The sequence below is a fragment of the Silvimonas sp. JCM 19000 genome (assembly GCF_054652575.1).
Genome location: NZ_BAAIHC010000002.1, coordinates 56828 through 171044, shown reverse-complemented (window position 1 = coordinate 171044; position 114217 = coordinate 56828). Strand labels below are relative to the sequence as shown.

Genomic DNA, 114217 nt, shown 5'->3' with positions numbered 1-114217 from the left:
TGGCCGTCTCTTGCGCCGAATTCAGCAGCGAACTGGTGGCAGTGGCGTTCAGCAAAGACGCAGCGGTATCGGCTGGCACATTCACAATCACCGATTCGGGTGTGCCCAAGGCGTTGTAGGTCAGCGTGGATACATTCACCGTTCCGGCCAGATTGGCCGCCGCCGGGCTGTTGGCCAGCGTCGCGGCCAGACCGTTGGCCGCGTTGTTATCAAGAATGGCGTTGGCATTGCCGAGGGTAAATTGCGTGGTGGTCGCCACGCTTTGCTGCACGGTGGTGGCGGTCAGATTGCTGCTGTTCAAGGCTTCGGTGGACTGCACATTGGTCGCGATATTGGCTTCCGTCGCCGCCACTTGCGCCGCATTGGCCGCTTCGACGGTGGCCGTCGGCAGCGGCGTGATAATCGGCACCAGCGTGGACGAGTCTACTGCGGTGATCGGATCGATAGCCATGATGCGTCTCCTGTGTCGCCGTGCGACAGCATGATTCATAGCCTCATCCTCCGCCTTTGTATCAAGCCGCCCTATCGGCAGCCCGCGCGCCGCAGCGTCAGCCCATTCCGGCCTGGCCACCCCACATAAGCCAGCGCCCAGGCGCTTTCCTACGCGGCGATCAGCACTGGCCTACAGCTACCCCGCGGGCAGCACGGCACCATCAGCAGCTGGACCGGGGAGAACGCAATGCGGCGCGGATGGTGGGGATGGACCTTGCTGGGATCAAGCTGGGTGGGCCTGGCATGCAGCGCGTACGCGGCCGACGTCAACGGCATACCGGTGGCGGCCTCGGCGGTGCAAGCCACCGCCTCCGGTGCCAATCACGACAAAATCCGCCGCGCCTCGCTCATCATCGGCACCAAGGTGCAAAGCCCGGCGGGCGAAGAGCTGGGCCGCATTTCGGATATCGTGCTCGACCCGGCGCATGGCTCCGTGGCCTATGTGGTGCTGCAAGGCGCGCGCATCGGCGGCACCGCGGGCAAGCTCTATGCCGTGCCATGGCCCGCGCTGTCTGTGGCAGGGGAAGACGGTGATATTTATCAGCTGAATATGGATCGCTCGGTGCTGGGCAACGCGCCGTCGTTTGACGACCGGCACTGGCCAGACTTTACCGATCGGCAATGGAATGACTCGACGTGGAAATACTACGGCGTGAAACCGCCGTGGCTACCCTGAGCCCCTATCGCCGCGGGGCCCCTGCAGCACTCGCACTCGCTCACAGTTTGCACGCCAGCCGGGCCCGAACAGTGCGGCCCGGCGCATAGGTGTGCTGCGGCGGTCTTGCCTCAGCGACCGGCCACGGCCTGCAAATGCGCGGCAAAGTCACTGGCGCTGGTCAGGCCGATGACGCGTTTGGCCTGCAACTTGCCCGCCTTGTCGTAGAAGATCAGTGCCGGCGGCCCATACAGGCCAAATTGCTTGAGCAAGGCGGCGTCGTCATCCGAGTTGGCGGAGACATCGGCGCGCAGCAGCACAAAATTCTGCAACTCGGCTCTGACCTGAGCATCCGGCAGCACATTCTTTTCAAATTCAACGCAAGACACGCACCAGTCGGCGTAGAAATCCAGCATCACCGGTTTGCCATTGGCCTGCGCTACCGCTTGCTGCAATTGCTGCACCGATTTGACGGTCTGGAATTCCGCCGCCGCGCTGGCGCCCTTAGGCCACAACGGCTGGCTGATCCAGATGGCGCTGCCCAGCATGATGACGCCAAACACGCGCTTGACGTTGCCCATGGTCTTGCCGCTCAGACGCGGCAATACGCTGCTGCCAAAGGCGCCGATCAGCAGCAGTGGCAAACCGGTGCCAACGCCGAGGGCGTACAAGGCGCTGCCGCCCAGCAGGCGGTCGCCCGTCCTGGCCATGAATGCCAGCGCGCCAAACAAAGGCGGGGCCATGCACGCGCCCACCAGCAGCGCCGACAACATGCCCATCACAAACACCGGCGCCAGTTGGCCGCCCGGCAAGCGGTTGGCCAGATCATTGATGCGGCTTTGAAAACCGCCCGGCATCTGCAACTCAAACAGGCCAAACATCGACAAGGCCATGATCACAAAAAACAGCACCAATACTGCGGTCGTAATCGGGCTTTGCAATTGCACGGTCAGCAATGTGCCGGTGCTGGCCGCAGCCACGCCCACCACCGTATAAGTCAGCGCCAGGCCCTGGGTATATACCAGCGTCAGTCCAAACGCGCGCCAACGGCTGCGCGCCTGGCCGATCACGATGCCCGACACAATCGGCAACAACGGGTACATACACGCGGTGAGCGCCAGGCCCACGCCCGCCGCAAAAAACAGACCCAGGGTCAACCACAGATTGCCACTGGAGAGCGCACGCGCCGTGGCGTCGCCCGCATCAACGGCCCACGCTGCGGTCGAACCGGCCCCGAGCACCACGCTGATTAATAGTGTTTGCAACAAACCACGCCTCACTGCTTTCTCCTGCGATAGCACCGGCCACGTGCGGCCGGGTTAGCGATTCTAACGGATGAGACGCGCAACCGGTTCACCAGCGCACGCGTCGTCTGCTCTGTGGCTGCGCCACGCCGACGCGATGGCCTGGGCGGCGGCTGTCGCGCCCATCCAACACAGCGGGTGGCACGCGAGCGCAGCTTCTGCCGCGCTTGCGCCGGCATCTGCGCCCCGCCCTCCAGGCTGCGCGCAGCCGCAATATCCCCTACCCCAGCGGACTAGCCATCTGGTCAGCGGCGGCCATGATAACGCCACGTATCGATATTACAAATAGAAATATCAATAAATTTTCTTATACGTTTGAGAGATAAAACGTTTTTGCTATTTTGGCCGCCATCCGCAGCAAAACCCACGCTGCCATCGCCGGGCGCGCACAACGCGCCATACAAAAACCAGCAAATCGATACAGAGAGAAAAGCAATGCGATTCCAACTGACGCCACTTGCGCTGGCCGTGCTGATCGCCGGTCTGGCGCACGCTGACGACCCCGATGCCAGCAGCGCTGCCAATAGCAACACCACCAGCGTGCCCGCGGTGACCGTTACCGGCAGCCGTATCCCGCGTGCGCAAAAAGAAGGGCCCACCCCGGTAACGGTGATTACCGGCGCAGAATTAGAAAAACAAGGCTATCGCAACGTTTATGACGCGCTAAACCAGCAAACGCAAAACAGCGGTTTTACCCAGGGCGCGGATTTCGGCAATACCTTTACCCCGGCCGCCAATGCCATCAGCCTGCGCGGCCTGGGCCCTAATCACACCCTGGTGCTGATTAATGGCCGTCGCGTGGCGGACTACCCCACCGCTTATGACGGCTCGGTCAATTTCGTCAACCTGGCCAATATTCTTTCGGCCTTGGTCGACCGCATTGAAATCGTTAATGGCGGCGCATCGGCCATTTATGGCTCAGATGCCATTGCCGGGGTGGTCAATATCATCCTTAAAAAGCACGCGGACGGCGTCAATCTGAACGTTAAAGCGGGCAGCACCACACGCGGTGGCGGTGATAACGGCCGCGTGCAAATCAGCGGTGGCAAAGACTTTGGCGATGTCAGCACCGTATTTGCGCTGGAAGTCAGCAAGACCCGCATGCTGTGGAGTAAAGACCGCGACTTTATGGCGGACAGCACCGCAGGCGGCGCCGACCCGGTACGAATCTGGGGCCGCCGCAATCTGGATGACGGCGTTTATACCGGCGGCGCCCAATGCGCCGGCTTCAGCGGTTTGTTTAATGGCAGCACCGTGGCAGTGGGCCAGGGCGACAATGCCTATTGCGGCAGCGGCCAGGCGCAACCGGCCTTCTGGACTACGCAAACGCAAAACCAGAGTGAAAACCTGTATGGCGGATTGCAATGGGCCTTGAACGACAACACCACGTTTTTTACCGATTTGATGCTCGGTTTTAACGATACGCAAAACAATACGCGCGGCCCGACATGGACCTCGCTGGCCGCCACCGATGGCTATTTCTACAACCAGGACAGCGGTCACTACGAGCAATTAACGCGGCGCTTTGCGCCGGAGGAAATTGGCGGTGCCGATGCCTGGAACCGCAAATGGCGCGATAGCGCAGTCAATCTGAGCACCGGCGTGCGCGGCAGCTTTGGCAATAGCGGTTGGGATTACGAAGCCGTCTACAATATTTCGGGATATCTCAGCCGCAACACCGTGCCGCGCTTGCTGGCTTCGGTCGATAACTATTTTCTGGGTCCGCAATTGGGCACCGATAGCGACGGCATCGGCATTTATTCGCCCAATCTGGCGCGCTTTAATCAGCCGTTAACGCCGGATCAATTCAATAGTCTGGTCGGCCACACCGAAAGCCGCGATGCCGCGTGGACGCAAACCGGCAGCCTGAGCATCACTGGCAAATTGTACGATCTGCCCGCAGGCCCGCTAAAGGCGGCGGCGTTGCTGGAACTGGGCAGCCAGGGCTATAGCAATCATCCCGACAGCCAGATCAATCAGGGGGCTTTCTATAACTACAGCGGCGCACAAGATGTGAGCGGTTCGCGCACGCGCAAAGCAGCGGCGCTGGAACTGGATATCCCTATCGTCAAACAACTGGATGCCACACTGGCCGGCCGCTACGACCAATACACCTTTGCCGATCACAGCGACAGCAAGTTCACCTGGAATGTCGGCCTGCAATACCGGCCCATCGACACGCTATTGCTGCGCGGCAATTACGCCACCAGCTTTCGCGCGCCGGACATGAATTACATCTACGAGGCTTCTACCAAAGGCTATTACGCCTCGACCACCGACTACTACCGCTGCTACAAAGCCAATCAAAGCTTGTCCAATTGCGATTACGCCAACTATTCGCCGGGCGCCAATTACGTGGAGACCGGCAACCGCAATCTGCAATCAGAAAACGGCAAGTCATTTGGTTATGGCTTTGTCTGGTCGCCCAACCGCAACTTTGATATCTCGGTCGATTACTGGAACATCAAGATCGACAATCTGGTGACCGATCTGGACCCGGATAAATTACTGCGCACCGAGGCCGCTTGCCGCACGGGTGTGGATGACCCCAATTCGGCGCTGTGCAAAGACGCGTTGGCACGCGTTATCCGCAACCCGGATAACGCCGTGCTCGACCCCGGCGCCATCAATACCATCCTGGTCAATCCGATCAATGCAGCCAGCGAATCCACCAGTGGCTTCGATATCGGCGGCAAATACAAATGGACCTGGGGGCCGGTTGGCGACTTTTTATTCAGCGCCAATTACAGCAAAACGCTGACCCACCACTACCAGCAATTTGCCGATGATCCGGTGGATGATCTGTTGCACGATATGAGCAATTACGACTGGCCGGACAAGTTGAATGCGCAAGTCACGTGGTCGCGCAATGCATGGACTTCCACCGTACAAGTCACGCGTTATGGCAAAGTGCCGAACGCAGAAGGCTCGGCTTATCTGACCCCCACCGCGCTGGCTAATCTGAGCGTGGGCTATGACTTTAACAAACAGGCGTCGTTGTCATTGATCGTGAATAACGTTCTCAATACCATCAAGCATGACGATTCGGCGGGTTGGCCCTTCTATGCGGTAGGCAGTTATCTGCCGTATGGGCGGCAATGGTGGCTCGAATTCAATTACAAACTGTAAATGCGGCCCGCCTGCGTTATCGCGCAGGCGTCTGGATGCGGCGTATCAGCGCCGCATTCGGCTTTGTGTTAATCGGCATTAAAGGCAAACCATGAAACCTCTGCTTCTAAGCGTGCTGACCAGCGCGCTGTTTTTCACCGCACCGCTGACCTATGCCGCGCAAGATCATGCGCTGCCGCCAGGCATTGCGTGGCAACAAGGCGATGTCGACGCCGCCTTTGCACAAGCGCGCGCCACGCATAAACCGCTGTTTTTGTATTGGGGCGCGGTGTGGTGCCCGCCCTGCAATCAGGTCAAGGCCACCATTTTTAATCAGCAGGCGTTTATCGAGCGCTCGGCGGCATTTATTCCGGTGTATCTGGATGGTGATAGCGATAGCGCGCAAAAGTGGGGCGAGCGTTTCAAGGTGGTCGGCTACCCCACCATGATCCTGTTCAAGCCAGACGGCACGGAAATCACCCGCCTGCCGGGCGAAGTCGATGCCGAGCGCTATATGCAGGTGCTGTCGCTGGGCCTCAACGCCACGCACCCGGTGGCGGAAAGCCTGGCCAATGGCCTTAAGCCCAAGGCGCATCTGAGCGCAAACGAATGGCAAATGCTGGCCGATTACTCCTGGGACACCGGCGACACCCAGTTGCTGGACGCCCGCGCTTTGCCCGTGGCGCTGCAAACGCTGGCCCGGCATGCCGCGCTGGACCACGCGCCCGCGCCGGCACTGCGCCTGAATCTGAAGGCCGCGGCCGCCGCCGCCGGCAGCAAAGATGCGACGGCGGGCTTTAACAAAGCGCAGGCGCTGAACGCACTGGGCAATGTGCTGGCCGATTACAAACGCGTGCGCGCCAATTTCGACATTCTGGTGATCACGCCGGATGATCTGGTGCCCTTGCTGACCGAAGCCAACACGCCAGCGCGCGCACATCTGGTGGCCGCATGGAACAAGGCGCTGGTGGCATTGGCGGCCGACAACTCGATCTCGACCACCGACCGCCTGACCGCGCTGGATGGCCAGGTGGTGCTGGCCAAGCTGGATCTGGCCAAAGATCAGACCTTGCCCGACCCCTTGCTGCAACGCGTTCGCGGCGCTGTGGCGGCGGCCGACCAGGCCACCACCAATGGCTACGAGCGTCAGTCGGTGATCAGCCAGGCGTCGGATGATCTGGTGCGCGCCGGTTTGCTGGACGAATCGGATGCCTTGCTCAAGGCCGAACTCACCCGTTCGCACGCGCCGTACTACTTTATGCTCGGCCTGGCCGCCAACGCCAAAACCCGTGGCGACAATACAGCCGCGCTGAACTGGTACGAGCAAGCCTGGACCGCCGCCGAAGGCCCGGCCACACGCTTGCAATGGGGCGTGAGCTATCTGAACAACCTGATCAATCTGGACCCCGCCCAGGACGCCAAGGTGCAACAAGTTGCCAGCAGCGTGATCAAGGAAGCGGGCGCCACCCCCAACGCGTTTTACGAACGCAGCCAACGTTCTTTGCAGCGCCTGGCCACCGGTCTGGCCAAATGGAACGCCGACAAACAGCATCAGGCCACGGTCGATACACTGACCACGCAATTATCGAATGTGTGCCAGCAACTGCCGACGGCTGATCCGCAACGCAGCAACTGCGAAGAAGTGGTCAAAACCGCGCGCGGCTGATCGCTTTTTGTCGCGCCCCTGCCAGCCCACGACATGCCATTCTGATTGCCGGAATGTGCGTGTCGTGGGCTTGTTTTATGCGGCGTCCGCCACCACCCTGCCCGCGTGACGTCCTCCGGCGACGCCACCTACCAAGGATAAAACCGATGACGATTTCGCTCTATCAAGCCAGCGTGCCCGTATTCCTGCGCGGATTAGAAAACCTGGAAGCGGTGCTGCGCAAAGCGCAAGCGCATGCTGCCGAAAAACAGCTCGACCCGGCGGCCTTGCTCAGCGCGCGGTTAGCGCCGGATATGTTTGATCTGACCCGGCAGATCCAGAGCACCTGTGATGCCGCCAAAGCCGGCACCGCCCGCCTGGCCGGACAAACGCCGCCGTCCTTTGCCGACACCGAAACCACCTTTGCCGAGTTATTTGAGCGTATCGCCAAGACCGTCGCCTTTATCAAAAGCGTGGACGCCAGCGCCATCAATGGCCCGGCCGAGCGCGTGATTACGTTCAAGATGCGCGGCAATGACGTCAACTTTGCCCCGGCGCCCTATCTGTTCAGCTTTGTGCTGCCCAACTTTTTCTTCCACCTGACCACCAGCTATGACGTGCTGCGTCACTATGGCGTGACGCTGGGCAAGCTGGATTACCTGGGCACCCTGCCGCCTCCGGCCGACTGGCTCTGAGCGGCATTCTCCCGATACAGACGGACCGCACAGGCAGGCGCAGGCCCACTGTTCCGGTCCGTTTTTTTTGCCTGTATATCTGAATGTGTCGCGGCGCGTTGGTTAGAATGCCCCTCTGCATTTGACTGTCTGGTCGCTCATGTCCCGCACGATGTTGTTGCCGTTGATTGTTGCCTGCGCTTTGTTCATGGAAAACATGGACGCCACCGTGATCGCCACCTCCCTACCGGTGCTGGCACGCGATCTGGGACAAAACCCCATTACGCTCAAACTGGCGCTCACCTCGTATGTGGTGGGGTTGGGTGTGTTCATTCCGGTCTGCGGCTGGGTGGCAGACCGGTTTGGCTCGCGCTCGGTGTTCCAGACGGCGATAGGCGTATTCATGCTGGGCTCGTTGCTGTGCGCGGTGTCCAGCACCTTGTTTGAATTTGTTGCTGCACGCTTCTTGCAAGGCGTGGGTGGCGCGATGATGGTGCCGGTGGGCCGCATCATCATTTTCCGCGCGGTGCCGCGGGCCGAACTGGTCAAGGCCATCAGCTACCTGACCCTGCCGGCTTTGTTCGGCCCCATTATCGGGCCGCCGCTGGGTGGATTTATCACCACGTATTTTCATTGGCGCTGGATTTTCGTCATCAATATTCCAGTGAGCTTGCTTGGCATCTGGCTGGCCGCACGCTTTATCGAAAACCAACGCGAAACGGTTACGCAAAAACTGGACGTGCCCGGCTTTGCGCTCTCGGCCAGTGGCAGCGCGCTCAGCATGTGCGGCCTGGCCCTGTTGGGCAGCCACCTGGTGGCCTTGTGGATCGCGCTGGGGCTAACGCTGGCTGGCGCTTTATTGCTGCTCGGCTATTTCAGTTATGCCCGTCGCGCCAGCGCGCCCTTGCTGGATTTGCGCTTTTTGCGCATCCCGACCTTCCGCGCCAGCGTGCTGGGCGGCTCGCTGTTTCGTATCGGCCTGGGCGCCGTCCCCTTCTTGTTGCCGCTGGCGTTGCAAGAAGGCCTGGGCATGAACGCCTTTGTGTCGGGCACCATTACCTGCGCCTCGGCTTTTGGCGCCATGTTTATGAAAAGCATCGGCCCACGCGTGTTGCGGCGTTATGGCTTTCGTAATGTGTTGATGGTGAATGCGCTACTGGCCGGCCTGGCGATTGCGTCATACGGCATGTTTACCCCAGCCATGCCGCACCTGCTGTTGTTGGCCATTGTGGCCTTGGGCGGCTTCTTTCCGTCGCTGCAATTTACTTGTCTTAACTCGGTGGTGTACGCCGACATCGCCAGCGAAGACGCCGGCCGTGCCACCAGCTTTGCCAGCGTGGTGCAGCAATTGTCCTTGGGCCTGGGCGTGATTGTGGCGGGCATGGCCTTGCAGCTTTCCAACCATGTGCAGGGCCACGCGCACATTGAATACAGCGACTTCTGGCCCGCGTTTTTGTTGCTGGGTTTGTTCTCGGTGGCTTCCATTATTGAAACCCGACGCCTGCCAGCCGACGCCGCCCAAGCCATGGCGCAAGGCCAGACCCAGGCAGCCTGATCCACCGGCCAGCCAGCGCAGCATCCCGGCTTAAATGCGCGGCGGATCCAGCCTGGCCGAGGTTTGCGCTGCCGGGATTTGCGCTTGCGCGGCCACCTCCGGGCTGGCTTCTTGCGGCGGCACTACCGGCACCGGCTGCGCTGGCGTGATATCGCTTTGCAAGCCTTCCGCAATCCAGGCATTGGTCAGCGTATAGGTCACCGCCAGCACCACTGGCCCGACAAACAAGCCGACAATGCCGAAGGCAAACATGCCGCCCAGCACGCCGACCAGAATCAATAACAAAGGCAGATTGGCGCCGCGCTTGATCAGCATCGGGCGCAAGAAATTATCCAGCAGCCCCACCACGCCAGAAATCACCAGCAGGATAACGGCCTTGGTGATTTCGTTTTCGTAATACAGCCAGCCCACGCTGCAAATCAGTACCGGCAAGGGCCCAATCTGCGCAATACACAGCATCAGCATTGCCGCGGTCAACAAACCCGCCAAAGGAATGCCGACTATGGCAAGGCCGATGCCGCCGATGATGGATTGCGTCAGCGCCGTCACCACGATGCCCATGGCCACGGCGCGTATGGCTTGCCCGCCCAGATGCACCACGTTCTCGCCGCGCTCACCGGCAATGCGGTGGGCAAAGCGCAGCACGGCAGCCAACGCGACTTCGCCGCGGACATACAGCACGGCGCAAATGACCAGCGTTAACAGCAAATGCACCACCAGCATCCCGGCGCTACCTGCCGTGCTGAAGGTGCGTTGCGCAATCGCCGCCATATACGGCTGCACACGCGCCGCCGCCGCGCTAGAGCCACCGTCGGCCAGCTTTTGCCACTCGGCCGCCACCTTGCCACCCACCAGCGGAATGTTGGAAACCCACGCAGGCGGCGGCGCAAAAATATAGCCGGGGATGGCTTTGACCAGCGCCACGATCTGATCGGAATGGTCCACCAGCGTAATCACCGCGCCCACCAACGGCAGCACGATAATCAACAGAATGGCGCCGATCATGCCGATGGCCGCCAGCGTACGTTTGTGCCAGAGCCGTTTTTGCAGGGCCAGCATCAAAGGCCAGGTGGCGACCACCACCGTGGTGGCCCAGATCAAGGCGGGCAGAAATGGCCGTAGCACCCACAGCGAGCCACCTATCATCAAGGCGATCAGCAATATGGACAGCAGTTGGCGTGGCAGGTCTTGCACAGGTCTTGCGGGGCTGACAGACACAAAATGCTCCGGTGAGAGTACGGCCAGGATGTAGTTATCGCGCAGTATGGCGTGCCGATGCGGGTTTACAGCTTGAAAATGCGCTGCGCGGTCAAAGGCGCAGCGCCGACCGGCTTAATGCGTGGCTTGCAGCACGTGCGCGCTCATGCCGATGCCCAACTGGCGCTCGCCCATGATGGTGAAATCAGCGCCGCGTTCGCTCAGATATTCTTCTTCGGCATCGGTATGCGCCCGCGCCACAATCTTCAGCCCCGGATTGAGCTGGTGCGCCAGTTCGATCACCCGCGCGGCCTCAAAGGCATTGGGGATGGTCAGCAGCATCCATTGCGCATTTTCGATATGCGCTTGCTTCAGCGCCTCCAGTGACACCGCATTGGCATACCAGGCGACGATGCCTTGCTCGCGCAACTGCATCACGCGTTCAGCGCCGGCTTCGATGACCGCAAATTGCTGGCCTGCGGCGGCTAACTGTTTGCCCGCCGCTTCGCCCACGCGGCCATAACCGACGATGACGGTGTGATGCGGCGTGGCCGCCGGGGTCAATGCCTCGAGGCTGGTTTGATGCTTGAAATAACGCGACAGCAACTGCACCACCCGTGGCATCAGGGTAAAGCAGACCGGGTTAAGCAAGATCGACAGAATCGCCCCGGCCAGAATCAGATCCTTGCCTGCCGTCGGCAGCAAACCCATGCTGATGCCCAGTGACGCCAGGATAAACGAGAACTCGCCGATCTGCGCCAGGCTGGCGGCAATGGTCAGCGCAGTGCTGAGCGGGCGGCGGAAGGCAATCACGATCAAAAAGGCCGCCACCGACTTGCCGATAATGATGATGGCCAGCGTCGCCAGCAGCAGCAATGGCTCGCGCACCACGATAGAAGGATCAAACAACATGCCGACGGAAACAAAAAACAGCACAGCAAAGGCATCACGCAGGGGCAAGGATTCTTCGGCAGCGCGATGCGACAGTTCGGATTCGGCCATCATCATGCCGGCGAAAAATGCGCCCAATGCAAACGACACGCCAAAGATCAGGGTCGCCCCATAAGCGCAGCCCAAGGCAATCGCCAGCACGGCCAGGCGGAACAATTCTTGCGAACCCGTCCCGGCAATACGTTCGAGCAACCACGGAATTGCGCGCCGTCCCGCCAACATCATCACGGCGACAAAGCCGATCACCTTGCCGATGGTGATGGCCAGGGTCAGCCAGACATTGCCGCCCGCCGCAGCGGCATGACCATCGGCGCTTTCGGTTGCGCCGAGCAAATTGCCCAGCGCCGGGATCAGCACCAACACCAGCACCATCACGATGTCTTCAACAATAAGCCAGCCGACGGCGATGCGGCCTTCGCTGCTATCCAGAATGTGCCGGTCTTCCAGCGCGCGCAGCAGCACGGCAGTGCTGGCCACCGACAACGCCAGCCCAAAGATCAAGCCGGCGCCCAGGCTCCAGCCGGTAAACCACGACAGCGCCATACCGAGCAAGGTCGCCACCGCAATCTGTGCAATCGCGCCGGGGATGGCGATGTTTTTGACCGAGAGCAAATCCTTGACCGAAAAATGCAGGCCCACGCCAAACATCAACAGAATGACACCCAGCTCGGCCAGTTCGGGCGCCAGGCTCTGATCCGCCACAAAGCCCGGCGTAAACGGCCCGGCACAAATGCCTGCCACCAGATAACCCACCAGCGGAGGAATCCGGAAACGGTTGGCCAGCGCGCCAAAAATAAAAGCGAGCACAAGGCCACCGACTATGGTGGCGATCAGGGGGGTGTCATGCGGCATCGTGCGGCGGGCTCCGGTCGGGGTAGGTCGAATTCTTATATGCAGTAGACATGATAGCGGCCAGAGGTTGCGTGTCAGCCATAAAAAAGCCGAAGTGACAGCATCGAGCGCAATTATCTACATTTTGTCCAAAACGTAATAACAATTGCAGGAATGATCCGACCTATCACTCAATTCAATTGACACCGCACCCGCTTATTTGCCACATTAGAGTCCAATTCGCCGCAGCATTCTTATATATCGGACAATTTGTAAAAGGAGCTTGTGTCATGCGTCAGCCCGCCGGCAAATATCAACCCTTCAAGGCCATTTCTCTGCCCGATCGCACCTGGCCAGAGCGCACGCTGACCGCCCCGCCGATCTGGATGAGCACGGACTTGCGCGACGGCAACCAGGCGCTGATCGAGCCGATGAACGCAGAACGCAAGCTGCAGATGTTCCAGACGCTGGTGGCAATCGGGCTCAAGGAAATCGAGGTGGCCTTCCCTTCGGCTTCACAAACCGATTTTGATTTTGTGAGGCAACTGATCGAGCAAAACCTGATTCCCGATGACGTCACCATCGAAGTGCTGACGCAATCGCGCGAAGATCTGATCCGCCGCACCATCGAATCATTGCGCGGTGCCCGCCGCGCCATCGTGCACTTGTACAACCCGGTGGCCCCGGCATGGCGCCGCATTGTGTTCAACACCGACCAGGCTGGCGTGCGCAAGGTGGCGGAAGACGGCACGCGCTTGATCAAACAGCTGACCGAGCAATATCCGGAAACCGAATGGGTTTATCAGTATTCGCCTGAGACTTTTTCCGCCACCGAACCCGAATTCGCCCTCGAAGTCTGCAATGCCGTGAGCGCCATCTGGCAACCAACGCCGGAACGCAAAATGATTCTGAACCTGCCGGCCACGGTGGAGATGTCGACCCCAAATACCTATGCCGATCAGATTGAATGGATGAGCCGCAACCTGGCGCGCCGCGACAGCATCATTCTGTCGGTACACCCGCATAACGATCGCGGCACGGCGGTGGCGGCGACCGAGTTGGCGGTGATGGCGGGCGCAGACCGGGTGGAAGGATGTCTGTTTGGCAATGGCGAGCGCACCGGTAACGTGGATCTGGTCACGCTGGCGCTCAATCTGTACAGCCAGGGCATAGACCCGGGCCTGGATTTTTCTGATATCGACCGGGTTCGTGCGGTGGCGGAGCAATGCACGCAATTGCCGGTGCATCCGCGCCACCCCTATGCAGGCGATCTGGTTTACACGGCCTTTAGCGGCTCGCATCAGGACGCCATCAAGAAAGGCTTCGCCCAGCAACAACCCGACACCTTGTGGACCGTACCCTATCTGCCGCTCGATCCGGCCGATGTTGGCCGTACCTATGACGCGGTGATACGCGTCAATAGCCAGTCCGGCAAAGGCGGCATCAGTTTTGTGCTGCAACAGGAATACGGCTTTGAATTGCCACGCCGCATGCAGATCGAGTTCAGCCGCGTTATTCAGCGCGAAACCGACCACACCGGTCGCGAAGTACGCGCCGAAGATTTATACAGCCTGTTTGCGCGTGAATACCTCGAGCATCAACAACCGTGGCAGTACCACGGCCACCGCATCGATAACGATGGTGCGCAAGGCGTAACGCTGGCGGCCCATCTGACCCGCGACGGCGCGGCGCTCAGCTTGCAAGGCCACGCCCAGGGCCCGTTGGCGGCCTTTATCCAGGCCCTCGACGGCGCCGCCGAAATCGTGGAATACCACGAACATTCGCTGGGTAGTGGGGCCGAAGCGCGCGCGGCTTGCTATGTGGAACTGCGGGTGGCCAATGGCGGCATCTGGTATGGCGTGGGCGTCGATAGCGATATCGTCACGGCCGCGATCAAAGGCGTGCTCAGCGGCTTGAATCGCGCGGCGGCGGCTTAACTGCCGTGCGGTGCTTGTGCTTGCCCGCCCAGCACGGCGCGGGCAGCCTGCAGGATTTGCCGGGTAATTGATTCCAGTCGCGGCGACTGTACTTTCCAGGCATGCCAATACAGCTGCAGATCAACCGGCCAGGCGGGCGCCAGATCGAGCAGTTGGCCGCGCGCCATGGAGTCACCCATCTGCAGGTCTGGCAACAAGCCATAGCCGAGGCCATGGCACACGGCGGCGTAATACGATTCATGCGATGGCAGGTAGTGGCAGGGATAAGCCGAGCGCGGCAGACCCAGCCGCGCTTGCAAAAAATCCGCCTGTAACGCGTCTTTGCGATTGAACACCATGACCGGCGCCAGGCGCGCACTGTCGCGTGTCAGCCCGTCCGGAAAATAACGCGCGGCAAAGGCCGGTGTGGCCGCCATGCGGTAGCGCATACAACCCAGCCATTCTGCCTGGCAACCACGCATGGGCTGCGCTTCGGTCGTGACGCAAGCCAGCGCCAGGCCGGCCTCCATCAGCGCATAGGTGTGATCCTGGTCTTCCACCGTGACGTCCAGCAAAACCTGTTCGCGTATCAGCACCTCTGCCAGCGTAGGCACAAACCACGTGCCAAGCGTGTCGGCGTTGAGAGCCAGCGACATCACCAAAGGCGCTTGCGCCTCTGCGGCCATTTCTGCCGCCATATCTTCCTCCAGCCAGGCGGTGCGGCGCAGATATTGAAGCAGGCGCTGCCCGTGCAACGTGCTGCGGCACGGGCGACTGCGTACCACCAAGGGCTGGCCAAGGCGGGTTTCCAGCGCGCGTATACGTTGTGAGATGGCCGAGGCCGTCACATTCAGGCGGCTGGCCGCTTCTTCAAATGAGCCGGTTTCGATCACCGCAAGCAAGGCGTCGGTCTGGCGATAATCAAGCTTCATGATCGCTGCACTTAAGTTTTTTTCAGCTTATATGAAAAACCTTAATCCAGCTTCATCGAGCAGCAGGACCACGGCAAAATACGTCTCGATGCTGGCATACGAGCCAGCCCCGGTCAGCAAAGGCTAAACAATGATGAGTGCGTGGCTACAAGGTTTTGGTTTGGGCGGCGGTTTGATCGTCGCCATAGGCGGGCAAAATGCCCACGTCTTGCGCATGGGCCTGCAAAAGCAGCATGTTGGCCTGACGGTGCTGGTGTGCATCATCGGTGATGTATTACTGATCGCAGCCGGTGCGGCGGGCATGGGCGCATTGATTGCCAACTATCCGCTGCTCACCGTGGCCGCGCGCTGGCTGGGCGCCGCCTTCCTGGCCTGGTATGGCCTACGCGCATGGCGAGCGGCTCTGGGCAACGACGCGCTCAACGCCGCAGCCGCGCGACCCGCGCTCGGCTGGCAACAAGCGCTGTTGACCGTGGCCGCGTTAACCTGGCTGAACCCGCATGTATATCTGGATACCGTGGTGCTGCTCGGTTCGGTAGCGGCCCAGCAAAGCGGCGTGGCGCGGCCATGGTTTGCGCTGGGTGCCATGACTGCTTCGGTGTTGTGGTTTAGCGGAATCGGCTTTGGTGCGCGGCTGTTGGCGCCGTGGTTTGCCTCGGCCCAGGCGTGGCGCGTGCTGGATGGCGTGATCGGACTGGTGATGTTCGCGCTGGCGGCGTCCTTGATCGTCTGAATACGCAGTGCCGCATTAGACCGATCGGTCTGGAAATTCCGCCACCCCATCCCCACCTGCAAGCAACCTTTACGTTGTCCGCAGGATGCGCCATGAAGCCGCTAGAACAAACGCCATTTTCTGTCCTCGATCTCTCGCCAATTCTTGCTGGCGGCACGCCCGGCCAGGCGCTGGCCAATACGCTATCGTTGGCGCAACACGCCGACCAGCTTGGCTTTACCCGCTACTGGCTGGCCGAACATCACGGCATGCGCGGCATCGCCAGCGCCGCCACGGCGGTGGTGATCGGCCATGTCGCCGGCGGCACCAGACACATCCGCGTCGGCTCCGGCGGCATCATGCTGCCCAACCACGCGCCGCTGGTGATCGCGGAACAATTCGGCACGCTGGAATCGCTCTACCCCGGCCGCATCGACCTCGGCCTCGGTCGCGCGCCCGGCACGGATCAGGCCACCATGCGTGCGCTGCGCCGCGATTCTGGCGCCGATGGCGATCAATTTCCGCAAATGCTGCAAGAACTGCGCGCCTATTTCCGGCCCGATTTATATAGCGGCAGCAATGGCATTCATGCCATCCCGGGCGAAGGGCTGGATATACCCATCTGGTTGCTCGGCTCGAGCGGGTTTAGCGCTCAACTGGCCGGTTATCTGGGACTGCCGTTTGCTTTTGCCGGGCAATTTGCGCCCCGCAGCATGCAAGCTGCGCTGGACTTGTACCGCCATACTTTCCGCCCCGGCGTGTTGAACGAACCGTATGCCATGGTGGGGTTGAATGTGATCGTGGCGGATAGTGACGAGCGCGCACAGTTTTTGGCGACGTCACAGCAACGCAAATTTGTTGATCTGATTCGGGGCAACCCCGGTCCGCTGGATCCGCCCGTAGAAAATATGGATGACTATTGGCAGCCGCATGAACGTGCCTCGGTGCACGCGCAACTGGGTGGTTCGATTGTGGGCAGCCCGGTAACGGTCAGGGCGCAATTGCACGACTTTGTGGCGCGTACCGGCGCCAACGAAATCATGGCGAATGCCGCCATTTTTGATCACGCCGAGCGTCTGCGTTCGTATGAATTGCTGGCGCAAGTGGTCGGGCTGAAACCCTCGTTCTAAAAACGACGCGCATAAAAAATGCCGGTCAGAAAGGGACCGGCATTTCAATTCCAGAACAGGCCACCACGATGGGCTGGTCCGGTAGCGGGTCATGTTGCCATGGCCACTATTGTTGTTACTCGATGCACTACACCGTACAAACGGCTGCCAATTCTGGTCTTGTTGCGGTGGAGTGGTAACACGTAACGCTGCCAGCCTTGCGGGCTGCTGCATTAACGGGTGCTAATTTAACCTGGCCTTTGCTGACAGGCACTGCCGGTGGTCGGACTGGCGATATACGGTGTTAGTGGCAGCGTCCGTACGCTCGCTGGTTGGCCCCACGTTTCAGGCGCGATGCGGCTTGCAGCCACGGCTGGCGCGCTTTATTCGTCGCGGTTTACTGCCATCGCGTAGCCATTAAACCGTGGCATGGATACAACACACTGATTACACCGCTGGTAACCTGCGGCCCTGCGCCGCCATGGCACTGGTCCTGTGTCAGCAGATGCGGTTAATTCTCAGAATCGGCATCATGGTGTGCCTGCCCCGCCGGAGTTACCGTGATGCGTCTCACACTGTGTTTATTGCTCACATTCATGCTCAGTCCGCCGCTGAGTGCCGCGCCCGCACCGTGGTTTCACTGGTACAGCAAACTGGATGGCAAGACTGCTTGCGCGCAGGCGTCACCGGGTTCCGGCTGGAAACAAGGCGACGGCCCCTACCGGGATGCGCATTGTCTTAAACGATCGTTTGTCGCAAGCGCGCCACAGCGCGCCGCAAAAGTCAGCCTGTAGAAAGCAAACCACCCCGCTTGCAGTGAGCCTCGACGCCGTCCAGCAGCCAACGGCGGGCATGCGGCGCATGACGGATGCATAGCTCTGCTTACAAGGTGCAGAATCCGTAGTCGAGAACTTGGCGCAACCTGACAATGACCGCCGCGCCCGTCCCCGCTACTCCGGAGAACCACCATGAAGCTTTCCACCCGCCTGTTGCTGATCGTTGCCACCGCGTTGCTCGGGCTTATCGTCATTGCCGGTTTCGGCCTGCAGACCTTGCACGCCACCATGCTGCAAGACCGCCACGATGCCATCCGCAGTCTGGTCACGCTGGCCGCCAAACAAGTCGAGCATTACCGCGATCTGGCCGCAGCCGGAAAAATGACTGACGCCGAAGCGCAAGAGCGCGCGGTGGAGGCCTTGCAGGGGCTGAACAACGGCTCGGGCGATTATGTGTATGCACGCCGCGCCGACGGCTATGTGCTGGCCCACCCCGATCCGCGTAAGCGCGGCAAGATTGATTTTGGTAGCACGCTGCCCGATGGCCGGACCACGGTGCAGGCCTATTCCGATGCCTTGGGTGATAAGGAGTTTGCATTTGCCGATATCGTCAGCAAGCGCATCGGTTCGGACGTGGACGTCGCCAAAACCAATGGCGTGGCGCGGATCAAAGGCTGGAACTGGGTGATCGGCTATGGCCAATGGGCCGACGATATCGATAAAGCGTTCTGGCACTTTGCCTGGCAGTTGATCGGCCTTGGGGTGCTGGTGCTGATCGTTGTGAGTGGTATCGCCATCGTGATGGCGCGTTCGATCTACCAACGCCTGGGTGGGGAGCCGGATGCCGCCGCCGAAGCCGCCTTGCGCATCGCCAGTGGCGATCTCAGCCACGCGGTGCAGGCCCGCAGCCGTGACAGCCTGATGGGCGCAATCCAGGCCATGCAAGACAGCCTGCATCAGATGATCGAGAACATTCAACGCAGCGCGCAAAGTCTGGGCCAGGCCACGTCGGGCCTGACCGGCCAGATGCAGCAAATCAATCGCGCAGCGCGCCAGTCCTCGGACGCAACAGCCTCCACGGCTGCGGCTATTGAAGAAATGTCGGTCAGCGTCGACCACATTTCGGCCAGCGCTCGCGAAACCGAAAACAACTCGGCACGCTCCAGCGAACTCGCCGTGCATGGCGAAAAACTGGTGACCAACGCCGCGGGCGAAATCCAGCTGATTGCCGGCCAGATCAATGATGCATCCGGTTTGATTGGCGGCCTGGTCGAACGCTCGCGCGAAATTGGCGGCATTGCCAGCGTGATTAAAGAGATTGCCGATCAAACCAACTTGCTGGCCCTGAATGCCGCAATCGAAGCTGCGCGCGCTGGCGAACAAGGCCGAGGTTTTGCGGTGGTTGCCGATGAAGTGCGCAAACTGGCCGAGCGCACATCGCAAGCCACCAACCAGATTACCGAGATGATCGTGGCAATCCAGACCGACACCGGCTCGGTGGTTGCCAGCATGGATGAAGTCACGCCACGTGTTGCGCGCGGCGTTGAAATGGCCAATCAGGCCGCTGAATCGTTACGCGCCATCAACGAAGGCACCGCCGCCACGCTGGACAAGATCCGTGATGTGGCCAATGCCACCTCTGAGCAAAGTGCCGCCAGCAGCAGCGTCGCTGTAAACGTCGAGCGCATTGCGCATATGGTGGAAGACGCCGCCACCTCGGTGCATGCCGCCAATGGCAATGTCAGCGCGATGGAGCAACTGGCCAACGAATTACGCGCCTCGGTATCTCGCTTCCGCGTCTGAGCGCCTCTTCCCTACGCCCATCCACCGCCTGGCTTAACACGCTGTTACAGCTAGCGCGGTGGATTGTGGCAACAATGCGCTGCGCCGCCTGCCGGGCGGGCCAAATGATTGTATTAACCGTTTTTATCTGTCTGGACTATGGCTGAAGAAAAGAAAGACCCGTGGCTCAATTATCTGGCGCTCACCACCGTGGTTCTGGCGGTTTGCGCCACCCTCTCTACCTTTAAAGGCGGCGGTTACAGCACCCGTGGTGTAATCAGCCAGGCGCAAGCCAGCGACCAATGGGCCTATTACCAGTCCAAGGGCGTCAAACAATATCTGTATCAAATCCAGCGCGATAACCTGGCGCTGCAACGCGAAGCGCTGGCGGATGACAACAAAGCCGCTGCCGCATTTGATGCGCGCATTGCCGATTACAGCAAGAAAGTGACGCAATACGACGCCGAGAAACACGAAATCGAAAACAAGGCGCGCGCCCTCGAAGCGCAACGCGATGAGGCCCAGCAACACGGCAAGCCATTTGGCATTGCGGTGATTTTTTTGCAGGTTGCCATTCTGATTTCGTCGATTGCCGGTTTGTTTAAACGCAAAGTCTTGTGGTGGGGCGCCCTGCCGGTGGGCCTGATCGGCCTGGCGTATTTTGCCGACGGCTTCTTTTTGTTTATGTAATTCGAGCCAGCACAATCCAGCAAAAAGCCGTCCTCGCAAGGACGGCTTTTTTACGTGCATTGCGCTCAGTGCGGCTGCGCGCCGGTGCGCATTTCGTTGGCCAGATCGGTGGCGTGATAGATGCGGTCCAACGCTTGCAGAATGGCGCCGCTATGCACAGCAACCGAACGATTCAGGGTCGGATCGTAATAGAAAGCGCCGCCGAGGCTGTGGATATTGCCGTCAAAAATCAGGCCGACAATCTGACCTTGCTGATTGATCACCGGGCTGCCCGAGTTACCCCCGATGATGTCGTTGGTGGTCACAAAGTCGAATTTCTGCTGCAGATCAAGCTGCGGTTTTGCCGCCAGCCAACTGGCGGGCAAGGCAAACGGCTCGGCGCCAGTGTGGCGTTCAAAGGCACCAGCAAAGTAGGTGTAGGGTGCCACCGCCTGGCCGCGCTCATCCCAGCCTTTCACTTCGCCATACGACAATCGCAGCGTGAAAGTGGCGTCCGGGTAGACCCGGTCGCCCAGTTGCGCAAAGCGCGCTTGCGCGATCAGTTCCGCATTCTTTTGCTCAACCGCTTCGACGTCCTGCTCGTAGCGCTGACGCACCGAGCGCGCGGCCGGATCGATCAGGCGTGCCAGCAGAAGCATGGGGTCATCCGATGCCGCGACCGCAGCCGCCCCGCCCTGCCACAGCGCACGGCGTACCGCGACATCACCCAGCCTGGTGCCGTCGATGACGCGGCTCGCAACCTGACGCGGCGATAGCTTGCCCAGCACCATTTTGACAAACGCATCGTCCGGCCCCAGCAGTTCGCGCATACGGGTCAGCGATGCGGTCAGCTTGGTTTTTTCAAAATCAGGATAGATCGGCGCGCTGGAGAACAAGCGTTGCTCGCGCTGGGGCAGATCACTTTCGTGAAACTCGCGCAGACGCTGGGCATTCGGCTTGGCACGCTCAGCCGCGCCCCGCACCAATGTGCGCGCGATATCAAAATATTCGCTATCAAAACCATCGCCCATTTCTTTGACCACATAATCTGGCTCGATCCGGGTGTACACGGCCTGCGCTTGGGCAATGGCATCCCACGCACCGCCCACCTTGTCCTGGAGCGCTGGATGAGCCGCAACAAAAGCCCGCAGGCTGGCCTCGTCGCGCTGCTTTTGCGCCATCACCGTGGGGTCTTGCAGCGCCTGCAGCTGGCCGAACATGGCTTTGTAGCTGTTCTCGATATAAAACAGGTCGGTATGCGCCACCCGCGCTTGTTCGGCGCCTTCGGTGCTGTACTGGCGCAACATGCCGCGCTCACCCGCCAGTTCCAGCAGGCGATGCTGCAAGCGGATATCACGCAGATTGGCCAGTTGTGCCATGGTCAGCAGACGGCGGGTGGTACCGGGATGACCGGTCACAAAGGTCAATTCGCCAGACTTGGCGCCATCGGCACTCAAGGGGAAAAAATCTTTGGTCTGCGCGGGCTTGCCGTTCTCATAAACGCGCATGACCGACATATCCAGCGCATAACGCGGAAAATTGAAGTTGTCCGGGTCGCCGCCAAAAAAGCCGATGGCCGCCTCAGGCACAAACACCAGGCGCACATCCTGGAAGCGGTGATATTGGTACAGATGGTATTTGCCGCCGTGGTACAGATCGACCACATCGCAGCGCTGGGTGTCACGAGCGCCGCCCACACAGGCCTGGGTTAATTGCGCCTTGATCGCGTCTTGCGCCTTTTTGAAGGCATCGCCGTCCAGGCCCTGTGTGGCCGCTTTGACTTGCTGCGTCACATCAGTGATTTTTTCCAGCCGGTTGATTTCGATTTCGGGGCAACGCACTTCATGGGCGAGATCACGCGCCAGAAAACCTTGCTCCACAAAGTCTTGTCTGGCCGTGGACAGTTGCTCAACGCAAGACACTGCGCAGTGGTGATTGCTCAGTACCAGGCCATTCGGCGATACAAACGAGGCCGAACAGCCGTTGGCGATACGCGCCGATGCGTGCATCAGCTTGTCCACCCATGCGGCATCCGGGCTGAAGCCGTATTGCTGTTTGATCTGCGCACTGGGCAGATTGTCCAGCGTCCACATCCCTTCGGCGGCACAGGCCAGCGTGGGCCACAACGCGACTGCTAATAACCACTGACGCACGTCTCGATCTCCGGTTTATCGTTTTAAGCCGACGATCATAACAAAGGCAGTCAGACGCTCCAGCCGCAGACGATAAAAAACCGGGCACCAGGCCCGGTTTTTTGTACAAGCGACACACTCAAAGCGTGAGCAGTGCCGGCTTAGTTGCCCGCTTTGTTAGCGCGGCGACGGTCGTGTTCTTGCAGGTGACGTTTACGCACGCGGATCGATTGCGGGGTGATTTCGACCAGTTCGTCATCATCGATAAACTCGACGGCCGATTCCAGCGTCAGCTTGATCGGGGTGGTCAGACGCACGGCTTCATCAGTACCCGAAGCGCGCACGTTGGTCAGCTGCTTGCCCTTGATCGGGTTAACGACCAGGTCGTTATCACGGCTGTGAATACCAATCACCATGCCTTCGTACAGCTTGTCGCCCGGGCTGACGAACATACGGCCACGGTCTTCCAGCTTCCACAGCGCGTAGGCCACGGCTTCACCGTTATCCTGCGAGATCAGCACGCCATTGTGACGGCCCGGCAGGTCAGCCTTGACCGGTGCGTAGTCATCAAACACGTGGCTCATCAGACCGGTACCGCGGGTCATGGTCATGAAGTCAGACTGGAAGCCGATCAGGCCACGTGCCGGAATGTGATATTCCAGACGGGTACGACCACGACCATCCGATTCCATATTGGTCAGTTCGCCGCGGCGACGACCGATTTCTTCCATGATGCCGCCCTGGTGTTCATCTTCCAGGTCGATGGTCAGGTTTTCGTACGGCTCGCACTTCTCGCCGTTCACGTCTTTGTAAACCACACGCGGCTTGGCAACGGCCATTTCAAAGCCTTCGCGACGCATGCTTTCCAGCAGAATGGTCAAGTGCAGTTCGCCACGGCCCGAAACGCGGAAGATATCGGCATCGGCCGTGTCTTCAACACGCAGCGCCACGTTGGTCAGCAGTTCTTTGTTCAGACGGTCGCGGATCTGGCGGCTGGTGACAAACTTGCCTTCGGTACCGGCCAGCGGCGAGGTGTTCACCATAAAGTCCATGGTCAGGGTCGGCTCATCCACGCCCAGAACCGGCAGACCAACCGGGTTTTCGCGATCACAGATGGTGACGCCGATACCGATTTCGTCCAGACCCGAGATGATGATGATGTCGCCAGCTTCAGCGCCTTCAACCGGCACGCGTTCCAGACCCTGGAAGCCCAGCACCTGGTTGATACGGCCCGACGACACTTGTTCTTCGTGGTTCATCACCACCACTTGCTGGCCCGGCTTGATGCGGCCGTTCAGCACGCGACCCACGCCAAGGCGGCCGGTGTAAGTGGAGTAATCGAGTGCGGCGATCTGCAGTTGCAGCGCGGCTTCCGGGTCACCTGCGGGCGTCGGCACGTGCTTGAGCACGGTTTCGAACAGCGGACGCATGTTGTCGGATTCTTGATCCAGCTCGAGCTTGGCAAAGCCGTTCAGGCCAGATGCATAAATGATCGGGAAATCGAGTTGCTCGTCGCTGGCACCCAGCTTGTCGAACAGGTCGAAGGTCTGATCCACCACCCAGTCCGGGCGCGCGCCGGGACGGTCAACCTTGTTGATGACGACGATGGGGCGCAGGCCCAAGGCCAGTGCTTTTTTGGTCACGAAGCGCGTTTGCGGCATCGGGCCTTCCACGGCATCCACCAGCAGCAGCACGCCATCAACCATACCCAGTACACGCTCTACTTCACCGCCGAAATCCGCGTGACCCGGGGTGTCGACGATGTTGATGTGCACGCCTTCGTATTCGATTGCCGTGTTCTTGGCCAGAATCGTGATACCACGTTCTTTTTCCAGATCGTTGCTGTCCATCACCCGCTCGTCTACCTGTTGGTTTTCGCGGAAGGTGCCGGATTGGCGCAGAAGTTGATCGACCAGCGTGGTTTTACCGTGGTCGACGTGGGCAATAATTGCGATGTTACGGATGGCGCGCGTCATGGGTGGGTTTGGCTAACAGTCTGAAAAGCCGAGGATTGTACCACGGGTCGATGACAATGCGTTTTCCGTTCTGATATCTGTACGCGCCAGCCAGCGACAGCAGGCAGATTATGCGGACACCGTTGGGCTAACTGGTTGTGGCAGATGGCGTTTTGAGCCAAGGGTGCCCCGCTTTGCCCAAGGGGGTGGGTTATTCTGATCTCCGCAGAAGACCTGAAGGCTGAGCCTGCGGCGCATGTTTGATACCCGGGGGTGCGCGGGAGCACCTTACTTTTCTTTGCTTCGCCAAAGAAGAAGTAAGCAAAAGAAAGGCGACCCCACTCGCGAATCCTTCGCTCGCCAGGGGGCCCGATAGGTCAAAAGCCGAAACGGACCGTCTGTTACTTCGATGGCTCAGCTGCCGCTCCGCGGACGCGAGACTCAGTCGGAGCCGCTACGCCGTCTCCTACCCTCGCCCGCTCAGGAGATGTTTCTGGCGATGCGGATGGCTTTGCCTCGTCCGCCGGACTTCGGGTGGGCGTCATCAGCGCCCGGTGACCGTGAATGCTTCGCCTGCGCTGCTTATCGCACTAATGCATCAATCCGCCGGCGATATTGCTCGACCGGAAAGCGCGAAGCCATGCCCGAACTCACCGCATTTGATGCAGCCCGCTACCTGGATGACGACGATGTCATCGTGGAGTACATCAAGGCCATACTCGAAAATAAAAACGCCGACCTGTATCGGTCGGCGCTGGAAGAAATTGCGCGTGCACTCACAATGCGCGCTTCGCAAATCGGGCGCTTACGCCACCAAACGCGCAAACGCCTTTTCCACGCGGGCCAGGCCAGCGTCGATTTCATCGTCGCTGATCACCAGCGAAGGTGCAAAGCGCACCACATCCGGGCCGGCGGCCAGTACCAGCACGCCTTCTTCGGCGGCGGCGTTCAGTACGTCGCGGCTGCGGCCCGCGTATTCGGCTTTCAGTTGCACGCCAATCAGCAGACCCATGCCGCGAATTTCAGCCACGACCGGGTATTTATCGGCAATGGCTTGCAGGCCAGCGCGGATGCGTTCGGATTTTACTTGTACGCCGCTCAGGGTTTCCGGGCGTGTAATGATGCTGATGGCTTTGCCAGCGACGGCGGTGGCCAGCGGATTGCCGCCGTAGGTGGTGCCATGCGTGCCAGCCACCAGATGTTTGGCCACTTTCTCGGTGGTCAACATTGCGCCAATCGGAAAACCGCCGCCCAGGCCCTTGGCGGTCGACAGGATGTCCGGCACCACGCCGAAATCCATATAGGCATACAAGCTACCGGTACGGCCGTTGCCGCTTTGCACTTCATCAAAAATCAGCAGCGCGTTGAATTTGTCGCACAGCGCGCGCACGCCTTGCAGGAATTCCTGCGTGGCCGGGGTTACGCCGCCTTCGCCCTGGATAGGTTCGATGATGACGCAAGCCGTGTCGTCATCAATCAGCGCTTCCAGCGAGGCCAGATCGTTGTATTTAAAGTGCTCAATGCCTGCCGGGCGGGGGCCGAAGCCGTCGGAATACTTGGGCTGGCCACCCACGCTGACGGTAAAGAAAGTGCGGCCATGGAAGGAATTGAGCGCCGACAGCACTTTGTTCTTGCGCTCACCGTATTTCTCGATGCTGGCGCGCCGGGCCAGTTTCAGCGCGGCTTCGTTAGCTTCCGCGCCCGAATTGCAGAAGAACACGCGCTCGGCAAAGGTGTGGTCGACCAGCGCTTTAGCCAGCGCCAGCGCGGGTTCGTTGGTGAATACGTTCGAGATGTGCCACAGCTTGTTGCCTTGCTCGGTCAGTGCCGCCACCAGTTCCGGATGGCAATGGCCCAGCGAATTGACGGCGATACCACCACCAAAATCGATGTATTCCTTACCGGCCTGATCCCAGACCCGGCTGCCCGCGCCGCGTACCGGCACGATTGCGGCAGGCGCGTAATTGGGAACCATGTATTGATCATAATCGGCGCGGCTGAACGGCATCGCTGTTCCTTTACAAGCTGAGGGGGACGAAAACGGCCATTCTAGCAGGCTTCGTCCAAATCAAAACGCCGCCAGCACCTGATCGGTGCGGGCGGCGCCGCCACTGCATCTGTTACGGTCAGATCGCCACTTGTTGTCCGGCCAGCAGCAACCAGGTTTCAACCACGGTATCGGGATTAAGCGAAATGGTTTCGATACCCTCGCCCACCAGCCACTGCGCCAGATCAGGGTGATCGGACGGACCCTGGCCGCAAATGCCGACGTATTTGCCGCGCGCTTTGCAGGCTTTGATGGCCATGCTCAACATTGCTTTCACCGCGTCATTACGCTCATCGAACGACGCCGACACCGGCCCACCCGAATCGCGATCAATACCCAAGGTCAATTGCGTCATATCGTTGGAGCCAATCGAGAAGCCATCGAAATGATCGAGAAAGCGATCTGCCAATACCGCATTGGACGGTATCTCGCACATCATGATCACGCGCAGATTGTTTTCACCGCGCTTCAGGCCATTTTGCGCCAGCAATTCAATGACCTTTTCCGCCTCGGTCACGGTGCGCACAAACGGGATCATCACTTCAACGTTATCCAGCCCCATCACGTCGCGCACTTTCTTTACCGCGCGGCATTCCAGCTCAAAGCAATCACGGAACGACGGATCGATATAGCGCGAAGCACCGCGGAAACCCAGCATCGGGTTTTCTTCATGCGGCTCGTATTGCGGGCCACCAATCAGATTGGCGTATTCATTCGATTTAAAGTCCGACAAGCGCACGATCACTTTGCGCGGCCAGAAGGCGGCGGCCAGCGTGGCAATACCTTCAGCAATCTTGTCGACATAGAAATCAACCGCCGAACGATAGCCTGCAATGCGTTCTTCCACCTGCGCTTTCAATTCCGGCGGCAGATTGGGATAAGCCAGCAAAGCCTTGGGATGCACGCCGATCATGCGGTTGATAATAAATTCCAGCCGCGCCAGACCCACGCCTTCATTCGGCAATTGGCAGAACTCGAAGGCCAGATCGGGATTACCCACATTCATCATCAGCTTGACCGGCGATTCCGGCATTTTCTCCAGCGAGACATCCACGCGCTCAAACCGCAGCAAGCCCTGATACACATTGCCGGTGTCGCCCTCGGCACACGAAACGGTCACTTCATCGCCTTCGCGCAAAATCTGCGTGGCATCGCCGCAGCCCACCACGGCGGGAATGCCGAGTTCGCGCGCAATAATTGCGGCATGGCAAGTGCGGCCGCCGCGATTGGTGACGATGGCAGCGGCGCGTTTCATGACCGGTTCCCAATCCGGGTCGGTCATATCCGAGACCAGGACATCGCCCGGTGCCACCCGATCCATTTCCGACACGTCTTTAATAATGCGCACCTTGCCCGCGCCTATCTTCTGGCCAATGGCGCGGCCTTCGGTCAATACCGTGCTGCGTTCATGCAAACGGAAGCGGCTGAGTTTATCCGCCGCGCTTTCTTGCGATTTAACCGTTTCCGGGCGCGCCTGCAGGATATACAGCTTGCCATCCACACCATCCCGGCCCCATTCAATATCCATGGGCCGACCGTAATGCTGCTCGATAGTAACGGCATAACCGGCCAGCTCTTCCACTTCGGCATCGGTTAAAGAAAACTGGCGGCGTTCGGCCAAAGGCACGTCCACCGTGCGCACTGATTTGCCCGCGACGGTTTCGGTATTGAATTCCATCTTGATGGCTTTGCCGCCCAGATGTTTACGCACAATGGCTGGACGCCCTGCTTTGAGCGTGGGCTTATGCACATAGAATTCATCCGGATTGACCGCGCCCTGCACTACCGTTTCGCCCAGACCATAAGACGCCGTCACAAAGACGACTTGATCGAAACCGGTCTCGGTATCAATCGAGAACATCACCCCCGCCGCCCCCAGATCAGAGCGCACCATGCGTTGCACACCCGCCGACAGGGCCACCAGTTTGTGATCGAAGCCTTTATGCACCCGATAAGCAATGGCGCGATCGTTATATAACGATGCAAACACTTCTTTGATGGCGTGCAGGATATTGGCAAAGCCGCGGATATTCAGAAACGTTTCTTGCTGGCCGGCAAACGAGGCATCGGGCAAATCTTCTGCCGTGGCCGACGAACGCACCGCCACCGTGGCGTCATCACCCAGCAAGGCGTAATGCGCGCCAATTTCGGCTTCCAGTGCGGCCGGAAAGGGCGTGGCCACTATCCATTCGCGAATTTGTTTACCGACCGTGGCCAGGGATTTGACATCGTCAACATCCAGACCTTGCAAGGCGGCATCAATGCGGCCGGCCAGATTCTCGTGCGCCAGAAACTGTCGATAGGCATCGGCCGTGGTGGCAAAGCCGCCGGGCACACGCACGCCCTGGCTTGCGAGTTGCGAAATCATCTCGCCCAGCGACGCGTTCTTGCCCCCCACTTGCTCCACTTGGTGCATGCGCAGATGCACAAAGTCGATCACGCGGGCATGGGGGTCGAGCGCGGTAGCAGGGGCTTGGGATGCGGCGGGGTGCTCAGCGACGTTCATGGCGTACCTCGTCTAGAAAAATGTTGCGTTGCAAAACAGGTTGGACCCATTCTAGGCTGACACTTGCGAGCGCATAGTGGCGAAATCCATTACAGGAAAATCCCGCATGGGGAAAGCCGCAACAGCGCTGTATGACTTTGATTTCGCGTTTGATTCTGCATTTAAAACAGCACGATGGACACGCCATCCGACTGCAGGAAACGGCGTAAGCAAACTAATCACATTCAGCGAATTTGCTTGCCGTAATCCGGCCATGTGATAAAACGATGAGCTACAGGATTACGCCAATGACGGACTGAATTGCGATCCTGAAAATGATTTGTTTTGCCCGTGCCTTTGCGTGACCAAACCGGAGAATGTTGTACATGCCGCGCACCGCCTTTTTTGTGTCTGATCGCACCGGCATTACCGCCGAAATGCTCGGGCATTCTTTGCTGACCCAGTTTGACGACGTCAATTTTCGCCGCATTACCTTGCCGTATATCGACAACCGGGATAAAGCCGAAGAAACCGCCACGCTGATCCGGCAACAGGCGGCAGCGGACCAGTGTCGGCCGATTGTGTTTTCCACCATGGTGGATGCCACCTTGCGCAAGATCATTCACGTGGAAGAAGCGCTGACGCTTGATTTTTTTCAGATTTTTATTGATCCGCTAGAACGCGAACTTGGCCGTGAGTCTTCGCATATCCAGGGCAAATCGCACGGCATCAGCAATTTTGAGGAATACAAAGCGCGTATTGATGCGGTCAACTTTACGATCAGCCACGATGACGGCGTAATGCCGCGCGATCTGAATGAGGCCGACATTATTCTGATCGGCGTATCGCGCTCGGCCAAAACCCCCACGTGTTTGTACCTGGCGCTGCAATACGGCATCAAGGCCGCCAATTATCCGCTCACGCCAGAAGACTTTGGCGCGCATACCTTGCCGCGTTTGCTCCTGCCCTATCGCACCCGATTATTTGGCCTGACTATTGATCCGGAACGCCTGTCACAAATCCGCGAAGAACGTAAACCGGGCAGCAAATATGCGCAGTTTGATAATTGCCAGTTTGAGGTCAATGAGGCCGAAGCCCTGATGCGCCACGTTGGCGTGCCCTATCTCAGCTCCACCACGCGTTCGATTGAAGAACTGGCCACCAGCATCATGCATCGCGCCGGTCTGGTCCGCCGTACTTTCTGATTCCACCACGCTGTTTATTGCCAGGGATTGCCTGCTTATGCCCCGCACTGCGTTTATTGTTTCCGGCCGCACCGCCATTACCGCAGAGATGCTGGCGCACAGCCTGATCACGCAGTTTGAAGACGTCACCATCCGCCGCATTGTGCTGCCCTATATCGATACGCCGGAAAAAGCCGAGCAGGCGGTAGCACAAATCCGGGCACAGGCCATTACCGATCAATGCAAGCCGCTGGTATTCAGCACCTTTATCAATGCTGGCCTGCGCCAGCAATTTGATATTCCCGAGGCGCTGATGATGGATTTCTTCGAAACCTTTATTGGCCCGCTGGAGCAGGAATTGCAGCGGCCTTCGGGTCATACCGCAGGCAAAGTGCACGGCATCGCCAATTTTGAGGAATATAAAAATCGCATCGACGCGGTTAATTTCACCACCGCGCATGACGACGGCGGTATGGCAAAGAATCTGCAGGACGCTGACGTTATTCTGGTGGGCGTTTCACGCTCGGGCAAAACGCCCACCTGCCTGTATCTGGCGCTGCAATACGGCATCAAAGCGGCTAATTATCCGTTTACACCCGAAGACTTTGCGCAGCACACCTTGCCCCGTCCTTTGCTGCCATTCCGGCAAAAATTATTCGGCATTACCATCGAACCGGAACGCCTGGCGCAAATTCGCGCCTCGCGTAAACCGGACAGCAACTATTGCAAACTGGAAACCTGCCAGGACGAAGTGGCGCAGGCCGAAACGCTGATGCATGCCGAGAATATCCCCTACCTGAATACCACCCGGCTCTCGATTGAAGAGTTGTCGACCACCATCATGCTGAAGGCAGGATTGAAGCGGCGCTGTTATTAAGCGCCGGCGGCCGGTTCTGCAGCGTGTCCCACCCTCCAAAGCCGGATATCACCAGCGGTGCGCCTGCATTTCACGCTGGACGGTGGGTCCAGCCTCACCCATGCCGTGCTCTCCGGGCATGCGCTGGCATGACGGCACTCACGCTGGCGCGATCGGGCCGCAACGCTGCCCTCCAGAAAAAGCCACCACATAAACTTTCAACAATTGACAACCGCAGCTTTCCGACTACAGCCAGCGCGGGTTAAACTCTCGCCTTCGTTTCCACCGCCCGCCGCCGCGCTCAGCCATGTCCAACACCCGCTCTGATGTCTCCGCTTTCGAATTTAAAAGTAGCGGGTTAAAACTGCTGACCTTTGTGCCAGCCACACTGGATATCGCCGTACTGGACGCCGCGCTGCAACAGCGTCTGGGTGGTCGCGAACATATGTTGAGCAATGAGCAAGTCGCGCTGGATTTCAACCAGTTGCCGCAAACGCCCAGCGCGGCAGAAGTCAGCGCCTTGATGGCGGTGCTGCGCAACTACGCACTCAAGCCGGTGATGGCACTGGGCGGCAACGATGCACAGCAAGCCGCCGCGCAAGAAGCCGGCTTGTTGTTGCTGGATGAAGAAACCCTGGTGGCCGCCGCCGCCGCAGCGCCCGCACCGGCCCCCGTCGTTGCGCCCGAAGCCGCCCCGGTGCGCGCCCCCGCCATGGTGATTACGCGACCGGTACGCACCGGCCAGCAGGTTTATGCCAAAGGCAGCGACCTGGTGGTGTTGGCGCTGGTGTCCAACGGCGCCGAAGTCATCGCCGACGGCCACATCCACGTGTATGCCCCGCTGCGCGGCCGCGCCCTGGCCGGTGCGCGAGGCGACACCAGCGCGCGCATTTTTACCACCAGCCTGGAAGCCGAGCTGGTGTCTATCGCAGGCGTGTATCGCACGCTGGACGAATCATTGCCCGCGTCGGTCAAATCAAAACCGGCGCAGGTTTTTCTGGATCAAGACAATCTGGTTATAGAAGCACTGGCGCTTTAAGCGTCCAGGCCAACACCCACACTGCAGAGATAAAAAAGGATTATTCGTGGCCAAAATCATTGTTGTCACTTCCGGCAAAGGTGGCGTGGGCAAGACCACGACCAGCGCCAGTTTTGCTTCCGGCCTGGCATTGCGCGGTTTTAAAACAGCGGTAATCGATTTTGACGTCGGTTTGCGTAACCTCGATCTGATCATGGGTTGCGAACGCCGCGTGGTGTATGACTTCGTCAATGTGATTCAGGGTGAAGCCACCCTGCGCCAGGCGCTGATCAAGGACAAGAACAGCGACAATCTGTTTATCCTGCCCGCGTCGCAAACCCGCGATAAAGACGCGCTATCCAAAGAAGGCGTGCAAAAGGTACTGGAAGAACTGGCGGCCGATGGCTTTGATTACATCGTCTGTGATAGCCCGGCCGGGATTGAAACCGGTGCTTTCCTGGCGCTGTATTTTGCCGATGAAGCCGTGGTGGTCACCAACCCGGAAGTCTCGTCGGTGCGCGATTCGGATCGCATTATCGGCATTCTGGATGCCAAATCGAAGAAAGCCGAAGAAGGCGGTCAGGTTAAAACCCATTTGCTGGTTACGCGTTATTCGCCCAAGCGCGTGGATAGCGGCGAAATGCTGTCGCTGGACGATGTGCAACATCTGCTGCGCATTTCGCTGATTGGCGTGGTGCCGGAATCGGAAGTAGTCTTGCAAGCCTCCAACGCGGGCGCGCCGGCGATTCATTCCGCCGGCACCGATGTGTCAGAAGCATACAAAGATGTGGTGGCCCGTTTCCTGGGCGAAGACAAACCGCTGCGCTTTATCGAGGCGCCGAAGCAGCCGTTCTGGAAACGGCTGTTCGGAGGTTAACCCATGTCTATCCTCAGTTATTTCTTTGGCGAAAAGAAGAAAAGCGCCAGCGTGGCGCGCGAGCGCTTGCAGATCATTCTGGCGCACGAACGCGCCGGTCGCGATGCCCCGGACTATTTGCCGCAACTGCAACGCGAGCTGATTGAAGTCATCTCCAAATATGTGGCGATCAATCCGGACGACATCAAAGTACAACTCGACAAGAAAGATGATTTCGAGGTGCTTGAAGTCAACATCGTGTTGCCCGAGCACGCGCGGCGCTAGAATACCGGCATTGTTTCTCACCACAATGCAGCACAAAGAGAGGCCCGGCCTCTCTTTGTGCTTTTTACGCGCCGTCCCCATATGCTTTTGTTAACGCATGCTTAATTGCAGCAATGCCAGGACGGGCGAGGAAAAATCAATATGTCAGTCACCATCAAGAACGCAGAGGACATCGCCAGAATGCGCGTGGCCGGCCGCCTGGCCGCCGAAGTCCTTGATTACATCACCCCCTTTGTCAAACCGGGCGTGACCACCGAAGAACTCGACCGCCTTTGCCATGAATATATGGTGAATGTGCAAGGCACGATTCCGGCGCCGCTCAATTACCAGCCGCCGGGTTATACCCCCTACCCCAAAGCGGTCTGTACTTCGATCAATAACGTGGTCTGCCACGGCATTCCCAATGAAAAGCCGTTAAAGAATGGCGACGCGCTCAATATCGACGTCACCGTCATCAAAGACGGTTATCACGGCGACACCAGCCGCATGTTTATGGTGGGCGACAAAGTCCCGCCACACGCGCAGCGTTTGTCGCAAGTGACGTTTGATTGCATGTGGATCGGCATCGAACAAGTCAAACCGGGCGCTACGCTGGGCGATATTGGCGAAGCCATACAGCGTTATGCCGAAAAGGCCGGTTATTCGGTGGTACGCGAATTCTGCGGTCACGGTATCGGCACGCAATTTCATGAAGATCCGCAAGTCGTGCATTACGGCAAAGCCGGAACCGGCATGGTGCTGGAGCCCGGCATGATCTTTACCATCGAGCCCATGATCAACGCCGGCAAGCGCGAGATCCGCGCCATGCCCGATGGCTGGACCATCGTCACGCGTGATCGCTCGCTGTCGGCGCAGTGGGAACACACGGTGCTGGTAACCGAAACCGGTTACGAAGTGCTGACGCGCTCGGCTGGCGTGCAAGACCAACCGTCGCAATACCTGCTGGGATAAGCACATCGATATGAGCGAGCTGCGATCCGTTAGCCAGATCCGTGAACACCACGCCGCGCAAAAGGCGGCATTGCGCCAGCGCTTTGACTGCCCCCAACGCGCCGCGCCCTTGTTGCGCGCGCTGGCGCAATTGACTGATCGCACTTTGCAGGAATTGTGGCAACGCCATGACTTTGCTGACGACACCTTGCTGGTGGCCGTGGGTGGCTATGGTCGGGGCGAATTGTTTCCGCATTCTGATATCGATTTATTGATCCTGCTGCCGGACCAGCCCTCGGCGGCAGCGCTGGAAAAGCTGGAAGTCTTTGTCGGTGAACTGTGGGATATCGGCCTGGAGGTCGGCCACAGCGTACGCACCATGGCCGATTGCCTGAGCGAAGCAGAAAAAGACATCACCGTGCAAACGGCACTGCTGGAATGTCGCCGCCTGAGTGGCGATCCGGCCCGCTTTGCCCGGTTTCGCCATGCCGTGTTTCAGCACATCGATCCCAAAGAGTTTTTCGATGCCAAGTTGCTGGAACAGCAAGCCCGCTACGGCAAGTTTGAGAACGCCACTTACAAGCTGGAACCCAACCTCAAAGAAGCTCCCGGCGGCTTACGAGATCTGCATCTGATCGGCTGGATTGCCGGTGCGCTGGGCCTGGGCCACGATTGGCGCAAGCTGGCCGCCATGGGCATGCTCACGCGTGAAGAAAGCCAGAGCCTGCGCCATGCCGAGCGCGTGCTGCGCACCATCCGCATCCAGCTGCACTGGGTCGCCCGGCGCCGCGAAGATCGCATTCTGTGGGATTACCAGCATCAACTGGCCAGCGATTTCAAACTGGTCGATAACGAGCGCCAGCGCGCCAGCGAACAATTAATGGCGCAGTACTATCTGGCCGCGCGCGTGGTCGGCCAACTCACGCCGCTGCTGGTGCAGGCGTTGCGCTCGCGCATTTATTCGCAAATCGGCAGCGATATTACGCCCCTGAACGAGCGCTTTCAGTTACGCGGTTCTTCGCTCGAAATTGCGGCCCCCGATGTATTCGAGCGAACCCCGTCGGCGATGCTGGAATTGTTCTTGCTCTACGAACAACAGCCTTACGCCACCGACATCGCCCCGGAAACCCTGCGCGCGCTGTGGCATGCACGCGCGCTGATCGATGACGCGTTCCGTGCTGATCCGGCCAACAAGGCGATGTTTATCGATTTGTTCCGGCAGCCGCGCGGCCTTACCCACAGCCTGCGCGCCATGAACCGCTACGGCGTGCTCGGCCGTTATCTGCCGCGCTTTGGCGAGATCGTCGGGCGTATGCAGCACGACCTGTTCCACGTGTACACCGTGGACGAACACACGCTGATGGTACTGCGTAATCTGCGCCGCTTTGCCATGCCCGCCTTTACGCATGAATACCCGTTTTGCTCACGCCTGACCGAAGAATTTGAACGGCCCGAGGCGCTGTATCTGAGTGCCCTGTTCCACGACATCGGCAAAGGCCGCGGCGGCGATCACTCCACCCTGGGCCAGGCAATAGCCGAAAAATTCTGCGCTGAACACCCGCTGCACCCGGATGATCGGGCCTTGATTCCGTGGCTGGTACAGCAGCATCTGGTGATGTCGCAAGTGGCGCAAAAGCAGGACGTGTATGACCCCGACGTGATTGCCGATTTTGCCAGGCTGGTGGGCGACCAGCGCCGCCTGACCGCCTTGTATCTGCTCACCGTGGCCGATATCCGTGGCACCAGCCCCAAAGTCTGGAACGCGTGGAAGGCCAAGCTGCTGGAAGATCTGTTCAAAGCCACGCAGCGCTATCTGAACAGCCAGAACATCGGGGTCAAATCCTGGGTGGAAGAGCGGCAGGAAGAAGCGCTGCGCCTGCTGCGCTTGTACGGCTTGCGCCCGGATGCGCACGAAGCATTCTGGGCCCAGCTCGACACCATCTACTTTTTGCGGCACGAGGCACGCGAGATTGCCTGGCACACGCGCCAGCTGTTTACACGCCTGAACACCGATGAACCCATCGTGCGGGCACGTTTGTCCGAGACCGGCGAAGGCTTGCAAGTGCTGGTCTATACGCGCGATGAGCCTGACTTGTTCGCGCGGATTTGCGCGTTTTTTGAAAAAGCCGGCTACAGCATTTTTGATGCGCATATCCAGACCACGCGCCACGGTTACGCGCTCGATAGCTTCTATGTGTATATCCAGGATCATGCCGGGCAGAACTATCGCGATCTGATCGGCTATGTTGAATACGAACTGGCCACGCAAATTGCGCACAATGCACCGTTGCGCGGCCCGGGCCGCAGTCGGATCTCGCGCCAGCAAAAGCATTTTCCGATCCGGCCCAGCGTCTCGATCCGGCCGGATGAACGCGGTGGTCGCTATTCAATCGTCGAAATCGTGGCCGGTGACCGCGCGGGCCTGTTGTCGGCGATTGCTGCTATCCTGGCCACGCACCGTATCGAAATCCACGCGGCCAAGATCATGACCCTGGGCGAGCGGGCCGAAGATAACTTTGTGGTGTCGGGCAATGTGCTCGGCGATGAGCGCGCAGTGCGCCAGATCGAGGGCGAAATCCTGCAGACCTTGCAGGCAGCCTGACGGCGCCAGCGGCGCGTTGTGGCGTGGCTGTTGCACCCGGCGCATGCGCCATGCACAAGCGCAGCGCGCCGATTACAATTTGTGTTCCGTGTTTAACTGGCTCGAGGTTGCATGCCGCGCAAGAACCTGCGTTCTGTGTTGATGGTCGCCTTTGCGGCAGTCTCCGCCATCATGGCGCTGAGTTTGTCGCTGGTATTGGGCCATCTGGCGACCGAGCGCCAGCGTGAAGACATCGGCCAGGCCATCAGCGAGCTGGCAGGTCAGTTACGCGACCAGATGGATCGCGGCATGAACCAGCGCGTGCGTGACATCCAGATCATCGCGGCGCTACGTCAGATTCGCGATCCATCCACCAGCAAAAACGACAACCGCGCCGTGCTCGACAAGCTGGCGCAAACTTTCCCCAATTATGCGTTTATCGGCATGGCCAGCCCGGAAGGCATCGTGCAATACGCCACGCATGGTTTGCTCGAAGGCAAAAGTGTGGCCGAACGGCCGTGGTTTCAGGCGGGCAAACGCGATCTGTTTACCGGCGATATTCATGAAGCCAAATTGCTGGCCCGATTGCTCAGCCCGCAAGCCAATGGCGAGCCCCTGCGCTTTGTGGATGTCGCCACGCCGGTGTTTGATCTGAACGGCCAGTTTCTTGGCGTGCTGGGCGCGCATTTATCGTGGGCGTGGGCGCGTGGGCTGGAGCAGAACGTGTTTACCCCGGCGCGGCGCAGTCAGGGCATTGAAACCTTTGTACTGAACCGGACCGGCGAAATCATCCTCGCCCCGCCCGGCGTTGATCCGGCCAGTGTCAAATTGCCTGGCCGCCTGCCCACTGCCGAGGCCCCAGGCGAGCCGGTGACCTGGCCCGACGGCAATGATTATCTAACCTCGCTGGTGCTGACCCACGGCGAGCAGAATTTTGCCGGACTGGGCTGGAAGATCGTGGTGCGCCAGCCCACCCGCATTGCCTTTGCACCGGTTCGCAGCTTGCAGTTGACGATATTGGTGGTGGGCGCCATTGGCGCGCTGCTGTTTGCCCTGGTCGGCGCCTGGCTGGCTGAAGCCATTGCACGACCGATGCTGCGGCTGGCTGAAGCGGCCGAGCGTTTGCAGCAAGGCGAAACCGGTCTCGAAATCCCGCTGGAAAACCAGTACAGCGAATCGGCGCGGCTATCGGCTTCGCTGCGCCATCTGGTGGCCGGCCTGAACGACGAACGCAGCAAACTGGCCACTTTGAACCAGGCGCTGGAAGAGCAAGTGCATGCGCGCACCGACATGCTCGACCGCGCCAATATGCATCTGCTGTCCACGCTGGAAGAACGCGCCAGCATGGTCAAGCAACTGGAAGAACTGGCCAGTACCGATAGCCTGACCGGGCTGCTCAACCGCCGCGCCTTCTGGCTGCGCGCCGATATGGAATACAAACGCGCCGCGCGCTCGGGCACGCCCTTGTCGCTGGTGATGTTTGATATCGACCACTTCAAGCGCATCAACGACGCGCACGGCCACGATGTGGGCGATGAGGCGCTGCGCCAGTTGGCCAACGTGGTCTCAGCCAGCTTGCGCGAGATTGATCTGGTGGCACGCATGGGCGGCGAAGAATTTGCCTTGTTGCTGCCGGAAACTGCGATTGAAGGCGCCACGCTGGTGGCCGAGCGCTTGCGTGAACAAGTCGCGCAAATCCGCGTGGCGCTGGCAGACGGCGGCACGGTCAGCTTTACCGCCAGCTTTGGCATTTGCGCGTGGCCGCAAGAACTGGGGCTGGATCATGCCTTGATCCGCGCCGACCAGGCCCTGTACAGCGCCAAGAACAACGGGCGCAATCGAGTCCAGATTTACGCCAGCCCGGTCTGATCGCGGCGGTGTTGCTGCGCCCGGCGGCGGCTTTCGTGTGTAAAATGCCCGACGGACATCACACAACACCATATAAATCAGCCATCTGGACTCAAGCTTATGAAGCCCTTCAACGGCCCTCTGCTCGCCCGTATCGCCGCGCAAGTCGGCACGCCTTGTTATGTTTATGACGCCGCCACCATCCGCGCGCGCATTGCTGAACTGAAACAATTCGACGTGATCCGCTTTGCGCAAAAAGCCAATTCCAATACGCATTTGCTGCGCTTGCTTAAAGCCGAAGGCGTGATGGTGGATTCGGTCTCGTTGGGCGAACTGGAGCGTGCGCTGGCGGCGGGCTATCAGGTGACGGATGAGCCGAGCCCGGTGGTGTTTACCGCCGATATTCTGGATCGCGCCACGCTGGCCCGGGTAGTCGAACTAAAAGTGCCGGTCAACGCCGGCTCCACCGACATGCTGCAACAACTGGGCGAAGTCAGCCCCGGCCATCGCGTGTGGTTGCGCATCAACCCCGGCTTCGGCCACGGCCACAGCCGCAAGACCAATACCGGCGGCGAATTCAGCAAGCACGGCATCTGGTTTGAGCAACTGGGCGCCGCCATCGAGCTGGTCAAACACTACCAGCTCGATCTGGTGGGCCTGCATATGCATATCGGCTCCGGCGTTGATTACAGCCACCTCAACCGCGTGTGCGATGCCATGGTTGAGCAAGTGCGCCAATCCGGCCACGATATCCGCGCCATTTCTACCGGCGGCGGCTTGTCCATCCCCTATCGCGCGGACGACGACACCCGCGTCGATACCGCGCATTACTTTGCCGTGTGGGATGCCGCACGCAAGCAGATTGAAGCCATCGTCGGCCACGCCGTGCATCTCGAAATCGAACCCGGTCGGTTTATTGTGGCCGAAGCCGGTAAATTGCTGGCCGAGGTCCGCGCCGCCAAGACCGCAGGCAGCATGCATTACACCTTGGTCGATGCGGGCTTTAACGACCTGATGCGCCCGGCCATGTATGGCGCGTATCACGAAATCAGCTTGATGCACGCCGACGGCAGCGCCATTGCAGGCGAGCAGATTGCGAGCGTCGTCGCCGGGCCTTTGTGCGAATCGGGCGATGTGTTTACGCAAAAGGCCGACGGCATCCTCGACCCCCACCTGCTGCCGCAAGCGCAAGTGGGCGACCTGGCTATCTTCCACGATGCCGGTGCCTACGGCGCGTCCATGTCGTCCAATTACAATTCGCGCCCGCTGATACCCGAAGTGCTGGTGGAAGGCGACGCGTTCAAACTGATCCGTCGCCGCCAGACGCTGGCTGAATTGCTGGCCCTGGAAGACTAAGCCCGCCTGGTTTGCCCTGGCCACCAGGGCACTTCGTTGCAACCACCCCGGCCTGCCTGCAGACCGGGGTTTTGTTTTTGCGGACGCCTGCGCACGCGTCGCCCAGCAAAAACGCTACTGCAGCCGCCCCAATCTCCACGCGGAGCACAGCGCGATGCAAACACCCGACGCCCGCTGCAAGCGCCTGTAGGGCAGCCGCTGCGGCGCGGGCGCGGCACACACCGACGCCCGCGTGGTCCGTTTGATAGTCGCTGCCACGCGCTGCGCCCGCTAATATCAAGACCACACTCGACTTACAAGAACAGGACCGCCATGCCCGCTGAAATGGACGCGCGTACCGCCCGCTTGCTGCCCTGGATCGTCGCCATCGCTTTCTTCATGCAGATGCTCGATGGCACCATCCTCAACACCGCCCTGCCCGCAATGGCCGCCACGCTTAATGAAAGCCCGCTGCGTATGCAATCGGTGGTGATTGCCTATTTGCTGACCGTAGCGCTATTGATTCCGGCGTCGGGCTGGATTGCCGATCGCTTTGGCACCCGTCGCGTGTTCTTTGGCGCGATTTTGTTGTTCAGCCTTGGTTCGCTGTGTTGCGCCCAGGCGCCCACGCTAACCATGCTGGTGTTGGCGCGCATCGTGCAGGGCCTGGGCGGGGCGCTGATGGTGCCAGTGGGGCGTCTGGTCATCCTGCGTGCCTATCCGCGCGCGCGGCTGGTGGAGGTGCTCAGCTTTGTTACGCTGCCGGGCATGGTCGGGCCGTTGGTGGGGCCAACACTAGGCGGCTGGCTGGTGGAATATGCGTCGTGGCACTGGATTTTTTTGATCAATATTCCTGTGGGCGTGATCGGTTGCGCCGCGACCTGGAAATTCATGCCCGATTTGCGCGCCGCGCCGGGTGCAATGTCGCGTTTCGATACCATGGGCTTTATCTTTTTTGGCGCGGCTATGGTGTTGATCTCGATTGCGCTGGAAGGCCTGGGCGAATTGCATCTGGCCCATGCACGCGTGATGTTGCTGTTGATGGCCGGGCTGGCTTGCCTCGCGGCTTACTGGCTGCACGCCGCGCGTAATGAACATCCAATATTTCGATTACAGCTGTTTCATACCCATACCTATGCGGTCGGCATTCTTGGCAATCTGTTCGCGCGGCTGGGCAGCGGCGCCATGCCCTTCTTGATGCCTTTGTTGCTGCAGGTGGGGCTGGCTTATTCGCCATCCAAAGCGGGCATGACCATGATTCCGGTGGCGGCTTCGGCCATGTTCGCCAAAGCCATCGCCAAACCCTTGATCGAACGCCTCGGCTATCGCGTGTTGCTGACGGCCAATACGCTGTTGCTGGGCTGTTTGATGATCAGCTTTGCCACCATCAGCAACGTAACGCCCTACCCGATGTTGCTGCTGCATCTGGCAATCTTTGGCGCGGTCAACTCGATGCAATTTACAGCGATGAACACCGTTACCCTGATCGACTTGAGCGACGTCGACGCCAGCTCGGGCAACAGTCTGCTCTCCGTGGTGATGCAACTGTCGGTCAGCCTCGGCGTGGCGGCCGCTGCGGCGCTGCTGGCGGGCTTTGCCAATGAGTATGTACACCCAACCCAGCCGCAATTACTGGAATCGTTCCACTACACCTTTATGTGCGTCGGCGTGATGGCGATGCTGGCGGCGGGTATCTTTCTACAACTGCCCCCAACCTCCGGCAAGGTACAAACCGAGGTGCCGCCACCGGGCAAACAGGTGGGCGATCATCTGTAATCCGCGGTACGCCCCACACCGCGCACTGACTGGAGATGCACCATGACCACGGTCCATGTTTACGCTGCCACAGGCTTTGAAGAAGTCGAACTGGTCACCTGCGTCGATATCCTGCGCCGGGCCGAAATTGATACGCGGCTGGTCTCACTGACCGAAGCGCTGGCGGTCACCGGATCGCACCAGATGACTTTGCAGATCGATCTGACCTTTAGCCAAGCCGCCACGCAAACGCCCACGCTGATCGTGTTACCGGGCGGCCCTGGCGCTAATGAAATGCTGGAACACGCCGCCTTGCAGCAACGTCTGCGCGAACAGATCGCGGCCAGCCGCCCGGTGGCCGCTATTTGCGCGGCGCCCAAGGTGCTGGCCAAAGCGGGCCTGCTGCACGGCAAAAAGGCCACCTGCTTTCCTGGCTTTGAGCCCATCCTCGCCGCGGCCGGCGCCACGGTGACGCCCTATAACGTGGTTACCGATGGCCTGATCACCACCTCGCGCGGCGCAGGCACGGCGGCGTTGTTTGCGCTGGAACTGTTGCGGCTGCTGGGCAAAGACAACGCGGCCCATCAAGTGGGCCGCGCGATGTTGTATCTATAAGGCGAAACTGGCCTAGCGCGCGTACGGATTGCTCGGCGCGGCTGTCGCTGGCTTGCTCAATTCATAGACGGTTTTGCTGCGCAATTTAAAGTAATCGGCGGCGTGATACAGGTTTTCGGAGTGGCCGACAAACAACAGACCGTTGTTCTTCAGCAAAGGCGCAAAACGCCGCAGGATGTTCAGCTGCGTCGGCTTGTCAAAATAGATCATCACATTGCGGCAGAAAATCGCATCAAACGGGCCGCGCACTGACCAGGATGTTTCGACCAGATTGAGCTTGCGATACACAATCATGTCGCGCAGTTCCTGCTTGGCCTGGTAGTTGCCATCGGGCAGGCGATCAAAGAAACGGCGTACCCGCGCGCTATCCATCTTCTCGACTTCGTCGCCGTTGTAGATGCCGCGTTTGGCGGTTTCCAGCACATTGGTATCGAGATCGGTGGCGATGATCTTGACCGGCGGGCGCAGACTGTCCAGCGCCTCGCAGGCGGTGATCGCAATCGAATAGGGTTCTTCGCCGGTGCTGGATGCCGAGCACCAGACATTGAGCACACCGGCGCTGCGATTGGCCTTCAGATGCTCAGCCAGCATCGGAAAATGATGGGATTCCCGGAAGAAGGACGTCAGATTGGTGGTGAGCGAATTGGTAAACAGCTCAAATTCCTTGCTGTCGCCACGCTCCAGCACCGCCAGGTATTCATTGAACGAACGCAGACCCAAGGCGCGCAGACGCTTGGCCAGACGGCCGTACACCATATCGTGCTTGGCGGGCGTAAGCGCGATGCCCGCATAGTTGTAAATCATCTTGCGGACTTTTTCGAAGTCCTGTTCGGTAAAAACGAACTCGCGCTGCGAAGCGTTCAGCATGTTATGGGCACCTGGTCAGAATGCGTCTATGTACTCATCCGGCATGGGGGAGTGTCAAGCTGGTAGCACGCCTGGGCACCCCGCCAACCCTGATCCCGCCTGGTTTGAGCGGCGCAGCCACATGGCCATGACCGCCAGTTCTGACTATAGCCCGAGCTGATCCCACATCGCATCGACTCTGGCGACGGTTGCCGGGTCTTTATCGATGGTGCGGCCCCACTCACGCGTGGTTTCGCCAGCCCACTTGTTGGTGGCATCCAGCCCCATCTTGCCGCCAAGGCCACTGACCGGTGAGGCAAAATCCAGATAATCAATGGGCGTGTTTTCCACCAGGGTGACATCGCGCACCGGGTCCATGCGCGTGGTGATGGCCCAGATCACTTCTTTCCAGTCGCGCGCATCCACGTCTTCATCCACCACCACAATGAACTTGGTGTACATAAACTGGCGCAGGAATGACCACACGCCAAACAGGATGCGCTTGGCGTGGCCCGGATATTGTTTGCGTATCGACACCACGGCCATGCGATAGCTGCAGCCTTCCGGCGGCAAATAAAAATCGACGATCTCTGGAAACTGCTTTTGCAGGATGGGCACGAACACTTCGTTCAAGGCCACGCCCAGCACGGCCGGCTCATCCGGCGGTTTGCCGGTATAGGTGCTGTGATAGATCGGGTTGTCGCGCTGGGTAATGCGGTCGATGGTAAAGACCGGAAAGTAATCCTGCTCGTTGTAATAACCGGTGTGGTCGCCATACGGGCCCTCCAGCGCATGCTCAAAGCCGCTGGGGTGGTTGGCATCCGGATAGATATGACCTTCCAGCACGATCTCGGCCGAGGCGGGTACTTGCAGATCGCTGCCTATGCATTTGACCAGCTCGGTCTTGCTACCGCGCAGCAAACCGGCAAATTGATACTCGCTAAGGCTATCCGGCACTGGCGTAACCGCGCCAAGGATGGTGGCCGGATCACAACCCAATACCACCGCCACCGGATACGGCTGGCCCGGATTGCGTCGGGCGTGCTCGCGAAAATCCAGCGCCCCGCCGCGATGCGCCAGCCACCGCATAATGACCTTGTTGCGGCCGATAAGCTGCTGGCGATAAATGCCCAGGTTCTGCCGCTTTTTCTCCGGCCCGCGCGTGACCACCAGCCCCCAGGTAATCAGCGGCGCCACATCGCCCGGCCAGCAATGCTGCACCGGAATAGCGGCCAGATCGACATCCGGGCCTTCAATCACGTTCTGCTGACATGCGCCCTTGCCCACCACCTTGGGCGCCATATTCAGCACCTGCTTCAGCAACGGCAGCTTGTCCCACGCATCGCGCAGACCCTTGGGCGGCTCGGGCTCTTTAAGATACGCCAGCGTCTGGCCGATCTGGCGCAGCGCACTCACCTCATCGGCGCCCATACCCAACGCCACCCGCCGCGGCGTGCCAAACAGATTGCCCAGCACCGGCATGCGGCTACCCGGCACATTATCGAACACGATGGCCGGACCGGCCGCACGCAAGGTGCGATCGCAAATCTCGGTCATTTCCAGATAAGGCGAAACCGGTGCGGACACGTGCTTGAGTTCGCCCAGCTTCTCTAGTTGCGCCATAAAGTCGCGCAGATCGCGGTATTGCATGATGTTCCGTCAGGCCAGGAAGAGGTAATGGCTCGGGCAGGATTGCAACGCAAATGCCTGCCCAATGCAAAAGGCCGCGCGGCGTACCGTGCGGCCTGAGTTGGCGGCTATTCTACGTTTACTCGGCGCTGAGCGTCATGCCGACGTGATAGATATCGCCTGGTTGCAGCGTCGGGGCAAAGTCCCACATATCACCGCGCTCCACGCACACATAGCCCACGTAGTTGCCCGCGCCGATATCTGCGATGCGCGCGGCGTTTTCCCACGGATTCCACACCACGGCACAATGGGTTTCGGCGCTTTCGATCACGATCTTGCCGTCTTCGGTGCTGATGGATTGCACCTTGGGCACGTCCAGATAGACACGATCGGTGGGGCCGGACAATTGCAACTCGCCGTCTTGCGCAATGCGCGGCTTGTCGGCGGGCAGCGTGTCGATGTAATGCGTGCCTTCCAGGCCATGGATAACGGCCTTGCTCACATCCGGCACCGAGAAATAGGTATGCAGGGCAAACGAGTGCAATTGCGGCTCGTCACCCAGATGCTGCGCCTGCAGATCAAGATGCAGCGCGCTGCCCACGGTAACGGCCAGGCGATATACAAAGGCGTACGGCCACAGTGCGCGCGAAGCATCGTTGTCGCGCAATTCCAGAATCACGCGGGTACTGCCATCGTCATTGGCGGTGGCCTCGATCACGCTCCACGTTTCATTGCGGGCAAAACCGTGTTTGGGCAGCGCGTCGTTGTCGGGATGACCGCCAAACCACGGCATACAAAGCGGAATACCGCCCCGTACCGCCTCGCCCGGCTGCAGCGCTACTTTGGGCGACAGCCACAGCAAATCCTTGCCACCAGCGGGCACAAACGAAATCACATGCGCGCCCTGCAACGCCACCACGGCCCGACCCAACGCGTTTTCGATCAACAATAGCGGCAGACCACTGCCGTCGGCTTGTGGATACAGCTCACGCGAACCGCGCAGGCTGACGCCGGGTACTGCGTTGATCAGGGCCGTTTCGGCAGGACTCAAAGACATGACGATTTCTCCGGAAAGTGTGGGGGCTGATGATCCTCGCACGCGGGCGGCGTGGCAATGCGCCCAACGCCAATTGCGCAAGCCGGGCAATCCCTTGCGCATGCCGCCGCGGCTGGCACAGGCTGCCGTCAGCATCGCTGGGCAGCATAGCAGATCAGCAGTGGCTAGTGCCGCGGCGCCGGCGCGGGCACGCCGCTGGGTCGCGAAGTGCGTTGCTCATAGGGATAGGTATGAAACGGATCAAGCCAGCGCGAACACCATTTGAATACGCGGCGGTAAGCGTCATCGGTGGCGGACTGATTGAAGCCCACCATCACGCCGCCGCCAGGATGGGCATCGTTGGCGATATCTTTGCGCAAGTGGACTTCCAGGCCGGCATCATCGAAATCGTGATAGACATCGGGATAACTGACCAGGCGGAAGGTATCCATGCCCGAACGAGTGACCAGCTCATGGCAAGGTTCGACCGGGGTCCAGTCATCGGCTTCGCCCATTAACATCAAGGTGGGCGCAGCAGGTTGATACGGTTGGGTGGCACGCAAAAAAGAGCCGCAAGCAGGATAGAACGCAACCGCAGCGCGTACGCCGGGATTATCCCTGTCCATCAGTGCCAGCACGGTGGTGGCGCCCTGCGACCAGCCCAGCACGGCGATGCGGCTACTATCGATTTCTTTGCGATTTTTAAGCCAGTTGACGGCACGCTGGGCGTCCTCCGCCCGGCGCGTGGAATTGAGCGCACCTTTGCTCGATGCGGTACAGGTCTCGCGCACGCCACGCGGGCCAAAGCTATCGACCAGCAGCACGCCATAACCGAGTTCCTGCAACAGTGCGGCCATATGCGCAGGCCGCGCGGCCAGCACACCCGGCTTGGCCCACAGGCCACCGCAACCATGCAGCAACAGCATGCCCGGCGCGTTACCGCTGGCAGAGGGCGGCGCCATCCATTCGGCTGGTAGCGTAATACCGCCAGGCCCGGCAATTTCGACGCGTGCGGCATCCACCGTACCGGCACACGCCAATAGCACAGCCACCGCAGTCCATAACATCAGACGTTGCAAAAGAAACCGGTACAGCGTGGATAACAATAAATAGGGCAACACAATATCCGCATTAATAGGTCTGGCCGCAGCACCTGCGCACCATGCACAAACCGTTACTGCCTGAAACAGACACAGGATAGCGGCGCACTCTAACACAAATGCGCCTTCCGGGCTGAGCGCGCGTAAGCCCTGCCCGCCTGCCGCGTGCACCAAAAGGATGCCAGCAGCACACGATTTTATGTGCTAAATCAATGAGGTAGCCGCTCGCAGCGCCGCCGTACGCAGTGCCCGCTCACCCTGCCCAGGAGAAAGGCAAGATGGCCGATACACTCGAAATCAGTATTGATGCCAATGGCATTGCGCGGGTTGCGCTAGCCCGGCCCGAAGCCGGCAACGCCATCAATGACGTCATGCTGGCCGAACTCACCGCGGCGCTGGCAGGTCTGGGGCAGAACGACGGGTTACGCGTGTTGATCCTGAGCGCGCAGGGCGAGCGCTTTTGCAGTGGCATGGATATGACCTGGCTCAAGCGCGCCGACGTGCTGGATGCACCGGGCAATTTTGACGAAGCGTTGCGCCTGGCGCGGCTGCTGCAACTGCTCGATCGCATACCCGCCCCTACCATCGCCTGTGTACATGGCAATGCCGAAGGGGTTGGCGTTGGGCTGGTTGCCTGTTGCGATATGGTGGTGGCGCATGCCGATACGTCGTTCTGCCTGCCAGAAACCCGCATGGGCGTGGCCCCGGCCATCATCGCGCCGTATGTGGTGTCGCGGCTGGGCGTGGGCATGGCGCGGCGCTATATGCTGACCGGCGAGGCCATCAAAGCCGAACGCGCAGCGCAGGCCGGGCTGGTACATGAAGTGGTCGCGACGCCAGAGCAAATGCGGGACTGTGTCACGGAATGGGTGGAAGCCTTGCTGAAAGCGGCGCCGCATGCGGTTGCGACGGCTAAACGGATGATTACGAATGTGGCTTATCGGCCAGTGGATGACGCGTTGATTTCAGACAGTGCGCACCGGATTGCCCATTTGCACGCGCATCCGGAAGCGCGGGAAGGGATGGCGGCCACGCTGGAACAGCGGCCGCCGCACTGGTTTAGATCGAGCGCGTCTTGAAGCGGGCGCCTGCCTGTTGTTCCATTGCTACCGCTTCCGCTACCGTCATCAAGCGCAAGGCGGTTTGCGGGCCATACAAAGTGGGCGTGTATGTGCTCTCCACTTCTACTGGATCACCCATCATCAGCGTGGTCTGTGCATCGGCCAGCGTAGCGCCCGATTCCATTTCAAAATAGTTGACCATGATTGTTCCTCGTGAGCGGGTGTAAGGACTGCCTTACCGCATATATCTGCCTGTTCGATCGAAATTTCAATAGTTTTCTGTGCCAGATCAAACCAGTGTTGTGTTTGAGCGGAACAACGGCGTTTTTCGGAAATATCGCTTACACACAGCAGAATGCCATAAAAAAAAGCGACGCTGTAAAGCGCCGCTTTTTTCTTACACCGGAAGCACCATCATCACTCGGACTTGGCTGCCTTCACTTCGACCTTCTGCTTTTTCTGCAGATTAGCCATATAGCTGGCCATTTCAGCACCGGCGTAGGTCTGCTCCATGCTTTGCGTCAATTGCGCCCGCATTTCCGGCGTCAACGCGGGTGCAGGAATCGCCTTCTCCACCTTGTACAACACAAAGCCTTGCGCAGGATCAGCACCACCCACAACGGCAGGCAGCTTCTTCACATCAACATTGAACACAGCCTTGACCTGATCCGCAGGCACGGTCGGATTGCCGAAACGACCCAGTTGCGTCGGCTGCTCAGCCCATTTGACCTCAACCGCCTCGCCCTTCTGCAGCGCGGCCAGTTTTTGCGCGCCATCAGCGGCGGCCAGCTTCACGGCCTTGTCATGCTTCAGCTTGTTTTCGATATCCGGCGTGGCCGTGGCCAAAGGCGGCACTTGCGCCGCTTTGTAATCGACTACGTGAGCGGAAACCATGGTGCCGGGCTGAACTTCAACCGCTTCGGTATTGTGCTTTTTCTTCAACACGTCATCGCTGAACAACGCCTCGGTCAGCTTGGCATTGCTCAACATCGGATCTTGCGCACCCTGACGGGTAATCCAGCCGCTCTGCACCACTTGCAGCTTGAGTGCATCGGCCGCCGGCTTAAGACTATCTGCCTGCTGATAAACCAGCTCGTTGAATTTATCCAGACTGGCCTGGTACTGCGCCTGCGCTTTCTCTGCCTTCACTTTTTCAGTGACCGCCGGCTTCACATCGGCCAGCGTGGTGGTGCGCGCGTCTTCCAGCATGATGATGTGGTAACCAAACTGGCTTTCCACTACATCACTGATCTGGCCCTTGCTGAGCTTGAAGGCCGCATCAGAGAACGGTTTAACCATTGCATCAGCAGCAAACCAGCCGAGGTCGCCCCCCTGATCCTTAGAGCCCGGATCTTGCGATTCCGCCTTGGCAACCGCGGCAAAGGATGACGGATTGGCTTTGACTTGCTTGGCAATGGCCTCTGCCTTGGCTTTGGCCGCCTGCTTGTCTGCAGCGCTCGCATTGGCTTGCACCGCAATCAGAATGTGCGCTGCTTTGCGCTCATCCTTGGCCAGCTCGGCTTTATGCGCGTCGAAATACTTCTGCACCTCGGCATCGCTCACCGTTTGCTGCTGTGCCAGTTGCGTCGCGGACAAGGCCAGGTATTCCACCCGGACCATTTCCGGCGCTTTCAGCTCGACCTGGTGGGCATCGTAATATTGTTTGACTTCCGCCGGCGTCACGCTGGCCTTGCTCAAGTAGTCGTCGGCCTTGAACACTGCGGTGACGACTTCGCGACGCTCACCCATCAGGCGAGCGGCGTTTTCCACTACCGCATTCGGCACCACCACCGAAGCTTGCCACGGCGCCATCAACTGGCGACCCGCCAGATCGTCACCGACGTCCTTCTGGAATTGCAGCGGCTGCATGCCGTTGGCCGACAGCACTTGTTCATATTTGGCTTTGCTGAACTGACCGTTATCCTGGAAAGCCGGGATTGCAGCGATGGCTGCACGCAGCTGTTCGTCGCTGGGGGTCAGGCGCAGATCACGGGCTTCGTTGAGCACCAGTTGACGTTCGATCAGCGCGTTCAGCACGGTCGGCTTTTGCGCGCCCTGCTGGCGACGCATGGCATCTTCGACTTGCTGTTCGCTGATGGTGGTGTTGCCCACTTTGGCCAACCAGTCGCCGCCGCCCTGCGTGGCCGCGTAACCGCTCCAGCCGAAGCTTACGATCAAGCCCAGCACCACGGCGCCCAGCAAGACCTCGACCATTCTTCGGTTCTTTTGCACCAGATCAAACATGAACAGATACACCTTCGTAAGTAGACTGGGGCGTTATCATGCCAGAAGCAATGCGCAGCGTCTGCTAGCAAAGCAGCACAACAACACCGTTAAGACGGTAATAGACGGTCTTGCGCCAAAACCATCCATTCCTGAACGCAGAAAAACAAAAAGCCAGGCATAAAGCCTGGCTTTTTGTTGACATCTGGCGGAGCGGACGGGACTCGAACCCGCGACCCCCGGCGTGACAGGCCGGTATTCTAACCAACTGAACTACCGCTCCAGAAGAGTCGGCGATTGTAACAGGTTTATTGTAAAACTTGCAAATCACCTTGGTGGGTAGTAGTGGATTCGAACCACCGACCCCCTGCGTGTGAAGCAGGTGCTCTAACCAACTGAGCTAACCACCCCCGGTCTTACGCTGCAAGGTTTCCCTCAGCAGCAAAGACAATCATTGTACTGCATCTTTCAGCGATTTGCCAGCACGGAATTTCGGTTGCTTTGCAGCAGCGATTTCGATGGTCTGGCCGGTACGCGGATTGCGGCCGTTGCGTGCTTCACGCTCAGCCACGTAGAAAGTGCCGAAGCCCACGAGGGTCACTTCGTCGCCACCTTGCAGGGCCTTGGATACAGCTTCGATGGTAGCGTCCAGCGCTTTACCAGCGGAAGCCTTCGACAGGCCTGCGGATTCGGCGATTGCGTCGATCAGTTCAGATTTGTTCACTTACGTCCCCTTTCATTCTGGTTGGATAGGTCCGGTCAGCCGATTGCCTGAGCTTTATAGCAAGCGGCAAAAACGCGTGTCAACTAGTGCTTGGTAGGCTGTGTGCCAGTTTCCACGCCGGGGCGATCCGCCGCTGGCGTATTGATCGCCTCCGTGCTTGCACCGTTTTCTGCTTCGGCATGGTCGGGCTGTCGTTCAAGTGCGTGTCCCAGCACCTGATCAAACCATTTTACCGGATGAATGGCCAAACCGCGCTTAACGTTGTCTGGAATTTCAGCCAGATCCTTAACATTTCCTTCAGGAATCAGCACGTGCTTGATGCCGCCACGGTGGGCCGCCAGCAATTTTTCCTTCAGGCCGCCAATCGGTAACACCTCGCCGCGTAAGGTAATTTCGCCAGTCATGGCTACATCGCAACGCACCGAAATCTCTGTAAGGATAGAGGTCATGGCAGTCGCAATCGCGATACCGGCAGACGGACCATCTTTGGGTGTAGCACCTTCCGGCAAGTGAATATGGATGTCGTGTTTTTGATAAAACTCGGGATCAATACCCAATTGACGCGCGCGCGAGCGCACCACGGACAGCGCAGCCTGGATCGATTCCTGCATCACATCGCCCAGTTTGCCGGTCTGGATCATCTTGCCCTTACCCGGCAATTTAACGGCTTCGATGGTCAGCAATTCGCCGCCCACTTCTGTCCATGCCAGACCTGTGACCTGGCCCACCTGGTTTTGCTGTTCAGCCATGCCGTAGTCATAACGACGCACACCCAGATATTTGTCCAGGTTTTTGGCAGTGACCACTTGCTTGCGGTCGGTTGGCTTTAACAGCAGGTTTTTCACTACTTTGCGGCAGATCTTGGCGATCTCGCGATCCAGACTGCGCACGCCCGCTTCACGCGTGTAATAACGCACGATGTCCCGAACGGCGCTGTCATTCACTACCAATTCGCCGTCTTTCAGGCCATTGGCCTTGACTTGCTTCGGCACCAGGTACTTGAGCGCGATATTGACCTTTTCGTCTTCGGTGTAGCCCGACAGACGAATCACTTCCATCCGGTCCAGCAATGCTGGCGGAATATTCAGCGTGTTGGCGGTGGCGACGAACATCACATCCGACAAATCGTAATCAACTTCCAGATAATGGTCGTTGAACGACGAATTCTGTTCAGGATCAAGCACTTCCAGCAACGCAGAAGACGGATCGCCGCGGAAATCCGCGCCCATCTTGTCGACTTCATCCAGCAGGAACAACGGGTTTTTAACGCCAGCTTTGGTCATCGATTGCAGGATCTTGCCGGGCATCGAGCCAATATAGGTACGACGATGACCGCGGATTTCCGCTTCATCGCGCACACCACCCAAGGCCATCCGCACAAATTTGCGGTTGGTCGAGCGGGCAATCGACTCACCGAGCGAGGTCTTGCCAACACCGGGAGGGCCAACCAGGCACAGGATCGGGCCCTTGAGTTTTTCGACGCGGCTTTGCACGGCGAGGTACTCAAGGATACGTTCTTTGACTTTTTCCAGACCGTAATGCTCGGCGTCGAGCACCTCATCAGCAGCAGAAATGTCCTTGCTGATCTTGGTCTTTTTCTTCCACGGCAGCGCCAGCATGGTATCGATGTAGTTGCGCACCACGGTCGCTTCGGCCGACATCGGCGACATCATGCGCAGCTTTTTCAGCTCGGCTTCGGCTTTTTCGCGGGCTTCTTTGGTCATGCCTGCGGCTTTGATACGCTTTTCCAGATCGTCCAGATCGGCGTTCTCGTCCAGCTCACCCAGCTCTTTCTGGATGGCTTTGACTTGCTCGTTCAGGTAGTACTCGCGCTGGCTCTTTTCCATCTGGCGCTTCACGCGGCCACGGATGCGCTTTTCCACCTGCAGGATGTCGAGCTCGGTTTCGAGCTGCTTCAGCAGGTGTTCCATGCGCTTTTTGACGTCACCCATCTCCAGCACAACCTGCTTTTGCTCGAGCTTGAGCGGCAGATGAGCGGCGATGGTATCAGCCAGACGGCCAGCAGCCTCAATGCCAGACAGCGAGGTCAGCACTTCGGGCGGAATCTTTTTGTTCAGTTTTACGTATTGGTCAAACTGCGACAGCAAGGCGCGACGCATGGCTTCGGCCTCATGGCCTTCATCATCGGCAGGCTCATGCGGCAAGGCCTCGGCGCTGAAATAGCCGTCTTCGTCCTTGAGCGACAGCATGTCTGCGCGTTGCAGGCCTTCAACCAGCACTTTAACCGTGCCGTCAGGCAGCTTCAGCAATTGCAATACGGTGGCGACGGTGCCAACCGGATAAATATCCGCCATGGCCGGTTCGTCTTTCTGGGCATTCTTTTGCGCCACTAACAGAATGTGGCGACCGCCTTCCATTGCGGCCTCCAATGCGCGGATCGACTTGGGCCGACCGACGAACAACGGGATAACCATATGCGGGAACACGACCACATCCCGCAACGGCAGCATGGGAAAGGACGCGACTTCAGGGGGCAATGCATGATTTTCTGACATCTTTGGGGCCCTGAGGTGGTTGGGGAATAAATCAATAATGTGGCTTGGAGCCACGAAATTCAACGTGCGCAGCCACTTTTGCGTGGCCGGACGCCCAGTGGCGCGCGGCCCAAAATGCATCTGTGATCGCTATGTGGCTGGCAGCATTGAAAAAAACCGGCATTAAGCCGGTTTTTGAAGATTACGCTGCGGCAGGTTCAGCCGGGTCAGACGGTACACGTTGCGGCGCCGCGCCCTGAGTAATCACGTTCTCGTCCACGATGACTTTCGATACGCCTTCCAGCGCCGGCAGTTCATACATGGTGTCGAGCAACGATGACTCCAGAATCGAGCGTAGACCACGCGCGCCAGTTTTGCGCTCCATCGCCTTGCGGGCAATGGCACTCAGACCGTCCGTAGTCACTTCCAGCGTTACGCCTTCCATGTCGAACAACTTCTGATATTGCTTCACCAACGCATTACGCGGCTCGGTCAGAATCGAAATCAGTGCGGCTTCGTCCAGCTCTTCCAGCGTTGCCGTAATCGGCACACGACCCACAAATTCAGGGATCAGACCAAAGCGCACCAGATCGTCAGGCTCGACATCGTGCAACAGCTGGCCAATGCCGGACGTATTGTCCTTGCTGACCACCGTGGCACCAAAACCCATGCCGCCCTTCTCTGAGCGATTACGGATGATCTTGTCCAGGCCTTCAAACGCGCCGCCAACAATAAACAGAATGTTGGTGGTGTCGACTTGTGGCATGTCGTGGTTCGGATGCTTGCGGCCACCGTGCGGCGGTACCGATGCAACCGTGCCTTCGATCAGCTTCAGCAATGCTTGCTGTACGCCTTCGCCAGATACGTCACGCGTAATCGATGGGTTTTCGCTCTTGCGAGCGATCTTGTCGATTTCATCGATGTAAACGATGCCGCGCTGCGCTTTTTCGATGTCGTAATCGCACTGTTGCAACAGCTTGGCGATGATGTGTTCGACGTCTTCACCCACATAACCGGCTTCGGTCAGCGTGGTGGCATCGGCGATTACAAACGGCACGTCCAGCAGCTTGGCCATGGTTTGCGCCAACAAGGTCTTGCCCGAGCCAGTCGGCCCGATCAGCAGGATGTTGGACTTGGACAATTCCACGTCACGATGCTTGTCGGCTTTGGTCGACAGGCGCTTGTAGTGGTTGTACACCGCCACAGCCAGAATCTTCTTGGCACGCTCCTGACCGATAACATACGAATCCAGCGTTTCGCGGATTTCGGTCGGCAACGGCAAGCGCTTGCCATCCGGCGTCTGTGTTTCTGCAACCGCACCGATTTGCGCATTGCCTTCCTCTTTGAGGATGTCGTTGCACAGCTCGATACATTCATTGCAGATAAACACTTGCGGACCGGCAATCAGCTTGGTCACTTCATGCTGGCTCTTGCCGCAAAACGAGCAATAGAGCAGCTTTTCTTTGGATTTGTCTTTGGGTTTGTCAGCCATATCCCCCCCTCGCGCCGGAGCGGACCAGGAAAAAGAAAACCGCCAGCAGAACACTGGCGGCCACTATCTTAACATCAGTGTCAGGCCTTGCCTGCGCGTGACACCAGCACTTCGTCAATCAGGCCGTACTTGGCAGATTCTTCCGCGCTCATGAAATTATCGCGGTCGGTATCGCGCTCGATCGTTTCGATCGGCTGGCCGGTGTGGAAGGCCAGACGCTCATTCAGCGTACGTTTGGTCTTCAGCAATTCACGTGCATGGATTTCGATATCGGATGCCTGACCCGCCAAGCCGCCAATCAGCGGTTGATGGATCATGACACGCGAATTCGGCAGGGCAAAACGCTTGCCCTTCTCGCCTGCGGTCAGCAGGAAAGCGCCCATGCTGGCAGCAAGGCCCACGCACAATGTCGAAACATTGGGCTTGATGAATTGCATGGTGTCGTAAATCGCCAGACCGGCCGTGACCGAACCACCGGGCGAATTGATATACAGCGAGATGTCCTTGTCCGGATTTTCCGATTCAAGGAACAGCAATTGCGCAACGATCAGGTTGGCACTCTGATCATTGACCGGGCCGACCAGGAAGACCACCCGCTCTTTGAGCAAGCGCGAATAAATATCGTACGAACGTTCGCCGCGCCCGCTTTGCTCAACCACCATGGGGATGTAGCCAAGGCCTTGCGGTTCAAAATCTGAGTGTTGCATGGTGTTCCTCACGAGAGTTGGATATCCGGTTACTGCTTCCGGATACCCAACGACGGCATCCGGACCGCTCAAGCCTGTTGCTGCTGGCCCATCAGTTCTTCAAAGGACACCGGCTTCTCGACGGTCTTGCCCTTCGATTGCACAAAATCGACTACGTTGTCTTCCAGCGCCATCGATTCCGGGCCAGCCAGACGTTCGCGTTTTTCGTAGTACCACTGCACCACATCGGTCGGATCTTCGTAGTTCTGCGCCAGATCTTCGATGATGGCTTTCACTTGCTCCGGCTTGGCTTCCAGACCGTTGGCCTTGACCACTTCGGCCAGCACCAGACCCAGATGCACGCGACGCTTGGCTTGCGCTTCAAACATTTGCGGCGAGAACGGTACCAACTTGGGATCAATGCCACGCTGTTTCAAGTCAGCCTGGGCAGATTCGGCCAGGCGACCGATTTCCAGACCCACCAGCGACTTGGGCAGCTCGACCGGCGATGCGTCGATCAGCGCGCTCATCACGCTTTCTTTGGCGCGGGCCTTCAGGCGGAAGCGGACTTCACGTTCCAGATTGGCTTTGACTTCTTCGCGCATCTTGGCGATGTCGCCATCCGCAATGCCCAGGCTCTTGGCAAAGTCAGCATCGACTTCCGGCAGCTGGGCCTTGGCCACGTTCTTGACCGTGATTTCAAAGGTCGCGGTTTTGCCAGCGACGTCTTTGCCATGATAGTCAGCCGGGAAGTTCACTTCCACGTTTTTGACTTCATCTTCTTTCATGCCGGTGATGCCGGCTTCAAACTCGGGCAGCATCTGACCTTTGCCCAGCACGAATGCGTAGTTCTCAGCGCTGCCGCCTTCAAACGGTTCACCGTCGATGGTGCCCTTGAAGTCGATGATCACGCGGTTTTCAGCTTCGGCCGGGGTGGTCACGCGCTCGTAACGAGTGCGTTGGCGGCGCAGGATATCAACGGTTTTGTCGATTTCGGCGTCCGAGATTTCCAGCGTCGGCTTTTCAACTTCAACGCCAGCCAGATCGCCCACGGTCACTTCGGGGTAAACCTCAAAGGTGGCGGCGAACTGGAAGTCAGCATCTTCAGCGCTGTCTTTCGGTTCAAAACGCGGGTAACCGGCCACGCTCAGCTTTTGCTCTTGCACGGCATCGGCAAACGAACGTTCAACGGTTTCGCCCAGCACTTCTTCCTGAACGCGGAAACCATATTGTTGCGACACGATGCTCAGCGGCGCTTTGCCAGGACGGAAGCCGTCGATCTTGGCAGTCTTGCTCAGGCTCTTCAGGCGAGCGTTGACTTTAGAGGCAATCTGATCACGGGGAACGGAGAAGCTGAGACGGCGCTCGAGCCCGCTCAGGGTTTCCAGTTGTGCTTGCATTTGGTAATCCATCCTTCGCTTGTGACTCAGGCCGACAAGCCATGCTTGGGCCAGGCTGGGCCGGTATGAAAACCAGCCCCGTAATGTGGAGCGCGCGCGGTAAACGCCCTGACATGCCACCAACAAGGCAATTGCTTGTGGCATCCCGTGGTCGTATTGCCGCGCACGCCGCGGTTAATTTCGGCGCCCATCAGTGATGGTCAGGCATACGAAAACTAGCCCGCTAGCATAACGGAAACAGCGCGGTTGTTACAACGATCGGCTGCGAGCAAGCGACTGCAATGTTAACTTCTGCCTCACCTGGTCTTGCTCAGCCCCGCGCCTGGCCAGAGTAGCCGCGCCCGTCCGCCATACCCGGCGCCTTACACATCTGGAGAAATGTTGATGCCCTATTCCATCCGGCCTGCAATTCTGGCCGATTGCGCCGCGATCAGCGAAGTCGCCGCCCATACCTTTGCCCTCGCCTGCCCGCCGAGCACCCCGCAAAGCGAAATCGACGCTTATATAAAGCAAAACCTGCAGCTGCATGACTTCGAGCGCATGGTCGAAGACGCAAATCTGCGTTTGCTGGTCGCCCTTGCGGACGGCGCCGCGATCGGCTTCAGCCTGGTGACGCTACAACCGGATGCCCTGGGGATAGCTGCGGCGGATGGGATTGCGGAACTGAGCAAATGTTACGTGGCAGCCGAACATCATGGCGCCGGCGTCGCACGTTTGTTGGCCGAGCATGCTTTGAGCGGGATCGATGGGCCGGTGCGGTTGACTGTGAGCGAGGCCAACGCGCGCGCCATCGCGTTTTATCAACGTAATGGCTTCAAGATCATTGGTGAAACGACGTTTCAGGTGGGCGACGATCTGCATCGCGACTGGGTGATGCGCCGCGACTGACTGCGTCGCCGCACGGCGCTGGCATCCGCTGGACGATATGGTCGTCTGGTCTGGGTCCGCGCGTAGCTTGCCTGGGCTGCGTAAGTTGTTTGCCTACCGGGATCAACTTGGCCGCGATACGCGTCAGCCTTGCAACTCGCCCCCCACATGCGGAAAACGAGCTCATGCTGCGCGCGTCCGTTCTGAACTTTTCGCGCAGCTTTTCACACAGGGTGACTGCGGCATTTCAAGCTCACTGCCGCGGTGCCCGTCAGCTAGTTCACATGGAATGCGCCAGCTTTGTACAACTGCCCGTCCATAGCACAAGCGTGCTGCGCCCCGGCTGGACGACGGTCAGCTTTGCTGGACGCCGCCGTCGCCTTGCGCCGCTGCGGGTGCCGAAACCCGCCTACGTTTTGCCGCGCAAAGACCCAGCAGGCCCAAGCCCATCAGCGCATAGGTTTCTGGCTCCGGCACCGCAACCACAGACCACGAAGCCGGATCGGCAACAAAGTCCGTCGCGATATAAAACGAACTGTCCCAGGCGGGTCCTTTTTGAAACCAGAACAGATCAGTGGCGGCGCCAGAATCTTTGCCTTGGCTGATAAAGGAAAAACTGGACGCCCCAGGCACTTGCATTGCATAAAAATCATTGCCCGCGCCGGAGAAAGAAACCACCGCGCCAGCGGCCTGGCCGCTATACGAGGTTAATTCCACCGGCAAATTGCTGGCACTGACGCCATTCTGGACATAGGAGATCAACAATCCGGAAATCCCGGTGATCAGGTCACCGCTGGCGGTGCCCCAGAAGGTGCCTGTGACCGTGGCCGGATTTGCCGGCTGATTGCTGTAACTGTCGCCCGTGGGCGGGCTGCTGAAGGTATAGCTGAACTGGTATTCGCTGCTGGCAAACGCAGGCGCGCAGATCGCGCTGGCCGCCAGGCAAAGCGCGCAAAGAAGATGCTTCATGAATTCCTCGCAAGCTTAAAGAAAGTCAAAGATATATTTCCAATAAGGTCTTGTAATTAATATATCCAGGCCTTTGTACTTGCGCGGTGCCGACCCTCCATTTCGATGAGCGGCAGGCAAAAGGCTTGCGTCGCTGGGGGCGCGACCCGCCAGCGGGAGCCCCTTCACGGGCCAACGTTTGGGTCGCGAGGGGGTGACTTATGCAAAGCGATCACAACAGGACGATCCGCCGCCGCAACCGGGATGCCGAGGGCGGGCTGCAGCGCACGCAGCGCGTCCTGTATCACTGAAATAGCAGACCTTAAAAACAGGGCCGCGATCACCCCGCCCACCCCGATATCCGGCCAGCGCGAGGCGGAAACCGAGGTCGCCGCAGCTGCCAGCAGCACGCCGACGTTGGCAATCAGATCATTACGCGAGCATGTCCACGTCGAGCTCATGTTCAGATTGTCGGCGCGGTGACGAAACAGCAATGCAAAGCAAATCAGGTTGGCCGCCAGTGCCACTGCTCCCGTCATGCTCATGGTCACGGGATCCGGCATGATCGGGCTCACTGCTTTATGCAAAGCCTCGGCCAAAACCCCCAGCCCGAACAAAAACATAAAGCCACCTTTGACCAGCGCCGCCCGGGCCTGCCAACGAGCAGACCGATTGAGCACAAACAGGCTGAAGCCATAGACTATCGCGTCGCCGAGCATGTCCAGGGCGTCTGCCAGCAGCGAGGTGGAATGGCCCAGCCAACCAGCAACCGCTTCCAGCACAAACATGGCGGCATTGATCCCGAGCACGGCCCAAAGAACCCGCCCGTGTCTGGCGCGGAGCGCAGTAATTTCACAACTTTTGTCTTCGCAGCAACTGGCCATGGTGGACTCAAACGATATCGATGTGCTGAAGTACAAACCCTGAAGTAACTTCAAGGTCAAGCCTCATGAGAATCGGCCAACTCGCCCGCGCCGCCCGCTGCACAACAGAAACCATCCGGTATTACGAAAGTGAAGGCCTGCTACCGCCGCCCGAGCGAACGCCAACCAATTACCGGCATTACGACAGCAACCACCTGCAACGCCTGCATTTCATCCGTAACTGCCGCGCGCTGGATATGACGCACCACGAAATCAGAACGCTGCTCGACTTGAGAGACGCGCCAACGACCGCCTGCGGGCCGGTGAATGAACTGGTTGATCAACACCTGAGCCTGATCGATCGCCGCATCAGCGAGCTTCAACTTTTACGCGATGAGATCCGGGGGTTACGCGACTGCTGTGTGGCGGTCGACGAAGTCTCGCGCTGCAAGATTCTGCAAGGCATTACCGACCTGGCAACGATAGATTCCGTGCCTCGGGGCTGAGGCCTGCGCCTGCAGGGGCAGTACTGGGACAGGGAGATCTCGCGAAGCAGCAATGGCTATCGCGAATATGATCCGTACCTGGGTCGGTATATCCAGAGCGATCCGATTGGGTTGGCCGGAGGCCTTAATACCTATGCATATGTGGCGGGAAATCCGTTAACCAACATTGATCCTTCTGGGCTGGCGACGATTAATGGGGATCCTTGCCTTGATGTTTTCTTCGCCTACATCTGTCAGCACACACCTCCAGCGGCAACTCCGGTTCCGCCGCGCCCTCAGGGGATGACGCCGAAGGAGGAAAGTCACTATGACAAGATTTGCAAAAACAGCAATGACCCCTGCGCTGCGTTGAAAGCCGCGACAAATCAGGCGATTAATGACGCGCGTGGCAAGATGAACAAAATGTTGAACGATACGACGCTGTACAAGAATGCATTCGCAATACCCAATCCATCGGTTACTGGAACGAATACGACATCGGTGGGGCATGGCGACGACTTGAACGGACGTATCGCCAAGATATGGACGTTGATCTCGCTTGGTCGCAAGTTGGGTTGCGATATGTCTAGTGAAACAGCCGCTGCGAGCAGTTTGTTAGTTCCTGGCGCACCCTTGAATCCATAGCCATGAAAATCTATCTTGACTTTACCCTTTACCATTCTCCGACTTCCGCATATGGAAATGTCACGGGGTTTATTGATCTGTTAGCACTACCCCAAGTCAACGATGACATTGTTTTGCTGAACACACTGGGGGATGAATATCTGCCATTCCGGGGAAGTCTGAAAGTGACTTCAACGGGTCCAGCGGCGGCAGGTTTGGGGGCCGATGCGAGCGTAATACTTGAGGACGTGGTGTTGTCGTCTACCTCCGCTGCTGAATCGCTCTCGACGCTACTGGAGAATGAAGCGGGCCTATCCTGCGACTCGTATTGAGATGCTTCATTTACAACGCCCACCTATTACGGTGGGCGTTGTTGTTTCTGCTGTTTGGGGTCTGTTTGGCAGGAGCCGAGGCATCAGCATTGGCCGCCACCTCGCTGTTTACAGTTTGTATACAGTTTTGCTTTTGGAAATCAGTGGGTTACGGCGATTCTGTTATGTTTTGCATACAGAATCGAGTGACAAAAATGGCTAATTCTCATTTTAAATCAATCGGTTATGCACACCGCACAGGTGCGTATGGTGTATGAGGTTTTTTGCGTTAAGGAAAGGGTCGCTGAGGCCATCAAATCACCCATTCCATCCACAAAAAAGCGGTTGCGGGGCGTCCTCGTCACACGATCAGGCTGTGCCTGATCGCAAAGTGGCCATAAAACCACTGAATCCGGACGGGATTTGATAACTATTTGCTAACTTTTTGATAACCAAATGATAACTATTTGATAACCGCCCGCCGGGGTGTGGCAGGCCGGATGTTGTCACTTGGTATATCCAGAGCGATCCGATCGGGCTGGGTGGGGGGATAAATACTTATGGGTATGTGGGTAATAACCCCTTAGTGTTTATCGATTCAAGCGCAATGGCGCGCACCACGGTGGATGCAGCGATTGAACAAGCCATTCGGCGTGGAGACGTCGACGAATTAAGGGCGTTACTGGATGCGGCGGGTTCTGGCGAGCAGAATGCTGTTATTCAAAATGCCATAAACCGGCTGACCAGTAATGCGGATCGAATCATCGCAAAAGAATGTAAGGCGAGCGTTCGGGAAGTCTTCCCGGCCAATGGAAGGATAAAACGCTGCAGCAGATCCTGGAGGCCTCAAAAAATAGTGACAAGACTGCGAAAACAGCGTGGAAGGTACTCAATGATTTGCGCTTTAAAAAGGGCAGTTGAATATGATTTATATGGCCAGCCTGTTTTTTCGAAGTGAGGTGCAGTCATCGTTGGGTGAACTCCTTGAGAGCTTTTGGGAGGAAAGCTTTGTATTGGTAACTGCTGACTCGGAAGAAAGTGCGGCACTCAAAGCTGATATCGTCGGCCATGGCAGAAGCGGCATCGTGTATCCGACTGAACGCGGTGAACTTACTTGGGTTTATGTCCGAGCGGAGCGCATTGTACAAGTGGACGAACCCTTCTTCGATGGGCAAGAAATTTTTTCCAGATATCTGCGCGCTGCTGAAGCTCGCAGTATTTTAATGCCCTTCGATTAGCCGATAAATCGGCCAGAATTTTAAACGCCAAGCGCTGGGATTATGCGGTACGTCTGATGAGCATCCGGCGAGTCAGCGGTGCTCGCTCGGAACAGAAGGCACCAACGCGATACTGGGCACCTACACCGCCATTGGCCAGCGCATGCAGAACCGTCAGCGGCGTGGTCACGCGCCTGGTCTATGACGAAGCCGGCCACATCCTGGGCGAGTACGACGGTACCGGCAAGATGGTGCAGGAGACGGTCTACCTGGGCGACTGGCCGGTGGCCACGACGCGGTCGCTGCACGTACCGGTGGGAACTATGCAACGTGGCCAGCATGGCGCCGATTGATGAATGGGATGCCCGCGCCCCTGGAGCAGCAATTTGCGGGGCTGCTTCTGCTGGGATGAACGAGTGCGGAGGTAAAAAATGAGTCTGACCATTGACGAGCTTGCAAGGTCCGTGCTGTCGGCCAGCCGGAAGGGACTGTTCAGGCAAAAGCCGGTGTTCAAGGTTTATGCTCAGGTCGCTGCCGATGACCTCGGGCGTCTGGAAGCGAAGGTCGGAGCTTCCGTGCCCACCGTTCTACGTGCCTGGTTGCTTGCGGTTGGGTACGGTGACGTTGATGAAGAGTTGAGCTTCCACGAGGAGTGGTTCGCTCCCATAGAAAAAGGTCAGTTGAAGGGGGGTGCCACGTTCGCGCAGGATGTGCCTGGAAACTTCTACGCCTTTGACTCTGCTGGCCGCATCTACTTCCTCTCGCGGTCTGAGCCAGTCTTCGCTGAGATAGCGAAAGACTTCGTGGAGTTCGTCGAGGAGCTTGTTCGTAGGGACTACAAGCTTGGCGCGTGGATAGATGCCTTGGAAACTCGGAAGTACGCTTGGTGAGCGAATTGTCTTGCGGCTCAAGGCAAGCCGCCGTTAAGTGCGATTGATCCACAGGGGCTAACAGGCCAAAGCTATTAAATTGAACCGGTCCCCGGATATACCAGAAATGGCGGCGGCATATAAACGTCTTCAAGCCTTGGCGGAATATGCTGCTGCAAATGTAGATGCAACACACGGCATCCGATGTGCCCTTCACTGGATTCGCGGCACGCTAGTGCATAGCGAGTTTAAGCGCTTGGTTGATTCAACCTGTCCCGCCTTCCAATATGCGACCGAGGTCTTGCAAGCCGGCTCGCTAATTTGTTGGCCCCAACTGTTCATGACGACAAATGACTAACAAAGTACGTACTTTCCTGCGGTGGGTGTTGTTGATACTGGGCGGCATCATTGCGTGCATTTACAAGTTTGTTGCTTCTTGGGATCTTCCGTGGTGGGAGCATCTTGGCGTAATGGTGTTCATTGCTCTGGCGTTCTACGGGGCTTATTTACCTGGGAAGCCTGACAGGGGATTGCATTAGCTTTGTTTGTGTAGAAACGGCAAATTTGGCTCTTGGAAGTGCACTAGTCGGAAGTGCACTATAAGACGCAGCTTAAAATGGTAAGTCGCCCTCTGCGAGGCAGCATATTAATGAAAAACGACGAATACACGGTGCTTGATCTCGCCTATCAAAAGGTTTTAGCGAAGTTGCCGGGCACAAAAGGAAGGCCGCTTCTGCTAGAGGAAAGTCTAAAGAATTTCATGCTGGTGTATCACGCTCAGGGAATAATCGATAATGGCGGTGTTGAACTCTTGCTGTCGGCAGCGTTTCCCGGTGGCGTTCAATATTCGGACGTCGCCAATGCCTATGAAAAGGTGGGATTGAAAGATGAGGCCGATGCCGTGCGAAACGCAATCGACCTCGCCAGCAAATACGAAATCGAATCAGCCATGAATCTACCCCAGTGGAAGGAGGCAGACAGCTTTTTGGTGGGAGACGTAGATGTGTGGCGAGTTTTGCTGGAGTATCTCAGGCGCAACGCCAATTATTGATTAGAGTCTTGATCCTTCGTGCCGGAATATGGCTGGTGAGCGCCTATTCCAGAAATTAGCGGGGAGCAGTAAGAGGTTCCGGGAATATGATCCGTATATGGGGCAGATGTGAAGGATTCCATCGCCTATCAGAAATCGCTAGATCTACCTTGCGAATATAAAAATGCGGACAAAGCAATAAAAAATCTGTTCTAGTTACTGGATAATTACAGACAAAACACCGACTGGTATACGTTGCTGCCAAGGCATAGTCGGCACGCGGGCTTGGCGCGCTATCGCTAAATGCTCAATTGGAGGGTTCTGATGAGTGATCTCTTAATAAAATTAACCAAGGCATTTGATACTGAATTGCCTGCCGAACCGGAAAGGCGAGCAACGCCGAATACAACCGAATATAACGATGCCGCTGCGCTAAGGGAGCGCCCGTGGAATCAGCTAACTTTAGAGGATCTCACACAGTATTCCGACGCATTCTATGGATTTTCACCGGCCTGGTTCAAATACTATCTTCCCGCCGTGGTGGCTTGCAGCGTTCAAGACCTCCGGCCCGACATATCTGTCGTGCAGGCCGTAACAATGATACTGGATCGATCCCCCAAGCCTGAATTATGGGATGACTATTTTATTGAGCGATGGATAGGTCTAACGCCGGCGCAATACGATGTTCTTCAAGAATGGATGCTTTGGATGTCGGAGTTAAACGAAGACCTGGGCGGGCCGAGCCAATCCGAACTTGGCCGGGCTTTGGATACTTTGGTTTTGTTAAATGACCATACCAGGCAACTCCAATCCAATTGAATCCAACATCAGCTCAATTCCGCACCTTGGCGATTGCAAGGCGGTCAAGATCGGCCGTGGGAAGGCGCGGTATTACTGCCGCCCCACCCGACGCCCCCGCAGCCCCGCCGCATACATCGGACCCGCCATGGTGATAAACCGTCTGCACCGGAATCGCAAATCCAATACCCTTAGCATCAAATGCCTCAATAATCACTGAACCAACTTTTTGATCCTCGGCGAGTAAGACGACACTAGAAAAATGGTGCGGGAGACCATTTACTCGGGCGTCTGGCCGATCACTTCGGCAGCCCGAAACAGGTGACCGATCCGCCCACCAGCAAAGTCGCGTGGCGCTGGGAAACCAAACTGCGCTTTCCGGGACAGTATTGGAACAAGTAAATCTCGCGCAGCAGTAACGGGTTCCTACTATCACTATCCATACCGGCATCCGCGCGGCTGGCGCGATTTGGGCTCTAAATATCCCGCGTGGTTACAACAACTTGATCGGATTCCGTAAGTCTATAAGGGCGCAGTTGCCGGTAGTGCTGTTGGCACGGGCGACGCCGCTATGAATGGGTGTGGGTGCAAATGATGAGTGGATCAATTCTGAATTGGGTGGCGGGCTTGTGGAATTGCCAGTTCGCCGGCAAAAAGCTGCTGCCTTATGAACGACTTGTGTTTGATGCATGGCGAAGCTCATTGCAAGAGGAAAGCAAGTGCATTCTTGATGCACAGCTTGCTGCTGTTTCGTTTGTACAGCATCAGGCCGGAGGTGCAAAAGTGTGCTTCTTCTACCGGGAAAATGCTGCGGCGCCGCTGTTTAAACTGGATCGGCCAGACATTCACGCGGCAACAGTTTTATTGCGAGCGGAGGGACCCGAAACGCTGAGAGCGAAAATCTTCCTTCACAGAGGCAAATTCTTCTCTATTGAATTCCCGAAGCGGCCCAGCCGATTTATGCAACAACACAATATTGAGGAGCGGGCACTCCACGTCGCCAATGTGGAGAGCCACGTTACCTTTGCCTGATGGTGACAAAGCCACGACGAGGTGGGCACCCGTCGACTCGAACCATCCGCAATTTACCGCCGCGTATCGCTATGACGGTCTTGACCGGATGACCACCAACAGCATTGCAGGCACCGGCACCTGGAGCTATACCTACGACGCCAACGGCAACCGCACCTCATCGTCCGGCCTGCCCTTTGTCAACAGCACCACCAGCAACCGCCTGAACAACATCCCCGCCAGCCCGGTGGTCTACTTCGGCTACGACGCCACCGGCAACCAGACCAGCCGTGGCGGCACGACCTTCGTGTACGACAACGTCGGTCGCATGGTCAAAACCACCGAAGGCAGCACGGTGCTGGGCACGTACACGTACAACGCCATCGGCCAGCGCATGCAGAAGAGATATCGCACGCCAGATTTTGGAAGGGAAATGCTAAATGGAACGATTGCCCGAATGGTTTTCGAAGTTACTGCCACTAAAAGTTAAACGCTTCACGAAAGGGTACGGGAGCTTTCTTTTTTTTGAGTTGTTACGAAACGAAAGTGAGTTTCCCGTTGAAATATGGATTTACCTGTGTGATTGGAGGCTGGTGGATGGTAATGGGGTACTGAGCACTTCAGATGGTGATTCATCGCCGTTTAATTTTACGGACGTATTTAATGAAAAACAGAAGCTGCTTGCTTTAAATGAACCCAAAAAAGGGCGCTTGGACTTCATTTTTCTTAATGACTATAAATTGATGCTGAAATCCAATCTGGAGGAGTACGCCCCTCAAGATGATCTGGTAAAAATAACAATTGATGACTCTGTCTTCGGATATACAGAGATAGATGGATTTAAAATTCATGTGAAACCATAAAAATACAAAATCTTCGCTCTTGTTCCTTTTTTGTGTTTGGACCAGCAGGATGTCAGCACCAGCAGACCAAGCCGGATGGGGTTTCGTCGCTCTGCGCCGCCATGGCAGGCGGCGTCCTCTCGGTGAACGCAACCGCAGGCAATACATCGAAATGGCGAACGAACTGTTATACATCCCCGCCCGGAGTTACACCTACGACGCCAACGGCAACCACACGGCATAGTTATCGGATTGATATTTATCCCGTAGACGTCGATAAAATCAGGTTTGTCTTGTCCAATGACTCAAGCAATGAAATCTTTCTTGTATGGTATTGGGCCTGATTGGGAACGCTCTACATTTAGTAATTTCGGGAATATGCGACAAACTTATACTTGGACGGAACCACTTCGATGATTAAAGTTTTCGCACTTTTTCTATTTTGTGTGCTTGGGCTAACAGCTTGTCAGCCCAAGCAGATAACGCCAGAAGGAAAGTATTCACTAAAAAATGGTTATGCTGAGTACAGCCTTGAGATTAAAACGGGGAAGACATACTCGTTGAGAATTTCCAGTCAGGGAAAAACTGAAAGTATTTCTGGGACATGGGAGTGGGACGATAAAAACGCCGGAGTCATATCGCTATCCGGGATTGTTTGGCATGGTACTACGGCCACGGGTGAGGCAGGATTTTGGCGAGCAAAACTGGAGGGCGGCGATGGCTCCAGGATTTGCCTGGATGCCGAAGGCATAACATGCTTTGAGAAGGCCGCCGGTATGTAGGGTCTGGAAAGATTTATGCATATACGAGCGCTAATCCTCTAAATGAGTTTGATCCATTGGGACTGGCGGGACGCGGCCCCAGTCATAGCCAGTCTTTGCGAAACAACCCTGATGATTGGCCAGGGTCACGGGGGTTTGAACATTGGCAAGACAACTACAAGAACGATGGCACCCACGATCAAAAGATGAAGGACCGTTGCTCAGAACTGAGAAAGTGGCAGCAAGACGTTTGCATTCTTGATTCTTCCACGCAAGCTAAAGTAGATGCTGCTCGCCAATGGTGCGATACCAATTTTCCGCCCGGACCACCGCCAGCTGTTTCCGGTCAACCAGGTACGCCAACGGCAGGGGCCCCGAGCTCTGCGCCTCCCGGCAGCTCGAATATGGATATGTTTCCTGCTGGGTATAGTGGTGGGGGGCTGTTTTATGTGTTGGCCCCCGAAGTGGCAGTTCCTGCAACAGCAACTTCTTACCTGTTTTCGCATTAAGGAAAAACAATGGCACCAAATGAAGAAAAACCCACAGGGACTGATACATTATTCGCGACCGCATATGCGAAATATATAAATGAAGAAGATATCGACGGCGCACTGGCGCTTTGCGAGGAAATTCTAAGAGACACGCCAAGTCATTTGCCTGCAAGAATGTTGGTTGGCGCGCATCTTGCTGATAGCAATGATCGGGATCGATCATTGCTTGGGCGAGAGCATTTTATGAGTGCAATAAAATTGGCTAGTGCGCTAGATATAAAAAAATCATGGCCAGAAGAGAATCCTTTTTCCCAGATTGGGATTTGGGAAAGTGACAATGGAAGAAAAGATTATTCAGCACTTCTTTTTCTACTGGATTTTCTTGCAACAAAGTCAAGATCGTCGAGGAATTTTTGCCTTGAATACATATCCCTGATTTATGGACAGGATTTGGCGCAAGAGTTCTCATTAATCATGGATAAAGCTGTCGATGTAGCCGCCTCTTAACATCGATAAACCCGCATAAAGTTTATGCATATGTAAACGGCAACCCTTTAGGCGCAATCGACCCGTTAGGGCTTTGGCCGAGCGTTGATAGCCCACACCCCACGTGAAGCCCAAGCTGTCATGTGATCAATGACGTTTCAATCTTGAATCGGACATCAAAGAACATTTATGACGTGGGAAAAATATCTCTTTGCCGGGGCCACGGTGCTTGGCGCAGCTTATGCATTTTGCATCCCGTTCACTCCATCCTGGGCTGATGTGGCATACGGCATTTATTTGGTCGCATGGTTTGCGTGGGCCAAATCCAGGAAGAAAGCTGCGGCAGAAGGGAAAGAAAGAGCGTGATACCGATAACGCCCACCAGCCAGGTGGGCGTTGTTGTTTGTGCTGTTTGGGGTCTGTTTGCTGGGTGCCGACGGATCAGCGTTGGCCGCTACCTTGCTGTTTACCTCGTCGGGCCGGTACTGGGACAAGGAAATTTTGCGGAGCAGTAACGGGGTCAGCGAATATGATCCGTACCTGGGGCGGTATATCCAGAGCGATCCGATCGGGCTGCGTGGGGGCATCAATACATACGCATATGTGGACGGGAATCCAAACTCCTATTCGGATTGGCTCGGACTCGCCAAAGCGGGTTTGTCAAACAGTCCTATGGATCCCAACAGTCAAGGGTGCAAAAACATCCCAAAGCGTATCGCTAACTTGAAAACAGAAGTACAACGGCAACTCGATAACCTGGCTAATAATCCGCAGAACTTTCCATACTATGCACCGGGATTTTCCGGCCCGGGGGGAGCGTTAAAAGATTCTGTGTGGGGCCATGAGCAACTGCGTGATAAATATAAGAAGGATTTGGAGAAAAATGAGCAGGATTGTCGCGACCGACGCGGTGGTCCTCCATCGCCCCCTCCCCCGGCAATCTGCCTCGATAGCAACAACGGAGCAGTGAAAAAAGCTGCCGGTGTTACTACAGGATTTGGGCTTACGTATTGGATAGTTAGTGAAGGATTGAGAGTAATCTTTCCTCCAAGGAATCTGGTTCCAATCCCTTGATGAAATTTCTGAAAAGGCTTAATGGGTAGTTGCACTACTTCCATCAATCAATGAAATCACGATCATGGAGAATCAGCGTGAATGAAGTCAGGCAAAACGCTTGTTTTAAACAGGGAAGCCTGCAAGATTGCGATTTAAGCGAAGCCATCTTACAAGGTGCTCGATTTGAAGGCGTTGCTATGTATGGTGCCAATTTCGGCGGATCGGATTTAAATCGCAGTGAGTTCTATCTAGCGTTAGGTATTGATGCAAAATTTGATGGCGCACGAATGCAAGGTGCGAAATTTTTTGGAGGTAGCTTTGAAGATGCAAGTTTTGCGGGTGCAGATTTAACGGGCGCTTCCTTCCTGCCTGACAACATGGGCGGATACGTTGATCTGAGCGGCGCAGATTTTACAGATGCGAAACTCGATCAAGTCTTATTTGACTCAGCTGTATATAGCGACAAGACCAAATTTCCCGTCGGATTTCAATTCCAACATGCCGGGCTTAAGAGGAAAGAGTAGCGCAGTACCCAGGAAGAACCGAAGGCGCGAATCCGGAATTAGTGCTTTCTACCTGATGGCGCAGCATGTGTGACTTCGCCACCATCAGAACAGTTACCAGATTCGCCGCCTGGCCTCCCAGCTCAAGCGCAAAAATGGTGGAAAAAAGTCTGCGGCACTGTAAATAATCCGCCGCCCCCGGCCGACTGCAATGACGATCACTCGAACCATCTAAAAGATAAAAAAGGCCAGAGCTGCGATCAGCCGAGAAAATGCTCGCCAATGGATAGTTGCGCAGTGATTCGTGACAAAACGAACGCAGGGCAATCAAGCGTGGATGCCAGAAACAATATTATGAATCAATGCTTTCGTGGGGGCGACTTAGCACATCAACTTGAAAGAGAGACCGTGCGAGGCACCATGTATGCTTGCCAGCTCCACTCGCAATTGAAAGGTTGTAACTAATGGAAAATACGTTAATTAGACTGTCCATAAAAAATCATTTTGGGACTGCGCGCTTGCTTTCGGATGCAGATTTAATTTCGCCAGAATGTGGCCTTTCAGATGGGGCAGCACAGGCGGCGAATTTATTTCAAGGCAAGACCTGGAATAATATTGACTTAATGTCGCTATTTCATACGGAAGACGCTTTAGGGAGTCTTTCTGATGTCGCTTTTGGCTATTACATACCGGCTTACCTCGATCTGATTGTGGCGCACTATTGCGAGGCAGATGCCTTGGTGGACACCGTCATTAACACGTTAACCCCGCCCGTATCGAACGGAGAGCCAAGGGTTTCTTGGATTGAAAAGAAATTAAAATTTTTCAACAAACAGCAAAGGCAGGTAATCGCGACGGTGCTCCAGCATCTTAAGATTCAGCATGGCGATTTTGGGGCGAAACATGCATTGGAAATTTATTGGCATCGATATCTAGAAGAGCAGTGATCGGGTTGCATCGCGGACGCATCTGAGGGATGCCGGCAAGTTTATCTGCGGAGTGTGATCGTTGACACCAGAAGTGAATAGTAGGCGTGGTTCCTGCACCTTTTGGTAAAGGCGGGCTTTGCTCGTCCGCAGAAAGTCATTCAATCAACAGTATGCTGCCCGCCAGGCTGCGTATGCGCATGGCCTAAATACCGGCGCACGTTCAATAACCGAGAACATCTTCCTCCGAGGTGGCACATCTCGTTCGGCGTGGAAAACCGCCGGCGGTGTGGCGACTCACCTCTCCAAGACGAAGCCGGCCACATCCTCGGCGCGTACGACGGCACCGGCAAGAAGGTGCAGGAGACGGTCTACCTGGGCGACTGGCCGGTGGCCGCGGTGCGCCTGAACAGGGCGGGCACGGCCGTGGCGTACTACGTCTGGCCCGACCACTTGGGCAGCCCGAAACAGGTGACCGACCCCGCCACCAACAAGGTGGTGTGGCGCTGGGAAACCAACCCGTTCGGACCGGCACCGAATCCGTATGAAGATCCGCAAGGCACGGGCAATACGTTTGTGTATAACCTGCGCTTGCCGGGGCAGTACTGGGACAAGGAGATTTCGCGTAGCAGCAATGGCTATCGCGAATATGATCCATACTTGGGGCGGTATATCCAGTCCGATCCGATTGGGTTGGGTTGGGTTGGGTTGGGTTGGGTTGGGTTGGGTTGGGTGGGGGGATTAATACTTATGCATATGTGGGCGGCAATCCTATCGGTCAGACGGACCCTTTGGGGTTGCGAGGAGGTGATCATCCTCGTGCTTCGTACTGCGAAGTTCTCGGATTCAATCCATTGATTTGCCACCAAAACGATAGCCCGCCGTATATTCCGCCTACGTCAAACCTTAATTTGAAGTGTTTTTCGGATTGTGCGCAGTCACTTAAAAAGGTGTGTAGCGTGACATCCCCCATGAAGTGGTTAGGTCTCGCTCAGCCAGAAGATGCTGCTGTCGTTAATATTGCTTGCCAAGCTTCTGTCGCAGCATATTGCTCTTCTAAATGCACGACAGAACCTACCCCTGCGCCTGTATGTCAGAAATGATCATTGGGTCCAGGATTGTTTTGACACAGCGTATGAATTGAAATGGCTGGGATATAAGAACCATGACCTACCGTATTGGTAAACCAACTATTATTTTGGCTACTCTGGCGACGATTTTTTATCTGATCTCCTGGACCGGCACCTCGATTATTGTTGGAGCCTTAGCAGCGATCTTTGAGTCGTTTAGCTTTTTGGCATCTATGCGTGATGGTGACAAGCCCGATGATGAGGGCGGTGAAAATATCCAAAAGCGGCGCGACGAGTGGTAGAAAATCCAGTGCCTGTACCCCTATTTAATTGGGCCAGAGCTTAAATGGGACTTGCATTTCTGCCGTGGGAAAAACTGCCAAATGGGTTGCTCGGATTGCTACTCATTGGGATAGGTGCTTCCTCATTGTGGGACAGCCCATTTTGGAGTTGGCATGGCCTGATTGGGTTGGGGGCATTGGTTGCTGGGGTACTGATGGTGGGTTTTGCCATCAGAAAAATGCTCGCTGATCCTAAAGCCTCTATAGACAGCAATGAGCAGACATAGAAACGACAATGCCCACCGCCTTGGTGGGCATTGTCGTTTCTGGCGGGATGTGCGAGCCGGGAATCGTCTACTTTTTGCCTACTAAACATCTACTTTTTACCTACCAGTGCCTGCTTTGCCTACAAAACGCCTACTTTTTATCTACTAATCGCCTACTTTTTATCTACTCGTCCGGCGGTGGTGTGCTGGCCTGTTGGACTGCCGCAGGCTGCCGCCAGCGGAATGGGTGGGGACGCTTTGCGTTGGTGGTTTCGGGCCGTCCGGTGGGTCATTTATGGCGGTCTGGCGGCTCCGTTCCCTTAACGCATAAAGGCATATACACCATACGCAGGCCCGCCCGCATGACTAACCTTTTGATCCATATGAAATAAACGGAAAAACCCTGACTTGCCCGCTGCCACCGAGCTTTCGGCAGGAACGCCTCAACATCCTGATTTGAAAACGTAAAACTTGCCACCAGACTGCCACCGCAGGGGTGGGTGTTTGGCGGGCGTTTCTGGGGGTAATGAGGGGGGTGTCCTGGCAATACTCCTGCCGCTGTCACCTTTGGTGTCAGGCTGCACCTTCGAGCACGGCAATGTAGTTCGCCAGCCGGGCCTGGTCTTCGGGCTGGAAATGCCCTTTGAAAATGAAGGCCAGCTCATCTTCCGGCAGGTCCAGCTGCCGGGCGACGGCAAGAGCTGATTGCGAAATGCGACCTTGCATATTGCTGGCATTGGTTTAGCCGCGAACATCATCACACGTCGTCTGCCGACCACAATAACGATCAATTAACGTTAGAGGAGCGCCGTCGCACGCTGGAATGGCTTATCTCTATTGAGCCTTGGGAGGACATTACGCTTGATACCTAATGAATGCTGGGTCAATTTTTCGCCATCTATTACCCCGGGGGGTGAGCAAGAACTGCTGAATAGTGGCTCGGTTTCCAAGGTTATTTGGTACAGGTCGGCGCCATGATGCGAAAACTAGCTTTTACTCTGCTCGTCATATTGATGGCTGCATTGCTGGTCGTCGCACCATCAGGCTACGAAATAACCCTTCAAAAGGATGTGGTTTTATATAAAACGGATGCCAATATCCCCTTTGATCACAGAGAGGTCGCACACAATATTAAGAAGGGCGAAATTATTCAAGTTGTTTGGTGCATAGATAATGGGAATGACGTTTATTTCCGCGTTGAAATGCCGGATGGAAGACATGGATACTTATATCAACTTGACTACAAAATAGCTAAACGGTGGGTTTTTTCGAAGCAGCAGTATGACTTTTTTATGCAGAACCCTTTGGCGGCCCTTCAATGCCACGTGATGATAGGAGAGTTTTCAGATCGCGGATAACAAAAATGTCTGTGCTTATGTAGGTGGAAATCCGCGCGCATAGACGGATCCCGTCGGGTCAATTTCCGTTGGCAATTCCTGCTTTGCTACGCGTGGAAGGGGCTGTCAAGCCGCAGCCACCTTGCGGCATCAGTCTGGAGGCCTTTGAACTGGCTGCGGCGTGAGGCTTGCGTTTGTCTACAGAATCCGGGGCAGTCCACATTGTGCAGAGTAACTTGAGACAAAAAATGGAACGCCAACATCAATATGACATTGATGCGCTTCAAGCCTCGTGTGGAAAGGCTAAATAAGCTGCCGGCGCGAATATGCGACCCAGGCTCTGATATCACGATCCGGCCGAATTCGGCACGGTCTTTCCTCGTTGTATTCCCGGCGCCAGGTTTCAATCAGCACCCGTGCGGACTTGTTATCCACAGAATTACGGCTACGGCTTGCCGGATGGATCATCAGTGGTTGAACATCCTTTTGACTACCCCGACCAGTGTGGCCCGACTCCCCATTCGCGTCCACGTTTCCACGCCACCAACGCGAAAGAGGCCTCTCTTATTTTCACTTACCGCGCAGGGTCATAAAAATGACTGTAATGACAGATGCTGATTGGAAATCTTTTTTCGTCGTGGCAATCAATGAGCTTGGCGACGGCAACTCGTTAGCCGCCAGGAGTTCATCCTGGTGTTCCTGGACTACGTTTCAAAGGTTGACCGAAGACTGCGGATACTGGCAAAGCGGTTTGCCCCGCAAGATTGACGTTTCTGATTATGGAATTGCTGATGATGGCTCCTGGATGCAACCTTTCAATTATTCTGATATCGCCCACATCATCATCCCCGTCAGATTCTCCTGGGAAACCGCCTCACACGAAGGATTTGAAAGCGGACTTCGCAATCAAAACATCAGTGTTTTATCGGATAGGCTGGCAAGCAAAAATATTCCACACCGTCTTGCCGAAAGGATTCTTGAGATCAAATTATATTAGGTTGGCCGCCGGTCCAATCCGCAAGAATCTGCAGGATTTTGCTTGCGTGCGTGAAGGCTCAGGCAGAGCCGCTCGCCGCCGGGCATAAAAAGCCGCCTAGCGGGGACTTGCTTCGGTGTAAATAACGGTATGGCCGCAAAAACAAAAAAGCCCGGAAACCCTGTACTAACGGGGCCTTCCGGGCTTTTGCGAAGTCTGGCGACTTCTGTGTCTGGTGCGAGCGGGGAGACTCGAACTCCCACGCCTTTCGACACTGGAACCTAAATCCAGGGCGTCTACCAATTCCGCCACGCTCGCGTTGCCTTTGCTCCCGATGCCGGAATGCAAAAACGGCCAGCGCAGCGTACGTTTGGACGTACTCAGCTGCCAGCCGTTTTGAGGCAGACCGGGAGTATAAAGGATATGTCGCACCAAAAACAAACGCTGCGCGCGCACCTGCTGGTGTCACATGGTTTATGGCATACTCGCGCCGTCAAACGGGGCTAAAGTCCACGCCGATCTATAGTAAGTAAAGGCTGGCTTTCTTGCCGCATTCATCCCGCATTGAGTGACCGTATTCGTGAGCCTTTCCCCGACTTCTTTTGCCACCCTGCGCGTCGTGATTGACGGGCCGCCCTCGCCCGATACCCCGGTGCGCTGGTGTGGTATCGAACCCTCCGGTCAGCTGCAACATGGCAGCGGCACGGTGGCGCAATGGCCGCAAGCCGCCGCAATCGAGCTGCTGGTGCCAGCCACTCGCTATTCTCAATATCTGTTGGCTCTGCCCGCGCAATCGATGCAGAAGCTGCGCGCGCTGCTGCCGCATGCGCTGGAAGAGCGTGTGCTGAGCGATACCAGCGCCTTGCATCTGGCTGCGGGCCCGGCGGCCAATGCCGAGACGCGCGTAGTTGCAACCGACCGCAACTGGTTGCGTGGCTGGGCCGGTTTGCTGGCCAGCACGCACCATCGGCCGCGCGCGGCATATGCGATTTCTGATCTGGTCGAGCCGCAAGAAGAAACCTCGCGCGCCGTGATGGACGGCGGCGTCATGCTGGTGCTGCGCGACGAAGTGGCCTGGTTTGATGATGAGCAAGTCGCCAACGCCTGGACCGCAGACCGTCCGGTGCAAGAGCTGGCCTGGCCGGATTTGTGTGGTGATCCGGCGCGGGTTGATGCGATCAATCTATTGCAAGGCGAACTCTCGCCCAAGGTAAGGGTTCCGGTCGACGTGCTGCGGCTACGCCGCGCGGGTCTGCTGCTGGCGGCCGTGGTGGTGGTTGGGTTGGTCAGTGCCTTGATCAACTGGTGGTCTTTGCGTAGCGAGGTGGCCAGCCTGCAACGCGAGCTGCGCCAGACCTTTGCCGCAGCTTTCCCGGGCGTGCCGATTGTGGATCCGGTCTTGCAATTGCAAAGCCAGTTGCATAGCAGCGGCGCTGATCGCGGCAACAACAATAGCGGTGACCTGACCGCGATGCTGCAAAAGCTGGATGGCATCGGGCCGCTGACGCTCAAGCGCCTGCGTTACGACAGCGGCCGCTTGCAGATAGATATTCCGACTGCCGATGTAGCGGCGGTGCAGCAGAAATTGACCAGCGCCGGCCTCAAGGCCGACGCGCAAGCCGGGGCCGGTGGCGTGACCACCTTGCGCCTGGGCGGAGCAGCACAATGAAAGCCAGGTTTTTAGCCTTCTGGTTGGCCCGCGCACCGCGCGAACGCGCGATGTTGGGCGCGGCGGCTGCCGTCATCCTGATCGCCCTGTTGTATGTGGCCTTGTGGGAGCCCTTGGTCAATCAGCGTGCTGCCCTCAGCCGACAACTGCCACGTTTGCAGGCTGATCTGGCGCAAATGCAACGCAGCATCGCCTTGATCAAGGCGGCAGGTGGCGCCCCCGGCGCGGCGCGGAGTGATGACTTGCGTCAGGCCGTCACCGCCAGTCTGGGCCTGCGCAATATCAAGGCCGACTTGCAGGCACAGCCGGACAACCGTCTCAAGATCGACGCCACCGAAGTGGCCTTTAATCAAGTGCTGGATTTACTCAGCGGTCTGCAGCGCGAAACCGGGGCGCACGCCGTGAGCGCAGATATTTCGAGCGAACAAAACAATGGCATCGTCCATTTCACCGCAGTGGTGACCCGATGAAACGTTATCGTCACCCCTTGCTGTGGTTTGGCCTGTTGTTGTTTGGCGTATTTGCTTTTTTGCGTTTGCCCACCGTGCTGTTTGCCGCCACCTTGCCGGCTCCGGTCCAGGCCGGTGACGTCAGCGGCACTTTGTGGGAAGGCCGCATTGGCCAGCTTGGCGTAGGTGGCCAGCAGTTGCTGCAGGATGTGCGTTGGCATTGGCAGCCGGGCGCCTTGTTAAAAGGCGCGTTGGCATGGCAGCTCGAAACCCACTACGCCGATGCCCCGGCTGGCACAGCGCGCGCCGTGTTGTCGGCGGCCGGATGGCGGCTGGAAAACGTGTCCATGACCGTGCCAGCCAGTCCTTTGATGGCGCAGGTCAAGATGCTGTCGCCGTTTCAGTTGGGCGGCGATCTGCAAATCCGCGCTGCGGCGCTGGCGCAAAACCATTTCGAGCAAACCAGCATTCTGTGGCAGGACGCCAGTTCGCTGGTCACGCCGCAGGTCAATCCATTTGGCAACTATCTGATCAATGTGCAGCAACAAGGCGCCGCCACCAACTGGGCCATGCAACCGCAGGGCGGCATGTTGGCGATCAGCGGTGGCGGTGCGATCACCAATAATGGCCCGACCGGCGCGCTGACTTTTACCCCGACCCCGGGCAAAGAAGCCATGTTTACGGCTTTGCTGGACCGCATGGGGCCGAGCCATACGCTGCAATTAGGATCGCGCTGATCGGCATGGTTGCCGCGCGCATCGGCGTGGCTATACTGGCGTTTGATCGTCCGCATCCCGCACACGTGTTTTTACAGGACCGAAAAAATGAAAAAAATCGAAGCGATTATCAAGCCGTTCAAACTGGACGAAGTGCGCGAAGCGTTGTCCGAGATTGGTATTTCTGGTCTGACTGTTACTGAAGTCAAAGGCTTCGGCCGCCAGAAGGGTCACACCGAGTTGTATCGCGGCGCGGAATACGTGGTTGATTTCCTGCCCAAGATCAAGGTGGAAGTGGTGCTGCCGGCCGACAAGGTGGATGCGGCCGTCGAGGCCATCCAGGTGGCGGCGCGCACGGGCAAGATTGGTGATGGCAAGATTTTTGTTACCAGCGTCGAACAAGCCGTGCGTATCCGTACTGGCGAAACCGACGAAGATGCGATCTGATCACCTCCCGCACTCGATATAAAAAAACCCGGCTGCAACAGCCGGGTTTTTTTATGCCTCAGACGGATCGATATCGATATACCAGCGCACGCCCGGCGCTTTCTTTTGCAATAACTCACCCATCAGAAAGCGCATGGCGCTTTGCAACGCCGGGCGTGACGACGACGACACCAGCACTTGTGCCCGCTCCTGATTGGCTTTGCGCATCATCAAGGCCGGAATGGGCGCGCCAGCATGAATACCTGGCTGCGTGCGCAGCAATTGCACCGCCTCGCGCAAATACACCACCGCGCGCATCAACACCTTTGATTCGGCCCGCAGCATTGCCCACGCGGCATAGGGCGGCAAATCGTTGGCTTTACGTTCTTGCAATACGCGATCGGCAAATGCAGCGTAATCGCCAGCCAACAATTGCGGATAGAAGGGATCGTCGTGATAGCGGGTCTGGATCAGCACGCGCCCCGGCAAGCCCGCGCGCCCTGCCCGTCCTGCCACCTGCAGCAGTTGGGCAAACAGCCGTTCTTGCGCGCGGAAATCAGTAGAAAACAATCCAGCATCGGCATTGACCACCACCACCAGGCTCAATCCGGCAAAGTCATGGCCCTTGGCCAGCATTTGCGTGCCCACCAGCAGGCGTGCTTCGCCGGCATGCACTTGTTGCAACATCGCATCCAGACTGCCTTTGCGGCGCGTGTTGTCGCGGTCGATACGCAGCGGTGGGGTATCGGGGAACAAGCTGGTCAGCGTTTCTTCCAGCCGCTGCGTGCCAAAGCCCAGCGGCTGCAGATCAGCGTTGCCGCAATCCGGACATTGCGCAGGCGGCGGGCTTTCCCAGCCGCAGTGATGACAGCGCAAACGGCGGTCTTCGCGATGCAAAACCAGGCGCGCATCGCAGCGCTTACAGGAGGCGATCCAGCCGCATTCATGGCATGCCAGCACGGGCGAATAGCCACGCCGATTGATAAACACCAGTGCCTGTTGGCCCGCATCGAGACAATCGCGCAAGGTATTGATGGCGGTTTGGGTCAGGCCATCAAACAGCCGTTGTTGCTGCGTTGAAATCAAGGTCATCTGCGGGGCTTTAGCACCGCTGACCGCGCGCTGGCCCAGCGTCAGCAAGGCATAACGGCCTTCGCGCATATTGCGCCAGCTTTCGATCGAGGGCGTGGCGCTGCCCAGCACGATGGGGACCTGGGCCTGGCGGGCGCGATACACCGCCACGTCACGCGCTGAATAGCGAAAGCCTTCTTGCTGGCGATAGGACTGATCGTGCTCTTCGTCCACCACAATCAGCGCCAGATGCGGCAAGGGCGTAAACACTGCCAGCCGCGTGCCCAGCACGATGCGCGCGCGGCCTTGCGCCGCCAGCAGCCAGTTGCGCGTACGCTCGCCATCGGCGAGGCCGCTATGCAGGGCGACGATATGTTCTTGCGGAAAACGCAGGCGGAAGCGCGCTTCCAGCTGTGGCGTCAGATTGATTTCGGGCACCAGCACCAGTACCTGGCCGCCATGCGCCAAGCGGGCCTCGATTTCGCGCAGATAGACCTCGGTCTTGCCGCTGCCGGTAACGCCGTACAACAAGAACGGGCGATAACCCTGCGCCTGGTTGAGCTGTGCGACCGCGTTGGCCTGGCCTGCAGTCAGTTCGGGATGGGCGCTGGCCCGCGGCGGCGCGGTGTCAGCCTCGGGCACGGCCTCGATGACCCAACCGGCGGCGATCCACTCCTTCAGCCAACGTCCGCCGTCGCTGGCGACGGCGCGTACTTGCTCGATGCTGCGCGGTACGGCCAGCGCTGCGGCCACGGCGCGCTGTTTGTGTGCGCGCGGGCTGAGTTGGCTCAGCAGTTCGGTCAGATCACGCGCTTGCCAGAATTGCAGCGCTTGCCCGCCCTGCCACGGCTGCTCTTGCCGCAGAGCACCGGGCAACGCGGCGGAGATCACCTGCCCCAAAGGCCAGGCGTAATAGTCGGAACAGAATTTGCAGAGCGCCAGCACGTCGGCGGGCAACGGGGGCATGTCATCAAGGATGGCCTGCGCCGCTTTGAGTTGGGCAACGCTAACGCCGCGCGCGGGGTCCAGCTGAGCGCTGACAGCGACGACTACACCGGCCAGGGTTTGCTTGCCGAATGGCACCACAACCCGGCGGCCCACTGTTGGCGCAGGACCTGCCCAGAGGTAGTCGAAAGTGCGCTGAAGCGGCACATCCAGTGCCACTTGTAAGTAACTGACGACCGCAGCGTGCACCAGTTTATGCCATCCAAAAATACCCACAGTTATTGTGGATAACTTTGTGAGAAAAATGCGGGTATGCGCCCCTAACCCGCATTACATCTTGATCACAGCTAGGTTGCCTATTTTTTACACTTTAAAATAAAGTCGTTAAAAAACAGTAACTTAGTAAAAACGCCGCGTTTTGTCGATTCCTTGCGCGCAGGGCTTGACAAAGATAAATGACGCTGCCAAACGCTGTGTATAACTCACCGCTACTTGACGCACCGCCGCATTAGCGATACGCGTCTTTGTATCGATTTTAAAAAAAGCGCAAAAACTTAGTCATGATAGGGTAATGAAAGCTTGTGCACGCTTTCCACCAAGGCTGCGACATTTTCGGGCGGAGTAAACTGGCTGATGCCATGGCCCAGATTGAACACATGGCCGGTGCCCGTGCCGTAGGCGCCGAGCAATCGTCCCACCTCGGCCTGGATGGCAGTCGGCGATGCCATCAACGCGTTCGGGTCAAAGTTGCCTTGCAGCGCCACCCGGTCACCCACGCGCTGGCGGGCATCACCCAGGTCCACCGTCCAGTCCAGACCCAGCGCATCGCAACCGGTATCGGCCATCTGTTCCAGCCACAAACCGCCACCCTTGGTAAACAGAATGACCGGCACTTTGCGGCCATCGGCTTCACGCTTGAGACCGCTGACCACCTGCTGCATATAACGCAGCGAGAATTCCTGATACTTGCCAGCGGCCAGTGCGCCACCCCAGGTATCAAAAATCATCAGCGCCTGGGCACCGGCATCGACCTGGGCATTGAGATACTCGACCACGGTCCGGGCGTTGACATCAAGGATGTGGTGCAGCAGTTCAGGCCGGTCGTACAACATGGTTTTGACGCGACTGAAGGTGTCCGAGCCGCCGCCTTCAATCATGTAGCAGGCCAGCGTAAACGGGCTGCCGCTAAAGCCTATCAGCGGCACGCGGCCATCAAGGGCCTTGCGGATGCTGCTGACGGCGTTGAATACATAGCCCAGCTCCGCGCCGACATCGGGCACGGTCAATGCCTTGATGGCGGCTTCGTCGCGCAACGGGCGCTCAAACTTCGGGCCCTCGCCTTCGGCAAAGTACAAACCCAGGCCCATGGCATCGGGCACGGTCAGAATGTCCGAGAACAGAATCGCGGCATCCAGCGGAAAGCGTTCCAGCGGCTGCAGTGTGACTTCGGTCGCGTAATCCTGCGATTTGCATAGATCAAGGAAGGAACCCGCTTTGGCGCGCGTCGCCCGATATTCCGGCAGATAGCGGCCAGCCTGACGCATCAGCCACACCGGCGTGTACGGCACCGGTTCGCGCATCAAAGCGCGCAAGAAAACGTCATTCTGCAGAGGGCTAGCCATCGAGCGGGTGTCCTGTGGTGGTCGCATAGGCAATGCCTACGCCGGGCCGGATGTTGCCAAGGGGCACGGATAATACCGGCTTGCGGCAACGCTGCCAAGCGGCAATCTGGCACAAGCGGCCGATTCAGCAGCCGAACCGGCGCGCCCAACCAGGGCCGCACTGTAAAGATCGCGTGTTACAACGCCAGGTCGCCAGGCTGGCACGGACTGCAAGCCCGCGCTGGCTACTGGCAGGGCCGCTGGGTCCAGCCGCCGCGTGCACATTTCCAGTCCTGACGCGCCTGGGTTATTTGCCAGGTCTTGCCGACGTAGGCTTGCTGCAACTCAAAGCGCTCGGCACTGCGCGTGCTATTGCGCAGACCTTGCAGCAACACCGTCACGCTGACGTGCTGCAGATCTTTGCTATAAGCCAGTTGCGTAATCTGCAGGCGCTGGTAATCGAATAAACCGTATTCATTGCCGACGTGTTCATTCAAAAAACCCATCGCCACCTGCACCGGGTGCTCGCCTTCGCGGCCGATATACACCGGCCGCGTCAGCGCCGCCGCCAGGTGGGCGCTGGCTGGCGTGGTCGATGCGCTCAGATCCAGCGCATCGCCTGCGTCAGCCGCCCTGGCAAGGACGGATAACAGCGCCAGCACCATGCCGCACTGTTGCAGCCACGACGGGCGCATCAGGCCTGACCCTGGGTGGCCCAGGTGTCTTTGAGCGTAACGGTGCGGTTAAACACCGGCTTGCCCCCGGCCACGTGGTCTTTGCGATCGGTGACAAAATAACCCAGGCGTTCAAACTGATAGCGCGTTTCTGGCGCAGCGTCGCGCACCACCGGTTCTACATAGCCGGTGATCACGGTCAGCGAGGCCGGATTCATGAACTGTTTGAAGTCGACATATTCGCCGTCTTCGCCGCGCACAGCATCGGGACGCGGCACGGTAAACAGGCGATCGTACAAGCGCACTTCGGCTTCGATGGCGTGCTCGGCCGAAATCCAGTGAATCACGCCCTTGACCTTGCGCCCCACCGGGTTCTGCCCCAGCGTGTCTTTGTCCAGCGAGCATTTCAGCTCTACCACCACACCGGCGCTGTCCTTGATGACTTCGTCGCATTTGATGACATAGGAATAACGCAAACGCACTTCGCCACCGGGTGTCAGGCGTTGCCACTTGGGCGGCGGTACTTCGGCAAAGTCTTCGCGCTCGATATAGATTTCACGCGCCAGCGGGATTTCACGCTCGCCCCATTCTTCGTGATGCGGATGGAACGGCGCGCTGCGGCTGCCGGTTACGCCGGGCTCGAAGTTGGTCAGCGTCACCTTGATCGGATCAAGCACGGCAATCACGCGCGGGCTGGCTTCTTCCAGCGTCTCGCGCACGGCGCCTTCCAGCGACGAGAAATCGACCACATTGGGTGTCTTCGATACACCGGCGCGTTGTGCAAACAAGCGGATGCCGTCCGGGCTGTAGCCGCGACGACGCATGCCGCTGATGGTGGGCATGCGCGGATCATCCCAACCCGTCACCAGATGTTCGTCAACCAGTTGCTTGAGCTTGCGCTTGGAGGTCACCACGCTCAGCAATTCCAGACGCGAAAATTCAATCTGTTGCGGGTGAGCCGGGATGGTGATGTTGTCCAGCACCCAGTCGTACAGCGGGCGATGGTCTTCAAATTCCAGCGTGCACAGCGAATGCGTAATGCCTTCCAGCGCGTCCGAGATGCAATGGGTGTAGTCGTACATCGGGTAGATGCACCACTTGTCGCCGGTCTGATGGTGCGTGGCGCGGCGGATGCGATAGATCACCGGATCGCGCAAATTGATGTTGCCCGAGGCCATATCAATCTTGACGCGCAAGGTCTTGCTGCCATCCGGAAAAGCGCCATCGCGCATCTGGCGGAACAGTGCCAGGTTTTCTTCCGGCGTGCGGCTGCGATACGGGCTGTCTTTGCCCGGCTCGTTCAGGTTGCCGCGGTACTGGCGCATTTCTTCGGGCGTCAGATCATCGACGTACGCCTTGCCCGCCTGGATCAGTTCTTCGGCATACGCGTACAGCTGATCAAAATAGTTGGAGGCGTAACGGACTTGGCCATCCCAGGTGTAGCCCAGCCACTGCACGTCTTCTTGAATGGCGGCGATGTATTCGTCTTCTTCTTTCTCGGGATTGGTGTCGTCCATGCGCAGATTGCACAGGCCGGTGTAATCCTGGGCCAGACCAAAGTTGAGGCAGATGGATTTGGCATGGCCGACGTGCAGATAGCCATTGGGCTCGGGCGGAAAACGCGTAACGATGCTGGCGTGCTTGCCGGAGGCCAGATCGGCATCGATGACTTGACGGATGAAGTTGCTGATCGGTGCGGGGGCTTCGTGGCTCATAGCGGGCTTGCAGTAAGAGGCAAAGGTGCGATTGTAGCGGAATTTTGCGGGCGCCAACGCAATCCCCCGGTGCGGACAACACTGCGCTTATCCCGGGCTTGCTCTGCTGGACGGCAGATCGTTTGCCCCGATCAAACAGTCGAAGCCTGTGACGCAGCCATGACGTTGGCATAGTGCCGGACGCCAGCCGCGCCGCAAGGAGCTGACCATGAATCGTGCTGCCTTTTCTGATTATTCCCACATGCTGGTTTCAGACCATCAAGGCTGGGACCGTCTGCACGCGCATACCCCAACGGCGCGGCTGACTTTTTTGCGCATGGTGTTGCCGCTGGCCGTGTTGCCCACCCTGATGTTGCTGTACGCCGGCGCCAGCAACGGCGGCTATTACGCCCCCGGGCTGGCCTTGTCGGGCTGGGCCGGGTTTGCCTTGCTGTTCCTGGCGGCCGAGTTGTTTACCGTGCGTTTGATGGGCGAGTTGATCCACCGTCTGGCGCGCGGCATTTCGCCGCAAACCTCGTTTGATAGCGCGTTTTTACTGGCTTCACTGGCGGCCGTGCCGCTGTGGATTTCATCGCTGACGCTGTTTGTACCGAATGTGCCGTTCAACATCATGTGCGCGTTGGCAGGCATCGTGGCGTCATGCGCCATGCTGTACCACGGCGTGCCCGCCATGCTGGGACACGCGCGCGACGAAGACACGCGCGATCTGACCTGGCTGACGATGTGGATTGGCGTCGGTGCCTGGGCCATTCTTAGCGCCATTGCCGCCCTGCCCGCCATGGTGCGCTAAGCACCACGGACTGACATGGCCGCTTAGTTGGTCAGCACCTTCAGCGACAACACGGTTTCCGCGATATAGGCGGTGCCGTCGAGGAAGTTGTCACCAATAATCCGTTCCAGCGATAGCGACGGCACGATGGGCTGGCGCGGCCCGCTGCCATTGCCGGTGGCCAGCGAGTAATCAATGCCAAAGCGCGTCAGGCGCGAGAAGCGGCGGTTCATGCCGGGATTGATAAACAGATCCTTGGCGGCGTTGCTGGCGGCGTGGAATTTAAGCCGCCACAAATAGCCACCGGGGTAGTAATCGCCCTGGATGCCGATATAGCCACCAGCTGCCGTGCCACTGGTTTGCCCTTCCGGTACTTCAGCCAGATGGTCGATGTAGACACCAGCCAGCGGATAGACAAACCACGACATCCGGCCACGCGTGTACGGTTGCCCGGAGACCAGCAGGTTGGGCACGATCAAGCGGGTATCGACGGCGATCCCCTGCGTCAGCGTATCGGCCGCTTTGTCCTGGCGGATATTGAAGTTGGCCGACGTACCCAACGCAAAGCCATCGCGTTCGGCATCAAACACCGTTCCGGCGGCACCGACTTGTAAACCGCGCGAGTTGGAGATGCTGGACGAGGCCGAATTATGGTTGGCCCAGATCGACGAATACCAGCTCCAGCCCCAGTCATGCAGTTGCTGCGGCAAGAATTTATTGCCCATACGCCAGGTCAGGGCAGCTTGCACCAGCGACGACGAATTCTCTTCGCCGCTTTTGGTGACCGAAATCACCGCCGGGTTAGTCGCGTTGGGGCCAGGCGCGTCGCGCAAGGCAAAGTCTTGCCAGAAGTGATGCTCGGGCTTGGCGGCAGCCACCGCCGAAGCATCCGCGCCTGCGGGCGCCGACGCGTCCGCCACCTTGGCCGCAGCGGGCGCACTGGCATCGGCAGTGTCGCCACTGATGGGCGGAATTGCAGCATCCGGCTTGCCAAACCACTGGTCATAGCAGTTAAGGCGCTGATTGTTGTCCACCAGATCGTGGCAAGGGGTGGCGAACACAAACGCCGCACTGAAGGCGGTGCTGAGCGCCAGCAAAAAGGTCGAAGTGCGCATGGCCGGCCGGGCTTGGTTGTCTACCTTTGTCAGGCTAAAGACATCGTGCCGCCAAATCTATCGGCCGATGGCCTACACGTTGCCCGGCGATGCGCCCACATCGTTACAAATAGAACTCCATGCCGTTATCTGGCACATCCAGTTCCATATGCGGCCAGGTCATGCTGGCACTTTGATAGGGGTACAAGGGCTCGCCGCTGGTCTTGCGGAACTCACTCGGGCTAACGCCCACCCGCTTGCGGAATACGCGCGAAAAATACAGCTGATCTTCATAGCCCACCGTACCGGCAATCCGGGCTATCGGCGTGCGCGAACTATGCAACAGATGCTTGGCCAGGATGATGCGCTGGTCTTCGCGCCAACGCAGAATGTTCACCCCCACCTGCTCGCGGAACAGATGCGCCAGTCGCGATGGCGACAGGCAGACATGGCGCGCGATTTCATCCAGTCCGATATCCTGGCCCAGATGCCGGGTGATGAACTGACAGGCTTCCTGCACGCGTGCGTCCAGCGGCTTGGGCTGGTTTTCCGGCGATACTTCATAGGCGCGGATCAGCAAGCGCTCCAGCAGATTGATCGCCAGTTCTTCGCTGGTGACGCGGCCTTCCCGGTGGGTACGGTCGATCTGCTGGAACAGTTCGTCGAATTCGGCCACCAGTTGCTTGTCTGGCAAACGCAGTTTGCCCACATCACGCGTGTGGTCCTGCCACTTGAGCCACGGCGCCCAATAGGCGCGCGGACGGAAGTAGATCCAGCGGTGGTACCAGTTGGGACTACCCGGCGCGCGGCCGTAGTAATGCACGGTTTCTGGCGCAAATAACAGCAAGTCGCCGGGATCGGTATAAAAGGCGTCTTCGCCATCAAACACCTTGCCCTGCCCGGCCACCGTCATGTTGATGATGTAGCCCTGCATGCCCTTGGGCCGATCGATTACAAAATCGAGCGGGCCATCTTCGATGATCGGCGTAATGCCGGCCACCAGATACAGATTGAACGAATAACCCGGCATCAGCGGGTCTAGCGTCTGTGCTTCTGGCGAGGACAGCGGCATAGTTATCCTGATAGGCAGAGTCGAGGGCCGCACCCGACCGGCGCGGCCCCAAAAAAACGCTTATACGCGCGCTTTGGCTTTTTGTTTGTAGCGATCAAAGATCACGGCGGCCAGCAAGATCAGACCGCGAACCACGTATTGCGCAAACGGCGAGATATTCATCAGGTTCATGGCGTTTTCGACCGTGCCCAGAATCAACACGCCCGCCACCACATAGCTGATCTTGCCGATGCCGCCCTTCAGCGATACGCCACCCAGCACGCACGCCGAGATCACGGTCAGTTCCAGCCCCAGCGAGGTCATCGGCTGGCCGCTGGTCATGCGCGAGGCCAGCACCACACCCGCAAACCCGGAAATCAGCCCGGACAGCGAAAAGATAGCAATCTTGGTGCGCACCACATGCACACCGGCCAGGCGGGCGGCTTCTTCATTGCCGCCGATGGCCAGCGTGTTACGGCCGAACAGCGTGCGCCGGATGATGAAACCAAACACCAGGAAGCACGCGATGGTGATCCAGACCGGGGTCGGCAGGCCAAAGAACGACGAATTGCCCAGGGTAAAGAAGCTTTCTTCCGCCACACCCACGGCTTTACCGTCCGAAATGATATAAGCCAGACCGCGAGCAATCTGCATGCTGGCCAGCGTGGTAATCAGTGCATTGATACCCAGCCATGCCACGATGATGCCGTTGAGCAAGCCAAACACCAGGCCGGTGGCCAGACCCGCCAGTACGCCCATGGTGACGCTGCCGGTCGAATTGATAATGGTGGCACACGATACCCCGGCGCAGGCCACGACCGAACCCACCGACAAATCGAAATCACCAGCGGCCAGACAGAACAACATGCCGCAACCGACCATACCCGCCAGCGAAATGGCCAGACCCAGGCCGCGCATATTCATCATCGACAGGAAGTTGGGGATGGTGGTGGCGCAGGCGATAAACACGGCGGCAAACACCACCAACATGCCGTATTTGTCCCAGACGTGAGCCAGCACATTACGGCTGGGTAATTCAATGGCCGGCACATTGATACCGGGAGTTGCATTAGCTTTAGACATGATGGCGCCCTCAAGCGACGGAAGCAGAAGTTGGATTGATTGCGGTTGCGGGCTCGCTCTGGCGCAACATCGCCAGGGCCAGCGCCTTTTGTTCTGTGGCTTCGTCATGCGTCAGTTCGCCGACGATGCGGCCTTCACGCATTACGATGATGCGGTCGGCCAGGCCCAGCGCTTCGGGCAGATCGCTGGAGGCAAACAGCACCGAAATACCGTGTTCCGCCAGGTCATAAATCACGCGATAGATTTCGTGTTTGGCGCCGACATCGATGCCGCGGGTGGGCTCGTCCAGCAACATGATTTTCATGTCTTCGGATAACCAGCGGCCCAGAATGGCTTTTTGCTGATTGCCGCCCGATAGATTCATGATCAGTTGTTCGTCGCTTGGCGTTTTGATATTGAGTTCGCGCACCATTTTCTGGGCATTGCTGCGTTCCCATTTTTCATTGACCAGACAACCGGCCGACAAGGTGCGACGCCGCGCGCTGATATTGATGTTGTCGCGCACGCTATGCACCGGCACGATGCCCTCGGCTTTGCGGTCTTCCGGGCACAGCATCACGCCTTGCGCGATGGCATCGCCGGGGCCACGAAAGCGCCGTGGTTTGCCGTCGACTGAAATCTGCCCCGAGAACAGCGGCGATGCGCCAAAAATAGCTTTCATCAATTCGGAACGTCCTGCGCCAACCAGGCCAAACAGCCCGACAATTTCGCCGCGTTTAACTTGCAGCGAAGCCGGCGCGCGCAAGCCGGGCGCCAATACATCGCGCACATCCAGCCGCACTTCGCCGTGCTCACGCGGGCGATAACCGTAGATATCGCCCAGCTCGCGCCCGACCATGGCCTGGACCAATTGCTCGTTGCTGACCTGGCTGATGTCGGCCCAGGTGTTGACGTAACGGCCGTCCTTGAACACGGTGATGGCGTCGCACAAATGGAAAATCTCTTCCATGCGATGCGAGACATATAAAATCACGCGGCCTTCGGCTTGCAGTTCGCGGATAACGCGGAACAGCTGTTCGATTTCGCGTGCCGACAAGGAGCTGGTGGGCTCGTCAAACGCAATCACCTGCGCATTGCGGGTGAGCGCCTTGGCAATTTCCACCATTTGCCATTGCGCAATCGACAGGCGTCGCAACGGGGTATCCGGATCAATATTCATGCCCAGATGCTGCAGCCGCTCGCGCGCCATTTCACGCAGGCGCTTGCGATCAACCACGCCGTATTTGTGCGGCAACTGGCCCAGGAAAATGTTTTCGGCCACGCTCATTTCGGCGGCCAGATGCAGTTCTTGATAAATAATGGCCACGCCCGAATTCAAAGCATCGAGCGTGTTATTGAATTCGACTTTTTGCCCGCCGATTTCCAGATGGCCGCCGCTAGGCTGATACATGCCCGACAGGATTTTAAGCAGTGTCGATTTGCCGGCACCGTTTTCGCCCATCAGCGCGTGGATAGAACCTTGCCCACAGCTAAAAGAAATATCCTGCAGCGCCTTCACGCCCGGGAACACCTTGCTGATATTGCGAAACGCCAGATAAGCACGATCAGTATTCATGGCAGTAGCTCTCTTACGGCTTTGAATCAAACATCTTGATGCGGAATGCGGATGGCGCCATGCAAGCGCCATCCGCCCTGTGCAATTACAGGCCCTTCTTCTTCAGTTCTTCTTTGTAGTTGTCGCGCGTAATCAGCACGGCATCGGTCACTTCAGTGAACTTGGCCGGTGCTTTGTTGTTGGCGACCCACTCGTGCAGCATCTTGATCGACTGATAGCCATGCACGTCCGGTGCCGGCAGCAGCGAACCGTAGAAGCCGGTTGCGCTGGACTTGCTCAGTTCGTTCTTGGCATCCACCCCGTTAATGCCCACGCCGATGACGTTGGCAGCCTTGAAGCCCTGGCCTTCGGTGGCACGCACGCCGCCGAGTACGGTGTTGTCATTCATGCCGATAACCAGCCAGTTCTTGACGTTGGGATGTTGCACCAGCATCGAGTTGGCGGCGTCGAGGGCGCCCGGAATGTCATTGGATTTGGTCGGCACGGTGTAGATCTGGCCCGCCGGGAAACCTGCAGCCTTGAGCGCATTCATCGAGCCATCGGTACGACGGCGCGCGGTGTCGAGCTCATTGGCGGTAATTGCCAGTACCGCCGTGTCTTTGACGTTCCAGTTGCGCTTTTTCATTTCTTTGTACAGCTCTTGACCCTGGCGCTCGCCCATTTTGGTGGCGGCCATCATCAGCAGCGGTACATCGGTCATCGGCGCGCCTTTGGCGTTGACGAACTGGTCGTCGACGGTCACCACTTTAAGGCCCAGCGAATTGGCCTTGGCCATGATGGCGGGGCCCAGCTTGGGGTCCGGTGTGCAGATGACAAAGCCTTTGGCACCGGCCGAAGCCAGGGTATCGATGGCGTTGAGGGTTTTTTCGCCATCGGGTACGGCGATCTTGACCACTTCAAAGCCCATGTCTTTGCCAGCCTTCTCGGCAAAGGCCCATTCAGTCTGGAACCAGGGCTCTTCCGGCTGCTTGACCAGATAACCCAGCTTTTCTGCGGCGTAGGCGCTGCCTACCGACGCGAACATTGCACAGCTCAGGGCAAGGATTTTGACCATTTTGTTCATATTCGACTCCGTTATAGGTGTGCTTTGCGAGTATTCGTACCATATTTCCCTGCATTACCTGCCTGAACATCCCACGCACGCCGTACTCGGCAAATCTGATAAATCGGGCTGGAAGCCGCCGTATATCAGCATTCGAGAATTCAGACGCTGCTCAAGCTGGGCGGATTATAGGGCCGCACTCCCGTAGTCAGAATGTTCAAATTACAGTTTAGCGAATTTGTACATATGTTCGGCAAGTTTGTGCGGGTTTGTCCATGTAAGCGACGTCAATTTACTGACATCAAGCATTTAGTCCATATCTATAACCAAGGCTTCCTTATTTGACTGACGGCTGCGGCCCTATTCTTGCGCAAAACCACAAATCGCCAGACAAGGGGCCGTGTTGTGACATCAGTCAATATATCCATAGGGCTGGATTTCGGTAGCGATTCGGTACGGGCATTGGCCGTATCGTGTCAGGACGGAACCGAGCTCGCCACTGCGGTTACTTACTATCCGCGTTGGCAAAAAGGCGAATTTTGCGTAGCGCGGCAGAATCAGTTTCGTCACCACCCACTCGACTACATCGAGGCCATGCAGTCCGCCGTGCGCGGGGTGGTGGCGCAGTTATCGCCAGCCCAGCGCGAGGCCATCGTCGGCCTGGGCGTTGATACCACGGGCTCGACGCCCGCCCCGATCGATGCCAACGGCGACGTGCTGGCTTTGTTGCCGCAATTTGCCGACAACCCGAATGCGATGTTTGTACTGTGGAAAGACCACACCGCCATTGAAGAAGCCGAACGCATTACGCAACTGGCTGGCGAGCACGGTGACTACGCGCGTTATATCGGTGGAATTTATTCGTCGGAATGGTTCTGGGCCAAGATCATGCACGTGTCACGCGCCGACGCCGCCGTGGCGGAAGCCGCCGTCAGCTGGGTCGAATTATGTGATTGGGTGCCCGCGCTGCTGAGTGGCACCACCGCGCCGGATCAGCTCAAACGCGGCCGTTGCGCCGCGGGCCACAAATCGTTGTGGCATCCGGAATGGGGAGGCTTGCCGCCCAAGGCGTTTCTGCATGCGCTCGACCCCATCCTGGTCGAACAGCTGCCCTACCCGCTGTTTACCGATACATATACCGCCGACGTACCGGTCGGCCGCATCACGCCGGAATGGGCCAGCAAGCTGGAACTGCCCGAGCACGTGGTCATCAGCGGCGGCGCGTTTGATTGCCATATGGGCGCGGTTGGCGCTGGTGCGGGCGAGCATGCCCTGGTCAAAGTGATCGGCACTTCCACCTGTGACATCCTGATTGCTGACGACGCCGTAATTGGCCAGCGCGCCATTGCCGGGATTTGCGGCCAGGTTGATGGCAGCGTGGTCCCCGGCAAGATCGGCATGGAAGCAGGCCAGTCGGCCTTTGGCGATATGTACGCCTGGTTTGGCCGTCTGCTGGCGTGGCCGCTGCAACAAGCCAGCGCCGCCAAGCCGCATCTGGCCGCCGAGCTGGCTGAAATCCAGGCCAATTTGCTGCCCGCACTGGCCGAAGCGTGGGCCGCCAACCAGAACCTGCAACAACTGCCGCTGGTGCTGGACTGGTTTAACGGCCGTCGCACGCCGTATGCCAACCAACGCCTGCAAGGCGTGATAGGCGGCGTTAACCTGGGCACGGATGCGCCGGCCTTGTTTGGCGGCTTTATCGCCGCGACCGCCTTTGGCGCCCGCGCCATCATGGAATGCTTTACCAGTCAGGACGTGGCGGTCAGCAGCGTGCTCACGCTGGGCGGCATCGCGCGTAAATCGCCCACCATCATGCAAGCCTGCGCCGATGCCATGAATCGCCCGGTCGACGTGGTCGGCTCGGACCAGTGTTGCGCGCTCGGCGCAGCCATTTTTGGCGCCGTGGCCGCCGGTGCATTTGCCGATGTCGCCAGCGCCCAGGCCGCCATGGCCAGCAAGATCGAACGCACCTATCAGCCCGATCCGGCCCGCGTGCCGCAATACGAAGCGCTGTATCAACGCTATCGCCGTTGGGCCGCCGCCACCGAACCGCTGTACGCCAAGGAAATCCCGCAATGAGCCTGCTCGAGCTTAAACAACAAGTGCTGGAGGCCAACCTCGACCTGCCGCGCCATGGTCTGGTGACCTTTACCTGGGGCAACGTCAGCGGCATTGATCGCGCGGCCGGGCTGGTGGTGATCAAACCCAGCGGCGTGGAATACGAACGCATGCAACTCAGCGATATGGTGGTGCTGACGCTGGACGGCGAACGGGTCGAAGGCACGCTGCGGCCCTCGTCCGATACCCCGACGCATCTGGCGCTGTACCGCCATTACGCCACGATAGGCGGCATCGTCCACACCCACTCCACGCATGCCACCTCATGGGCGCAAGCCTGCCGTGCCATTCCGGCGTTGGGCACCACGCACGCCGATTATTTTCATGGCGCCATTCCGTGCACGCGTCCACTGACACCGCAAGAAGTGGAAGAAGCCTACGAGGCCAAAACCGGCAGCGTGATTATCGAAACACTGGGCGCCACCGACCCGCTGGCGATTCCCGGCGTGCTGGTGAGTGAACACGCGCCCTTTGCCTGGGGTAAAGACGCCCACGCCGCCGTGCACAACGCGGTGGTGCTGGAAGAAGTGGCGCGCATGGCCTTGTACACGCTGACCATCAATCCGGCACAGCACGCCATTCCTGATCATTTGCTCGACAAACATTATCTGCGCAAGCACGGCAAGAACGCTTATTACGGCCAGACCAGCCAGCCCGCCGCAACCACCCCTGTTTCCACGACTGCATCACGCCGGGTGGCGTGATCGCTGATATACAAAGGACCTGCACAATGGATTTTTTCAAAGAACTCGAAGTCTGGTTTGTGGTTGGCAGCCAGCATCTTTACGGCAAAAAAACCCTGGCCCAGGTGGCGCAGAATGCCGAACGCATCGTTAATGGCCTGAACAGCGAAGGCAATCTGCCGATCAAGCTGGTGCTGAAGGAAACCGTGACGTCGCAAGACGGCATTCTGCAAGTGTGCCGCGACGCCAACCACGACCAGAACTGTGTGGGCGTGGTGACCTGGTTGCACACCTTCTCGCCCGCCAAGATGTGGATCAACGGCTTGCAGGTGCTGGAAAAACCGATGATGCAATTGCATACGCAATTCAACTCGGTGGTGCCGTGGAACACCATGGACATGGACTTCATGAACCTGAACCAGACCGCGCATGGCGGTCGGGAGTTCGGCTTTATTGGCGCCCGTATGCGCAAGGCCTACCACGTGGTGGTGGGTCATTGGCAAGACCCGCAAGTCGCGGCTGAGATGGGCGAATGGATTCGCGTGGCCGCCGCCGTTTATGACAGCAAGCAACTGCGCATTGCCCGCTTTGGCGACAATATGCGCGAAGTGGCCGTGACCGAAGGCGACAAGGTCGCTGCGCAGATCCAGTTTGGCTATGCCGTGCATGCCTATGGCCTGGGCGACCTGGCCAAGGTGGTGGAAGAAGTCACCACCGAACAGATCGACGCACTGGTCGGCGAGTACGAAACCCGATACCAGCTGACCGAGCACATCGGCTCGCAAGGCGAAAAACGCCAGCATCTGATTGACGCCGCTCGTATCGAAATCGGCATCAAGACCTTTCTCGACAAAGGCAATTTCAAGGCATTCACCACCACCTTTGAAAACCTGTACGGCCTGACCCAATTGCCGGGTCTGGCGGTGCAACGCCTGATGGAACAAGGCTACGGCTTTGGTGCGGAAGGCGACTGGAAGAGCGCGGCGCTGCTGCGCGCAGTCAAGGTGATGGGCGCCGGCAAGCAAGGCGGCTCCTCGTTTATGGAGGACTACACCTACGACTTTACGCCCGGTAATGAACTGGTCATCGGTGCCCACATGCTGGAAGTCTGCCCGTCCATTGCGGGCGAGCAGAAAGCCGTGCTGGACGTGCAACCGCTGTCCATCGGCAAAAAGGCCGACCCGGCACGCCTGATTTTTGCCGCCAAAGCCGGTCCGGCCCGCAACGCCACCTTGATCGATATGGGTAACCGTTTCCGCCTGATCGTCAACGAACTCGATGTCATCGATCAGCCGAAGCCGTTGCCGGTATTGCCGGTGGCGCGCGCCGTGTGGAAAGCCCTGCCGGATTTGCGCACCGCTGCGGCGGCGTGGATCTACGCCGGTGGTGCCCACCACTCGATCTTTGCCCAGGACGTGAGCGCCGAACAATTGCGTCTGTTTGCCGAGCTGACCCGCATCGAATATCTGCACATCGGCGCAGACACCACCATCAATGACTTCAAGAACCAGATCAACTGGAACGAGGTGTACTTCAAGATTTGCGACCAGTAAGTCGGGTCGGCTACCGGTTCACCGCAGGGGTATTCGGGGAACGGTGTCGCGGTGTTACCCCTGCGTCCTCCTCCACCGCGACGCGACATACGCAACTATCCAGAGGGCCGTCTGCGCCTTCACAGCGATCAACCGTGCGGGGTCTACCCGGACGGTTGATCGCTGGTCATTTTTTTCTGTTTGCTCAGCCACAACCACCCCGACAGCGCAAACCGCTTATTTGTTTTGCTCAACCGGTGCGCTGGATAGCGCTGCCGGTTCGGCGCGCCCACGCATCACCGAGCGATACAGAACCCAGGTCAGCACCACGCCTGCCACTGCCGCCAGGCCGGCCACCAGAAAGATCGCTGGATAGCCGTAGCCGCCGATGATAAAGCCGGCCACCGGCCCGATCAGCCCCAGCGCCACATCCAGAAATACCGAATACGCGCCCAAGGCCGAGCCACGGCTGGAGGCAGGTACCAGCGCCACTGCTTCCACACCCAGCGCCGGAAACACCAGCGAAAAACCGCAGCCAGTCAGTGCGGCGCCTAGCATGGCCCAGCCAGGTTCGGGCGCCAGCCACAGCAGCATCAAACCGATAAATTCGACCACGAATGACACCATGGCGACGCGAAAGCCACCATACACATTGATGCTGCGGGCAAACACCAGCCGCGTGCCGACAAAGCAGATGCCAAACACGCTCAGCGTAAAGGCAGCATCCGGCCAATGCTGGCTGGCATAGAACAAGGTGACAAAGGTGGCGATAACGCCAAAGCCGGCGGAGCCCAGCGCCAGCCCGGCGCCATAGGCATAGACGCGGCCAAGCACGCTGCGAAACGGCAGCTTTTCGCCATGCACGATCGGCGCGGGCGGACGCGGCCAGGCGCACACGATGCCGATGACGCCGAGCACCATCACCACGCCCGCAATCAGCGGAAATCCCGCCCATTTCTGCAAGGCCACGCCCAACGGCGCGCCCAGCGCCAGCGCGCCATAGGTTGCGACGCCGTTCCACGAAATTACTTTGGCGGTGTGATGAGCACCGACCGAGCCTATGCCCCAGGCAATCGAGCCCGTGCCGACGCAGCTTTCGGCAAAGCCCAACGCGCAGCGGCTGCCAAATAACAGCGCCAGGCTGAGGATGGGGGTTTGCTGGGTAAACGCCGCGCCCATCAAGAACACCCCGCTGATGACATTGCCGCACAAGCCATAGATCACGGTGCGTTTGGGGCCGAGATGATCGGCCATGCGCCCGGCCTGCGGGCGGCTGACCAGGGTGGCGAGGTATTGCACGCTGATGACCAGGCCAGCCAGCACCGAGCTATAGCCCAGATCAAGGTGGACATAAGTGGGCAGGATGGCGAGCGGCAGGCCGATGGTCAGATAGCACAGAAAGGTGAACATCACGATGGACACCACCCGCAGTGTGACGGGGCCCGAGGCGGTGTTGGGTACAGCGGCAGAAGCAGACATGAAAGCGGAACCGGATGATGAAGACAGAAGCACAACAGATGTTAACGATAACAAGCCTGCGCTGGCCGACACGCCAGGCCAACGCAAGGCGTCATGATAGGCCGATTTGGCACGCGGCTGTTGTATGATGCCGACCTCTTCCGCAGAAAATAGTGCAGTGCACCATGCCTTATCTCGCCGCCATTACCCTGGTCTGGGCCGTGTCGTTCAACTTGATCGGCGTGTTTCTGGCCGGACAGGTGGATAGCGACTTTGCCGTGCTGACGCGGGTGGCGCTGGCGGGTCTGGTGTTCTTGCCGTTTACCCGCTGGCGCCAGCAGGCGCCCGGCCGCGTGCTGGGTACCATGCTGGCGGGGGCGCTGCAGTTCGGGCTTACCTATCTGTGCCTGTATCGCTCGTTCCGCTTTCTGAGCGTGGCCGAGGTACTGCTCTTCACCATCTTTACGCCTATCTACGTCACCTTGCTGGACGACCTGTTGCAGCGCCGGTTTCAGCCACGCGCCTTTGTCGCCGCGCTGGTGGCCGTGGTCGGCTCATTGGTCATCCGCTACGACCATATCGATAGCAATGCCCTCACCGGCTTTTTGCTGCTGCAGCTAGCCAACGTGACCTTTGCCGCCGGCCAGGTCGGCTATCGCTATGTGGTGCGGCGTTATCCGGATACCCAGCCGCAATATCGCAGCTTCGGGTTCTTTTTTCTGGGCGCTTTGTGCGTGGCGCTACCGTCGTGGCTGATCTTTGGCAATATGGCCAGACTGCCGCACACGCTCACCCAGTTTGAAGTGCTGGCTTTCCTTGGTTTGATCTCGTCGGCGCTGGGCTTTTACTGGTGGAACAAAGGCGCCACGCAAGTTGATGCCGGCACGCTGGGTGCAATGAACAATATGCATATCCCGGTCGGGCTGTTGATCAATCTGCTGGTGTGGAACCAGAACGAGAACATCCCGCGTCTGCTGCTCGGCGGCGTCATCATGGCCAGCGCCCTGCTGATCAACCGCCGCCGCGCCTAGCGCACTTTGCGAAATGTCAGGTTGATGCGGCATTCGCCGGTGGCCGGGTGGCTACCCGCTGCCAGCGGTGCCACCCCGTGGTAAGCCAGCCGCGAAGGCCCGCCCCAAACCACCACATCACCATGCACCAGCCGATGCCGCGCGGTTTTGTCATTGCGTTGCAAGCCGCCAAACAAAAAGGTGGCCGGTAATCCCAAGGACACCGACACAATCGGCGCGCGCTGATCCAGTTCGTCCTTGTCCTGATGCAGCGACAAGCGCGCGCCTGCCACATAGCGATTGATCAAACACGCTTGCGGCTCAAAGTCCGAATAGCCCGCCGCCGCCGCCGCGCGCCGCGCCACCCCGGCAAATAAAGTGGGCAACGCAGGCCAGTGCAAGCTGGTTTGCGGATCAATCGGATCGTAACGATAGCCCCGTCGATCCGACACCCAGCCCAGACCGCCGCTATTGGTCATCGCCACCGACATGGTGTAACCGCCCGGGGTCACCAGATGACGAAATGGCGCAGCGGCTTCGATGCGCCCGACTTCGGCCAGCAAAGCGGCTGCCTCGGGCAAAACAAAGCCGTGCAGCAGCCATGCCCCGTCCGCCAGCGGCGTGCGCGTGTCGGCAGCGGGCGTATCTTCGGCGAATAAATCAAGCGTATAGCCAGCCATGCTTATCCTGTGGTGGGTACCGCCGCAGCGGCTGTAGATGGGCACAGCGCGCGTTCCAGCTCGATCAAAGCCTGTTTGCGCGCGATGCCCCAGCGATAACCCGACAGCGCGCCATCATTGCGCACCACACGGTGGCACGGGATCGCCACCGCCAGCGCATTGGCGGCGCAAGCCTGCGCCACTGCCCGCACGGCTTTGGGCGCGGCGATGCGGGCGGCGATTTCGGTGTAACTGACCGTGCTGCCCGGCGGGATTTCGCGCAGCGCCTGCCACACCCGTTGCTGGAAGGCGGTGCCGCGTATATCCAGCGGCAAATCCAGCCCCAGTTGCGGCGCTTCGACAAAGCCGATCACTTGCGCCATCCATTGTTCAAATTGCGTATCGCCGCCTATCAAGTCGGCATGGGCAAAACGGTCTTGCAGATCGGCCACCAGCGCGGCGGGGTCATCGCCCAACAAAATACTGCATACGCCCAGCGGCGTCGCCGCCACCAGTATTGCGCCCAGACTGCACTGGCCCACGCCAAAGCGGATCTGCTGGCCCGGCGCGCCTTTGCGATAGCCGTCCGGTGTCATGCCCAGCATGTCCGGCGCGGCGGCATAAAAGCGGCCGCTGGAATTGAATCCAGCCTCATAAATGGTTTCAGTCACACCCGCCCCCGCTGCCAGTTGCTCGCGCACGCGGCAGGCACGTTCTTGCTGCGCATACGCTTTGGGGGTAACGCCGGTATGGGCGCGAAACAGCCGGTGAAAATGCGCACGGCTTAAGCCCACCGCCGCGGCCAGATCTGGCAATGCGGGCGGTTCGGCACTGGTTTCCAGGATACGGCAGGCGGCGGCGATGGCCGCAGCCTGGCGTTCGGCCAACGATGCCGCATCCGGATGGCAGCGCTTGCACGGGCGTAAACCGGCCGCCCGCGCATCCGCGCTGCAATCGTAAAACGCCACGTTGGCGCGCAAGGCATGGCGGCTGGGGCATGACGGCCGGCAATACACGCCGGTGGTGCGCACGCCATACCAGAACACGCCATCGGCGGCCGCGTCACGCGTCAGCATGGCCTGCCAGCGTGCCTCGTCCGTCGCGTAATCAGTATTGCGGGTTTCTTGTTCCATAATGTCCAGAGCGACCATGATGCTGTCCTCAGTCTCAACGATACACACAGCTTGCCGCGATGCTTATGCCCACGCACTCCGCCGAGTGCTTTCAAATCAGGATTCGCTTTGCCGGAGCCCACCATGACCGACCGCGCAGCCGAACTCGCTCAAAAACTGATCCGCAATTTTAATGAAGTTGAACTGGAACACGATACGCGCGCGCCACTTTATGACTCGATGTGCGCGCGGCTAGCGCTGGGCACGGTGGCGCGCAAACTGGGTGCCAGCGTGGATACGGTGGCTGCGGGCAAGATGTCCTGCCCTTATCACGCACATCATGCGCAAGAAGAAATGTTCATCATCGTGCAAGGTCACGGCACCTTGCGCGTGGCCGATACGCATGTGCCGGTCAAAGCCGGAGATGTCATTTTTATTCCGCCCGGCCCGGAATACCCGCATCAGCTCATCAATACCTCAGACGCGCCGTTGCAATATCTGTCGATCAGCACGCGCGATACGCCAGAGATTGTGGAGTACCCCGATTCAGACAAGTTTCAGGCCAGCGTTACGTTGACGGACGGCACGCGTTTTGTGGCGCTGCAGCGGCGTGGGCAGAATCTGGATTATTGGGATGGCGAGCCGTAAAACCGCTCAGGGCCTGGCTCGCGTGTGGCGCGCACGCCTTGCACATCCCAGCAGGCAGCAGGCGTCAGGCCTTGCTCTGTGACGGCGTGGTGCGGTCAGTACTGGCTAACCGCATAAAGCTGACACCGGCTGCGACGACCGCAAAGCCCGCGCCCAGCACCAGACTCATGCGCGTGCCGTGCAGCGGAAACAGGCCAAACATCAATGCCACCAGCGACGCACCGGTGGTCTGCCCCACCAGCCGTGCGGTGCCCAGCATGCCGCTGGCACCGCCACTGCGCTGCGGCGGGGCCGAGCTCAGCAGCGCAAAATTATTCGGCGACTGGAAGAACCCAAAGCCTATGCCACACAAAGCCATGCGCCAGATGATATCGCCGTCACTGGGCGCGCTCGGCAGCATGCCCAGCAATAACAGTCCCAGCGCCAACAAGGCCAGGCCGACGCCACCGAGTGCGCCGGGTGGATATTTCTTTTCCACCAGCCGGCCCGCCAGCGGCGCGATCACCACAATCGCCAGCGGCCACGGCGTCAGCAGCAGCCCGGTTTCGGTAGCGCTGCGGCCCAGGGTTTCTTGCAGATAAAACGGCAGCGACACCATGCCCAGCATCTGCGCGCAAAACGAACAGACCGACGTACCCACTGACAATGCAAACATCGGAATCCGCAGCAAATCCACCGGCAACAACGGTGAAGTCAGCGTCAATTGGCGTTTAACAAAGAAGTAGCCCACCCCAATGGCGATCACCAGCATGGCGCTGATCAGCCAGCGATTGGCCTCGTGACCAAAGCCGTTGATGGCAAAAATCAGAAAGCCGAAGGTTATGGCATTCAGCCACGCGCTTTGCATATCAAAACCATGCGTGGCCTGATGTGGATTGTCCGGCAGCGCGCGATAGCCCAGTGCCAAAGCCAGCAGACCAATCGGCAAGTTGACGGCGAACAGCCATTGCCATGAGGCCACCGACAAAATCGCCGCCGCCACGGTCGGCCCGGCCGCGCTGGACAAGGCCACCACCAGCGAATTGATCGCCATGCCGCGCCCCAGATAACGTTTGGGATAAATAATGCGCACCAGCGCCGTGTTCACACTCATGATCCCGGCCGCACCAAAGCCCTGCACGATGCGCGCCAGCGTCAAGGTAAGCAGCGAATCCGACAAGGCACACAACACCGACACCAGGGTGAAGGCGATCAAACCCAGCTGATACACCCGGCGATAGCCAAAAATATCGCCGAGTGAGGCGAACGCCAGCAAAGACACCGTGGTCGCCAGTTGATAGGCATTAACCACCCAGATCGAACTGGCGGGCGTGGCGTGCAGATCGCGCGCGATGGCGGGCAAGGCCACATTGGCGATGGCGCCATCCAGCACAGCCATGGTGATGGCCATAGCGATGGCCAGAATGGCCCAGGTGCGCTGCGGCAGGGGCAGCCCATCGGCAGGGGCATCTTTCAACAGGGTTTGCGGGGCGGCTGAGGCGGCTTGGGTCATGCGGCAATTCCGGGCGGTGCGACGGTCAGACTGGCCAGTCTAGAAAAGCACCCGCTTAATGTCGATAATATCAATCGACCCGTTTGATACGCATTTCGACTGGATGGAACGCTCGATGGAATTGCGCCAACTTGAATACTTTGTCGCCGTGGCGGAAACCCTGCATTTTGGCCGCGCCGCCGAACGGCTGGGCATGACCCAACCACCGCTCAGCCAGCAAATCCAGGCGCTGGAACGCGACCTCGGCGCGCAATTGTTCGAACGCACCAACCGCCGGGTTTTGCTGACCGGCGCGGGCCAGGTGTTGCTGGATAACGCGCGCACCATATTGCAAGCGGTAGCGCGCACGCGCGAACAGGTGCAACGCGCGCATCGCGGCGAGACCGGCGAGTTGCGGCTGGGATTTACCCCGTCCGCGCCCTTTACCGAAGCCTTCTCGCAAGTGCTGCGCGAATTACGCACCGAGATGCCGCAGGTCAATCTGGTGCTCAACGAGATGTCTTCGCAAGCGCAGGTCAATGCCCTGATCGAGCGCCAACTCGATATCGGCATGATACGTGGCCTGAGCCTGCCCGCCGGGATTGAAGCGATGGAGGTCAATCACGAGCCCATGGTGGTGGTGCTGCCCAGCGACCATCCAGCCGCGCAAGGCGACCCCGCTGTACCGATTCCACTGGCGCATTTTGCCCATGAGGATTTCGTCTGCTTTCCGCGCAATATCGGCATCGCCTTGTACGAGCAGATCATGGCGCTGTGCCGCGCGGCTGGCTTCAAACCGCGGGTGACGCAAGAGGCGCGCGAGCCGTCCACGCAGATTGCGCTGGTGGCGGCCGGGTTTGGCATCGCCATCCTGACCGGGCTGCAGCAACGCATCCAGGTCGATAAAGTCACCTACCGGACGCTGGCTGATGAAGGCGCGCGCACGGCGGTGTGGATGATTTATCGCAAAGAGCGCCATAGCGAGCTGGTACAAGGCGTGATCGATCGAGTGCGGGCACGCAGCACCGGCCGTTAGGGCCAGCGCCACGTGCCTGCCGCATCAATCCTCGGCTTTGGCCGCGCACAGCACCGGCTGCAGGGCGGGCGCAGGCACGGGAGCCACGCGCAAGGTCAGATAGGCAATCAGCCCGGCCACAAAGGTTAATGCGGCCAGCGCCAACGCCATCTCGCGGAATGCTTCGCCATAAATGGCCACCCATGCCGCATGCGCCACGCCGGGCCATTGCTGCGCCGCCTGATGCAGGTCGCCTGCCGCCAGCGTATTCGACAAGCTCACCACCGGCACTTCGCCGCTCAGATGGCTCAACACCGCGCCTTGCAACAAGCCGACCAGCACCGCACCGGTGATAGCCAGCGCGACCGATTCACCGGCGACGCGCACCGTGGCAAAGAAGCCAGTGGCCATGCCTGCGCGTTCACGCGCCACCACGCTGATCGCCAGATCGTCCATCAAGCCCCAGGGCAAGCCTGCGCCGACCCCGATCAGCAACATCGGCCAGGCAAAGGTCGCGCCGGACGAGCCGGGCTCGATGCTGGCCAGCCACACCATGCCGACGGTGGAAATAACGAAACCGGCCAGGCACAAGGCGGCAGCGCTAAACCAGCGCGTCAGCAGTGCGCCGAGGAAGGGCACAATCAGCATCGGCGCCGCCAGTGCCACCATCATCAAACCGGCATGCACCGGATCCCAACCTTCTACCCCGATAAAGCGCACCGGCAGCAGAATCAGCGGCACCACAAAGCTGAAAGCCGTACCAAACGGCAGCGCCTGCGCGCCCAGAAAGCGCCGATTGCGGAACAGGCTCAGATCCAGCATCGAGCGCGGATGGGTTCGTTCCACCTGGATAAAAATGCCGAGAAACACCAGCGCGCCGCCGAGCAAAGCCAACGTCGAGGCGCTGCTCCAGCCCGATTGCGGGCCTTGCATAATGCCCAGATTGAGCAGCAGCAACAGCGCGGTAAACGACAGCGTGCCCCAGACATCCACGCCCTTGGCATCCGGATCCCGCGATTCATGCATGCGCGGTACGCCGAACAGCAGCACCAGCGCGCTGATGACCACGCTGGTCATAAAGATCGAGCGCCAGCCCATGTTCTCGATCAGAAAGCCCGCCCAGACCGGCCCGAAGGCAAGGCCAACTCCAAAGCTGGTGCCCAGCAGGCTATAAGCATGCGTGCGCGCCGGGCCTTCGAATTCATGCGCAATCGAGGCTGAACCCCCGGCCATGGTGGTGGCGGCGGCAATGCCTTGCAGCGTACGCAAAAAGATCAGGGTGCTGAGATCAGGGGCAAAGGTTTGTGCCAGCGAGGTCAGCCCGAATGCCACCGTGCCCCACGCAAACATGCGCTTGCGGCCAAAGCGGTCCGCTAGTGCCCCCGCCGCCATCACCGCGCTGCCGAACGCCAGGATAAAGGAATTGACCACCCAACCCAGCGCCAGCGGGCTGCCGCCTAACGTTTTGGCAATGGCGGGAATGGCAATGCCGGGCGCCGTAAAGCTCAGCGGCATCATCATGCCGGCCAGGCAGACCGCCGCCAGCACCAGCGTATTGCCTTTGGGCGCGGTGCTGTGGGGTGGATGATCGAGGGGAATGCGGTCGGACGTCATGGGTAGTTCTCCAGTTGGCATTTGGAAACGTCGGGCGGCCAGGCTTGCGCTGCCAGACGCTGTCGCAATATATTTGTAGTGATCGACACAAATATGATTGCCACGCTCAAATGCGCTGTCAATCATTTTTTGTAGTGGTCGTTACAGAAAGGAATCGCATCATGGCTGAAAGAGGCCGTCCACGCTGTTTTGACCGGGAAGCCGCCCTGCGCAGCGCCATGAATATTTTCTGGCGCTACGGCTATGAAGGTTCGTCGCTGGCGCAGTTGACTGAGGCCATGGGCATTAACTCGCCCAGCTTGTATTCCAGCTTTGGTTCCAAACAAGGTTTGTTCCGCGAGGCGGTGGACCAGTACGACGCCGAAGAAGGCGCCGATATCCGCCAGGCGCTGGATGCGCGTGACGACGTGCGCGCCGCCATCCAGCACATGCTGCACACCAGCGCGCAGTGCTTTAGCGAGCCCGGCAAACCCGCCGGTTGTATGGTGCTGCTGGCCGCCACCAACTGTACGCCTGAGAACAACGGCATCTGGGAATACATGAGCGAGCGGCGCAAGCGCTCCACCGCCATCCTGCAAGCGCGGCTGGATCGCGGTATCGCCGACGGCCAGATTCCGGCCACTGTCGATACCGAAAAACTGGCCGCATTTTTTGGTGGCGTGCGTAATGGCATGAGCATCCACGCCCGCGATGGCGCCTGCCGTGATTTGTTGCTCGCCATGGCCGACGCCGCCATGGCCGGGTGGGAACAACTGATCGCCGCCCCCGCCCCCGGCCGCGTTACCCCTGCGTAACGATGGCCGTGGCGGGTGCGTAACCGCTGGGGTGGCTCAGCACCGGCACATTGCCATGGATGCGGTACTGATGGTTGTCGGCAAACATGTAATACGGAAACGCCTGGGCTGGCGCGCTGGCCGCATCCAGCCGCGCAACCAGCTCGGCGGGAATAGCGAAATGGTTGGATTGCAAGGTCTGCCGCAGTTGTTCCGGTCGGGTGGCCCCCACAATCACGCTACTCACGCCTTTGCGGTGCGATAACCAGTTCAGCGCCACTTGCGCCATCGGCTGGCCCAGTTCGGCCGCCACCTGTTCCAGCGTCGCCACTATGGCGAAGTTGCGCGGCGTCAGCTTGTCAAAACCGGGCGCCGGATTCGCCGCCATGGCCTGCAAGCGGCCTTCGCCAAACTGGCCGGTGGCGCTGGGCTTGTATTTGCCCGACAGCAAACCGCTGGCCAGCGGGCTCCACGGCACCAGCCCCATGCCCAGCTCAACCGCCAGATCAGCAAACTCGTGTTCGGCGTTGCGCTCAATCAAGGAATATTCCAGCTGCAGCGCCGCCACCGGTTCAAAGCCGCGCCATTGCGCCAGCGTTTGCGCACGGGCGGCGTACCAGGCGGGCACATCCGACAGGCCGACATAACGGATCTTGCCGGCACGCACCGCGTCATCCATGGCGCGCATGACCTCGTCCACCGGGGTGAGCTTGTCCCAGGTATGCAGGTAATACAGATCGATGTAATCGGTGCCAAGCCGCTTGAGTGACCCTTCCAGCGCGCGCAGCAAATTCTTGCGCTGATTGCCGCCGGCGTTGGGGTTGCCGGGCTCGGCGTTGTAGCTGTATTTGCTGGCCAGCACCACGCGATCCCGCACGCCCGCAGCCGCAATCATTGCGCCCAGCCATTGCTCGCTGCTGCCATTGGTATACATGTCGGCGGTATCGATAAAGTTGCCGCCGCTTTCCAGATAGACATCGAACAAGGCCTGCGCCGTGGCGCGTTCCACGCCAAAACCCCATTCCGTGCCGAAGGTCATGGCGCCCAGGGCGTACGGGCTAACGCGTAATCCGGACCGGCCCAGCAATTGATAAGTAGACATGATCGTGCTCCGTAGTGATTGAGTTCGTGTCATGCATACTGCGCCCAGCTATTCTGCAGAAAAATCGGTACTGGATGGATAGACTATGAAGACAGGCTTCAAAATCGACCCGGCCCAATTGCCTGCCCTGCTGGCATTCGAGCGGGTGGCGCGGCACGGCCAATTCAGCAAGGCGGCGGACGAGCTGGGCGTATCGCCCTCCGCCTTGTCGCAAACCATACGCACGCTGGAACGCCGGGTCGGCGTGCATTTGCTCAACCGCACCACCCGCCGCGTCAGCGTAACCGAAGCCGGCATGCGTTTGCTGGCGGGCGCGGCGCCCGGCCTGGCGCAGATTGAAGCCGCGCTGGCCGAGCTGGAAGACCTGCGCGAACAGCCGTCCGGCACGCTGCGCATCAATCTGCCGCGCATTGCCTACCGGCTGGTGATTGCGCCCCATCTGGCCGGGTTTATGCAGGCTTATCCCGAATTACGCGTCGAGTTCCGCATGGAAGAAGGCATGAGCGATATCGTCGGCGACGGCTATGACGCGGGCCTGCGTTTTGGCGAAAGCGTGGCGCGGGGCATGGTGGCGGCGCGCCTGGGCGGGCCACGGCGGATTGCGGTGGCGGGCACGCCGGATTACCTGGCGCGCTACGGCCGTCCGCAGACGCCCGAGGATCTGCAGCACCATGACTGCCTGCATTACCGCTTTGTCAGCAGCGGCCGTTTATACGCCTGGGAATTCAGCCGCGACGGCCGCGAATTTGAAATCGAGCTGGCTGGCCGCCTGGTTTACAACGATATCTACGATATGGTCGATGCCGCCCGCCGTGGACTGGGCCTGCTGCATATCACCGAAGACCTGATCGCCAGCGACGTGGCCGCCGGCACGTTGGAACGGGTGCTGGAAAGCTGGTGCGCGCCCTTCCCCGGCTTTTATCTGTACTACCCGCATCGCGCACAAATGCCGCGCAAATTGCGCGTGTTTATCGACTGGTTTCAAAGCCGCAACAACGGTTGAATGCAACAAAGGCGCTGTGCAGCGCCTTTGTGCTTGCCGTGTTCATCCCAGCGCATTTACAGGCGGAACTTGCCCACCATCTGGTTAAGACGTTGCGCCACCAACTCGATCTCGCCCGCCGTATCGGTAGCACGATGGATCGAAGCGGTGGTTTCTTCCACCATTTGCGAAATTTCTTCGACGCGGCCCGCGATGCTGTTGCTGGCCTCGCTTTGTTCACGCGTGGCGGTGGCCATTTCGTTCAGGCGTGCCAGCGTGGCTTCGGCGCCAGCATGAATGCGTTGCAGCGATTCGGCCACGTGCTGCGCCATTTCAACGCCATGCTGCACTTGCGGCAGCGCCTCATCCATCACGGTGACCACCGAATCGGTTTCGGATTGCACGGCGGTCAGCATCTTCTCGATATCCACCGTGGCACTGCTGGTGCGCTCAGCCAGTTTGCGCACTTCATCGGCCACCACCGCAAAGCCACGGCCTTGCTCGCCCGCGCGGGCCGCTTCGATGGCCGCGTTCAGCGCCAGCAAATTGGTTTGCCCGGCAATCTCTTTGATGACGGCGGCGATACTGGAAATCTCGCGCGCTTTGGCATCCAGATCACGGATCTGGCCCGAGGCGCGTGACACGCTGCCCGCGATATGCCCCATGGCGGACGAAGCCAGATTGACCTGGCCGACGCCTTCGCCCGCCAGTTCGGTGGCCATGCGCGAGGTCTGCTCGGCATCGCCGGTGTTGTCGGAAATATGGTTGATGCTGACGGTCAGCTCTTGCATTGCCGCAGCCATGGTCGAGGTCGAATCCGTCTGACGCCCGGCGGCAACCGAAATCTCGCGGCTCGAGGTGGCGATTTGCGACGCGTTTTGCTCCAGCTGGCGCGCATCACGGGCGATCTCGCTCATTACGCTGCCCAGCGTGGTCTGCATGCGTTCAACTTCGCCCAGTATGCTACCCGGCCGCGCCCGACCGCTGTTGCCGCTCTGCACCAGGTCACCCGAAGCCACGCGCGTGACCAGCTTGACCACCTGATCCGGTTCACCGCCCAAGGTCAGCACCAGCTGGCGTACGGCATAGATCAGCACTGCGCCGATAATGGCGGCCAGAATCAGACACACGATCACCTGCCAGCGCGCATTGCTCCAGAAGCGGGCATCGGCTTCGGCAAAGCTGATGCCGCTCCCCACCACCCAACCCCATTTGGGCGTGCGTACCGCCACCGACAACAGGTCGACCACCTTGCCGTCGCGTTTGGAATCCCACCAGTACTCAGTCAGCGCACCGCCAGATTTATCCAGCGCCGCCGCAGCAATCGCGCCTACGCTATTGCCTTTGGAATCCTTGAAGTCATTAAAACTGGTGCCATGCAATTGCGGATCGAGCGGCGTGGCCACAAACACCAGTTTGTCGTCGGTGACATAAACGTATTCCGAGTCGTGGTATTTGTTTTCGCGCAAGATCTGCGTAGCGACCGCCTTGGCATCGGCCTCGCTCATCTTGCCGCTGGCGGCCACATTTTCCAGCTGCACGATGGTGTTGTAAGTGGTTTTGACCAGTTGGGTAATGCGCGCATGGTTATCGGTATTGCTGGCCGTACGCAGCACGTACAGGCCCACCAGCATGGTGCCTAGCAAGAACACCAGCACCAGCACTGTAAGGCTCCACGCCTTTTGTTTTAACGTCATGACCATTTCCCCTGAGTTTGCTTGCAGCTTTCTGTGAGCGTTATTGCCGTAACGGCTGGTCAGCAATATGACTGATCAATGACAAATTGAGAATCCCCCGTGCGCCATTTGTGCGCAGCAGCCGCACCACAACAGCGCCCTCACCCGCCCGCATTCGCCTGTTGTTTTTCGCGGTAACGTGCCAGCGAGGTACGCGCCTGCTGGCGTATGGCCGCTTGCACCGGCGGCAGCCAGCCCAGCAGCAAGCCTTTAACGCCCAGCGCCTGGCGCGCCCAGCGATACAGATCAAAGCGGTCTTCATGCGTGGCAATGCGGCCGTCGGCAAAGCTGAAACGCGCGTGCACGCGATTGACCACGCGCCGTCCCGTCTGACTAAAGCGGTAAACCGCCACCCAATCGACCTGAGCACCGTGTTCGTCGGCGTCGATTTCGCCAAAGGTTAAAGAAAAGTCTTCAGCGCGCGTGGTCAGCATTTGCCACATGGCTGCGATTTCGTCGCCATGCAAAGTGCCAAACGCCGGATCGCTAAATACCGCGTCCCGGTTGTAACAGGCGGCCATGCTGCGTGCGTCGCGTTGTTGAAAAGCCAGATAGAACTGGCGGATTAAATCGGTATGCGGATGAGCCATTACAGAATCTGGGTTATAAGTATGCGTACAGCATAGTCGATCAACGGTGCCGCGCGAGCGCGGGCGCGTGTTTGATCTGTTCCGCTTTTGAACGGGCCGTCTTGAGCGTCATGAATCTCGATCCCAAACAAACCGATGCATTGCGCGCCGTGGTGGAAAGCGGCAGCTTTGAGCAAGCCGCGCAGGCCTTGTTTTTAACGCCGTCGGCCGTGTCACAGCGCGTACGGGCGCTGGAAATCCGCATCGGCAGCGCCTTGTTGCTGCGCACCCGGCCGGTGCGGGCCACGCAGACCGGACAACGCCTGCTGCAATATCTGCGCCGCGTGGCTTTGCTGCAGCACGATCTGGACGATGAACTCAATCAGGCCGGGCAGGCGCCGTTGTCGATCAGCGTGGCGGTCAACGCCGATAGCCTGGCCACCTGGTTTATGCCAGCGCTGGGGCAATTGGCCAGCCAGCATCGCATCTTGCTCGATCTGATCGTCGACGATCAGGAACATACCTATGAAGTGCTGGAATCGGGCATGGCCATCGGCTGCGTCAGCACGCAAGCCAAAGCCATGAAAGGCTGTTTTGCCGCAGCGCTGGGCAGCATGCAGTATCGGCTGGTGGCCACGCCCGCCTTTGCCGCGCAATGGTTTGCCGACGGCCTGAACCGCAATGCCGCCCGCGTGGCGCCGGTGGTGGCACAAACGCATAAAGATGAATTACAGGCGGCGTTTCTCAAAAAACATCTGGGCCTGCCGCCACGCAGCTATCCCTGTCATTACGTGCCAGGCACCGAGCCGCAACGCAGCGCCATCGCGGCGGGCATAGGCTACGGCATGCTGCCGCAACGCCTGATCGGCCCCGCACTGGATGCGGGTAGCCTGGTCGATTTAGCACCCGCGCACACGGCTGAGGTGGCGTTGTTCTGGCATGCGTGGCAGGTGCAATCGCCGCGGCTGGAGGCGCTATCCAGCCAGTTTGTGGCGCGCGCGCAGGCTTTGTTGGCGCAACCATAAGCGCGCTCAGCACTCGACGATATTTACCGGCACTTCCACCACATTGATCGCCAGACCGCCGCGCGCGGTTTCTTTGTATTTGCTATGCATGTCGCGACCGGTGTCGCGCATGGTTTTGATCACGCGATCGAGCGAAACAAAATGGCTGCCGTCACCGCGCAAGGCCATGCGCGCGGCATTGATCGCCTTGATGGCGGCCATGGCATTGCGCTCGATGCACGGCACCTGCACCAGGCCACCCACCGGATCACAGGTCAGGCCGAGGTTATGTTCCATTGCGATTTCGGCGGCGTTTTCCACTTGCTGCGGCGTACCGCCCATGACCTCGGTCAGAGCCCCCGCCGCCATCGAACAGGCCGAACCCACTTCGCCCTGGCAGCCCACCTCGGCACCAGAAATCGACGCGTTAAGCTTGAACAGGATGCCGATGGCGCCCGCCGTCAGCATGAAGCGCACGATGCCAGCCTCGTTGGCGCCCGGCACAAAGCGGGCGTAGTAATGCATCACCGCAGGGATGATGCCGGCCGCGCCATTGGTGGGTGCCGTAACCACACGGCCACCGGCGGCGTTTTCTTCATTAACCGCCAGCGCGTACAGATTGACCCAGTCCAGCACGGTGAGCGGATCGCTCAGCGCGGCCTCGGGTCGGGCCAGCAACTGGCGATACAAATCAGGCGCACGCCGCCGCACTTTCATGCCGCCAGGCAAAATACCGTCGCGCTCACAGCCGCGCACCACGCAGGCCTGCATCACGCGCCAGATTTCCAGCAATTGCGTGTGGACAGCAGCCTCGTCGCGCCAGGCCAGTTCGTTCTGCAACATGATTTCGCTAATGCTCAAACCGTATTGCTGGCACAGCGCCAGCAACTCGGCGGCGCTTTTGAAGGCATGGCGCAAGCTGGTGGCACCGGGCGGACTGAACCCGGCGGCCACGGCGGCCTCATCCACCACAAAGCCACCACCGACGGAATAGAAGGCACGTTGCGCGAGCACCGCGCCATCGGCCGCCAGCGCATAAAAAATCATGCCGTTCGGGTGATAGGGCAAGGATTTACGCTTGTGCAGAATCAGATCGCTGGCTTCATCAAACGGCAGCGGCTGCAGCCCAAGCAGGCTGAGCCGGCGTTGCGCACGGATTTGCTCGATCAGCCCCGGCACATGATCGGGATCAATCTGGTCGGGTGCATGGCCGAGCAGGCCCAACAACACCGCCACATCCGAGCCGTGGCCCTTGCCGGTAGCACCGAGCGAACCAAACAACTCGGCCCGCAGCCGCGCCACCTGCCCCAGCACGCCGTCGCGTTGCAGACGCTGCGCAAATTGTCGGGCGGCGCGCATGGGCCCCACGGTGTGTGAACTGGAGGGGCCGATGCCGATCTTGAACAAATCGAAAACGCTGATAGCCATGCGCGCGCCGTTATCAGAATGGGATCGGCGGCAGCGTGGCCCGCGCACTGGATAGCGTCAACCTGCCAACAACCCTTACATCAATTGATACCTGGCCGATACATTTATGCGCCAAACCGACAAACGCGCGATACATGGCACCGGTTTAATGTGCAGTGCAGAAGTTCGCCCACGGTGGGCGTTCCGGAGGGTTCATCATGGTTAGCGCAGTGTCGTCCAGCAATTTCAGCCTAGGCTCGCTTGTGTCATCCGCCTCGTCCGGCAGCAAAAACGCCACGCAAGAAGCCGCGCTGGAGCGGCAACTGGCCGCGTTGGAAAAATCGCTGAGCAAGATTACGCAAAACAGCAGCGGCGCCGATCAGGACACCGTGGAAGCGCAAACGCGGCTGATCGAGCAACAGATCGAAGCGATCCAGCAGCAGATCGCCGCGTTGCAGCAGCAAGATGCGGCGGCCAAGAGCAGCTCGGTAACCACCTCGACCAGCACCACCAGTGGCAATACCACGACCACCACCAGCATCACCACCTCAACCAGCAACGCCAATCTGATCGACACCTATGTCTGAGCGGCGGGCACCGAATATCGGTGCCAGGCGGTGCGGTTGTTAATACTGGTATTGCCCGAGCCGGGCCGGATGCTGCGTTGCGCTGTGGCAGCAAGCAGCGGATGCCCGCGTGCGCTTGCCCTATCCACAGCGCCTGGCAACAATTTGCCAGCGGCAGCACTTACAAGTGGTATTGTTGCCGGCGCATCCCTTTGACGATAAACGGCATTCCAGTGCGCCGTTAATCGTTCTTTGCAATTCACGCGCAATAAAATTAATCGCGGAATAGCCGTTTTTTGCTTATCTTCACAGAAATGCGGAATAGATCTGGCGCCATGCCTTATCAGCGTTTTCGCATTTACCCCGTCGCCTAAGGTGTATTGATCGGGATATTGGTCGGGTTTGCTTGAAATCATTGCAGCCCGCTGCAATCTCGCAGCAACAAAGAGGAACTTCTCTTTACCAATGGTGCCGGATTACAGGCCGCACACAGCGGCGCTGACGCACGTTATTCGAGAGATCTGGATTCCATGATTTATCCCGCATTACCCGAAGGCGTATTGCCTACTGATCACCCGTCCGTATTGTTTCTGACCCCCGCCGAACGCGAGAAAAGAAATGGTGCGCCCCAGGCCGATGCCGCTGCACCGGTCGATGCCATTACGCGCCGTATTCAACGCCAGGCGGTGCGCCGCGAGATTCTGCTTAAAGTGACCGAGCGCGCCCGTTTTCTGGGCGATACGCCGGATCAATTGCTGGAATGGGTTTATCAACAAATCCAGCCCACGCAGGTATAAAAAAACCCCGCACTGGCGGGGTTGGAAATTTCCATTTTGTATTGCCTAAGCGTGCTAACGATCAGACGCGTCCGATTATAAATGTTGCAGCGCAAGGTGCAACCGCGCAGCGCGCGCCGCCGCCGTCAGCCTTACCTGCGGCGGCTTTTGCCGTCTGATTGGTCAAGCGCGCCAGCGACCAGCGGCTGACCGGGCAAGACAAGCGCGATCTTCCGAATATTAATTTCCGCTTATATTTATTGGCCGCTGGTCCGCGCTGTTTTTTTCTTGCAGCTGGCGTGGCACGCATCCAGTAAAAATCTCGAGAATTAAAAAAAGGAGCATCGCATGCGCTGCCTTTGCCTGCCTGCCCTGCTGATCTGCACCTTGCTTGGCGCCTGCGCCATCGACCCACCGCCCGGCCCCGAAATCGCCATGGGTGGCCCGATTGTTTTAGCCAATCGCACGCCCACTTACACGCCCGTGCCGTCCGCCCCGGCAGAAAAGCCCCGCCGCAAAGCCAAAAGCAGCAAAGCCAGCAAAGTCGCCGCCGCGCGCCCCGCCGCTGGCAGTTTGTTTGCGCGCCTCAAGCCAGGCATGAACCGCCGCCAGGTCGAAGCCTTGATCGGCCTGCCAGGCGACGTCCGCAGCACGCGCGCCCCCTTGGGCAAGGCCGCGAGCAGTCCGACCGAAGTGGCCGTCATCAGCGAAGAAACCTTCTATCGCAACGAAGGCAGCCTGGTGTTTGGCAAAGGCGGCACCGTGCTGACGCGCATCAATGTCGATCCGGCGAGCGCAGGCATTCAGTAACTCAAGCGCTGGCCAGATATGGGCTGGGCTGGCGTGCCAGCGTCTGTAGCACGATGTCGCGCAGGCGCTGCACGGCTGGCGCGGGATTGGCTTGATGCCGATGCAGTGCCAGGCCCAATTGCGGCAAGCCAGGCAGAGCGGGCAAGCCGGCGCTGCGCAAGGCGAGCGCGTGCAAACTAGCGGGCAAGCCAGCGGGCGTGCGCACCGTTACCCCCAGGCCCGCTGCCACCGCCGCCCACACCCCACTCAAGCTATGGCTGGTAAAGGCAATCCGCCACGGGATACCTGCTGCATCCAGCGCGGTGGTGGCCGCCGTGCGCATCAAACACGGCGCATCAAACACCACCAGCGGCAGCGGCTCACCGGTTTGCAATTGCAAAGCATGCGCCCGCGCAGCGATCCATTGCATCGG

Annotated in this window: 108 protein-coding genes, 3 tRNA genes and 1 pseudogene (2 of these 112 cut by a window edge); 66 read left to right on the top strand and 46 right to left on the bottom strand. The window is 58.6% G+C overall.

Going from position 1 to position 114217, the window contains the following annotated elements:
• On the bottom strand, window positions 1-451 hold the beginning of the coding sequence (locus ACYQ1A_RS03135; RefSeq protein ID WP_499360128.1) for a hypothetical protein. Its footprint begins 536 nt before the window's first position; 451 of the gene's 987 nt are visible here — the first part of the coding sequence; the start codon lies at window positions 449-451; the stop codon falls past the left edge of the window.
• Window positions 452-679: 228 nt separating this feature from the next.
• Here ACYQ1A_RS03135 and ACYQ1A_RS03130 point away from each other — a divergent pair, with 228 nt between their 5' ends.
• Window positions 680-1168 (top strand): PRC-barrel domain-containing protein, encoded by a 489-nt coding sequence (locus ACYQ1A_RS03130; protein ID WP_499360126.1) that lies wholly within the window; start codon window positions 680-682, stop codon window positions 1166-1168.
• 110 nt (window positions 1169-1278) lie between these two features.
• Here the strand turns inward: ACYQ1A_RS03130 and ACYQ1A_RS03125 are convergent, their stop codons facing one another.
• On the bottom strand, window positions 1279-2412 hold the full coding sequence (locus ACYQ1A_RS03125; RefSeq protein ID WP_499360124.1) for a cytochrome c biogenesis protein CcdA: 1134 nt from the start codon (window positions 2410-2412) through the stop codon (window positions 1279-1281).
• Between the two features lie 474 nt (window positions 2413-2886).
• On the opposite strand from ACYQ1A_RS03125, the gene ACYQ1A_RS03120 reads away from it, so the two are divergent.
• The 4 genes from ACYQ1A_RS03120 to ACYQ1A_RS03105 all read left to right on the top strand — a co-directional run bounded on the left by ACYQ1A_RS03120 (window position 2887) and on the right by ACYQ1A_RS03105 (window position 9433).
• A complete protein-coding gene (locus tag ACYQ1A_RS03120) occupies window positions 2887-5580 on the top strand; it encodes a TonB-dependent receptor domain-containing protein (RefSeq protein ID WP_499360122.1) in 2694 nt (897 codons plus the stop codon).
• Between the two features lie 91 nt (window positions 5581-5671).
• Window positions 5672-7225 (top strand): thioredoxin family protein, encoded by a 1554-nt coding sequence (locus ACYQ1A_RS03115; RefSeq protein WP_499360121.1) that lies wholly within the window; start codon window positions 5672-5674, stop codon window positions 7223-7225.
• A gap of 146 nt (window positions 7226-7371) precedes the next feature.
• Complete coding sequence (locus ACYQ1A_RS03110; protein WP_499360120.1) at window positions 7372-7899, top strand: DUF1993 domain-containing protein; 528 nt, start codon at window positions 7372-7374, stop codon at window positions 7897-7899.
• A gap of 139 nt (window positions 7900-8038) precedes the next feature.
• Window positions 8039-9433: an MFS transporter gene (locus tag ACYQ1A_RS03105; RefSeq protein ID WP_499360118.1), complete on the top strand. Its 1395-nt coding sequence runs from the start codon at window positions 8039-8041 to the stop codon at window positions 9431-9433.
• Between the two features lie 30 nt (window positions 9434-9463).
• Here the strand turns inward: ACYQ1A_RS03105 and ydiK are convergent, their stop codons facing one another.
• Together ydiK and ybaL are read right to left on the bottom strand one after the other, a co-directional pair.
• The gene (ydiK, locus tag ACYQ1A_RS03100; protein WP_499360117.1) at window positions 9464-10651 is read right to left on the bottom strand and encodes an AI-2E family transporter YdiK; all 1188 of its coding nucleotides are present in this window, start codon (window positions 10649-10651) and stop codon (window positions 9464-9466) included.
• A 114-nt stretch (window positions 10652-10765) separates the two neighbouring features.
• A complete protein-coding gene (ybaL, locus tag ACYQ1A_RS03095) occupies window positions 10766-12433 on the bottom strand; it encodes a YbaL family putative K(+) efflux transporter (protein ID WP_499360115.1) in 1668 nt (555 codons plus the stop codon).
• Window positions 12434-12702: 269 nt separating this feature from the next.
• Between ybaL and leuA the strand changes: the two genes are divergently transcribed.
• The gene (gene leuA, locus ACYQ1A_RS03090) at window positions 12703-14349 is read left to right on the top strand and encodes a 2-isopropylmalate synthase (RefSeq protein WP_499360114.1); all 1647 of its coding nucleotides are present in this window, start codon (window positions 12703-12705) and stop codon (window positions 14347-14349) included.
• Here the strand turns inward: leuA and ACYQ1A_RS03085 are convergent.
• Window positions 14346-15260, bottom strand: coding sequence for a LysR family transcriptional regulator ArgP (locus ACYQ1A_RS03085; RefSeq protein ID WP_499360112.1), 915 nt, complete (start codon window positions 15258-15260; stop codon window positions 14346-14348). The genes leuA and ACYQ1A_RS03085 overlap by 4 nt on opposite strands.
• Window positions 15261-15390: 130 nt before the next feature.
• Between ACYQ1A_RS03085 and ACYQ1A_RS03080 the strand changes: the two genes are divergently transcribed.
• The 5 genes from ACYQ1A_RS03080 to ACYQ1A_RS03060 all read left to right on the top strand — a co-directional run bounded on the left by ACYQ1A_RS03080 (window position 15391) and on the right by ACYQ1A_RS03060 (window position 20329).
• Window positions 15391-15993 carry a LysE/ArgO family amino acid transporter gene (locus ACYQ1A_RS03080; RefSeq protein WP_499360110.1) on the top strand — a complete coding sequence of 201 codons (603 nt, stop codon included), beginning with the start codon at window positions 15391-15393 and terminating at the stop codon, window positions 15991-15993.
• 92 nt (window positions 15994-16085) lie between these two features.
• The gene (locus ACYQ1A_RS03075) at window positions 16086-17102 is read left to right on the top strand and encodes an LLM class flavin-dependent oxidoreductase (protein ID WP_499360109.1); all 1017 of its coding nucleotides are present in this window, start codon (window positions 16086-16088) and stop codon (window positions 17100-17102) included.
• A gap of 542 nt (window positions 17103-17644) precedes the next feature.
• The gene (locus ACYQ1A_RS03070; protein WP_062222990.1) at window positions 17645-17875 is read left to right on the top strand and encodes a hypothetical protein; all 231 of its coding nucleotides are present in this window, start codon (window positions 17645-17647) and stop codon (window positions 17873-17875) included.
• Between the two features lie 174 nt (window positions 17876-18049).
• Complete coding sequence (locus tag ACYQ1A_RS03065) at window positions 18050-19660, top strand: methyl-accepting chemotaxis protein (RefSeq protein WP_499360108.1); 1611 nt, start codon at window positions 18050-18052, stop codon at window positions 19658-19660.
• A 138-nt stretch (window positions 19661-19798) separates the two neighbouring features.
• Complete coding sequence (locus ACYQ1A_RS03060) at window positions 19799-20329, top strand: DUF4337 domain-containing protein (protein WP_499360106.1); 531 nt, start codon at window positions 19799-19801, stop codon at window positions 20327-20329.
• Window positions 20330-20394: 65 nt separating this feature from the next.
• Here ACYQ1A_RS03060 and ACYQ1A_RS03055 read toward each other — a convergent pair whose 3' ends face one another.
• Both ACYQ1A_RS03055 and typA read right to left on the bottom strand, forming a co-directional pair.
• Window positions 20395-22461 (bottom strand): S46 family peptidase, encoded by a 2067-nt coding sequence (locus tag ACYQ1A_RS03055; RefSeq protein ID WP_499360104.1) that lies wholly within the window; start codon window positions 22459-22461, stop codon window positions 20395-20397.
• Between the two features lie 140 nt (window positions 22462-22601).
• The gene (typA, locus tag ACYQ1A_RS03050) at window positions 22602-24416 is read right to left on the bottom strand and encodes a translational GTPase TypA (protein WP_499360103.1); all 1815 of its coding nucleotides are present in this window, start codon (window positions 24414-24416) and stop codon (window positions 22602-22604) included.
• Window positions 24417-24804: 388 nt separating this feature from the next.
• Here typA and ACYQ1A_RS03045 point away from each other — a divergent pair.
• Window positions 24805-25188 (top strand): annotated as a pseudogene (locus tag ACYQ1A_RS03045) (helix-turn-helix domain-containing transcriptional regulator); the annotation flags it as partial.
• A 12-nt stretch (window positions 25189-25200) separates the two neighbouring features.
• On the opposite strand, the gene ACYQ1A_RS03040 reads toward ACYQ1A_RS03045, so the two are convergent.
• Both ACYQ1A_RS03040 and ppsA read right to left on the bottom strand, forming a co-directional pair.
• Window positions 25201-26403, bottom strand: coding sequence for an aspartate aminotransferase family protein (locus ACYQ1A_RS03040; protein WP_499360101.1), 1203 nt, complete (start codon window positions 26401-26403; stop codon window positions 25201-25203).
• A gap of 118 nt (window positions 26404-26521) precedes the next feature.
• Window positions 26522-28948 (bottom strand): phosphoenolpyruvate synthase, encoded by a 2427-nt coding sequence (gene ppsA / locus ACYQ1A_RS03035; protein WP_499360100.1) that lies wholly within the window; start codon window positions 28946-28948, stop codon window positions 26522-26524.
• Between the two features lie 365 nt (window positions 28949-29313).
• Between ppsA and ppsR (ACYQ1A_RS03030) the strand changes: the two genes are divergently transcribed.
• From ppsR (ACYQ1A_RS03030) to ACYQ1A_RS02980, 11 genes are all read left to right on the top strand, one after another.
• A complete protein-coding gene (gene ppsR / locus ACYQ1A_RS03030; RefSeq protein WP_499360098.1) occupies window positions 29314-30132 on the top strand; it encodes a posphoenolpyruvate synthetase regulatory kinase/phosphorylase PpsR in 819 nt (272 codons plus the stop codon).
• Between the two features lie 37 nt (window positions 30133-30169).
• Entirely contained in the window at window positions 30170-30988 is an 819-nt protein-coding gene (gene ppsR / locus ACYQ1A_RS03025) for a posphoenolpyruvate synthetase regulatory kinase/phosphorylase PpsR (RefSeq protein WP_499360096.1), read from the top strand.
• Between the two features lie 286 nt (window positions 30989-31274).
• Complete coding sequence (gene minC / locus ACYQ1A_RS03020) at window positions 31275-32006, top strand: septum site-determining protein MinC (protein ID WP_499360094.1); 732 nt, start codon at window positions 31275-31277, stop codon at window positions 32004-32006.
• Between the two features lie 46 nt (window positions 32007-32052).
• On the top strand, window positions 32053-32862 hold the full coding sequence (minD, locus tag ACYQ1A_RS03015; protein ID WP_062224595.1) for a septum site-determining protein MinD: 810 nt from the start codon (window positions 32053-32055) through the stop codon (window positions 32860-32862).
• Window positions 32863-32865: 3 nt separating this feature from the next.
• On the top strand, window positions 32866-33126 hold the full coding sequence (minE, locus tag ACYQ1A_RS03010) for a cell division topological specificity factor MinE (protein ID WP_053937061.1): 261 nt from the start codon (window positions 32866-32868) through the stop codon (window positions 33124-33126).
• A 141-nt stretch (window positions 33127-33267) separates the two neighbouring features.
• The gene (map, locus tag ACYQ1A_RS03005; protein WP_062224601.1) at window positions 33268-34077 is read left to right on the top strand and encodes a type I methionyl aminopeptidase; all 810 of its coding nucleotides are present in this window, start codon (window positions 33268-33270) and stop codon (window positions 34075-34077) included.
• A gap of 10 nt (window positions 34078-34087) precedes the next feature.
• Complete coding sequence (locus tag ACYQ1A_RS03000) at window positions 34088-36658, top strand: [protein-PII] uridylyltransferase (protein WP_499360091.1); 2571 nt, start codon at window positions 34088-34090, stop codon at window positions 36656-36658.
• A gap of 111 nt (window positions 36659-36769) precedes the next feature.
• Entirely contained in the window at window positions 36770-38506 is a 1737-nt protein-coding gene (locus tag ACYQ1A_RS02995; RefSeq protein WP_499360089.1) for a sensor domain-containing diguanylate cyclase, read from the top strand.
• Window positions 38507-38605: 99 nt separating this feature from the next.
• On the top strand, window positions 38606-39841 hold the full coding sequence (gene lysA / locus ACYQ1A_RS02990) for a diaminopimelate decarboxylase (protein WP_062224600.1): 1236 nt from the start codon (window positions 38606-38608) through the stop codon (window positions 39839-39841).
• A 312-nt stretch (window positions 39842-40153) separates the two neighbouring features.
• Window positions 40154-41596 (top strand): multidrug transporter subunit MdtD, encoded by a 1443-nt coding sequence (gene mdtD / locus ACYQ1A_RS02985; protein ID WP_499360086.1) that lies wholly within the window; start codon window positions 40154-40156, stop codon window positions 41594-41596.
• A gap of 42 nt (window positions 41597-41638) precedes the next feature.
• Window positions 41639-42190: a DJ-1 family glyoxalase III gene (locus tag ACYQ1A_RS02980; RefSeq protein ID WP_499360084.1), complete on the top strand. Its 552-nt coding sequence runs from the start codon at window positions 41639-41641 to the stop codon at window positions 42188-42190.
• A gap of 12 nt (window positions 42191-42202) precedes the next feature.
• On the opposite strand, the gene ACYQ1A_RS02975 is transcribed toward ACYQ1A_RS02980, so the two are convergent.
• The 4 genes from ACYQ1A_RS02975 to ACYQ1A_RS02960 all read right to left on the bottom strand — a co-directional run bounded on the left by ACYQ1A_RS02975 (window position 42203) and on the right by ACYQ1A_RS02960 (window position 46822).
• On the bottom strand, window positions 42203-43057 hold the full coding sequence (locus ACYQ1A_RS02975; protein ID WP_499360082.1) for a CheR family methyltransferase: 855 nt from the start codon (window positions 43055-43057) through the stop codon (window positions 42203-42205).
• A 144-nt stretch (window positions 43058-43201) separates the two neighbouring features.
• Complete coding sequence (gene ubiD, locus ACYQ1A_RS02970; RefSeq protein WP_499360081.1) at window positions 43202-44686, bottom strand: 4-hydroxy-3-polyprenylbenzoate decarboxylase; 1485 nt, start codon at window positions 44684-44686, stop codon at window positions 43202-43204.
• 118 nt (window positions 44687-44804) lie between these two features.
• Window positions 44805-45722, bottom strand: a complete 918-nt coding sequence (locus ACYQ1A_RS02965; RefSeq protein ID WP_499360079.1) for a D-hexose-6-phosphate mutarotase — start codon at window positions 45720-45722, stop codon at window positions 44805-44807.
• Between the two features lie 164 nt (window positions 45723-45886).
• The gene (locus ACYQ1A_RS02960; RefSeq protein WP_499360077.1) at window positions 45887-46822 is read right to left on the bottom strand and encodes a dienelactone hydrolase family protein; all 936 of its coding nucleotides are present in this window, start codon (window positions 46820-46822) and stop codon (window positions 45887-45889) included.
• Between the two features lie 257 nt (window positions 46823-47079).
• Between ACYQ1A_RS02960 and ACYQ1A_RS02955 the strand changes: the two genes are divergently transcribed.
• Window positions 47080-47880: an enoyl-CoA hydratase-related protein gene (locus ACYQ1A_RS02955; protein ID WP_062221657.1), complete on the top strand. Its 801-nt coding sequence runs from the start codon at window positions 47080-47082 to the stop codon at window positions 47878-47880.
• Here the strand turns inward: ACYQ1A_RS02955 and ACYQ1A_RS02950 are convergent.
• From ACYQ1A_RS02950 to tig, 9 genes are all read right to left on the bottom strand, one after another.
• Complete coding sequence (locus ACYQ1A_RS02950) at window positions 47861-48064, bottom strand: hypothetical protein (RefSeq protein ID WP_062221659.1); 204 nt, start codon at window positions 48062-48064, stop codon at window positions 47861-47863. The two genes, ACYQ1A_RS02955 and ACYQ1A_RS02950, sit on opposite strands and share 20 nt — an antisense overlap.
• Window positions 48065-48279: 215 nt before the next feature.
• Window positions 48280-50106 carry a SurA N-terminal domain-containing protein gene (locus ACYQ1A_RS02945; RefSeq protein ID WP_499360074.1) on the bottom strand — a complete coding sequence of 609 codons (1827 nt, stop codon included), beginning with the start codon at window positions 50104-50106 and terminating at the stop codon, window positions 48280-48282.
• A 185-nt stretch (window positions 50107-50291) separates the two neighbouring features.
• Window positions 50292-50368: transfer RNA gene (locus ACYQ1A_RS02940), tRNA-Asp, on the bottom strand.
• A gap of 50 nt (window positions 50369-50418) precedes the next feature.
• Window positions 50419-50495, bottom strand: a tRNA-Val gene (locus ACYQ1A_RS02935).
• 41 nt (window positions 50496-50536) lie between these two features.
• Window positions 50537-50809 carry an HU family DNA-binding protein gene (locus ACYQ1A_RS02930; RefSeq protein WP_053937077.1) on the bottom strand — a complete coding sequence of 91 codons (273 nt, stop codon included), beginning with the start codon at window positions 50807-50809 and terminating at the stop codon, window positions 50537-50539.
• 83 nt (window positions 50810-50892) lie between these two features.
• Complete coding sequence (lon, locus tag ACYQ1A_RS02925; protein WP_499360073.1) at window positions 50893-53325, bottom strand: endopeptidase La; 2433 nt, start codon at window positions 53323-53325, stop codon at window positions 50893-50895.
• A 181-nt stretch (window positions 53326-53506) separates the two neighbouring features.
• A complete protein-coding gene (gene clpX, locus ACYQ1A_RS02920) occupies window positions 53507-54796 on the bottom strand; it encodes an ATP-dependent Clp protease ATP-binding subunit ClpX (protein ID WP_499360072.1) in 1290 nt (429 codons plus the stop codon).
• 80 nt (window positions 54797-54876) lie between these two features.
• Window positions 54877-55503, bottom strand: coding sequence for an ATP-dependent Clp endopeptidase proteolytic subunit ClpP (gene clpP / locus ACYQ1A_RS02915; RefSeq protein WP_053937080.1), 627 nt, complete (start codon window positions 55501-55503; stop codon window positions 54877-54879).
• 68 nt (window positions 55504-55571) lie between these two features.
• Window positions 55572-56882: a trigger factor gene (gene tig / locus ACYQ1A_RS02910; RefSeq protein ID WP_499360070.1), complete on the bottom strand. Its 1311-nt coding sequence runs from the start codon at window positions 56880-56882 to the stop codon at window positions 55572-55574.
• Window positions 56883-57266: 384 nt separating this feature from the next.
• Here tig and ACYQ1A_RS02905 point away from each other — a divergent pair, with 384 nt between their 5' ends.
• Window positions 57267-57770, top strand: a complete 504-nt coding sequence (locus tag ACYQ1A_RS02905; protein WP_499360069.1) for a GNAT family N-acetyltransferase — start codon at window positions 57267-57269, stop codon at window positions 57768-57770.
• Between the two features lie 333 nt (window positions 57771-58103).
• Here ACYQ1A_RS02905 and ACYQ1A_RS02900 read toward each other — a convergent pair whose 3' ends face one another.
• On the bottom strand, window positions 58104-58718 hold the full coding sequence (locus tag ACYQ1A_RS02900) for a PEP-CTERM sorting domain-containing protein (RefSeq protein WP_499360067.1): 615 nt from the start codon (window positions 58716-58718) through the stop codon (window positions 58104-58106).
• A gap of 164 nt (window positions 58719-58882) precedes the next feature.
• Complete coding sequence (locus ACYQ1A_RS02895; RefSeq protein WP_499360065.1) at window positions 58883-59635, bottom strand: cation diffusion facilitator family transporter; 753 nt, start codon at window positions 59633-59635, stop codon at window positions 58883-58885.
• An 11-nt stretch (window positions 59636-59646) separates the two neighbouring features.
• Here ACYQ1A_RS02895 and cadR point away from each other — a divergent pair, with 11 nt between their 5' ends.
• From cadR to ACYQ1A_RS02785, 22 genes are all read left to right on the top strand, one after another.
• The gene (gene cadR, locus ACYQ1A_RS02890; RefSeq protein ID WP_062221671.1) at window positions 59647-60066 is read left to right on the top strand and encodes a Cd(II)/Pb(II)-responsive transcriptional regulator; all 420 of its coding nucleotides are present in this window, start codon (window positions 59647-59649) and stop codon (window positions 60064-60066) included.
• A gap of 3 nt (window positions 60067-60069) precedes the next feature.
• Window positions 60070-60690, top strand: a complete 621-nt coding sequence (locus ACYQ1A_RS02885; RefSeq protein WP_499360347.1) for an RHS repeat-associated core domain-containing protein — start codon at window positions 60070-60072, stop codon at window positions 60688-60690.
• A 2-nt stretch (window positions 60691-60692) separates the two neighbouring features.
• The gene (locus ACYQ1A_RS02880; protein WP_062221673.1) at window positions 60693-61001 is read left to right on the top strand and encodes a hypothetical protein; all 309 of its coding nucleotides are present in this window, start codon (window positions 60693-60695) and stop codon (window positions 60999-61001) included.
• Window positions 61002-61497: 496 nt separating this feature from the next.
• Window positions 61498-61938, top strand: coding sequence for an RHS repeat-associated core domain-containing protein (locus tag ACYQ1A_RS02875; RefSeq protein ID WP_499360346.1), 441 nt, complete (start codon window positions 61498-61500; stop codon window positions 61936-61938).
• Complete coding sequence (locus ACYQ1A_RS02870; protein ID WP_053939348.1) at window positions 61904-62218, top strand: DUF4288 domain-containing protein; 315 nt, start codon at window positions 61904-61906, stop codon at window positions 62216-62218. Before ACYQ1A_RS02875 ends, ACYQ1A_RS02870 begins: the two co-directional genes overlap by 35 nt.
• A 161-nt stretch (window positions 62219-62379) precedes the next feature.
• The gene (locus ACYQ1A_RS02865; RefSeq protein ID WP_499360062.1) at window positions 62380-62550 is read left to right on the top strand and encodes a hypothetical protein; all 171 of its coding nucleotides are present in this window, start codon (window positions 62380-62382) and stop codon (window positions 62548-62550) included.
• Between the two features lie 78 nt (window positions 62551-62628).
• Window positions 62629-63087 carry an SMI1/KNR4 family protein gene (locus ACYQ1A_RS02860; RefSeq protein ID WP_499360060.1) on the top strand — a complete coding sequence of 153 codons (459 nt, stop codon included), beginning with the start codon at window positions 62629-62631 and terminating at the stop codon, window positions 63085-63087.
• Between the two features lie 628 nt (window positions 63088-63715).
• Window positions 63716-64117, top strand: a complete 402-nt coding sequence (locus ACYQ1A_RS02855; protein WP_499360059.1) for a DMP19 family protein — start codon at window positions 63716-63718, stop codon at window positions 64115-64117.
• Between the two features lie 303 nt (window positions 64118-64420).
• Window positions 64421-64915: a DUF6714 family protein gene (locus ACYQ1A_RS02850; RefSeq protein ID WP_499360057.1), complete on the top strand. Its 495-nt coding sequence runs from the start codon at window positions 64421-64423 to the stop codon at window positions 64913-64915.
• A 564-nt stretch (window positions 64916-65479) separates the two neighbouring features.
• Entirely contained in the window at window positions 65480-65926 is a 447-nt protein-coding gene (locus ACYQ1A_RS02845) for a hypothetical protein (protein ID WP_499360056.1), read from the top strand.
• A complete protein-coding gene (locus ACYQ1A_RS02840; protein WP_499360055.1) occupies window positions 65898-66395 on the top strand; it encodes a hypothetical protein in 498 nt (165 codons plus the stop codon). The genes ACYQ1A_RS02845 and ACYQ1A_RS02840 overlap by 29 nt, the downstream gene beginning before the upstream one ends.
• Entirely contained in the window at window positions 66346-66768 is a 423-nt protein-coding gene (locus ACYQ1A_RS02835; protein WP_499360053.1) for a hypothetical protein, read from the top strand. Before ACYQ1A_RS02840 ends, ACYQ1A_RS02835 begins: the two co-directional genes overlap by 50 nt.
• Window positions 66769-67160: 392 nt before the next feature.
• Window positions 67161-67529 (top strand): hypothetical protein, encoded by a 369-nt coding sequence (locus tag ACYQ1A_RS02830; protein WP_499360052.1) that lies wholly within the window; start codon window positions 67161-67163, stop codon window positions 67527-67529.
• A 497-nt stretch (window positions 67530-68026) separates the two neighbouring features.
• Window positions 68027-68506, top strand: coding sequence for a hypothetical protein (locus ACYQ1A_RS02825; RefSeq protein WP_499360051.1), 480 nt, complete (start codon window positions 68027-68029; stop codon window positions 68504-68506).
• Window positions 68507-68674: 168 nt separating this feature from the next.
• A complete protein-coding gene (locus tag ACYQ1A_RS02820; protein ID WP_499360050.1) occupies window positions 68675-68851 on the top strand; it encodes a hypothetical protein in 177 nt (58 codons plus the stop codon).
• 39 nt (window positions 68852-68890) lie between these two features.
• Window positions 68891-69559 carry an RHS repeat-associated core domain-containing protein gene (locus ACYQ1A_RS02815; RefSeq protein ID WP_499360345.1) on the top strand — a complete coding sequence of 223 codons (669 nt, stop codon included), beginning with the start codon at window positions 68891-68893 and terminating at the stop codon, window positions 69557-69559.
• 77 nt (window positions 69560-69636) lie between these two features.
• On the top strand, window positions 69637-70065 hold the full coding sequence (locus tag ACYQ1A_RS02810) for a pentapeptide repeat-containing protein (protein ID WP_499360049.1): 429 nt from the start codon (window positions 69637-69639) through the stop codon (window positions 70063-70065).
• A 69-nt stretch (window positions 70066-70134) separates the two neighbouring features.
• Entirely contained in the window at window positions 70135-70509 is a 375-nt protein-coding gene (locus ACYQ1A_RS02805; RefSeq protein ID WP_499360047.1) for a hypothetical protein, read from the top strand.
• Window positions 70509-70991: a DUF6714 family protein gene (locus tag ACYQ1A_RS02800; RefSeq protein ID WP_499360045.1), complete on the top strand. Its 483-nt coding sequence runs from the start codon at window positions 70509-70511 to the stop codon at window positions 70989-70991. Before ACYQ1A_RS02805 ends, ACYQ1A_RS02800 begins: the two co-directional genes overlap by 1 nt.
• Window positions 70992-71240: 249 nt before the next feature.
• Window positions 71241-71828 carry an RHS repeat domain-containing protein gene (locus ACYQ1A_RS02795; RefSeq protein ID WP_499360043.1) on the top strand — a complete coding sequence of 196 codons (588 nt, stop codon included), beginning with the start codon at window positions 71241-71243 and terminating at the stop codon, window positions 71826-71828.
• Window positions 71829-72135: 307 nt separating this feature from the next.
• Complete coding sequence (locus tag ACYQ1A_RS02790) at window positions 72136-72342, top strand: hypothetical protein (RefSeq protein WP_062224602.1); 207 nt, start codon at window positions 72136-72138, stop codon at window positions 72340-72342.
• A 44-nt stretch (window positions 72343-72386) separates the two neighbouring features.
• Entirely contained in the window at window positions 72387-72608 is a 222-nt protein-coding gene (locus tag ACYQ1A_RS02785) for a hypothetical protein (RefSeq protein WP_499360041.1), read from the top strand.
• A 552-nt stretch (window positions 72609-73160) separates the two neighbouring features.
• On the opposite strand, the gene ACYQ1A_RS02780 is transcribed toward ACYQ1A_RS02785, so the two are convergent.
• Window positions 73161-73313 (bottom strand): hypothetical protein, encoded by a 153-nt coding sequence (locus ACYQ1A_RS02780; RefSeq protein ID WP_499360039.1) that lies wholly within the window; start codon window positions 73311-73313, stop codon window positions 73161-73163.
• 248 nt (window positions 73314-73561) lie between these two features.
• Here ACYQ1A_RS02780 and ACYQ1A_RS02775 point away from each other — a divergent pair, with 248 nt between their 5' ends.
• Both ACYQ1A_RS02775 and ACYQ1A_RS02770 read left to right on the top strand, forming a co-directional pair.
• Entirely contained in the window at window positions 73562-73945 is a 384-nt protein-coding gene (locus ACYQ1A_RS02775; protein ID WP_499360038.1) for a hypothetical protein, read from the top strand.
• Window positions 73946-74519: 574 nt separating this feature from the next.
• Entirely contained in the window at window positions 74520-74921 is a 402-nt protein-coding gene (locus ACYQ1A_RS02770) for a hypothetical protein (RefSeq protein WP_499360036.1), read from the top strand.
• 212 nt (window positions 74922-75133) lie between these two features.
• On the opposite strand, the gene ACYQ1A_RS02765 is transcribed toward ACYQ1A_RS02770, so the two are convergent.
• Window positions 75134-75218 (bottom strand) — tRNA-Leu (locus ACYQ1A_RS02765).
• 262 nt (window positions 75219-75480) lie between these two features.
• On the opposite strand from ACYQ1A_RS02765, the gene gspL reads away from it, so the two are divergent.
• The 4 genes from gspL (at window position 75481) to ACYQ1A_RS02745 (ending at window position 78181) form a co-directional block, all read left to right on the top strand.
• Entirely contained in the window at window positions 75481-76569 is a 1089-nt protein-coding gene (gene gspL / locus ACYQ1A_RS02760; protein ID WP_499360033.1) for a type II secretion system protein GspL, read from the top strand.
• Window positions 76566-77039: a type II secretion system protein M gene (locus ACYQ1A_RS02755; RefSeq protein WP_499360031.1), complete on the top strand. Its 474-nt coding sequence runs from the start codon at window positions 76566-76568 to the stop codon at window positions 77037-77039. Before gspL ends, ACYQ1A_RS02755 begins: the two co-directional genes overlap by 4 nt.
• The gene (gene gspN, locus ACYQ1A_RS02750) at window positions 77036-77755 is read left to right on the top strand and encodes a type II secretion system protein N (RefSeq protein WP_499360030.1); all 720 of its coding nucleotides are present in this window, start codon (window positions 77036-77038) and stop codon (window positions 77753-77755) included. The genes ACYQ1A_RS02755 and gspN overlap by 4 nt, the downstream gene beginning before the upstream one ends.
• 87 nt (window positions 77756-77842) lie before the next feature.
• Entirely contained in the window at window positions 77843-78181 is a 339-nt protein-coding gene (locus ACYQ1A_RS02745; RefSeq protein ID WP_053937095.1) for a P-II family nitrogen regulator, read from the top strand.
• Between the two features lie 51 nt (window positions 78182-78232).
• On the opposite strand, the gene ACYQ1A_RS02740 is transcribed toward ACYQ1A_RS02745, so the two are convergent.
• The 4 genes from ACYQ1A_RS02740 to ACYQ1A_RS02725 all read right to left on the bottom strand — a co-directional run bounded on the left by ACYQ1A_RS02740 (window position 78233) and on the right by ACYQ1A_RS02725 (window position 84166).
• Window positions 78233-80425, bottom strand: coding sequence for a primosomal protein N' (locus tag ACYQ1A_RS02740; protein WP_499360027.1), 2193 nt, complete (start codon window positions 80423-80425; stop codon window positions 78233-78235).
• A gap of 305 nt (window positions 80426-80730) precedes the next feature.
• Window positions 80731-81798, bottom strand: a complete 1068-nt coding sequence (gene hemE, locus ACYQ1A_RS02735; RefSeq protein ID WP_499360025.1) for a uroporphyrinogen decarboxylase — start codon at window positions 81796-81798, stop codon at window positions 80731-80733.
• A 224-nt stretch (window positions 81799-82022) separates the two neighbouring features.
• Complete coding sequence (locus ACYQ1A_RS02730; RefSeq protein WP_499360023.1) at window positions 82023-82472, bottom strand: hypothetical protein; 450 nt, start codon at window positions 82470-82472, stop codon at window positions 82023-82025.
• The gene (locus tag ACYQ1A_RS02725; protein ID WP_499360022.1) at window positions 82472-84166 is read right to left on the bottom strand and encodes a glutamine--tRNA ligase/YqeY domain fusion protein; all 1695 of its coding nucleotides are present in this window, start codon (window positions 84164-84166) and stop codon (window positions 82472-82474) included. The genes ACYQ1A_RS02730 and ACYQ1A_RS02725 overlap by 1 nt, the downstream gene beginning before the upstream one ends.
• A gap of 208 nt (window positions 84167-84374) precedes the next feature.
• Here ACYQ1A_RS02725 and ACYQ1A_RS02720 point away from each other — a divergent pair, with 208 nt between their 5' ends.
• Entirely contained in the window at window positions 84375-84956 is a 582-nt protein-coding gene (locus ACYQ1A_RS02720; protein ID WP_499360020.1) for a Yip1 family protein, read from the top strand.
• A 23-nt stretch (window positions 84957-84979) separates the two neighbouring features.
• Here ACYQ1A_RS02720 and ACYQ1A_RS02715 read toward each other — a convergent pair whose 3' ends face one another.
• The 5 genes from ACYQ1A_RS02715 to ACYQ1A_RS02695 all read right to left on the bottom strand — a co-directional run bounded on the left by ACYQ1A_RS02715 (window position 84980) and on the right by ACYQ1A_RS02695 (window position 90781).
• Window positions 84980-86050 carry a hypothetical protein gene (locus tag ACYQ1A_RS02715; RefSeq protein WP_499360018.1) on the bottom strand — a complete coding sequence of 357 codons (1071 nt, stop codon included), beginning with the start codon at window positions 86048-86050 and terminating at the stop codon, window positions 84980-84982.
• Window positions 86051-86153: 103 nt separating this feature from the next.
• Window positions 86154-87101: an arabinose operon transcriptional regulator AraC gene (gene araC, locus ACYQ1A_RS02710; RefSeq protein WP_499360016.1), complete on the bottom strand. Its 948-nt coding sequence runs from the start codon at window positions 87099-87101 to the stop codon at window positions 86154-86156.
• 60 nt (window positions 87102-87161) lie between these two features.
• The gene (araH, locus tag ACYQ1A_RS02705; protein ID WP_499360015.1) at window positions 87162-88163 is read right to left on the bottom strand and encodes an L-arabinose ABC transporter permease AraH; all 1002 of its coding nucleotides are present in this window, start codon (window positions 88161-88163) and stop codon (window positions 87162-87164) included.
• Between the two features lie 10 nt (window positions 88164-88173).
• Window positions 88174-89718 carry an L-arabinose ABC transporter ATP-binding protein AraG gene (gene araG / locus ACYQ1A_RS02700; protein ID WP_499360013.1) on the bottom strand — a complete coding sequence of 515 codons (1545 nt, stop codon included), beginning with the start codon at window positions 89716-89718 and terminating at the stop codon, window positions 88174-88176.
• A gap of 85 nt (window positions 89719-89803) precedes the next feature.
• Window positions 89804-90781 carry an arabinose ABC transporter substrate-binding protein gene (locus ACYQ1A_RS02695; protein WP_499360011.1) on the bottom strand — a complete coding sequence of 326 codons (978 nt, stop codon included), beginning with the start codon at window positions 90779-90781 and terminating at the stop codon, window positions 89804-89806.
• Between the two features lie 384 nt (window positions 90782-91165).
• Here ACYQ1A_RS02695 and ACYQ1A_RS02690 point away from each other — a divergent pair, with 384 nt between their 5' ends.
• The 3 genes from ACYQ1A_RS02690 to araA are packed head-to-tail and all read left to right on the top strand — an operon-like array spanning window position 91166 to window position 95114.
• Entirely contained in the window at window positions 91166-92839 is a 1674-nt protein-coding gene (locus tag ACYQ1A_RS02690) for a ribulokinase (RefSeq protein ID WP_499360009.1), read from the top strand.
• Complete coding sequence (locus ACYQ1A_RS02685; RefSeq protein WP_499360007.1) at window positions 92836-93582, top strand: L-ribulose-5-phosphate 4-epimerase; 747 nt, start codon at window positions 92836-92838, stop codon at window positions 93580-93582. The genes ACYQ1A_RS02690 and ACYQ1A_RS02685 overlap by 4 nt, the downstream gene beginning before the upstream one ends.
• Before the next feature lie 26 nt (window positions 93583-93608).
• Entirely contained in the window at window positions 93609-95114 is a 1506-nt protein-coding gene (araA, locus tag ACYQ1A_RS02680) for an L-arabinose isomerase (RefSeq protein ID WP_499360005.1), read from the top strand.
• Between the two features lie 216 nt (window positions 95115-95330).
• Here the strand turns inward: araA and ACYQ1A_RS02675 are convergent, their stop codons facing one another.
• On the bottom strand, window positions 95331-96572 hold the full coding sequence (locus ACYQ1A_RS02675) for an MFS transporter (protein ID WP_499360003.1): 1242 nt from the start codon (window positions 96570-96572) through the stop codon (window positions 95331-95333).
• Between the two features lie 164 nt (window positions 96573-96736).
• On the opposite strand from ACYQ1A_RS02675, the gene ACYQ1A_RS02670 reads away from it, so the two are divergent.
• Window positions 96737-97582, top strand: coding sequence for a carboxylate/amino acid/amine transporter (locus ACYQ1A_RS02670; RefSeq protein ID WP_499360002.1), 846 nt, complete (start codon window positions 96737-96739; stop codon window positions 97580-97582).
• On the opposite strand, the gene alkB is transcribed toward ACYQ1A_RS02670, so the two are convergent.
• The gene (gene alkB, locus ACYQ1A_RS02665) at window positions 97579-98241 is read right to left on the bottom strand and encodes a DNA oxidative demethylase AlkB (RefSeq protein ID WP_499360000.1); all 663 of its coding nucleotides are present in this window, start codon (window positions 98239-98241) and stop codon (window positions 97579-97581) included. The genes ACYQ1A_RS02670 and alkB overlap by 4 nt on opposite strands.
• A 2-nt stretch (window positions 98242-98243) precedes the next feature.
• Window positions 98244-99371: a bifunctional DNA-binding transcriptional regulator/O6-methylguanine-DNA methyltransferase Ada gene (gene ada / locus ACYQ1A_RS02660; protein WP_499359998.1), complete on the bottom strand. Its 1128-nt coding sequence runs from the start codon at window positions 99369-99371 to the stop codon at window positions 98244-98246.
• Between the two features lie 105 nt (window positions 99372-99476).
• Between ada and ACYQ1A_RS02655 the strand changes: the two genes are divergently transcribed.
• Entirely contained in the window at window positions 99477-99980 is a 504-nt protein-coding gene (locus tag ACYQ1A_RS02655; RefSeq protein WP_499359997.1) for a cupin domain-containing protein, read from the top strand.
• A 64-nt stretch (window positions 99981-100044) separates the two neighbouring features.
• Here the strand turns inward: ACYQ1A_RS02655 and ACYQ1A_RS02650 are convergent, their stop codons facing one another.
• Window positions 100045-101472 (bottom strand): MFS transporter, encoded by a 1428-nt coding sequence (locus ACYQ1A_RS02650; RefSeq protein WP_499359995.1) that lies wholly within the window; start codon window positions 101470-101472, stop codon window positions 100045-100047.
• A gap of 58 nt (window positions 101473-101530) precedes the next feature.
• Between ACYQ1A_RS02650 and ACYQ1A_RS02645 the strand changes: the two genes are divergently transcribed.
• The gene (locus tag ACYQ1A_RS02645; RefSeq protein ID WP_499359994.1) at window positions 101531-102487 is read left to right on the top strand and encodes a LysR family transcriptional regulator; all 957 of its coding nucleotides are present in this window, start codon (window positions 101531-101533) and stop codon (window positions 102485-102487) included.
• Between the two features lie 24 nt (window positions 102488-102511).
• Here ACYQ1A_RS02645 and ACYQ1A_RS02640 read toward each other — a convergent pair whose 3' ends face one another.
• A complete protein-coding gene (locus tag ACYQ1A_RS02640) occupies window positions 102512-104080 on the bottom strand; it encodes an MFS transporter (protein WP_499359992.1) in 1569 nt (522 codons plus the stop codon).
• Between the two features lie 161 nt (window positions 104081-104241).
• Between ACYQ1A_RS02640 and ACYQ1A_RS02635 the strand changes: the two genes are divergently transcribed.
• A complete protein-coding gene (locus tag ACYQ1A_RS02635) occupies window positions 104242-104874 on the top strand; it encodes a TetR/AcrR family transcriptional regulator (protein WP_499359990.1) in 633 nt (210 codons plus the stop codon).
• On the opposite strand, the gene ACYQ1A_RS02630 is transcribed toward ACYQ1A_RS02635, so the two are convergent.
• A complete protein-coding gene (locus ACYQ1A_RS02630) occupies window positions 104861-105955 on the bottom strand; it encodes an aldo/keto reductase (RefSeq protein ID WP_062225362.1) in 1095 nt (364 codons plus the stop codon). The two genes, ACYQ1A_RS02635 and ACYQ1A_RS02630, sit on opposite strands and share 14 nt — an antisense overlap.
• Window positions 105956-106040: 85 nt before the next feature.
• Here ACYQ1A_RS02630 and ACYQ1A_RS02625 point away from each other — a divergent pair, with 85 nt between their 5' ends.
• Window positions 106041-106958 (top strand): LysR family transcriptional regulator, encoded by a 918-nt coding sequence (locus tag ACYQ1A_RS02625; RefSeq protein WP_499359988.1) that lies wholly within the window; start codon window positions 106041-106043, stop codon window positions 106956-106958.
• Between the two features lie 56 nt (window positions 106959-107014).
• On the opposite strand, the gene ACYQ1A_RS02620 is transcribed toward ACYQ1A_RS02625, so the two are convergent.
• Both ACYQ1A_RS02620 and ACYQ1A_RS02615 read right to left on the bottom strand, forming a co-directional pair.
• Window positions 107015-108634: a methyl-accepting chemotaxis protein gene (locus ACYQ1A_RS02620; protein WP_499359986.1), complete on the bottom strand. Its 1620-nt coding sequence runs from the start codon at window positions 108632-108634 to the stop codon at window positions 107015-107017.
• 140 nt (window positions 108635-108774) lie between these two features.
• Window positions 108775-109263 (bottom strand): nuclear transport factor 2 family protein, encoded by a 489-nt coding sequence (locus ACYQ1A_RS02615; RefSeq protein WP_499359984.1) that lies wholly within the window; start codon window positions 109261-109263, stop codon window positions 108775-108777.
• Between the two features lie 110 nt (window positions 109264-109373).
• On the opposite strand from ACYQ1A_RS02615, the gene argP reads away from it, so the two are divergent.
• Entirely contained in the window at window positions 109374-110267 is an 894-nt protein-coding gene (argP, locus tag ACYQ1A_RS02610) for an HTH-type transcriptional regulator ArgP (RefSeq protein ID WP_499359983.1), read from the top strand.
• Window positions 110268-110273: 6 nt separating this feature from the next.
• Here the strand turns inward: argP and ACYQ1A_RS02605 are convergent, their stop codons facing one another.
• Window positions 110274-111674: an L-serine ammonia-lyase gene (locus ACYQ1A_RS02605; protein WP_499359982.1), complete on the bottom strand. Its 1401-nt coding sequence runs from the start codon at window positions 111672-111674 to the stop codon at window positions 110274-110276.
• 197 nt (window positions 111675-111871) lie between these two features.
• Here ACYQ1A_RS02605 and ACYQ1A_RS02600 point away from each other — a divergent pair, with 197 nt between their 5' ends.
• A complete protein-coding gene (locus ACYQ1A_RS02600) occupies window positions 111872-112240 on the top strand; it encodes a FlxA-like family protein (RefSeq protein WP_499359980.1) in 369 nt (122 codons plus the stop codon).
• On the opposite strand, the gene ACYQ1A_RS02595 is transcribed toward ACYQ1A_RS02600, so the two are convergent.
• Entirely contained in the window at window positions 112231-112635 is a 405-nt protein-coding gene (locus ACYQ1A_RS02595; protein ID WP_499359979.1) for a hypothetical protein, read from the bottom strand. The two genes, ACYQ1A_RS02600 and ACYQ1A_RS02595, sit on opposite strands and share 10 nt — an antisense overlap.
• A 114-nt stretch (window positions 112636-112749) precedes the next feature.
• Here ACYQ1A_RS02595 and ACYQ1A_RS02590 point away from each other — a divergent pair, with 114 nt between their 5' ends.
• Window positions 112750-113016 (top strand): hypothetical protein, encoded by a 267-nt coding sequence (locus ACYQ1A_RS02590; protein WP_062224687.1) that lies wholly within the window; start codon window positions 112750-112752, stop codon window positions 113014-113016.
• Between the two features lie 327 nt (window positions 113017-113343).
• Window positions 113344-113805, top strand: a complete 462-nt coding sequence (locus ACYQ1A_RS02585; protein ID WP_499359977.1) for a hypothetical protein — start codon at window positions 113344-113346, stop codon at window positions 113803-113805.
• Window position 113806: 1 nt separating this feature from the next.
• Here the strand turns inward: ACYQ1A_RS02585 and ACYQ1A_RS02580 are convergent, their stop codons facing one another.
• On the bottom strand, window positions 113807-114217 hold the 3' end of the coding sequence (locus ACYQ1A_RS02580) for a LysR substrate-binding domain-containing protein (RefSeq protein WP_499359976.1). Its footprint extends 495 nt past the window's final position; the window shows 411 of its 906 coding nt (coding positions 496-906); its start codon lies off the right edge, out of view — the gene reads right to left on this strand; its stop codon occupies window positions 113807-113809.

What these genes read in the sequence shown, in the direction of transcription:
- ACYQ1A_RS02860 (WP_499360060.1), top strand. Translation starts at nt 62,629, where the DNA reads ATGAGTCTGACCATTGACGAGCTTGCAAGGTCCGTGCTGTCGGCCAGC.
- ACYQ1A_RS02855 (WP_499360059.1), top strand. Translation starts at nt 63,716, where the DNA reads ATGAAAAACGACGAATACACGGTGCTTGATCTCGCCTATCAAAAGGTT.
- ACYQ1A_RS02955 (WP_062221657.1), top strand. Translation starts at nt 47,080, where the DNA reads ATGGCCGATACACTCGAAATCAGTATTGATGCCAATGGCATTGCGCGG.
- ACYQ1A_RS02945 (WP_499360074.1), bottom strand. Translation starts at nt 50,106, where the DNA reads ATGTTTGATCTGGTGCAAAAGAACCGAAGAATGGTCGAGGTCTTGCTG.
- argP (WP_499359983.1), top strand. Translation starts at nt 109,374, where the DNA reads ATGAATCTCGATCCCAAACAAACCGATGCATTGCGCGCCGTGGTGGAA.
- ACYQ1A_RS02730 (WP_499360023.1), bottom strand. Translation starts at nt 82,472, where the DNA reads ATGCGCCCGTCGTGGCTGCAACAGTGCGGCATGGTGCTGGCGCTGTTA.
- araH (WP_499360015.1), bottom strand. Translation starts at nt 88,163, where the DNA reads ATGTCTAAAGCTAATGCAACTCCCGGTATCAATGTGCCGGCCATTGAA.
- tig (WP_499360070.1), bottom strand. Translation starts at nt 56,882, where the DNA reads ATGCAAGCACAACTGGAAACCCTGAGCGGGCTCGAGCGCCGTCTCAGC.
- ACYQ1A_RS02630 (WP_062225362.1), bottom strand. Translation starts at nt 105,955, where the DNA reads ATGTCTACTTATCAATTGCTGGGCCGGTCCGGATTACGCGTTAGCCCG.
- ACYQ1A_RS02695 (WP_499360011.1), bottom strand. Translation starts at nt 90,781, where the DNA reads ATGAACAAAATGGTCAAAATCCTTGCCCTGAGCTGTGCAATGTTCGCG.
- ACYQ1A_RS03000 (WP_499360091.1), top strand. Translation starts at nt 34,088, where the DNA reads ATGAGCGAGCTGCGATCCGTTAGCCAGATCCGTGAACACCACGCCGCG.
- ACYQ1A_RS02820 (WP_499360050.1), top strand. Translation starts at nt 68,675, where the DNA reads ATGACGTGGGAAAAATATCTCTTTGCCGGGGCCACGGTGCTTGGCGCA.
- ACYQ1A_RS02615 (WP_499359984.1), bottom strand. Translation starts at nt 109,263, where the DNA reads ATGGCTCATCCGCATACCGATTTAATCCGCCAGTTCTATCTGGCTTTT.
- ACYQ1A_RS02625 (WP_499359988.1), top strand. Translation starts at nt 106,041, where the DNA reads ATGAAGACAGGCTTCAAAATCGACCCGGCCCAATTGCCTGCCCTGCTG.
- ACYQ1A_RS02790 (WP_062224602.1), top strand. Translation starts at nt 72,136, where the DNA reads ATGACCTACCGTATTGGTAAACCAACTATTATTTTGGCTACTCTGGCG.
- araA (WP_499360005.1), top strand. Translation starts at nt 93,609, where the DNA reads ATGGATTTTTTCAAAGAACTCGAAGTCTGGTTTGTGGTTGGCAGCCAG.
- ACYQ1A_RS02600 (WP_499359980.1), top strand. Translation starts at nt 111,872, where the DNA reads ATGGTTAGCGCAGTGTCGTCCAGCAATTTCAGCCTAGGCTCGCTTGTG.
- ACYQ1A_RS02900 (WP_499360067.1), bottom strand. Translation starts at nt 58,718, where the DNA reads ATGAAGCATCTTCTTTGCGCGCTTTGCCTGGCGGCCAGCGCGATCTGC.
- hemE (WP_499360025.1), bottom strand. Translation starts at nt 81,798, where the DNA reads ATGGCTAGCCCTCTGCAGAATGACGTTTTCTTGCGCGCTTTGATGCGC.
- ACYQ1A_RS02830 (WP_499360052.1), top strand. Translation starts at nt 67,161, where the DNA reads ATGATTAAAGTTTTCGCACTTTTTCTATTTTGTGTGCTTGGGCTAACA.
- ACYQ1A_RS02975 (WP_499360082.1), bottom strand. Translation starts at nt 43,057, where the DNA reads ATGCTGAACGCTTCGCAGCGCGAGTTCGTTTTTACCGAACAGGACTTC.
- minC (WP_499360094.1), top strand. Translation starts at nt 31,275, where the DNA reads ATGTCCAACACCCGCTCTGATGTCTCCGCTTTCGAATTTAAAAGTAGC.
- ACYQ1A_RS02645 (WP_499359994.1), top strand. Translation starts at nt 101,531, where the DNA reads ATGTCGATAATATCAATCGACCCGTTTGATACGCATTTCGACTGGATG.
- typA (WP_499360103.1), bottom strand. Translation starts at nt 24,416, where the DNA reads ATGACGCGCGCCATCCGTAACATCGCAATTATTGCCCACGTCGACCAC.
- ACYQ1A_RS02995 (WP_499360089.1), top strand. Translation starts at nt 36,770, where the DNA reads ATGCCGCGCAAGAACCTGCGTTCTGTGTTGATGGTCGCCTTTGCGGCA.
- ACYQ1A_RS03060 (WP_499360106.1), top strand. Translation starts at nt 19,799, where the DNA reads ATGGCTGAAGAAAAGAAAGACCCGTGGCTCAATTATCTGGCGCTCACC.
- ACYQ1A_RS02605 (WP_499359982.1), bottom strand. Translation starts at nt 111,674, where the DNA reads ATGGCTATCAGCGTTTTCGATTTGTTCAAGATCGGCATCGGCCCCTCC.
- leuA (WP_499360114.1), top strand. Translation starts at nt 12,703, where the DNA reads ATGCGTCAGCCCGCCGGCAAATATCAACCCTTCAAGGCCATTTCTCTG.
- clpP (WP_053937080.1), bottom strand. Translation starts at nt 55,503, where the DNA reads ATGCAACACTCAGATTTTGAACCGCAAGGCCTTGGCTACATCCCCATG.
- map (WP_062224601.1), top strand. Translation starts at nt 33,268, where the DNA reads ATGTCAGTCACCATCAAGAACGCAGAGGACATCGCCAGAATGCGCGTG.
- ACYQ1A_RS03085 (WP_499360112.1), bottom strand. Translation starts at nt 15,260, where the DNA reads ATGAAGCTTGATTATCGCCAGACCGACGCCTTGCTTGCGGTGATCGAA.
- ppsA (WP_499360100.1), bottom strand. Translation starts at nt 28,948, where the DNA reads ATGAACGTCGCTGAGCACCCCGCCGCATCCCAAGCCCCTGCTACCGCG.
- ACYQ1A_RS03075 (WP_499360109.1), top strand. Translation starts at nt 16,086, where the DNA reads ATGAAGCCGCTAGAACAAACGCCATTTTCTGTCCTCGATCTCTCGCCA.
- araG (WP_499360013.1), bottom strand. Translation starts at nt 89,718, where the DNA reads ATGAATACTGATCGTGCTTATCTGGCGTTTCGCAATATCAGCAAGGTG.
- ACYQ1A_RS02850 (WP_499360057.1), top strand. Translation starts at nt 64,421, where the DNA reads ATGAGTGATCTCTTAATAAAATTAACCAAGGCATTTGATACTGAATTG.
- lon (WP_499360073.1), bottom strand. Translation starts at nt 53,325, where the DNA reads ATGTCAGAAAATCATGCATTGCCCCCTGAAGTCGCGTCCTTTCCCATG.
- ACYQ1A_RS02650 (WP_499359995.1), bottom strand. Translation starts at nt 101,472, where the DNA reads ATGACCCAAGCCGCCTCAGCCGCCCCGCAAACCCTGTTGAAAGATGCC.
- ACYQ1A_RS03120 (WP_499360122.1), top strand. Translation starts at nt 2,887, where the DNA reads ATGCGATTCCAACTGACGCCACTTGCGCTGGCCGTGCTGATCGCCGGT.
- ACYQ1A_RS02840 (WP_499360055.1), top strand. Translation starts at nt 65,898, where the DNA reads ATGTGGAGAGCCACGTTACCTTTGCCTGATGGTGACAAAGCCACGACG.
- ACYQ1A_RS02745 (WP_053937095.1), top strand. Translation starts at nt 77,843, where the DNA reads ATGAAAAAAATCGAAGCGATTATCAAGCCGTTCAAACTGGACGAAGTG.
- ACYQ1A_RS02620 (WP_499359986.1), bottom strand. Translation starts at nt 108,634, where the DNA reads ATGACGTTAAAACAAAAGGCGTGGAGCCTTACAGTGCTGGTGCTGGTG.
- ACYQ1A_RS02965 (WP_499360079.1), bottom strand. Translation starts at nt 45,722, where the DNA reads ATGTCTTTGAGTCCTGCCGAAACGGCCCTGATCAACGCAGTACCCGGC.
- lysA (WP_062224600.1), top strand. Translation starts at nt 38,606, where the DNA reads ATGAAGCCCTTCAACGGCCCTCTGCTCGCCCGTATCGCCGCGCAAGTC.
- ACYQ1A_RS02595 (WP_499359979.1), bottom strand. Translation starts at nt 112,635, where the DNA reads ATGATTTCAAGCAAACCCGACCAATATCCCGATCAATACACCTTAGGC.
- ACYQ1A_RS03080 (WP_499360110.1), top strand. Translation starts at nt 15,391, where the DNA reads ATGATGAGTGCGTGGCTACAAGGTTTTGGTTTGGGCGGCGGTTTGATC.
- ACYQ1A_RS02800 (WP_499360045.1), top strand. Translation starts at nt 70,509, where the DNA reads ATGGAAAATACGTTAATTAGACTGTCCATAAAAAATCATTTTGGGACT.
- clpX (WP_499360072.1), bottom strand. Translation starts at nt 54,796, where the DNA reads ATGGCTGACAAACCCAAAGACAAATCCAAAGAAAAGCTGCTCTATTGC.
- ACYQ1A_RS03065 (WP_499360108.1), top strand. Translation starts at nt 18,050, where the DNA reads ATGAAGCTTTCCACCCGCCTGTTGCTGATCGTTGCCACCGCGTTGCTC.
- ACYQ1A_RS02670 (WP_499360002.1), top strand. Translation starts at nt 96,737, where the DNA reads ATGCCTTATCTCGCCGCCATTACCCTGGTCTGGGCCGTGTCGTTCAAC.
- ppsR (WP_499360098.1), top strand. Translation starts at nt 29,314, where the DNA reads ATGCCGCGCACCGCCTTTTTTGTGTCTGATCGCACCGGCATTACCGCC.
- ACYQ1A_RS02905 (WP_499360069.1), top strand. Translation starts at nt 57,267, where the DNA reads ATGCCCTATTCCATCCGGCCTGCAATTCTGGCCGATTGCGCCGCGATC.
- ACYQ1A_RS02655 (WP_499359997.1), top strand. Translation starts at nt 99,477, where the DNA reads ATGACCGACCGCGCAGCCGAACTCGCTCAAAAACTGATCCGCAATTTT.
- ACYQ1A_RS02720 (WP_499360020.1), top strand. Translation starts at nt 84,375, where the DNA reads ATGAATCGTGCTGCCTTTTCTGATTATTCCCACATGCTGGTTTCAGAC.
- ACYQ1A_RS03110 (WP_499360120.1), top strand. Translation starts at nt 7,372, where the DNA reads ATGACGATTTCGCTCTATCAAGCCAGCGTGCCCGTATTCCTGCGCGGA.
- ada (WP_499359998.1), bottom strand. Translation starts at nt 99,371, where the DNA reads ATGGTCGCTCTGGACATTATGGAACAAGAAACCCGCAATACTGATTAC.
- ubiD (WP_499360081.1), bottom strand. Translation starts at nt 44,686, where the DNA reads ATGCAATACCGCGATCTGCGCGACTTTATGGCGCAACTAGAGAAGCTG.
- ACYQ1A_RS02950 (WP_062221659.1), bottom strand. Translation starts at nt 48,064, where the DNA reads ATGGTCAACTATTTTGAAATGGAATCGGGCGCTACGCTGGCCGATGCA.
- ACYQ1A_RS03070 (WP_062222990.1), top strand. Translation starts at nt 17,645, where the DNA reads ATGCGTCTCACACTGTGTTTATTGCTCACATTCATGCTCAGTCCGCCG.
- gspN (WP_499360030.1), top strand. Translation starts at nt 77,036, where the DNA reads ATGAAACGTTATCGTCACCCCTTGCTGTGGTTTGGCCTGTTGTTGTTT.
- ppsR (WP_499360096.1), top strand. Translation starts at nt 30,170, where the DNA reads ATGCCCCGCACTGCGTTTATTGTTTCCGGCCGCACCGCCATTACCGCA.
- ACYQ1A_RS02870 (WP_053939348.1), top strand. Translation starts at nt 61,904, where the DNA reads ATGATTTATATGGCCAGCCTGTTTTTTCGAAGTGAGGTGCAGTCATCG.
- ACYQ1A_RS02585 (WP_499359977.1), top strand. Translation starts at nt 113,344, where the DNA reads ATGCGCTGCCTTTGCCTGCCTGCCCTGCTGATCTGCACCTTGCTTGGC.
- ACYQ1A_RS02590 (WP_062224687.1), top strand. Translation starts at nt 112,750, where the DNA reads ATGATTTATCCCGCATTACCCGAAGGCGTATTGCCTACTGATCACCCG.
- araC (WP_499360016.1), bottom strand. Translation starts at nt 87,101, where the DNA reads ATGCCGCTGTCCTCGCCAGAAGCACAGACGCTAGACCCGCTGATGCCG.
- ACYQ1A_RS03105 (WP_499360118.1), top strand. Translation starts at nt 8,039, where the DNA reads ATGTCCCGCACGATGTTGTTGCCGTTGATTGTTGCCTGCGCTTTGTTC.
- ACYQ1A_RS02825 (WP_499360051.1), top strand. Translation starts at nt 68,027, where the DNA reads ATGGCACCAAATGAAGAAAAACCCACAGGGACTGATACATTATTCGCG.
- ACYQ1A_RS03130 (WP_499360126.1), top strand. Translation starts at nt 680, where the DNA reads ATGCGGCGCGGATGGTGGGGATGGACCTTGCTGGGATCAAGCTGGGTG.
- cadR (WP_062221671.1), top strand. Translation starts at nt 59,647, where the DNA reads ATGAGAATCGGCCAACTCGCCCGCGCCGCCCGCTGCACAACAGAAACC.
- ACYQ1A_RS02835 (WP_499360053.1), top strand. Translation starts at nt 66,346, where the DNA reads ATGGAACGATTGCCCGAATGGTTTTCGAAGTTACTGCCACTAAAAGTT.
- alkB (WP_499360000.1), bottom strand. Translation starts at nt 98,241, where the DNA reads ATGGCTGGCTATACGCTTGATTTATTCGCCGAAGATACGCCCGCTGCC.
- ACYQ1A_RS02775 (WP_499360038.1), top strand. Translation starts at nt 73,562, where the DNA reads ATGATGCGAAAACTAGCTTTTACTCTGCTCGTCATATTGATGGCTGCA.
- ACYQ1A_RS02715 (WP_499360018.1), bottom strand. Translation starts at nt 86,050, where the DNA reads ATGCGCACTTCGACCTTTTTGCTGGCGCTCAGCACCGCCTTCAGTGCG.
- ACYQ1A_RS03115 (WP_499360121.1), top strand. Translation starts at nt 5,672, where the DNA reads ATGAAACCTCTGCTTCTAAGCGTGCTGACCAGCGCGCTGTTTTTCACC.
- ACYQ1A_RS02780 (WP_499360039.1), bottom strand. Translation starts at nt 73,313, where the DNA reads ATGCAAGGTCGCATTTCGCAATCAGCTCTTGCCGTCGCCCGGCAGCTG.
- ACYQ1A_RS02770 (WP_499360036.1), top strand. Translation starts at nt 74,520, where the DNA reads ATGACTGTAATGACAGATGCTGATTGGAAATCTTTTTTCGTCGTGGCA.
- ACYQ1A_RS02980 (WP_499360084.1), top strand. Translation starts at nt 41,639, where the DNA reads ATGACCACGGTCCATGTTTACGCTGCCACAGGCTTTGAAGAAGTCGAA.
- ACYQ1A_RS02685 (WP_499360007.1), top strand. Translation starts at nt 92,836, where the DNA reads ATGAGCCTGCTCGAGCTTAAACAACAAGTGCTGGAGGCCAACCTCGAC.
- ACYQ1A_RS03040 (WP_499360101.1), bottom strand. Translation starts at nt 26,403, where the DNA reads ATGCCGTTCAGCCGCGCCGATTATGATCAATACATGGTTCCCAATTAC.
- ACYQ1A_RS02725 (WP_499360022.1), bottom strand. Translation starts at nt 84,166, where the DNA reads ATGAGCCACGAAGCCCCCGCACCGATCAGCAACTTCATCCGTCAAGTC.
- ACYQ1A_RS02880 (WP_062221673.1), top strand. Translation starts at nt 60,693, where the DNA reads ATGAAAATCTATCTTGACTTTACCCTTTACCATTCTCCGACTTCCGCA.
- ACYQ1A_RS02640 (WP_499359992.1), bottom strand. Translation starts at nt 104,080, where the DNA reads ATGACGTCCGACCGCATTCCCCTCGATCATCCACCCCACAGCACCGCG.
- ybaL (WP_499360115.1), bottom strand. Translation starts at nt 12,433, where the DNA reads ATGCCGCATGACACCCCCCTGATCGCCACCATAGTCGGTGGCCTTGTG.
- ACYQ1A_RS02785 (WP_499360041.1), top strand. Translation starts at nt 72,387, where the DNA reads ATGGGACTTGCATTTCTGCCGTGGGAAAAACTGCCAAATGGGTTGCTC.
- minE (WP_053937061.1), top strand. Translation starts at nt 32,866, where the DNA reads ATGTCTATCCTCAGTTATTTCTTTGGCGAAAAGAAGAAAAGCGCCAGC.
- ACYQ1A_RS02755 (WP_499360031.1), top strand. Translation starts at nt 76,566, where the DNA reads ATGAAAGCCAGGTTTTTAGCCTTCTGGTTGGCCCGCGCACCGCGCGAA.
- ACYQ1A_RS02635 (WP_499359990.1), top strand. Translation starts at nt 104,242, where the DNA reads ATGGCTGAAAGAGGCCGTCCACGCTGTTTTGACCGGGAAGCCGCCCTG.
- ACYQ1A_RS02675 (WP_499360003.1), bottom strand. Translation starts at nt 96,572, where the DNA reads ATGTCTGCTTCTGCCGCTGTACCCAACACCGCCTCGGGCCCCGTCACA.
- mdtD (WP_499360086.1), top strand. Translation starts at nt 40,154, where the DNA reads ATGCCCGCTGAAATGGACGCGCGTACCGCCCGCTTGCTGCCCTGGATC.